This window comes from Amycolatopsis sp. NPDC033938 (assembly GCF_055575975.1).
Map to the genome: position 1 here is coordinate 461,592 of NZ_JBVIRO010000004.1, position 115,343 is coordinate 576,934.

The following is a 115,343-nucleotide window of genomic DNA, read 5'->3' on the forward strand; positions in this document are numbered from 1 at the left end:
CTCGTGGCCTTTTTTTTTTCGGGGGCGGGGGCCGGGGCGGGGGGCCGCCTCGTTCTCGGGGTGTGTTGGGCTGTATGCGTTAAAACCCCAAAACCCCAACACACGACCAGCGCGGCCACGAGCACACCGAGCCAGACGACGCCCAGGGTCACCAGCAGACCGGTGACGGTGTCGGCATCGTGCAGCCCGGGATTGGCGGCGCCGCCGAAAGGCCGCCACAGCAACGGAATCGCGAGCAGCGTCAGGACACCGGTGAGGACCGCACCCGTCTTCACCGGGGTCCTCCAGCGTTCCGGCAGGAATCCGTTCAGCGCGAGCCCGGCGGCGCCGACCAGAGGCGCGACCAGCAGGTCGTGCACCAGCGGACCGCCGGCAAGCCAGCCGAATGTCCCGAACACGTCCGGGCGCAAGGGGAACGCGTATTCGGCGAACAGCACCGCACCCCAGGCGAGTGCGCCCAGGCCGGGCAGGAACAGCAGCAGCCGCAGCGTTTTCACAGCGTCTCCAAGCGGGTGACCCATTTGGTCTGCAGGACGCCCGGCCGGTTCGGGGCGATGATCCGGCACGGGAAGCCGTGGTCGGCGTCGAGGATCTCGCCGTCGAGTTCCAGGGCCAGCAGGGTGAGTTCGTCCTCGGTGTGCGCGCCGGGCAGTTCGCTGATGCCATAGATGCCTGCCTTCTCCAGCGAGAACACGCGAACCGGCGTACCCGGTGAGCTTCCGGCGTTCCGCAACAACTCCGGCACCGAGACACCGCTCCAGCGCGCGGACTGGCTCCAGCCCTCGACACAGGCGATCGGCAAGTCGGCCGACGTCTGGGGCAGGGCGCGGAGCTGGTCCAGCGAATAGGTTTTCGTGCCGTTCGGGGTCACCACCGACAAGCGCCAGTTCGGATCCCGGGCGGCGTCGAGGACACCGGCCGCGGCGGCCGTCCGGTTCACCGGCAAGCCCTGTGGTCCCTTGTCACTGCGCCAGGACAGTCCGGAAACGGTGCGCAGCAACGGAACCGTCGCGCCCGCCGTGGCGACGACGGCGACGCCCGCGGCCAGCCAGGTCGTACGGAGAAAGGCGCGTCTTGAGGGTTCGGGCTCTGTGGTGAGCGCGCGGCGGACCACCGGCAGTTTCACCGCGACGTGTACCAGTATCGAGCCGATCGCCACCCACGCGACGGCGTAATGCAGCTGCGGGAAGTAGAACGTCCACGGGTAGTTCTGCGCGACGTTGAACAGGCCGGTGACGAGCTCGAAGAACGCGGCCGCGGACAGTACCAGGATCGAGAGGCGTTCCAAGGCGTGCGGCAGGCCGCGGAGCACCGGGCGCTCGAACAGTTTGGGGAAGACGCTCCACAGTTTGGCCAGCAGCAGGGGAATCGACGCGATGCCGGACAGCACGTGGGTGCCCTGCGTGACCCGGTACAGCCAGACCGGGCGGCTCGGCCAGCCGAACCACGACGGCGGATGCTGGATGAGATGGCTGACGAGGCCGGTGACGAAGCACAGGGTGAACGTGACGGCGAGCGCGAGTCCGATCCGGGATGTCACCCGTTCCGAATGCGCGGCGGAGCGGAACCTCATGCTTTCTCCAGGCAGGCGAACCAGCGATGACCGCGGCGGGTGGCCCAGGCGACGCGGAACGCGCTCCGGGCGGCGAGTCCGGCGATGGCTTCGACGCCGACCCACGCCCAGGTGAACCAGGCACCGTCGTCGGGACGCAGGCGGACCCGGTCCTGGCGGACGCCGCGGCCGGGTGGGTCGAGTTCGACGAGCACCGTCCCGCCGTCGGCGATCAGTTCGGCCGTCCGCGACAGCAGGCGCAGCGGATCGCCGCCGATGCCGATGTTCCCGTCGGCGAGCAGGACATGCCTCCACCGCCCTTCGCCGGGGACGCGGTCGAAGACGTCGCGGCGGAGCGCGACGGCGCCCCTGGCGTGGGTGAGCCGAACGGCGGTGGCCGAGATGTCGACGCCGAGTGAGGCGATGCCGCGTTCGGTCAGCGCGGCGGTGAGCCTGCCAGGGCCGCAGCCGATGTCGAGGGTCGGGCCGGAGCAGGCGTCGAGGAGAACGTCGTCGCCGTCGCCGGGTACGGCCGTCCAGCGGTCCACCGGCAGCTCGACACGTTCTCCGGTCGCCAGTTCCAGCCAGCAGCGCTGTCCGAGCAGACCGGTGTCGAAGGCGGTCACCGGACTTCGACGACCGCTCGGGCGAACCGGCCGTGCGGATTCGCCGCCGCCACCCGGCGCGCGTCCGTGATGGTGTCCACATCGGACAGTGTGGGCAGGATGCCGGGACACAGGCCGATCTCGGTCAGTGCCCGCAGGGTCTCTTGGCCGGTGTCGTGCCGGGACATCGGAACCCCGGCGAGTGCCTTGGCGTGCAGAGGGTCGGCCAGGCCGAGCGCCCACCAGCCACCGTCCTCCGCGAGCCCGAGTACGGAATCCCGGGTGGCCAGCGGTTCCGCGGCCGCGGCCAGTGAGTCCGGCGTGACCTGTGGGGTGTCCATGCCGATCTGCAGCACCGGAAGCCCAGGGTGGAGGGCGGCGGTGTCGGCGTGCGCGTTGGCGAGACGGACGTCGAAACCGTTGCCGCGCTGAGGAAGTACGTCCGTCTTTTCCAGGACCGCGGCGATCTCCTCGCCGCGCGCGGCCTCGCCGAGTTCGCCGGTCAGCGCGACGACTACCCGCGCTTCCGGTGTCAGCAGCGCGGCGTCGAGGGTGTCGAGCAAGGAAGCGGCCGCGATCCCGGCGGCCTGTCCCGGCGTCGCGGGCGGGCAGAGCCGCGTCTTCGCGAAACCGGGTACGGGCGCCTTGGCGACGATCAGCAGGCAGAAGGTCATCGGCTCAGCACCCGCCCGAAATCCCGTGCGGCGCGCAGCGTTCCGCGCAGTGAACCGGAGACCTTCGACTTCGTGCCCTTGGCGCGTTCACCGTAGGAGACGTCGAACTCGACGACCCACCAGCCCGCCCGCCGGGCCTTGATCAGCAGTTCGAGCGGGTAGCCGAAGGCGCGGTCGGTGACGCCGAGGTCGAGGAGCGCTTGCCGCCGGACGGCCCGCAGCGGCGCGATGTCATGGACCGGAAGACCCTTGAGCCGCAACAAGGACGAGACCACCGCGTTGCCTGCCCGCGCGTGCCATGGCCAGACGCCGGAACCGGACGGCACTCGCCGACCGACCGACAGATCGGCTTCGACGAGGCCGTCCACCAGCCTCGGCAGCTCGGCGAGGTCGAGGGACCCGTCGGCGTCGGCGAAGCAGACGACGTCCGCGGTCGCCGCCTCCAGTCCGGTGTGTACCGCGGCGCCGTAGCCGCGCCGGGGTTCGTGGACGACCTTCGCCCCGAGCCTGGCCGCCACTTCGGCGGAGCCGTCGCTGGAGCCGTTGTCGACCACGATCGCCCGGTAACCGTCGGGCAGGGCCGCCAATACCCCCGGGAGCGCACCGGCCTCGTCGAGACAGGGAAGCACGACGTCAACTTCGTCATCGTTCACGAACAGCACGGTAAGTCCGGACTGGACGGCCGAAAACCCTTGTCGTGCTTACCGAATCATGACATCGGCGAAGTTCTTACCGAGTTCTGACGGTTCGCTTCCCCATCCCGACGGCTGCTGTGAATCCGGCTATGGTGGCCGGTTTTCACGGCTTCGCGATCAGCCGGGCCACGAACACCCCGGCGATCGCGACCAGCGCGGCCGCGGCGATCCACGGCCACACCGGCATCGAGTCGTCCACCGCCGGACGGGCCACCGCGGTTTCGGTCCGCACCACCGGATCGGCCGCCGCCTTTCCGGAGCCCGCCGTGGTGAGCGTGAACGGAACCGAACCCGACACCGGATGGCCGTCCGCGGACACCACCCGGTACTTCACCGTGTAGACGCCGGCGGCGCCCAGCGTCCGCAGAGGCGCGGACAACTTCTCTCCGGTGACCACGGGTGCGCCGCCTTCCCAATGCGACGAGCCGTCCGGGCCGAGTACGGCCAGTTCGGTGAAGCCGCGGTCGAGCGGCTCGTTGAACACCAAGGTGACGGCGGCGGGTGCGGCGGCGATCGAGGAGTCCTTCGCCGGGTCGCTCGAAACGAGCACGCTGTGCGCCATGGCGGGCTGGACGACGGCCAGCGACGTGAACAGCACGAGTGCGGCCATGAAGGCGCCGCGCAGCCGGTTTCGTGCCGATGGCGGGGAAAAGGACATGGGTGACCCTCACAATTGCGTCGGACGGCCGGGGGAATGGGAGCCCATCGTCGGGGACGGAATGGTCGGCAGCGTTGCGACGGCGAAGGTTCGCGCTACAACCGTGTTAACGAAAACTCACCGATGTCCGCGTGGCGGCAGCCGGAAACGGGCACGGTACCCGTGGCGTTCACTCGAATGGCCGTGCCGGGCGGGCATTCGGCCGCAGAACTCACAGCCGTCCGGCGGCAAGCGGCCCGGTTCCTTTACCTGGCCTTCATGTGACGATCATGCCTGGTAACGCGACACCTGGTTTTCTTCTGGCCCATCGAGCCCGTTCCCTTTCCCGCTCAATTCTCGTTTTCCGTATGGGAGGACGCCTTCGTGGCCTTGCGAGGAATCGCCCCGCGCCGTGACCAGCTGATCGCGGCGAGCCTTACCGGCGCCGTCGTGATCGTGGTCGGGTACGCCTCGGGTCTCGGCCTGAAACCCGGGACGGCGATGGCGGAGAACCCGCCGGTGCTCACCCAGCAGCCTCCGCCGTCGGCAGCCACTCCGTTGCCCGGCGGTGAACCACCGCCTCCCGCGCCGATCCCTTCCCTGCCCGCGCCCGCGGTTCCGGTCACCGACATCCCCGCCCCGGTGGCCCCGCCCGCGCCGCCCGGCGGCATCGAGGTCCCGCCCCCGGTGCCCGTCCCGGACCCCGTTCCCCCGCATCCGCATCCGGATCCGCCGTCGGTGACGCCGCCGCCCACTCCGCCGCCGCCCGGTGCCGAGCTGCCCGCCTGCCAACCTGGTGTGGCGCAACAGGTACTGGACACCGTGGCCGCGCTCCCGTTGCTCGGCGGGATCACCGGTGGTCTCGGGGTGACGGGGGCGGACGGGCTCGGCGCGACCCTGCTCGGGTACTGCCGCGCACCCGACGGCGCGGTCGTCCTCGAGACGGTCCCCGCCCCCGCACCGGTGCGGTGAGTCATGGTCAAGACCTGGTACGTACTTGCCCGCTGCGTCGACTACTTCGGCATGACCCTGTTCACCGGCGGACTGTTCTTTCTCGCGTTCCTCTGGCCGGACGGCGCCGCGCAAGGCCGGGCGCGCAAGATCGTCGGGATCGGCTGGCTGCTCGGTTTCGCCGGCACGGTCGCGGGTCTCGGCCTCCAGGGCGCGTGGTCGGCGCAACGTCCGGCCGCCGATCTCTTCGACTGGGACCTGCTCGGGCAGGTGCTGGACACCCAGTTCGGCCGGGTCTGGTTCGCGAAGGCGTTGCTGTGGTTGCTGGCGGGCGTCGTTCTCGCCGATCTGCTGCAACGCGGACGGGCCGCGGCGCGTTCGACGGCGTGGCGGGTCGGCGCGGGAGTGGTGACACTGGGGCTGCTGCGTACGACCGGGTTGACCGGGCACGCGGTCGAAAGCACCCGGCCGTTGCTCACCCAGCTCGCGGATCTCGTGCACCTGGCCGGAATCTGCGCGTGGATCGGCGGACTGGCCGTCCTGTTGTTCGGTGTGCTGTCCCGGCGTGATCCCGGTGAGCTCGCCGCCGTCGTGCCCCGCTACTCCCGGCTGGCGATGGTGTCGGTGCTCGCGGTGATCGCGGCGGGCGTCGTACTGGCGTGGCAGACGGTCGGCAGCTGGGCTCGACTGTCCACAACGGACTACGGGCGCACGCTGGTCGTCAAGCTGATCGTCCTCGCCGTCGTCCTCGTCATCGCGCAGGGCAGCAAGAGCTGGGTCTCCCGGCGGCTGGATTTCGCGGTCGTGCTGCGCGGCGACGCCGCCACCGTCCGCCCCTTCGTCTATTCCGTCGCCGCCGAGACCGCGCTCGTCATCGTGGTCCTCCTCGCGGCGAGCCTCCTCGTCACGGCCAGCCCCGGCCGGTGACCGCCCTACAGAAAGGAGTGTCCTTCATGGACAACCCAGAGCCCAAGAACCCCGCCGCCGAGGCCCCGCCGGTGGTGCCCGCGCGGCGGACCTGGCCGGTGGCGGTGGCCATCCTCGCCCTGGGTGTCGCGCTGTTCAGCCTCGCCACCCTGCGGGGCGGGCAGCAGGCGGACACCGCACAGACCGCCGACGTCGATCTCGCCGCGTTGTCCAAGCAGGGACCGCTGGCGGTTCCGCTGTACCAGGGACTTTCCCAGGAGAAGGCGGCGCCCGCGGCGGCACCGGCGGCGGCCAAGACGGTCGAGATGATGGGGTACAAGTTCAGCCCCGCGAGCCTTTCCGTCGCCGTCGGCGACACGGTGACGTGGACCAACCACGACACCGCGCCGCACAACGTCGTCATCACCGACGGCCCGGAGAAGTTCACCTCGCCGACGTTGCAGCAGGGGCAGACCTTCAGCCACACCTTCACCAAGGCCGGCGACTACTCCTACTACTGCTCGATCCACCCGGACATGAAGGCGTCGGTCAAGGTGGAGGGCGCCGGCACTCCACCGACTTCACAGCCGAACCCGACGAGCGCCCCGCCGACCTCGACGAGCAGCAGCAAGCCGCCGACGTCTTCGCATTCGATGCCGCCGACGACCCCCGGCGGAGGATCCTGTGTGCCCAAGGGAGTGCTTCAGCCGATCATCGATCACGTCAAGGCCGCGCATCTGGAGACCTCACCCGGTCAGCAGGTGCAGGACATCCTCAACCTCGACCAGTACATCAAGACGCATACGGTGTGGCTGGAATCCGTCCTCGCCCCGGTGCTGGACGGCTCGGCCGACAAGGTCGTCGCCGACACGCTCGCACCGATCATCGCGCACATCAAATCCGCGCATCTGGAGACGTCGCTCGGCCAGCAGGTCACCGATCTGCTGAACCTCGACCAGTACATCAAGACGCATACGGTGTGGCTCGAAACCGTGCTCACCCCGTTGCTGAACCAGGCGAGCTGCTGAACCAGGCCGGTCACTGAACCGCAGGGCCCGGCCGGTAAGCGGCCGGCCGGGCCCTTCGCCAGTATCCACGTTCCCCTCCCACGGAGACGAGCGATGTCCGACACCGAACTCCTGCCCGTCCCGGTCCAGGCCGGCCACCGGCTGCGCCCGGACCGCTGCGTCATCGAGCCGTCGATCAGGGTCCTGCGCTTCCCCTTGGCACGGGGCAGATTCGCCGCGACGGCGGGATACCTGGACATCTCCGGGGAACCGGCGCTCTTCGTCGAACTCGACGTCCCTTCGCTACGCACCTATCCGTGGCCGTTGCGACGATTGATTCTCAAGCGCCGCACGACCCGCGTACTCACCTTCACCTCCGACGAAGTCGTCGTCGACGAAAGGCAGGTACTGATCGAAGGGCGGATCGGGGAAAGAGGGCTCGTGCTCGACGGAGCTCTGCGTTATGTCGATGAAGAACGGATAGTGTTATGGGCCAAGGGAATTCTGCCGCGGCCACGGCGGGCGCCGTGGTTCGTCCGCCGGGTCCACGTCGAGATCGCGATCGAGTTCGTGCGATGAGGCGGCTCACCGGATTCGCGTGTGCGGCGGTTTTCCTGATCCTGCAAGCCAGCTATCTCGCTCCGCCGTCGAAGGCGGCCACGCAGCAGGTGATGATGCAGGACTACGCCTACGGCCCGGCTTCGCTGACCGTACGGGTCGGGGACACCGTCACCTGGATGCAGCACGATCAGGCACCCCACGACGTCGTCACGACGAGTGCCCCGGTCGCGTTCCGCAGCCCGCAGCTTTCGTCCGGGCAGAGCTGGAGCTACACCTTCACCAAGCCGGGCACGTACTCCTACTACTGCTCGGTGCATCCGGACATGCGCGCGTCGGTCACCGTACTGGCCGCGGAGACACCCACGAAGCAACCGGCTCCCGTCCCGCCGAAACAGACCACGGCCCGGCCGACCACGGCCCCGGTGTCGGCGCCGGCCAGCCCGACGGCGAGTGCGCCGCCGTCGAGCAGCGCGTCTTCGGCCCCGGCGGCTCCCGCCACCGAGCCCGCGACCCCGGCCCCTCCCGTGACCCAGCAGGCGGCGGCCACGGCACCCTCGCTCGACCCGATGCTGCTGATCGCCGGGATCGTCACGGCGGTGGCGGTGCTGTGCCTGCTGCTCGTGGGGTCGCGACCGGCGGGGTGAGCGGGAGTCTTACCGAGTTCTGACGGACCGGGCTTCCCGGCCTTCGAACGTCGAAAACGTGGTTATGGTGCCGGTGATGTCCACTGTCACCGCTCCCGTCCGTACGGGTCGCCGGGCCGATCTGATCGCCGTCGGCCTGGCGATGCTCGTCGTCGGCGCAGCGATCGCCGTCGGCCTCCACTACAACCGTCCCGGTTCCGGCGTGGTGATCTACGCCTTCGCGCCGCCCCTGTTCGGGCTGTGGTTGCCGCACGTCGGCCCCGGGACGGTCGCCGCCGTCGTGCTCGCGCTCGTGGTCGTCACCAAAGGTCCCTCGCTCGCCGCGCGGCTGCGCTGGCGTCCGCTGCTCGTGCTCGGTTACGTGGCCGCCGTGGCGTGGACGTTCTCGCTGGCCATGATCGACGGCTGGGCCAGGGGGTTCACCGGCAGGCTCGCCACGGAACACGAGTACCTGCACGAGGTACCCGGGATCACCGACATCCCGCGGATGCTGAGCGAGTTCTCCTCGCGCATCCTGGATTTCCAGCCGAACTCGTGGACGACGCACGTCTCCGGGCATCCACCCGGCGCGACGCTGGTCTTCGTCTGGCTCGATCGGCTCGGGCTGCACGGCGGCGCCTGGGCCTCGGCGTTCGTCGTGCTGGTCGGCTGCCTGGTCGTCGTCGCCGTCCCGGTGACGCTTTCCGCGCTGGGCAGGCAGGACGCGGCGCGGACGGTGCTCCCGTTCGCCGTGCTGACGCCCGGCGCGATCTGGATCGGTGTCTCGGCGGACGGGCTCTTCGCGGGGGTGACGGCCACCGGGATCGCGCTGCTGGCGCTCGCGGCCAGGCGGCGGATCCTCGCGCTTCCGGCAGGCCTGTTGCTCGGGTTCGGGCTTTTCCTGTCCTACGGGCTCGTGCTGCTGGGGTTGATCGCGCTGGCCGTCGTCGCGCTGACCCGCCAGTGGCGGATCCTGCTCCTCGCCGCGCTCGGGGCGGCCGCGGTCGTCGTGGTGTTCGCGTGGGCCGGGTTCTGGTGGCTCGACGGCTATCACCTGGTGGTCGAGCGCTACTACCAGGGGATCGCGACGCTGCGCCCGTACTCCTACTGGGTGTGGGCGGATATCGCGGCGGTGCTGATCGCGATCGGACCGGCCGTGATCGCCGGGACGCGGCGGGCGGGCGCGGAGTTCCTCGCCGGGCCGAAACGGTCGTTCCGGGAGCCGGTCACGCTGATCGTGACGGCCGCGGTGCTGACGATCGTGTTCGCCGACCTGTCCGGCCTGTCGAAGGCGGAGGTCGAGCGCATCTGGCTACCGTTCGCGGTGTGGCTGCTGCCCGCGGTCGCGCTGCTGCCGTCGTCCCGGCGGCGGTGGTGGCTCGCCGCGCAGGCGGCCACGGCGCTGGTGGTGAACCATTTGGTGCTGACGAGCTGGTGAGGTGGATGTGATGGCCGAACAGGGCCGCGTACTCGTGGTCGACGACGACGAGACCGTCCGGGACGTCGTCCGGCGGTACCTGGAGGTCGCGGGCTTCGACGTCGACGTCGCCGGGGACGGCACCGAGGGGCTGCGGCTGTTCGCCGAGACCGCCCCGGATCTGGTGGTGCTGGACGTGATGATGCCCGGCCTCAACGGGCTCGAGGTGTGCCGTCGCCTGCGGCAGATGAGCCAGGTCCCGATCGTCATGCTGACCGCGCTCGGCGAGGAGGAGAACCGGATCGCCGGACTCCAGCTCGGCGCCGACGACTACGTCACGAAACCCTTCAGCCCCAAGGAACTCGCGCTGCGGGTGGCCTCGGTGCTGCGCCGGGCGAGGATGCCCCGCCCGGCGCCGGCGGCCACCGAACTCGCCGACGGTGACCTTTCGCTGCAGATGACCGCGCGGCAGGCGAGTGTCGGTGGCGTGGAACTTCCCTTGACCAGCCGGGAATTCGATTTGCTCGCGTTCTTCCTCGCCCATCCGGGGGTGGCGTTCTCCCGGGCCGACCTGCTGGAAAAGGTGTGGGGCTGGGACTTCGGCGATCAGTCCACCGTGACCGTCCATGTGAGACGGTTGCGGGAGAAGATCGAGAAGGATCCGGCGAAACCCGTCCGGGTCGCCACCGTCTGGGGTGTCGGTTACCGGTACGACCCGGTGCGGCCATGATCGGCGCGGGCGAGTCGTTCGCCGAGATGCTGGCGCACGCCTGGCACATCCTGCCGTTCGCGCTGCTGTTCACGCTGCCGGTGGTGCTGCTCGGCGGGCTGGCGTTGTATGTGCTCAGACGCGGTTCGCTGGCCAGCACGATGACGGTGCTCGTCCTGATCCCGGTGCTCGCGACGCTGGTCGCGGTGCTCGGCGTCAGCGGGTTCATGTTCACCCCCGCGCTGACCACGATGACCCTGGTCTGTCTGCTGGTCGCGCTGGTGACCGTGCCGGCGGCGCTCGTGCTCGGCCGGTTGATCGCGCGCCGCAGCGTGTGGGAGCGGGAGGCGCGGGAACGGGAGCGCGCGGCCGAGGCGTCGCGGCGTGAACTCGTCGCGTGGATCAGCCACGACCTGCGGAGCCCGCTGGCCGGGATCCAGGCGATGGCCGAGGCCGTCGCGGACGGCGTCGTCGCCGATTCCGGCGAGATCACCGACTACGCGCGGCGGATCAGCGGGGAGACGACGCGGCTTTCGGGCATGGTCGGCGACCTCTTCGAGCTGTCGCGGATCACCGCGGGCGCGCTGGAACTGACCATGGCCGCCGTGCCGCTGCGTGACGTGGTCAGCGACGCCGTCGCCGCGCAGGCGCCGCTCGCCGGGCAGAAACGGGTGCGGATGGTCGAGCGGGCGGACGCCTGGCCGGTCGTCTCCGGAAGCGACCCGGAGCTGGCGCGGATCGTGCGCAACCTGGTGTCCAACGCCGTCCGGCACACGCCGCCGGACGGGACGGTCGCGGTCCAGCTCGGTATCGATGGCGGCGACGCGTTGCTGGCCGTCGACGACGGCTGCGGAGGGATCCCCGACGACGAGATCGGGCGCGTCTTCGACGTCGCGTTCCGCGGGACACGGGCACGGACGCCCGAGCGCGGTGGGCTGGCGAGCGGCGGCGGACTCGGGCTGGCGATCGCGAAAGGGCTCGTCGAAGCCCATCGCGGCCGGATCGGCGTCCGCAACCACGGGCCCGGCTGCCGCTTCGAAGTCCGGCTGCCCCTCTCGACGCCCTGACCGTGTCAGTGCCGTGTCACCGCCGTGTCAGCGCGGACGGCGAATGTTGCCGCCATGACGACTTCAGCGAGTACAGCCAGGAACGGCAAGAGCCGGGTCCTCCGGCGAGCGGGGATCACGGCGTTGGCGGCGACGTTGCTGGCCGGGGCGGCCTTGCCAGGGGTGGCCGCCGCGGACCCCGCCGGAAAGGATCGTCCGGACCTGCGGGCGATGGTCGGGGAGATCGCCGGCTCCGGTTTCGCCGGCGCGCAGCTCCGGGTGCACGACCAGCGGGGCGACTGGACCGGTAGCGCCGGGGTGCGCAAGCTGGGCGAGACCGCGAAGCCGCCGACGAACGGGCGGTTCCGCATCGGCAGCAACACCAAGACCTTCGTGGCCACCGTCGTGCTGCAGCTGGTCGGGGAGGGCAAGCTCGGCCTGGACGCCCCGGTGGCCGGCTACCTGCCCGAATTCGGCCTTGACCGGCGGATCACCGTGCGGATGCTGCTGCAGCACACCAGCGGGTTGTTCGACTACACCGGCGCGGTGCTGCCCGACGGTACGGTTGTCCCGGGAATCCCCTTGCAGGGCAAGGAATTCCTCGACAACCGATACCGCACCTACCAGCCGGAGGAGCTGGTGCGGTTCGGCCTGTCCAAGCCGCCGCTGTTCGCGCCTGGCACGGACTGGACGTACACGAACATCAACTACGTGCTGGCGGGGCTCTTGATCAAGAAGGTCACCGGCAACCCCTACGGCGACGAACTCCAGCGGCGGATCCTGCGCCCGCTCGGCCTGCGGGACACCGTGGTGCCGGGCACGTGGCCGGGCATCCCGGGGCCGCACGCCCACGGCTACTACCGATACGAGGAGGCGGGGCAGTGGAAGACGGTCGACATCACCGAGCAGAACCCGTCGTGGGCGTCGAGCGCCGGTGAGCTGATCTCGACGACCAAGGACCTGCACACGTTCTTCTCCGCATTGCTGGGCGGAAAGCTCCTGCCCGCCCCGCTGCTGGCCGAGATGCGCAAACCGCATCCGAAGGGTGGCTACGGGCTCGGGCTGTACGTCCAGGAGTCGAGCTGCGGCACCGTCCTCAAGGGCATGGGCGGCTTCCACGGCTACGGGACGCTGATGGCCAGCACACCGGACGGCAGCAGGACCTACGAGCTGTCCATGACCTACGGTGACTCCGCGGCGGACCTGGGGCAGGCGTACTTCAACGCGGACAAGATGCTCACCGACAAGGTGCTCTGCGGCAAGTGATGGTGTGTCCGTGAAGGCCTCCTTCCCTGCTCTCAGGGTCAGGGTCCGGCAAAGTCGCATAACTGCTGGTCGGCTCCACCGCTGGAGCGGGACAAAGCGAACGTGTCGTGGCGGATCCGGCGGGAGCGTCTCACGCAAGGGTCCTCACCCGGCTCTTGACTGTCCATAAGGGACATTTCGCGAGACGAATGTGCCCGGTTTGGGGTCGTGAGTGTTAATGAGCGTTCTGGCCAAGGGTGTTTGCGGTGCCTGCGGTGGGTGGGTCCGGTAGCGGTCGGGCCGTGAAGGACTCCTTGAGGGACCCAGAGTCCCTCAAGGAGTCCTTCACGGCCTGGGAAGGCCTTCACGCGCTTCCCCCACGAGCCAGGCCCGCAGGTGACGAGGAGGTACCCACCCGAATCGCCACTCACGACCGACCAGGCGATCAGAGGCGGCGGAACCCCAGGTCCGGGAAATGGGCGGGCGCGATGATCGCGCCGGTCTCTCCGGCTTCGGCGAGGAGCCGCTGGCGGGTGCGGAGCGCGAGGTCCGGGTCGAGGTCGCTGAGGAAGCCGATCTTGGCGTCCGTCAGCTGTGCGGGCGTGTGCAGGACATCGCCGAGCAGCAGCAGGCGCTCGTCGTCCGCGGTGATGTCGAGGATGTAGTGGCCCGGTGTGTGGCCGGGAGCGTGTCTCGCCACGATTCCGGGGGCGATCGGGACGTCGTCGCCGCTGATCGCCTCGGTCAGGCCCGCGCCGCGGGCGGTCTCCATGCCGACGCGGCCCCACTCGTCCGTCCCGGCGGGCTCGATCAGGGCTTCCCAGTCGAGTCGCCCGAAGACGACCCGCGCGCCGGGGAAGGTCAGGTCGCCTTCGGGGGCGATCCAGCCGGTGTGGTCGTTGTGCAGGTGGGTGAGGAAGACGGTGTCGATCTCACTCACCGGGCAGCCCGCCTTGTCCAGGGCGGCCGCGAGGTCGCCGCCGGTGCCCATGGCCGGGGTGGGGTCGCCCTTGGCGGGTGTCATTCCCTTGGGGAAGGCGAATTCACGCGGGCCGAGGCCGGTGTCGACGAGGATCGTGCGGCCGTTGCCGCGGATCAGGTACGCGCCGGTGGGGACATGGACGGTGCCGTCTTCGTCGAGCACCTCCGGGTGGGCTTCCGGGTCGAGACCGGGGAAGAAGGCGAGCGGCAGCCTGATCAGCCCGTCGCCCAGCGCCTCGATCTCGATGTCGCCGATGGTGATGCCCACAAAACCCCCAAGGTCGGTCCGCTTGTCCGCGAACGACAACCGCGCGGGAGCCCGGTCTGTTCCCGGTTTCAGAGACTCGCCGGTTCCCGCAGTTCAGCGGTGGCGAAGCCGGCGATGCCCTCGGCGAAACCGGTCTCCGCCTTGAAACCGAGCAGTCGTTCCGCGCGGCCGGGATCGGCGACCACGTGCCGGACGTCGGCGGGCCTCGCGCCACCCGCGATCACCGGCGCAGGACCGTCGCACGCCTTCGCGAGCTCTTCGGCCAGTTCGCCGACCGTGTGCGGCTGTCCGGAGCAGATGTTCAGTGGCGTGAGTTCGCCTTCGGGGCCGTCGGTGTGAAGTGCGAGGACGTTCGCCCTCGCGACATCGTGGACGTGGACGAAGTCGCGTTGCTGCTTGCCGTCCTCCAGCACGGTGGGTGCCTCACCACGCTGCAATGACGAACGGAACAGCGACGCGACACCGGCGTACGGGGTGTTCTGCGGCATCCGGGGTCCGTAGACGTTGTGGTAGCGCATCGCCCAGACCGTTCCGCCGGTCTGACGGGCCCACGCCGCCGCGAGATGTTCCTGAGCGAGCTTCGTGGCGGCGTAAGTGCTTCGCGGCTGAAGCGGCGCGTCCTCGGGGACCAGCCGCCAGCCGAGTTCGGCACCGCAGGCGGCACAGGTGGGCTCGAAGCGTCCGGCGTCCACATCGGACCGCGTCCGCGGTGACGGCGGCACGATCCCGTGTTCAGCGCATTCGTAACGGCCTTCGCCGTAGACGACCATCGACGACGCGAGCACGAGTTTCCGAACCCCGGCGGCGTGCATGGCGGCGAGCAGCACAGCGGTGCCGTAGTCGTTGTTCAGCGCGTAGGACGGCGCGTCGGACGGGTCGATCCCATGCCCGACGACGGCGGCCTGATGGCAGACCGCCTCGACGCCGTCCAGCAGTCCGGCGACCAGTCCTGGGTCGGTGACGTCACCGTGCAGGAACCGGTGACGTCCGGTGTAGCCGGGAGGACGCGACGAGCCGTGCGCGGTCCGCAGGAGGTTGTCGAGGACGACGACCTCGTGGCCCTGATCGGACAGCAGATCCGCGATATGGGAGCCGATGAACCCGGCCCCGCCGGTTACCAGTGTTCGCACCCTTCCGACGCTAGGGGCGATCCCCGCCGACGGCCCCGGATCCGCCGCGCACGTCAGGGAATCGTCACAACTCGTGGCCCGTGCCACCGCGGGAGCGAAGATCAGCCGAAACCGGATACGGTGTGCGTATGGAACGGAGCGCACAACGGCTGGGCCGCGCACTGGTGGTCATCGTGGACGATCGCGTCGCCCACGGCGAGCACGAGGACAACACGGGACCGCTGGTCACGGAGCTGCTCGAAGAGGCGGGGTTCATCGTCGACGGCGTCGTGGTGGTCGAGGCCGAGACGGCCGCGATCCGCAACGCGCTCAACACCGCGGTGATCGGTGGTGCCGACCTGGTGATCACCGTCGGCGGCACGGGGGTCTCCCCGCGTGACCGCACGCCCGACGCCACGGCCGGGGTACTCGACCGCCCGATCCCGGGCATCGGGGAGGCACTGCGCGCGTCCGGCCTCGCCGCCGGCGCGGTGGACGCGGGTATCTCCCGCGGGCTCGTCGGCGTCTCAGGCAGCACGCTGGTAGTCAACCTCGCGGGTTCGCGCGCGGCGGTCCGCGACGGTATGGCGACGCTCTCGTCGCTGGTGCCGTACGTGATCGACGAGCTTTCCGGGCTCGAAGAGGCCTAAGTGTCTGTTGGTGAACCCGCGTCCGCGATAGCGGGGCCTCCGGCCGGGGCGGGTTCACGCGTCGTGTCCCTTTCGTGAGACACGTCGCGGCTTCGCCAACAGGCTCTAACTCTTGCCGGCGGGTCCGGGCTCTGTCCCGGGCTCGCCCTTTTTGTCCTGGTGCAGCACCCCTTCCACTTTTTCGGTGACCTTGCCGATCTTGTCCTCGAACCGGCCGCCGGTGACCTTGTTCGCCCCGGCCGACGCCGCGGTGACGCCCTTGGCCGCGGCATCGCCTGCCTTCTCGGCCAGCGGGCCCGCCTTCTCACGGACTTCGCCCGCGACTTCTTCCGCTTTGTGGATGGCCTGCGCGGCCAGCCCCTTCGCTTTGTCGACAATGCTCATGCGCTGATGGTCCCACCGGTCGGCGTGCCCCGCGACCGGTGCGAAAATGGGTGTCATGCCAGGTGAAGACGAAGACAAGCGCCCTTCGGCGGCCTCTTCCGCGCGGAAGCGGCGCCGGGTCGACGAGATCTTCGGCGACGTCCTGCCGGACACGACCTCCGACGAGCGGGAGCCGGGTCAGCGATCCCCGGACTCCGACTCGTGGTACCTGGAGAACCGGCCGCCTCATCACGACCGGTGATCCGGATCAGCCCTCGCGGCTCTGCTGCGCGCGCAGGAGGTCACGGATCTCGGTGAGCAGTTCGACGTCGGTCGGCTCCGTCGGACCCGCCTCTTCACCGCGCTTGCGCCGCTCCTGGATGTGCTTGACCGGGAGCACGATCACGAAGTAGACGACGGCGGCGACGAGCACGAAGTTGATCGCCGCGTTGATCACGCCGCCGAAGTCGAGGAACGTGGCGTCGTTCGCGCTGAGGATGTTGAAGCCCAGCCCCTTGGCGGCGTCCGAACCGCCGATGGTGTTGATCAGCGGCTTGATCAGGCCGTTCGTGAACGCGGTGACGATCGATGTGAACGCGGCACCGATGACCACCGCGACCGCGAGATCGACGACGTTCCCGCGCATCAGGAAGTCCTTGAAACCCTTGAGCAAGACGCTCTCCTCTTCACCTGGGACGGTTGCCGACCGTCCCTTTTCCGTACCAGGGGGACGCAGGCGCCCGCCGGGGCAGGCGCGAGCTAGCGGAGGGTAACCGTTAAGGACCGTTCCAGCGAAGTCGCCGCCACCCGTGTCGCGATCGCGGTGGGCAGGGAGAGCAGCACCAAAGGTCCCTTGCTCCCCGCGCTGGGATGCTTCGCTTCGGCGGTCTCCTGTTCGCCGACGGCGGCCACGACGGCCGTGCTGGCCAGCACAGACGCCTCACGGCCCGCTTCGGCGGCCGCGACGACGTCGACCCGCTGACCCGGCCGCAGGAGTGCGGCGATCCCGGCGTCGGCGAGCCTCACCGGCACGGTCGAACTTTCCGGATCACCCGTTCCGGGGATGGCCGCGCTCAGCATGCGGACGTCGGTCAGCGGCTCACCCGCCCGTGCCGCCCCGATGAGCAGCCGCCCCTCGACCGAGGCGGTCTGGCCGGTGGCGCCCTGTGGACGGATCTCGTCCGGGACGTCGACGACTTCGAGGTCCTCGGCGCGCAGCACCGTCCCGGACGGCAGATCACGGGCGGAGACCACCGTCGGTGTCCCGGGCGCGCCGCGGGCCGAGGCGGGCAGGAAGAGGGCGACCAAGCCGCTGAGCAGCAGGGACAGGGCGAGCCAGCGGCGGAGCAGCCGCGCGGGCCTGCCGTGGAGTCTTCGCAGGACGGGCAGATCGTGGAACACGGGATTCCCCCTCGTCGATCGGTGATGCTTTCGACGCTAGGGGCGGTGCCGGGCGCGGAGAAAGAACGAAAACCCCCGGCTGTGGATAACCGGGGGCCTGTGGACAACTCGGGACGTCAGGAAGCGGCGGCGGCCGTTTTCGTCGTACCCGTGGAGGAGGATGCCGGGCTCTTGGTCTCCGACTTCGACTCGGTCTTCGACTCCGACTTGGTCTCGGTCTTGGCCGGCGCCGAGGTCGTGCTGGCCTTCGAGTCGCGGGAATCGGTGCGGTAGAAACCGCTGCCCTTGAAGACCACGCCGACCGAGCTGAAGACCTTGCGAAGCGGACCCGAGCACTGGGGGCACACGGTCAAGCTCGCGTCGGAGAACGACTGCACGGCCTCGAAAGCGTGGTCGCATTCCTTGCAGGCGTACTGGTAGGTGGGCACTGCTGCTCCTTCGTGCATTGGCACTCAGCCGACAAGAGTGCTAACACAACACGGTACCGGGGCATTCCGGCGCAGGTCAAACAAGGTTTCCCAAGGTCACATGATGTCCTGGTCACGCATGTCACGATGGCCGGGCGGACGAGGGGGGAAGGTGGTCGCCATGCCAGGCCCAACCGGTGATCCGTTCGGCGGGAGGCCCCCGACCAGTCACGAGCGTATGACCGGCCTGTCCTGGGACGCGTCGTATCACGAAGGCCCCGCGCCCTGGGACTTCGGCGGCCCGCAGCCGGCGGTCGTCAAGGCGGCGGACAGGTTCGCGGGCGAGGTGCTCGACGTGGGTTGCGGGTCCGGGGAGAACGCCCTTTACCTCGCTTCACTCGGCCTCCAGGTGCTGGGCGTCGACGTCGCCGAGACGGCCTTGGCGCGGGCTCGGCGGAAGGCCGGCGAGCGGGGGCTCGAGGTCGAGTTCGCGACGGCGGACGCGCTCCATCTGGAGCGACTCCAGCGCGGCTACGACACGGTGCTCGATTGCGGGCTCTTCCACACCTTCGACGCCGGCGAACGCCTGCGGTACGCGGAAAGCCTCGGAGCGGTCACCAAGGGAACGCTGTTCATCCTGTGCTTCAGCGACGAAGGGGAGACCACCGGGCCGCACCCCGTAAAACGGGAGGCGCTGACGGCCCCCTTCGGTAAAGGATGGCGCGTGAAGGCAATCGAAAGGGAGCGCGTCCGGACCAGGTTCCATGACGAGAACGGCGCGCCTGCTTGGTTCGCGACGATCGAAAGAGAGTCACCGTGAGCGAGCTTCGAGATCTCTTGGCCGACACCGTCGCCCGCGTGGCCGACTATCGCGAGCGCGTGTCCGAAACGCCGGTCTTCCCGGACAGCACGGACGGCGTCCGGGAAAAGCTCGGCGACCTGCCCGAGAAGCCTGCCCCGCCGTCGGAGGTGATCCGGCGGCTGGCCGACGCCGTCGAACCCGCGCTGGTGTCGACCACCGGGCCGAGGTACTTCGGCTTCGTCGTCGGTGGCGCGCTCGACGCCGCGACGGCGGCCGACATGCTGACGACCGGCTGGGATCAGGGCGCCTTCAACCAGATCACCTCGCCTGCCGCCGCGATCGTCGAGGACGTGGCGGGCGGCTGGCTCAAGGATATCCTCGGCCTGCCGTCCGGCGCCTCGTTCGGGTTCGTGACCGGTGGCCAGGGCGCGAACACGGTCGGCCTGGCCGCGGCTCGCCATCACGTCCTCGCCAAGGCCGGGTGGGATGTCGAGCGACGCGGGCTGAACGGGGCACCGCCGCTGCGGGTCGTCGCCGGCGAGGAGCGCCACGCGACGATCGACGTTTCCTTGCGCTTCCTCGGCCTGGGCACCGACGTCGTCGAGCCGGTGCGCGCGAACGCGCAGGGTGCCATCGACGTCGCCGACCTCGAACGGGTGCTTGATGGCCCCGCAATCGTTTGCCTTCAGGCGGGGAACGTGAACAGCGGTGCTTTCGACGACTTCAGGACCGCGATCCGGATCGCCCACGAGCATGGCGCGTGGGTCCACGTCGACGGCGCGTTCGGGCTCTGGGCGGCGGCGAGCCCGGCGACCCGGCACCTCACCGAAGGGATCGAGGGCGCCGACTCGTGGGCCGTCGACGGGCACAAGTGGCTCAACGTCCCTTACGACTGCGGGTACGCCTTCTGCGCCCATCCCGGCTCGCACAAGGCCGCGATGTCGGTCACGGCCGCCTACCTGACCGGGCAGGGAGACGGCGGCGTGAGAGCGCCGGGCGATTTCGTGCCGGAGTCCTCGCGCCGGGCACGGGGCTTCCCGACGTGGGCGGCCATCAGCGAGCTGGGCCGCGCGGGGATCGCCGAGATGGTCGAACGATGCTGCGCTCTGGCGCGAAGGTTCGCCGAGCGGCTCGACGCGTGTGAAGGCGTCAGCGTCGTGAACGACGTGGTGCTGAACCAGGTTCTGGTGAGTTTCGGCGACAAGACCGACAGCGTGGTCGAGGCCGTACAGCGTTCCGGCGAGTGCTGGATGGGCGCGACCACCTGGCACGGCAGGCGGCTCATGCGGATCTCCGTCTCCAACTGGAGTACGACCGAGGAGGACGTCGATCGCGGTGTCGCCGCGATTCGAGCCGCCTGGGCGTCCGTCGCCGCCACCGGATAGGCGTATCTCGTCCCGCTCAGCGTCCGCGAGGTCACGGCGCGGACGCTGAGCGTTCCGAGGAGTTCGGGCAGTGCCACGGCTCCGCGTGCGGGGAACGGCCCTCTACTCGGTCAACGACGGTATCGGTCGCGGACGACGCGCGACCTCTCCCCGATTGCGCCGCGTCTCGTCCTTTATGGACAGTAAGGCTCGGGTCTTCGAGATTGTCGGCAATCAAGAAGACGTTCCGCCCTGTGGCCGACTGTCACGCTCGGTGTCCGAGTCATCTCAAGGAGACCGAGGGACGGAGGAGCAGTGCAACCGCATCCCTGTGACTGCAGTCCGATGTGCGTGTTGCGAGCGACCAATCCGATGCGGATCCGGCCGACCCGCACGGGTGGCAAGACGTTCGCTTCGGCATCGGCTTATTGGAAGGCCGAGCCGGGGAGCGCGGATCTCGCGGGGCGGATCGTCCGTTACGTCGTCCTGGCCAACGATCCCGCCGTGCCGGACGTCGCCGCCGACTACTGGATGCACAGCGAACGCTTCTACCGTGCCGTGGTCGACCCGCTCGAAGCCGCCATCGGCCACGATCCGGCGTACCGGCGGCTCGTCTCGCGGCCGACCGACACCTTCGCCGAACGTCGGCTCGAAGAGCGCGTCGTCGCGTTGCTCGACGAAAACCCCGTTCTGGCACGAAAACTGGGCAGTGAAGCGGACGCCGCGGACGACAACGTCTACATCAACTACTTCCGAGGCAGGCTCTACGAACCGGAAGCCGGGCCTGCCGGTCTCGACCGGCTGACGGAGCTCGCTCGCGGCGTACGGTCGCGGCCGTCCGGCACCGGCGACGAGATCCTCGTCGTCGTCCCACTGTCCGATCGGGACGGTGCGGGCCGGATCCGCAACCTGACCGCCTGCCTGCTCGCGTTGCGCGACCAGACCTTTCCGGCCGACCGCTACCGGGTCACCGTCGTCGAGTTCGACGAGAAGCCGCGGTGGAAGCACCTCGTCGAGCCGCTGGCCGACCACTACGTGCACATCGAGGGTGAGGGGCTGTTCAACAAGTCCTGGACGCTGAACGTGGGTGTCCGCGAAACCCTTGGCGCGGCGAGGACCCTGTGCCTGCTCGACGCGGACATACTGGTGGACCGGGAATTCCTGGAGCGCAACCACGCCAGGTTCACCGACCAGCGGCACGACGCGCATCTGCCGCATACCGAAATGCTGTCGCTGGACGCGCCGTCGAGCGACTGGCTGATCGAACGGCGATGCGGCGAGAACACGCCGGAAGCACCGCTGGCCGGGGCGCGCGGACTGCTGCTGCGTGACGTCCCAGGCGCGTGTCTGTGGACGCGGCCGGAGATCTTCCACCGCATCGGCGGCTTCGACGAACGCTACAAGGGCTGGGGCGGCGAGGACGAGGACATGCTTTACCGCATCTCCGCGGCCGGGGACGTCACCCAGTACGACGACGTCTTCCTGCACCTCGCGCACCGGCGGCCACCGATGCGCGACGCCGAGGGGAAACCCTTCAACGCGCACGTGGAGGTGGGCAGCTGGACCGGCGAGTCCGGCTTCGGCGACGCGTCCGGTGTGGCGAGCGGCGATGAGTAGCGGGCCGGAAATCCATCCGGTGAAGGACGTGCGCCGCCAGCGGATCGCGATCTCGGGGATCTTCCTGATGGTCGGGATCATGCTCGGCTCGTGGTTCGCGCGCGTACCGCAGCTGCGGATCGAACTGGGACTGAACTTCGCGGAACTGGGCATGGTGCTGCTCGCCCAGACCGTCGGTGTCCTGCTGGCGATGCAGCTGGCGGGACATCTGTCGAACCACCTCGACAGCCGGGCGGTCATCCGGGTCACTTCCGTTGCTCTGCCGTGGTTCCTGCCGCTGATGGCGGCGATGCCGAACGCGCTCACCGCCGGTCTCGGCATGCTGACCTGGGGCGTCATCGCCGGCCTCCTCGACGTGTCCATGAACGCGCAGGGCGTGGAAGTGGAACGGCGGACGCGGCGGCCGGTGCTCAACAGCCTGCACGCGGTATGGGGCATCGGCGCGTTGCTCGGCTCGGGCGGCACGGTGCTGGCCGTCCGCGCGGAATGGTCGCTGAGTTCGCATTTCTGGGTCGTTTCGGTGCTTCTCGTCGTCATCGCGCTGTTCAGCGGCCGCTGGTTGCTGACGGAGTCTTCGGTCGCTTCGTCTGTCTCGCCGCGGGCGTCGCGGGTCGGGTTCCTGTCCGGGTGGACGCGTGCGGTGATCGTGCTCGGCGGTCTCGGCGCGGCGGTGGCGCTCTGCGAAGGCGCGGTGTCCAGCTGGGGCGGCGTCTTCCTGAGCGAGCAACGCGGTGCGGCGGCGAACATCGCGTCGCTGGGTTACTTCGCGTTCATCGTGTCGCAGACCGGGACGAGGCTCGTCGGTGACCGGCTGCACCGGCGATTCGGTGCCGTGGCCCTCGTCCGCTGGAGCATGGCGATGACCGGCGCGGGCGTGCTGGTCGCCGTCGCCGTGCCGAGTGTCTGGTTCGGGCTGGCCGGGCTCGCGATGGCAGGCTGTGGGCTCGCCGTGGCGATCCCGATCATCTCCAGCGCGGTCGGGCACGGCACGAAGTCCAACACCAGCCTCGCGATCGCGCGGTACAGCACGCTGCACAACGCCGGCGTACTCGCTGGTCCGGCGATCTTCGGCTGGCTCGCCCAGACCTTCGGGATCAGTACGGCGCTGACGTTGCTGTTGGTGCCGCTCGGGGTGATCGTCGTCTTCGCCGTGGCCACGGCTCCCGCTTCGGCGCGTGCCACGGTGGCCCAGCCGGCGCCGACACCGGAAGGCGAGACGGAGCCGGTGGTTCCTCGGGCCGCTTAGGACTGTCGTGAGTGGCCTGTCCCGCCTCCAAGCACGCGAGTGCGGTGCCGGGTCACCCGGGCCACCATCCCGCGGGCAGGTCTCAGCCATGCCGGACGGGCCGGTAGATCAGCTCCTGGGTGCGGCCGTCGAGCGTTCGGCTTTCGAGCAGGTCGAGGTCGAAGTCGGCCGCGTCCTGGAAGATCGGGCGTTCTCCGGTCCGACCGGTGAGGACGGGGAAGATCGTCACCTGGACGCGGTCGACCAGACCGGCGGCCATCAGCGTCCGGTTCAACGACAGGCTGCCGTGCGAACGCAGAGGCACGTCGGACTCCTCCTTGAGCCGGGCGATGACGTCGACGGCGTCGCCGCGCACGATGGTCGCGTCCGGCCAGTCGAGCGGTTCCCGCAGCGTGCTCGACACGACTGTCGCCGGAAGGGCCCGCATCCGGGTGACCCAAGGGTCGAGCGACTCCGCGTCGAGCGACGACAGCATCCGCGCGTTGAGGGAGGCCGTGGCCGCCCCGAACACCATCCGCTGCGGCTCGTCGTACAGCGACAGACGACGTTCGAGCAGCTCGGGGCCCTGCTTGCCCCAGTAGCCACCCCAGTCGCCGTTGTGCGAACCGAAGCCGTCGAGGCTGCAGAAGATGTCGAAGGTGTAGGGGACGGTCATGGCGCTCTCCTCCGGTGTGGCCGGTCCGTCGCCGGCCTCTCACCCTCGCTACGAACGCGCACGAGGCAAATCGACACCTCCGGGAAAAAGTTTCGCGGCCGGTTTTCCGCCGGGTCACGTCCGGGCGAGCGGCACCTCCGCGTCCTCGGTCAGGAGGAGGTCGCCCAGCCGGTTCGCGAAGCCTTCCGGATCCCAGATGAAGCCGCCGTGGTCGCCGGGGAACTCGACCACCGGCAGCCCCAGTTCGCCTGCCAGCGCGGCACAGGTCCGCCGGGTGAGCAGGTCGCCGGAATCCGCGCCGAGGCCGATCACGACCCTGGCCGGGCCCTCGCGCAGCGCGTCGAGTTCGGGGGTGTAGCGCGTGGTCTCGCGCAGTTCGTGGACGAAGAACCGGCGCCCGTCCTCCAGGTCCTGCTCCGGGGAGTCACCCGGCGGCGGACCGGCTTGCTCCTCCTCGAAGCCGGACGTGCGCAGGAACATCCGCCATGCGGCCTCGAGGCCGTCGGTCTCGAACGCACCCACGATCGCGTCGACCTCGGCGTGCCGTTCCGCCGCGTCCGGCAGCAGGTTCAGCACCGGTGGCTCGTGCGCGACGACCGTCCGGATCCGGCCGGGGTGGCGGGCGGCCAGCGCGAGGGTGGTCATCGCGCCGCCGCTGGAGCCGAACACGTCGGCCGTTTCGGCGCCCAGTTCGTCCAGGACCGCGACGACGTCTTCGGCGCGCATCACCGGGGTCGAGTCCTGATTCGGATCGTCCAGCTTGCTCCGGGAAATGCCCCGCGGGTCATGGGTCACCACCGTGAACCGGCTTGCCAGCGCCTCGGCCAGCGGCGCGAAGGCGTCCGCCCCCATCGGTGAGCCCATGGCCAGGAGCAGCGGTCCGGCGCCGCGGACTTCGTAGTACAGCCGTCCGCCGTCGACGGCGATCTCGTTCGTGCTGGTCATCTCGGTCGTCCTCCTCGATCGTCCCACCCCCTCGGGTGGTGTCGAAGGGTGGACTCCGGGATCGGCGCCGACTCATCGCTCGCGCCCGGCGGTTTCCGATATTCACCCGTTCGCAGGCATCCGGCGGTGTTCGCGAGAGAGCACGGAACCGAGTTGACCGCGTGAACCAGGGCGAGGAAGACTCGAGATCATGGCTGACAACACTCCGCAGGCGATCGATGTGACCTTCACGGCCGAAGTCGTTCCCGACGGCAACAGCGGCTGGCCGTGCGTGAACATGCCCGGATCCGCGGAGTTCTTCGGCACCGGCAAGGCTGTCAAGGTCGGTGGCACCGTGGACGGCCACGACTACGAGGCGAGCATGCTGCCGATCGGCGGAGGCGTCCACATGCTGCCGCTGCGCAAACCGTTCCGGAAGGTCATCCAGAAGGAGATCGGCGACGAGGTCGTCGTGCACCTGACCAAGCGGATTTCCTGAACAGAGGCGAAAAGGGCCCGGATCCCGCCGCTAGCCGGGGACCGGAGTGTCCACAAGGGACGCCAGCAGCTCTCGCACCCGGCGGTCCATATCGTCCCGTAACGGCCGGATGCCGGGGACCCCTTCGGTTTCCGGGTCGGGGACGACCCACTCGACATACCGCGTTCCCTCGGCCACGGGGTAGGTCCGGCAGCCCATGGTGATCACGATGTCGGCCGCCGCGACGTCGGCGTAAGTGACCTGACTCGGGACCTCCGCCGAAATGTCGACGTCCCATTCCGCCAGCGCCCCGGCCACCAGCGGGTTGATCTTCTCCGCCGGGTCGCATCCCGCGGACCGTACGGTGACCCTGCCGAATCCGTGATGCTTGAGCAGGGCGGCCGCCATCTGTGACCGGCTCGCGTTGTGCACGCACACGAACAGGATTTCCGTCATCACGCCGTCCGTTCTTCCCGGTATTGTGTCCTGGTACCGAGATTACCCGTGAAAATGTCATCCATCGCGGGTGCGAAAGAGAGTGGCAATCGAGGAGAACCACACTTTTTCCGTTACGCGCGCATGCGGGGAGAAGAGCGGACTTCGCCGGCGCGGCACACTTCCCGATACCCGTAGAAGACGGTGAGGGTTATCGATGACCGAAGTACGGCTCAGTGGTGCCGTGATGGCGCATCCCAGTCGAGGGGAAGCGGCGGCGAAACTCGCGCGACTCGACCCCGCGGGCGCGCTGCGGGTGGTGCTCGACCCGCGGCCGGACGGGCCACCGACGACGTCGCGGACGGTGCGGCTGGCCTGGAGCGGCGTCGCCGCCGACGCGACACACTTTCTCGTGCTGCAGGACGACGTCCAGCTCGCGGACGGTTTCTTCGAGCACGCGCGGAAAGCGGCCGGGCGGTTCCCCGGTGACGCCGTCGCCTTCTACGCCAACTGGAACTCCCGTAACGGCGCGGCCGTGCGGATGGCCGCGGCCGCCGGGGCGGCCTGGGCGACCGCGGTCAACGAATACGCGCCTTGCGTCGCCATGATGTTGCCCGCGGCGATCGCGCGCGGTTACGCGCCCTACGCCGACGAACATCCGGACGGCTGGCCGTGCGACGTGCTGATGTTCCGGTATCTCAAGGCCGTCGGGGTACCGATCCGCATCGCCGTACCGAATACCGTCGAACATTCCGGCCTGCCCAGTGTCGCCGGTAACGACGCGCACGGACTCCGGCGTTCCTCCTGTTTCTCCGGTGTCGCGCCCTCGGACGTCGAAGGCGCGATCGTCGAACACGAGTTGATTCCCTTCCACAAGCATGTCACGTCGGAATGCGCCGTGCGCGCCGACGGGTACTGGGAATACCTCGGCACAGAACGGCTCCTGCGGCGATCGGGGATTTCGCCGCAGGAGTGCAGAACCGAATTCGAGCTGGGTGGTGATCTTTCCGAAGGCGCGTGGCAAACCTGGTTGACGGCGTTCACCATGGGACTGTCCTCTATGGACTCTGTGGCGAGCGAGCCGCTGGATCTCGCGCTCGCGAGCATCGGACCGGGCGGTCTCTGCGACCGGCTCACCGCGTCCGAGATCGAAGCGATCACGGCCTCGCACAACGAGGTCGCGATCGAGGCCTTCGCCGCGGGACGGGCGAGGGCGGCCCACCCCCGCCGTCCGCGGGCGGGAAGCGGGCTTCAGGTCGCGCTCACCGGACCCGGCGGTCCGCTCACGAAGTATCTGGCCGCGTTGCTGGCCGAACTCGGCCACGAGATCGTCGACGGTGAAGCCCCTTCCGCTTCGACGCGGCTCGTCCATCTCGGGGAGGAAACGGATCCGGGCGAGGTCTTCTGCGCCATCGTCGACACCGGCGAGCGTGAACACCTCCTGCGGTTCGCGACGCCGATCGGCCCGCACACCCCGGCGGATTCCGAGGTGGCGCACTGGATCCAGCTGGCATGGACGCGTAAGGCTCTGCGGATCGATCCCGATCGCGTCCACCAGTTCACCGACGTGCGCGACATGGCGAGCGCGATCGACGCGGTGCTGACCGGAGCGCCGGTCGCTCCGGTGTACGACATCGCGACGGCCACCCTCACCGGGAGTGAACTGGCGAAGATCGTCTGCGCGGCGGTCCGTTCCGTGCCGGTCGAGACCGGCGTTTCGCCGTCGGGGACCGCCGTGATGAAGCTGGGCCTCGCCGCGGCCGAACTCGGCTGGACAGCCACCGTCCCGGCCGACGAAGCCGTCCGCGCCTTCGGGAAATGGCTGGCCTACGACCGGGAATGGGCCCGATGAGGATTCTCGTCGCCGGCCCGGTCCCCGAAGCGAGCGACTACGGGAACGGCGTCACCGCGCGCCGCTGGTCCCGGCTGTTCCGGGAACTCGGGCACGAGGTCAGGGTGGTCGAGGACTACGACGGCGGCACCTACGACCTGCTCGTCGCCTTGCACGCCCGCAAGAGCGAGGCCGCGATCCGGGCCTTCTCCCTGGCCTGCCCGGCCGCCCCGATCGTGATCGCGCTGACCGGCACCGACCTCTACCCGGACCTGGTCACCGGCGGGGTCGACCTGACCCTGCTCGGCGGCGCCGCGCGGATCGTCGTCCTTCAGCCGCGAGGTGTCCGGCAGGTGCCGCCCGGACTGCGGAGCCGGACCAGGGTGATCACCCAGTCCATGCCGCCGATCCCGGGGGAAGCGCCTGCCGAGGACCGGTTCGAGATCGCCTTCCTCGCGCACGCCAGGCCGGTCAAGGATCCGCTGCGGCTGAGCGCCGCGGTGCGGCTGCTGCCGCCGTCGTCACGGATCACCGTGACCCATGTCGGCGGCGTCCGCGAGGACGACATCGGCGACCGGCTGCGCGCCGAGTCCGCGACGAACCCACGCTATTCGTGGCTCGGGCCGTTGCCGCGGCCCGAAGCGCTCGCCGTACTCGCCCGAAGCCGTCTGCTGGTGCTCACCTCACTGCACGAGGGCGGGGCGAACGTGGTCACCGAAGCGCTCGCCGCGGGCGTCCCGATCGTCTCCACTCGCATCCCGGGTTCGGTCGGGCTGCTCGGCGCGGACTACGGGGGCTATTTCCCCGTCGGTGACACGGAAGCGCTCGCCGCCGTCCTCGACGCCGCGGAACACGACCGCGACGGGCTTTACACGCGGTTGCGGCGGCAGTGCGCGGACCTTCGCGCTTCGGTCGACCCGGAGCGCGAAACCGAGGCCTGGAAGCGGTTGCTCGCCGAAGCGATCCCCACGAAGGCCGGATACGAGGGAGTGCGATGAAACTCAGGAAGAGCGTTCCGAAGGTGGGGGGCGGCGGGGTCCACCGGGAGTTCACCGCCGAGCAGACCTACGCGCGGATCGAGCCGCATCTGCGGCGCGCCGGCGTCACCCGGGTCGCGGAGATCACCTGGCTCGACCGGGTCGGCATCCCGGTCTACAACGCCATCGCGCCACGCTCCAACGACATCATCTCCGTCTACAACGGCAAGGGTCTGCGGAACATCGACGCCAAGACGTCCGCGGCGATGGAGGCGATCGAGCGGTTCTCCGCCGCCTTGCCGGTGCGGCCGCGGGTCATCGCCTCCTACGAGGAGCTGGTCGCCGAGGGCCGTCCGGTGCTGGACCCGCGTGAGAACAACGCCGAGCTTTCCGCGCACTACCGCGACGATCTCCCGATCTCATGGGTCGAGGCCTACGACCTGATGAACGAAGAGTCCGTCCTCATCCCGCAGGCGTGCGCCGTCTACGGGTTGAAGTTCCACGAACCCCCTTGCTACAAGGTGCTTTCCACCAACGGGCTGGCGTCCGGAAACAGTGTCGAAGAGGCCATCTGCCACGCGCTCACCGAACTCATCGAACGCGATTCGATGACCAACGCCGAACTCGTGAGCAGCCAGCTCGCCCAAGTGCTCGAGAAGGGCATCTTCGTCGAGCCGCAGCCCGAGAGCGTCACGTCGTATCTGCGGGAACTGCATCCGCACGTGGACCTGGAGACGCTGCCACCGCTGGCGAAGTCCCTTGTGGACAAATTCCACGACGCCGGGCTGAAGATGCGGATCGTGCACATCACCTCGGATCTGGAGATCCCGAGTTTCCTCGCCGCCACCTCCGAAGACCTCGGTCCGACGACGTCGCAGGGGCACGGCGGGTTCGGCACGCATCCCGACGCGAACGTCGCGCTGATCCGTGCCATCACCGAATGCGCGCAGGGCCGCGCTGTCGACATCCAGGCGATGCGCGAGGACATCCGGCTCCCGACCGAGAACGTGTCCAAGTACCAGAACCACGTCCAGCGGTCGGCGACCATCGACAAGGGCGCGTGGGCGTGGCAGCCGATGCGCAAACAGGTCGCGTTCGACGACATCCCGTCGTGGACCACCGACGACGTGATGACCGACATCGAGCTGATCCTGGACCGGATCCGCGCCGCGGGCATCGAACGCGCGCTCGCCGTCGACCTCTCGCCGCCGGGGATCCCGGTCAGCGTCGTGCGGGTGATCGTGCCGCGGCTCGAATCGTGGGCCGTCGACCACTGCAAGATCGGGCCGCGCGGGGCGAAGGTCTGGAACAACGCACTGCTCGAGCTGTCGGCACGCAAGCGCGCCGCCGAACTTTCCAAGCCCGCCTAGGAGATCCGTCATGCGCGCAGTGGTTTTCATCGGCCCGAGCATCGACCGGGAAGCGGCGGCCGCCGAACTCGACGTCGAGTTCCTGCCCCCGGTCAAACGGGGTGACCTCGCCGAACTGCTGGCCCGGCCGGAGCCACCGGAGGCCATCGGCATCGTGGACGGCCGGTTCCTGCAGAGCCTGTGCATCTCGCCGAAGGAGGTGCTCGAAGCGATGGACCGCGGGGTCACGATGTTCGGCTCGTCGAGTATGGGTGCCCTGCGGGCGGCGGAATGTTCGCCGTTCGGCATGGTCGGCGTCGGCAAGATTTACGAGGAGTACTTCTCCGGGCGGATCGACGCCGACGACGAGGTCGCCGTCACCTACGACGAAGAGAACCTTTCGGCGCTGTCCGAACCGATGGTCAACATGCGGTTCGCCATCGCCGCCGGTGTCGAGGAAGGCGCGTTCGCCCCGGAAACGGGGGAGCGGTTCCTCGAGATCGCGAAGGAACTGTACTTCCCGCAGCGCGTCACGCGGACCGTGCTCCAGTTGCTGCGCCGGGAGATCCCGGCGGACGAACACGCCAGGATCGCCGCCTTCTTCGACGGCGGCGCCCCCGACACGAAACGCGAGGACGCCCTGCTGCTGCTCGCGGCGATGCGTGACTTCCTCGACCCGGCCGGAAAACCGCGGATCGAACCCGTCGAATCCCGAGGTGCGCTGTGAGCCTTCCCGTCCCGCGACCGCTTCCCGAAGGACCGGTCGACCCGTCGCTCGCCCCGCTGGCCGGCTTCGGTCCCGAACAGCTCGAACGGTTCCTGGAGGCCGTGCGGACGTCGTCCGACGGTGTCCAGGGCACGCTGGAGTCCCTGACCATGACGATCATGACTTCGATCGAGTGAGCCGCGCCGCGACCCGACCGATCAGGAATCGAGAAGCGCCGGACACCGATCTCACCTAGCGTGACCGTCATGGACATCAGCATTCACGGGAGCTTCCTCCCGCAGAACGACCCCGAGGCCGCACTGGCGTTCTATCGCGACATCCTGGGCTTCGAGGTGCGCAACGACGTGGGCTACGACGGGATGCGCTGGATCACCGTCGGCCCGCCGGGGCAGCCCGTGTCGATCGTGCTGCACCCGCCCGCCGTCGACCCGGGGATCACCGACGACGAACGCCGCGTCATCACCGAGATGATGGCCAAGGGGACTTACGCGAGCATCCTGTTCTCCTCGGACGACCTCGACGGTCTCTTCAAGCACCTCGCGGAGGCGGGCGCCGAGATCATCCAGGAACCGACCGACCAGCCGTACGGCCTGCGGGACGGCGCCGTCCGCGACCCGGCCGGGAACCTCATCCGTATCCAGCAGCGCGTCTGACCCACCGCCCGCCGTATGCGGGGACAAGATCCTCGATCAGCTCCGCACCGGCGGAGATGCCCTGGTGAAGAGCGGTCGCTGACGATGGGGACATGGACATTTCCCTCTCGCCGGCGGCCGGCTCCGGACGCCGCGCGGCCCGCGACGTCCGGGCCACGCGCCTGCCGTCGCTGACCGGGATGCGCTTCATCGCCGCGCTCGCGGTCTTTCTGTCCCACCTCACCCTGGAGAACCTGTTCGCCGATCCCGGTGTCCAGAAGTCGATGACGGCGATGTTCATCCAGGGTGGCTTCACCGGTGTCGGGTTCTTCTTCGTGCTCAGCGGTTTCGTGCTGGCCTGGTCCGCACGCGAGAAGGACACGGCGCGGACGTTCTGGCGCCGCCGGTTCTTCAAGATCTATCCGAACCACGTCGTCACGTTCCTCGCGGCGGCGTTGCTGCTGGGCTTTGTCGCGAACGAGACCTTCGATTTCGGGACGGCGGCACTGAACCTGTCGCTGCTGCAGGCTTGGGCGCCGGTCAACGGCGGCTTCAACATCGTCTCGTGGTCGCTTTCCTGCGAGGTGCTGTTCTACCTGTCGTTCCCGTTGCTGTTCCGGTATCTCCGCCGGATCCGGCCGGACCGGCTGTGGTTCTGGGCCGGCGCGGTCATCGCGGTGATCCTGCTGATCCCGCTCGCCGCGACCGCACTGCCGAACGAGCCTTACCTCTGGTACGCCGAGACGTCGGTGCCGCGGTTCTGGTTCGTCTACGCGTTCGCGCCGGTTCGCCTGCTCGACTTCGTGTTCGGCATCCTGCTGGCCAGGATCGTGCTGGAGGGACGTCGTCTGCCGCTCCGATTCGGCTGGGCCGCGGCACTTTCGCTGGCCGCCTACGCGGCGGCCCCGTTGTTCCCGATGACCTACAAGCTGACGGCGGTCACGGTGGTGCCACTCGGCCTGCTCATCGCGGCGGGCGCGGTGGCCGACCGGGAGGGGCGACGGACCTTCTTGGCCGGTCGCCGGATGGTGTGGCTGGGTGAAGTCTCCTTCGCCTTCTACATGGTGCATTGGCTCGTGCTCACCTTCGGGGTGAGGTGGATCGGGGACCGTTGGGGCACGCCTGCGGCGCTGGGGGTGACGGCCCTGCTGTTCGGGGTGACGCTCCTCGTGTCGTGGCTGCTCTACGCGGGCGTGGAACGACCTGTCATGCGGCGGTTCTCCACCCGGCGCAGACCGGAACTCGTTGTATATCGGCAAGAACCGGAACCCGCGAAGTCCGCGGCACCGGCATCCACGGTGAGGATGGAAGACCATGGCTGAAGCACTCGAGAGTTTCCCGTTCCCGCCCGGCCCGCGAGGTCGTCCCGTCGAAGACTACGAACGTCGTCTGCGGGAATGCCCGCTCGGCGAGGTCCGGCTGCAGAGCGGTGACGTGGCCAGGCTCGCGGTCCGCTACGACGACGTCGTGAAAGTGCTGAGCGATCAGCGATTCAGCCGCGATCTCACCTACGAGGGGGCGCCGAGGCAGGCCGACGGCCTCGATTTCACCGTCGACCCCGACATCATCATGAACATGGACCCGCCCCGGCACACCAGGCTCCGCAGCCTGCTGGCGGGCACCCTGACCAAACGCAAGATCGAGGCGTGGCGGCCCAGGGTGCGCAGCATGGCCGACAAGATGATCGACGGACTCGAAGGACCGGTCGTCGACGTGGTGAGCACGGTCGCGTTCCCCTTCGCCGTCGAGGTGATCAGCGAGGTGATGGGAGTACCGGGGATCGACGCCGAACGGATCCGGCACTGGTCGGATCTCCTGCTCCCCTCCGGTGGTCTCGGTATCGAAGAGCAGACCGCGGCGCTGATGGAGTTCGCGGCGTACTGCGTCGAACTGATCGAACAGGTGCGGAACCTGCCGGGTGACGGCGTGCTCCAGACGATGATCCAAGCGCGGTACGAAGGCGACCGGCTCAGCGACGACGAACTGGTGCGCAACACCATCGGGATGTTCCTCGCCGGGCACGAGACGACCGGATCGGTGCTCTCCCGCGCGTTCCTGCGGCTGCTGGCTCCGCGCGAGCACTATGAACGGCTGGTCGCCGACCCCGGCCTGGTGCCCAGCGCGGTCGAGGAACTGCTGCGTGTCGAGGTCCCGGGAGACGGTGCTCCGCTCCGGGTCGCGTTGGAGGACGTCGAGCTGCCGTCCGGGACGATCCGGAAGGGCGAGGCGGTCGTCGCGTCCTTCGTCGGGCCGAACTACGATCCCTCGATCTACGACGCCCCACGGGAGCTGCGCCTCGACCGGGACGAGAAGGCGCATCTGACCTTCGGCAGGGGTGTGCACTTCTGCCTCGGGGCGAACCTGGCGCGGATGGAGATGCAGGAACTGCTCGCCGCCTTCGTCGACCGGCATCCCCGGCTTACGCTCGCCGAGGACCCGGACGAGGTGGAGTGGACCGACAGCGCGTTCAAGCGCCCGGCCAGGCTGCTGTTGAACCTGGGCTGACTTCCTGGCGGTGATGGTCCGGGGCCGGCGATGGGTCGTGCCTGGTTTGGGCGACGCGTTCTTTTGGGTAGTGAAGGCCTCCTTGCCTACTCTGATGGTAGTGAAGGAGGCTTTCGCTACCATCGGATGTGGTACCTGGTGACGGTGGGATGGCTGTGACGTCGGCGGCCGGTCGTGAAGCCGAGCCGGTGGCGATCCCCGGTGTCCATGAAGGAATTGGGACACTCAACGTCCCAATTCCTTCATGGACACGCTCGACGGCCCGCCGAATCAGCGCTCATCTGCTGGTCAGACGTGGTACGCAAACACGAGGTCCCCTTCCTTTGCGCTAGACGCAAGGAAGGGGACCTTCATGTACTTCACGACCCTCGCGCGGAAACGTACATGGCGGCAGTCAATTGCCCGGTGATGTCCTTTGTGGACATCGAGGACTTATTGAGGGGAAAGGCAAACGTATCGTGGTGTGGGGTCGGTGTCACTCCTGTATACGCGATCTTCTGGTAGTGAAGGCCTCCTTGCCTACTCTGACGGTAGTGAAGGAGGCTTTCGCTACCGTCGGATGTGATCCTTGGTGACGGTGGGACGGCCGTGACCTCGGTGGCCGGTCGTGGAGTACATGATGGCCCCCTTCCTTGCGCCTAGCGCAAGGAAGGGGGCCATCATGTACTTCGATAAGGCGTGACTCGCGTGCCCGGATGCCGCACTCCCGCCCGAGACACGACACGTTTGCCTTTCCCCTCAATACCACTGCCAGCGGGTGGGTGTCCCGGTGAAGTCCTCGGCCCGCATCCCGAAGGCCCAGGCCGGCCGGATCGCCACGATGGCGTTGACGTCCGGGTCGTAGCTGTAGGCCGACGCGTACTTCGCGTTGGCGGTTTCGACGTAGGTGGCGACGGCTTCCGGATCCGTGACGAACTCCGCGACGCCGTCGAGTACGACCGGGTCGAGCGCGTTGTCGATGGTGACGGTGCAGCGGGGATCGGCGCGCAGGTTGCGCATCTTGCGTGAGGTGTGGGTGCTGCCGAACCACAGCGCTTCGCCGTCCCAGGTCGCCCACACCGGCATCACGTGCGGCCTGCCGTCCGGCCGGACGGTCGCGACCCAGTAGTTCATCGTGGTCCGCAGTTTGTCGTCGGCCCATGACCAGGGCAGCAAGCCGGCTTCACACCGTTCGGTGCCGTAGCCGGGCATGTGCGGACGGCCTGCCTTCAGCGGGTCTCGCGTACCAGTGCTCATTTTCCCTGCTTCCTTCTCTCAGGCGGCTGACGCGTCGTCGTCGTGGGCGAGGACGTCGTCGATGATGTCGAACAGTTCGTCTTCCGACGCCGATTCGAGGTCGTCGTAGCCGGGGACGGCCGGACGGGCCTTGAGTGCCATCGCTTCGAGCCGCTCGGCGATTTCGGTATCGGTGTCTACAGTGGACAATGTGGCTTCGAGTTCAGCGAGCTTCGCCAAGACGGCCCGTGTCGCGTCCGCCCGGTCGTCTCCGAGGCACTCGTCGAGGTACGCGGCGAGGCCGGCGGGGGTCGGCTGTTCGTAGACGACGGTGGTGGCGAGCCGGAGCCCGGTCTCCGCGTTGAGCCGGTTCCGGAGCTGGATCGCGGCGAGCGAGTCCATGCCGAGGTCGCGGAACGGCCGGTGCACCCCGATGACGTCGTCGTCGTGACCGGAGACCGCGGAGACCGCGCGCACCACCGAATCGAGCAAGGCGGCCCTGCGTTCTTCGCCGGAGAGCGCGGTCAGCCGCTCGCGTGGGGACGTCTCGGCCGTGGTGCCCGACGGTCGTCCGCCGACGAGATCGTCGAACACCCGGCTGGCCCTGGTCGCGGTGTGGGCGGGGACGAACCTGGCCCAGTCGACCTCCCCGATCGCCTGCGCCGCCGCCGGGCGGGCGAGTGCGCGGTCCAGCGCCGCCAGCGCGGTCTCCGCGCTCATCCCCGACACCCCGTCGTGGTGGCCTTGACCGGGGACCGCGGTCCCCATGCCTTCCTCCGCCCACGGTCCCCAGGCCACCGCGGTCGACGGCAGGCCGAGCGCCGCCCGGTGCTGGGCGATCGCGTCGACGGCGGCGTTCGCCGCGGCGTAGTTGGCCTGGCCGGGAGCGCCGAACGTGCCCGCCATCGAGGAGAACAGGACGAACTGTTCCAGCGGAAGGTCCGCGGTCAGTTCATGCAGCAGCCAGGCGGCTCCGGCCTTCACCGCGAAAACCGTTTCCAGCCGTCGCGCGGACTGGGCGTCCAGGACGCCGTCGTCGAGGAGCCCGGCCGCGTGCACCACACCGGTCACCGGATGTTCGGCGAGCAACGCGCGCAGTGCTTCCGGATCGGTGACATCGCAGGCCGAGATCGTCACGGCGGTACCGAGCGCCGTCAGTTCGGCGCGCAGCTCCTCTGCTCCCGGGGTCTCCGCGCCGCGCCTGCCGACGAGGACCAGACCGGGGGCGCCGCGGCCTGCCAGCCATCGGGCGACCTGCTTGCCCAGCGCACCGAGCCCGCCGGTGACCAGTACCGTGCCCGACGGCCGCCAGCCCGTCTCGGTCTCCGGGAATTCGAGCGCGGTCAGCCGCCGCACGTGGAGCCCGTCGGCGCGCACCGCGAAGTGGTCTTCTCCGTCGCCGCAGGTCAAGGCCTCGCAGACGTGAGCCCAGCCGGTGTCGTCCGGTTCCGGTGGCAGATCGATGAGCCCGCCCCAGCGGTGGGGGGCTTCGAGCGCGACGACCCTGCCGAGCCCCCATACGCCCGCCTGCCAGGGATCCGGCGGCGGATCGGCGGGGCCGGTCGCGATCGCGCCGGTGGTCAGTGCCCAGACCGGCGCCTCGATCGAGGTCCGCTCCAAGGCCTGGACGAGCGCGAGCACGTCTGCCGTCGCCGTGACACCCGCCTTGCCTTGCCCGCCTGCCAGCCAGAGGATGCCGTCGGGGGCGGCTGCCGCGTGCTCCGCGAGCCGGGCCGCCCAGCCGTCGGAGCCGGTGTGCCGGACGAGCCGCACCGAGCAGCCGCGTTCGGCCAGCGCCCGTCCCGCCTTGGTGACCCGTTCGTCGAGGTCCTCGTCCCCCGGTGGCGCGATCACCAGCCAGGATCCGGTCGGCAGCGAATGCACGCCGGCGTTCCTGAGCCGCCAGCCCGGTTCGCTCGCCAGTGAGTCCATTGTGGACCGGCGTCGGTGCAGCCAGTACCGCCTGCGCTGGAAGGCGTAGCCGGGCAGATCGACCCGGCGACCGCCCGCGTACCACGGCGAGAAGTCCACCTCGGCCCCGCGCGTGTAGAGCGTCGCCAGCGCGGCTCCCAGCGTCTCGGTCTCGTCGCGGCCACGCCGGAGGCAGGACACGAGTCCGGCCCCGTCCTCGGGAAGGGCCTGTTGCCCCAGCGTGGTGAGGGCGTTGCCGGGGCCGGTCTCGACGATCGTGGCGACACCTTCGGCGGCTATCGTCCGCAGTGCGTCGCCGAACCGGACAGTGTCCCTGGCATGCCGTACCCAGTACTCCGGGAAGCTCGCTCCTTCCGGCTCGAGCCGTTCCCCGGTCACGCACGAGACGATGGGAACCTCGGCCCGCCGGAATTCCAGGGTGTCCAGCACCCGCCGGAACCGGTCCAGCATCGGATCCATCCGCGGTGAGTGGAACGCGTGACTCACCGCGAGGCGCGTCGCCCGGCCACCCGCCGCGGTGACCGTGGCGGCCACCGCCATGACGGCTTCCTCGTCGCCGGAGATCACCACGGATCCGGGGCCGTTCACGGCGGCTATCCCGACCTCGCCCCGATACTCCGCCGTCAGGTCTTCCGCCTCGGGTTCGCTCAGGCGCAAAGCGACCATCGCGCCGCCGGGCAGGGCCTGCATCAGCCGTCCCCGTGCGGCCACCAAGGCGGCGGCGTCCGGCAGCGAGAGCACTCCCGCGGCGTACGCGGCGGCGATCTCGCCGACCGAATGACCCGCGAGCAGCCCCGGCCGCACCCCGAACCCGGTCAGCGCCCGGAAGACGGCCACCTCGACCGCGAAGACGGCGGGCTGGGTGAAGTCGGTGCGATCCAGCAGCGCGGCCTCCGGGGTGCCCGCCGCGGCGAACACGATTTCCGCCAGCGGCCGGTCCAGATGCGGGTCCAGTTCCGCGCACACCTCGTCGAAGGCTTCCGCGAAACCCGGCAGGTCCTCGTACAGCCCGCTCGCCATCCCCGGGTACTGGCTGCCTTGGCCGGGGAAGACCATCGCGACCGGCCCGTCGACGGCCTCGCCGATGTGGCGGGCGGTCGCCGGGGTGGTGCCGGTCAGTGCCGTGACCAGGTCGCCGATGTCCCTGCCGAGAACCACCGCGCGGTAGCGGTGCCGGGTCCGCGTCGTGGCCAGTGAACGGGCCAGATCGAGTGCGCCGCTTTCGGGGGTGATGTGTCGCGCGAGGCGTCGCGCCTGCTCGGTCAACGCGCCGGGCGAGGCCGCCGAAAAGGTCCACGGCACCAGCGGTCCCGGGCGGGTGGGAGCGGGTTCGGCGGGTGCCGCGCCGGGTTGCTCCAGGATGACGTGCGCGTTGGTGCCGCTGATGCCGAAAGCGGAGACGGCGGCGCGGCGCGGCCGGCCAGTCTCCGGCCAGGGCGTCGGTTCGGTGATCAGCGCGATGCCGCCGTCGGTCCAGTCGAGGTGGGTGCTCGGCCGGTCGTGGAGCAGCCCCGGCAAGGTGCCGTGACGCATCGCCTCGATCATCTTGAGCACACCCGCGACCCCCGCCGCGGCCTGCGCGTGCCCCAGATTGGCCTTGGCGGAACCGACGAGCAACGGGCGGCTCCGGCGCTGTCCGTAGGTCGCTTGCAGCGCTCCCGCCTCGATGGGGTCGCCGAGGGTGGTCCCGGTGCCGTGTGCTTCGACCACGTCGATGTCCTCTGTGGACAATCCCGCGTCGCCGAGGGCGGTGGTGATGACGCGTTGCTGGGCCCGTCCGTTCGGCGCGGTGAGCCCGTTCGACGCGCCGTCGGAGTTGATCGCGGAACCCTTGAGGATGGCCAGCACGGGATGGCCGTTGCGCCGCGCGTCGGACAGCTTTTCCAGCACGACGATCCCGGCGCCCTCTGCCCAGGCGGTGCCGTCCGCGTCGGCGGAAAAGGGTTTGCACCGGCCGTCCGGGGCGAGCCCTCGCTGCTCGGAGAACTCCACGAACAGCTTCGGGGTGGCCATCACCGTGACGCCACCGGCGAGGGCGAGTTCGCTCTCGCCGGTGCGCAGCGACTGGGCGGCGAGGTGCATCGCCACCAGCGAAGAGGAACACGCCGTGTCCAGGGTGATCGACGGCCCCTCGAAGCCGAACACGTACGACACCCGGCCGGAGGCGACACTGCCCGCGTTGGCGACCGACACCTGACCGACGAGGTCCTCCGGCACTTCGGCGAGCGGAAGCGCGTAATCCCCGCCCATGACCCCGGCGAACACCCCGGTCCGGCTGCCGCGCAACACCGCGGGGTCGATGCCCGCCGATTCCAGCGCGTGCCAGGAGACCTCCAGCAGCAGCCGCTGCTGGGGATCCATCACGAGAGCTTCGCGTGGTGACAGCCCGAAGAACTCCGCGTCGAATTCCGTCGCCGTGTCGAGGAAGCCGCCATGGCGGACGTAGGACTTGCCGGGCGTTTCGGGATCCGGATCGTAGAGACCGCCCAGATCCCAGCCCCGGTCGGTGGGGAACTCCGAGATCACGTCGCGGCCGCGCGCGAACACCTCCCACAGGTCCGTCGCGGATTCCACGCCACCGGGATAGCGGCAGCCCACGCCGACGATCACGACGGGATCGTCGGCGGTGGCACGGACCGGTGGGGGGACGGTCTCCGCGGCTCGCGGTGCCTGATCGCCCCAGAACCTTTCCGAGAGATACCCGGCCAGCGCGTCGGGGGTCGGGTGGTCGAACACCAGGGTCGCGGGCAGGCGCAGGCCGACCGCCTCGCCGAGCCGGTTGCGCAACTCCAGTCCGGTGAGCGAGTCGAAACCGATCTCGTGGAACGCCCTGTCGCCCACCACGGAGTCCTTCGTGGCATGGCCGAGTACCGCCGCGACGGTGCGCCGGACGAGTTCCGTCATCGCCTGCTCGTCCCGGTCCGACGGCAACGAGGTCACGGCCGCACCCGCTTCCCGCGCGGCCGTCGCGACGCGCCGTGACGGCGCGGCCAGCACGGAGAACAGCGGTGACCGCTGGTCGCGCAGCGCGGTGACGTCGAGACGCGCCGGTACCAGCAGGGCGGGACCGCCGGTGAGCGCGGTGTCGAACGCCGCGAGCCCTTGCCCGGTGGGCAGGGGCAGCAGACCGCGGCGGGCCATCCTGGCGACGTCGGTCTCGGACAGATGCCCGGTCATTCCCGTGTCGAGGGCCCACAGCCCCCACGCGAGGGACGTCGCGGGCAGGCCCAGTGCGCGACGACGGTGGGCGAGCGCGTCGAGGTAACTGTTCGCCGCCGCGTAGTTCGCCTGGCCCGCGTTGCCGATGATGCCCGCGATCGAAGAGAACAGCACGAACGCCGAAAGATCCGCGTCCTCGGTGAGCTCGTGCAGATTCCGGGCTCCGTCGACCTTCGGCCGGAAGACGGTGTCCACAGTGGACGCGGTGAGCGATTCGATCGTGCCGTCGTCGAGTACCCCCGCGGCGTGGACGACCGCGGTCAGCGGATGCTCGGCGGGGATGGCCCCGAGCACCTCGGCCAGCCGCTCCCGGTCGGAGACGTCGCAGGCGGCCACGGTCACCCGCGCGCCCGAGCGGGTCAGCTCGGCGACCAGTTCCGCGGCGCCTTCGGTGTCCGGGCCCCGGCGGCCGGTGAGCAGCAGATGGCGGATCCCGTGCTCGGCGACGAGATGCCGGGCGATCAGCGCGCCGAGACTGCCGACGCCGCCGGTGACGAGCACCGTCCCGGCCGGATCGAGCGCCCTTTCCCGCCGCTCCCCGGGTTCGGTCAGCCGGACGAGGCGGGGCACGAGCACCTGGCCGCCACGGACCGCCGACTGCGGTTCGCCTGCCGCGAGCGCCGCCAGCGCCTGCTCCGGGGTGCCGTCGCGATCGAGATCGACCACCAGTACGCGGTCCGGCGCTTCCGACTGCGCGGCGCGCACCAGTCCCCAGACCGGGGAAGCGGCGGTTTCCGGCGGGTCGCCGTCCGCCGTGGTGGCGACCGCCCGCCGGGTGAGCAGGACGATTTTCGCGGCACCGAAGGTCTCGTCGGTGATCCAGTCCTGGAGCAATTCCAGCGCCTCGACCGTGACGGCACGCGGATCGTCCCGATCGTCTCCTGGTCCACAAGGGACAGCGACGAACTCGGGCAGGGGGTCGCCCTCGTCGATCGACGCGCGCAGTGCGGTCAGATCGTCGAAGACGGCGAAGGAAGGTGTCTCCGCGTCCACTCCCGTGACCGGAATCCAGTCCACACGCAGCAAGTCGCGGTTCACCCGTGGCCCGGCGAGCTTGCCGAGATCGACCTGCCGGAGGGTGAGGGAGCCGACCGTCGCGACGGGATCACCCGCTCCGTCCGCCAGCGTCAGCGCGACCGCGTCGTCGCCGGCCGGGGTGATCCGCACGCGAACGAGCTTCGCGCCGGTCGCGTGGAGATCGATCGACGTCCAGGCGAACGGAAGCCGGACGACGTCGCAGCCTTCCCCCGCGACGAGGATCGCGTGCAGTGCGGCGTCGAGCAACGCGGGATGGATGCCGAATCCCGGTGTCGCATCACCGCCCTCCGACGGCAGGGCCACCTCCGCGAACCGCTCCTCACCGAGCCGCCACAACGCGCGAAGCCCCTGGAAAGCGGGGCCGTACTCGTAACCGATGTCGGCGAGACGGGGATAGGCGCCGTCGAGGTCGACGGGCTCGGCTCCCGGCGGCGGCCATTCCCGCAGGCCAGGGCCGGACGAGGACGACGTGGCGAGCGAACCGGTCGCGTGCCGGGTCCAGCCGGTTCCGTCGCCGGAATCCGCGGGCCGGGAATGGACGGTGAAACCCCGTCGCCCCGGTTCTCCCGCGGTGACCGTGAGCTGCAGTTCGACCGCGCCGTCAGCGGGGATGACCAGCGGGCTTTCCAACGTCAGCTCGTCCACCCGGCGGCAACCCGCCTGGTCACCGGCGTGCAGCGCCAGCTCCGCGAAAGCCGCTCCCGGCAGGAGGACCGTGCCGTCGACGGCGTGGTCGGCCAGCCACGGATGGGTCGAAAGGGAAAGTCTGCCGGTCCACAGCGCCCCGTCACCGCCGGCGAGGGTGACCATCGCGCCGAGCAAGGGATGCCCCGCGTCGCGCAGGCCCAGCGACGCCGAACCGGCCGCCTGGGTGGCCGGGGTGAGCCAGAACCGTTCCGTCTGGAAGGCATAGGTGGGCAAGGAGACGAGCCTGCCTCCGGGGAAGACCGTGTCCCACTCGACTTCAGCCCCGTGTACCGCCGCTTCGCTGAGCGAGCGCAAGAACCGGGGCAGGCCGCCTTCGCCTCGCCTCAACGTTCCCAGCGCGACGCCTTCGCGCCCGGCTTCGTCGAGGATTTCCTGCAGTCCCATGGTGAGCACGGGATGTGGGCTGCATTCGACGAAGAGCGAGTGGCCATCGCCCGCCAGCCGCCGGATCACCCGGTCGAACTCGACCGGGTTCCGGAGATTCCGGTACCAGTACTCGCCGTCCAGGCCGGCGGTGTCGATCAGGTCGCCGGTGAGGGTCGAATGGAACGGCACCTCACTCGTCCGCGGGGCCAGCTCCGCCAGCAGTTCGAGCAAGGGTTCGTGCAGCTCTTCGACATGGGCGGAATGGGACGCGTAGTCGACCGGAAGCCGTCTGGCCCGGATGCCCGCTTCGCCGAGTTCCGCGGCCAGTTCGTCCAGTGCCACCGGATCACCCGAAAGTACCGTCGCCGACGGCCCGTTCGCCGCGGCGACGGACAGCCTGCCGTCCCAGCGTTCGATCCGGCGCCCGGCCTCCGCCCTCGGCAGCGCGACCGAAAGCATCCCGCCCCGGCCGGAAAGCGCCCGGATCGCCTTGCTGCGTAAGGCGACCACGCGCGCACCGTCTTCGAGGGACAGCGCGCCCGCCGCGGTCGCCGCCGCGATCTCACCCTGCGAGTGGCCGACGACCGCGGCCGGGCGCACGCCGTGCGACTCCCACAGGGCGGCGATCGAAACCATCACCGCCCACAGCACCGGCTGGACGACGTCGACCCGCTCCAGCGCGTCCTTGTCGGCCAGTGCCGCCGGCAGGAGCCAGTCCACGTGCGGTTCGAGCGCCCGTCCGCAGTCCGCCATCCGGGCGGCGAACACCGGACTGGTGGCCAGCAGTTCCGTGGCCATCGTGACCCACTGGCTGCCTTGCCCCGGGAAGACGAACACCGGCCGCGGATCCGCTTTGTCCTTGCCGGTGACCACTTCCGCCGCGGACTCCCCGGCGGCGAGCGCGGTGAGGCCGCTGAGGAGCTCATCGCGGTCGCGCCCGAGCACGGCCGCTCGGTGGGCGAACCGGGTCCGCGCGCTCGCCAAGGTGAAACCGGCGTCGTGGACATCGAGGCCAGGATCGGTTTCGAGGCGGGCTCGAAGCCGCCCCGCCTGGTCTCTCAGTGCCTGTTCACCGGTCGCCGAAAGCAGCAGCGGTACGACAGGAGCGGTCACGATGGCCGGTTCGGCTTCGTCCGGTGCCTCTTCGAGCACGACGTGGGCGTTGGTGCCGCTGATCCCGAACGACGACACCGCCGCGCGCCGCTTGCGGCCGGTTTCCGGCCACGGGGTGTGCTCCGCGAGCAACTCGACCCGGCCGGACGACCAGTCCACGTGCCGGGACGGTTCGTCCAGGTGCAGCAGCTTCGGCAACATGCCGTACCGCATCGCCTGCACCATCTTGATCACCCCGCCGACCCCGGCCGCGGCCTGTGCGTGGCCGAGGTTCGACTTGAGCGAACCGAGCAGCAGCGGACGGTCCGGCCGCCGTGCCTGGCCGTAGGTGGCGAGCAACGCCTGCGCCTCGATCGGATCGCCGAGGGTGGTGCCCGTGCCATGCGCTTCGACGGCGTCCACGTCCGAAGCGCGAAGGCCCGCGTCGGCGAGCGCGTCCAGGATCACCCGCTCCTGCGCCGGGCCGCTCGGAGCGGACAGGCCGTTCGAAGCCCCGTCGGAGTTGACCGCCGAACCCCGCAGCAGGGCGAGTACCCGGTGGCCGTTGCGCCGTGCGTCCGAAAGCCGCTCGACCACGAGCACACCGACGCCCTCCGCCCACGCGGTGCCGTCCGCCGACGCGGCGAAGGATTTGCAGCGGCCGTCCGGGGCGAGACCCCGCAGCCGGGAGAATTCGACGAGCATCTCCGGCGTCGCCATCACGGTGACACCACCCGCGAGCGCCAGGTCGCTGTCACCCGACCGCAGTGACCGCGCCGCGAGATGGAGCGCGGTGAGCGAAGAGGAACAAGCGGTGTCCACCGTCACCGAAGGACCGTGCAGACCGAACACATAGGACAGCCGCCCGGAGACGACGCTGGAGGTGTTGCCGGTGATCAGGTGACCTTCCAGCCCATCCGGCACCGTGTGCACCCTCGGCGCGTAGTCGTGGTGCATGACACCGGCGAACACCGCGGTACGGCTGCCGCGCAGGCTCGCCGGGACGAGGCCCGCGTCCTCGAAGGCCTCCCACGCGGCCGCCAGCAACAGCCGCTGCTGCGGGTCGGTGGTCAGTGCTTCCCGTGGTGAGATGCCGAAGAACCCCGCGTCGAATTCGGCCGCGTCGTAAAGGAATCCGCCACTGCGGGTGACGGAATGCCCCTGCCGCGCGGGGTCCGGGTCGTAGAGCGAGTCGGCGTCCCAGCCACGGTCGCGGGGGAGGCCCCCGATCGCGTCGACGCCGCCGGCCGCGAGGCGCCAGAGGTCCTCCGGATCGCGTACCCCGCCGGGATAGGTGCAGGCCATGCCGATGATGGCGATCGGTTCGTGTGCTTCGGCCGGTTCGGAAACCGTGGCGGGGGCACGGCGCTCCGGTGCCGCGCCGGACAGCAGCGAACCCAGGTGCCCGGCCAGTTCCGCCGGGGTGGGGTGGTCGAAGATCACCGTCTCCGGCACGGTCACCCCCAGCGCCGTGGTCAGCCGGTTGGCCAGTTCCGCGCCCATGATCGAGTCGAAGCCCAGCTCCGTGAAGAGCCGACCGGACGGCGTGCCGCTGTCGTCGTCGTGGCCGAGTACGGCCGCCGCGTGGCCGAGCACGATCCCGGCGATCGTCTCGCTGTCCGATGTGGACACAGGGTCGACGGCGGGAAGGGTGTCGAGCCAGTGGCGTTCGCGCTGGAAGGCGTACGGGGGAAGGTCCACCGGCTCCGGCGGCTCACCGGGGAACAGTGCCGACCACTCCACGGCGGCGCCTTCGGTGAATGCCGAGGCGACCGCGGTGAAAAAGGCCCGGACACCCGGCGGGAGCGGGATCTCCCGCCCGACGGCGGAACGGAGAACGGTGGGTGTGCCCGCGTCCTCCGTCGTGGTGGCGAGAACCGCGTCGGCCAATTCCGCCGGTGAGATCGTCCGGTTCACGTACGCCGCCGTGAACTCTCCGATCCCTTCGCCGGACACTGCTTCCCACTCGATCCCCGAAGCACTCAACAGACGGTATGTCGCGAGCTGGGTGGCGAAGGTCCTGGCGGCGGGGGCATCGCCTCGTTCACCGAAGAGCGTGAGTGCTTCGTCGAAGGCCGTGGCGAACAGGGGGAACACGTCGAGGCCCTCGGAGTCCGACCGCGCGGAACCGAACCGCAGTGTCGCGGACCAGGTGGGCACCGCCTCCCGTACCCCGGTACCGGCCTCGTCCAAAATGGACAAAAGTTCCGCGCGGTCACGCGCGATGAAGGCGGTCCGGTACTCGAACGCGGTACGCGTGGTGGCGAGGGACCAGGCGACCTCCGCGACCTCCTGCTCCGGATGTTCGAGAAGATGGTTCCGCAGCCGGGAAACCTGAGCGCGCAGCGCGGACGGGGTCCGGCCCGAGACCACGCAGGCCACGGACGGCGGGCCCGGAACGGCTTCGCGTGGGGCGGGGGAAGGCGCGGCGGCGAGTACGACGTGGCAGTTCGTCCCGCCCATACCGAGCGAGGTGACGCCGGCGACCCGTTCCGTGTCCGCCCAGGCGATCGCCTCGGTGCAGAAGCGCAACTTCAACTCGTCCAACGGAATCTTCGGATTCGGCTCGCGGAAGTGCAGGCTGGCCGGGATCTCCCCGTGATGGACGGCGAGAGCAGCCTTGATCAAGCCGAGCACACCCGCCGCGGCTTCGAGATGACCGAGGTTCGTCTTCACCGAGCCGACCGGCAACGGCGCCGGACGACGCCCGAAGACGGCGCCCAGCGCGGCGGCCTCGATCGGATCGCCGACCTTCGTACCGGTTCCGTGCAGCTCGACATAGCCGACGTCGGTCGGAGAGAACCCCGTGTCTTCGAGTGCCTGCGTCAGTACCTGTTCCTGCGCCGCCCGGTCCGGCACGGTGAGCCCCGCGCCGCCGCCGTCGTTGTTGACGGCGCTGCCCGCGATCACCGCGTAGACCCGGTCGCCGTCGGCGATCGCCGCGTCCAGTGGCTTGAGCACGACGACACCGCCGCCCTCGCCGCGGACGAACCCGTCCGCCTCCGCGTCGAAGGTGCGGCAACGGCCGCTCGCGGACAGTCCGCCGAACTCCGCCACCTCACGCGCGGTCGACCGGGCGAGATTCAGGTTCACCCCACCTGCCAGTGCGATCGCCGATTCTCCGGAAAGCAGGCTCCGTGCGGCGAGGTGGACGGCGACCAACGACGACGACTGTCCACAGTCGACTGTGAAACTCGGGCCGCGCAGGCCGCAGAAGTAGGAGACCCGGTTCGCGATCAGCCCGCGGTGGAGCCCGGTGAAACTGTGCTGGGTGGTGACGTCGTGCTCCTGTGCGAGCCGGGCGTAGTCGTCCCGCATCGCACCGAGGAACATGCCGCAGTCCTGGCCGCGCAGCGTCGCCGGGACGACGCGGGCGTCTTCCATGGCCTCCCACGCCAGTTCGAGCGCGAGCCGCTGCTGCGGATCGAGCACCGCCGCCTCGCGCGGCGACACACCGAAGAACCCCGCGTCGAAGGCCTCGACGTCGGGCAGGAACGATCCCCAGCGCGAACCGCCGTCACCGCCGGAACCCCGGCGATCTTCCGGGACTTCGGTGACCATGTCCCTCGCCTCGCGCAGGAGCCCCCAGAACCCGGGAACGTCCGCCGCTCCCGCGACCCGGCACGACATGCCGATGATCGCGACCGATCCGGACCGCGTGAAAGCTTCCCCACCAGAATATGCGGACATGGTTTCGAAACTACGTCGTCCGTCGAATCGCGAGCCAGTGCTCCGGCCGCATCGGGCACGACGGAAGAACAGCGCTATTACCTGGTCATAAGCAGCACGGCGCAGCAAAGACGGAGGTGCGTCGCCGGCGCGGTGGCGGGCAGAGTGGCGTTCATCGACTCGACCACGGGGGCTTTGAGATGACCGACGTCGGAACGACTTCGCTCGACGAACGCGGAACGGGGATGGCGCGGGAGAATCCGCTCCATGTCCTGCTCGACCCGGCGATGCGGATCGACCCGCATCCGACCCTGGCCAGGTTGCGGGCCGCGAGCCCGCTCGTGACGCCGGACGGCACGGTGGTCGTCGGTGACTACGCCGGCTGTCTCGAGGTGATGCGGAATCCGGTGATGGGAAACGACACCCTTGATTCGCCGGGATTGCGCGGCCTGGTGCCGAACAGTGGCGCGAAACAGGTCCTCGACTCCATTTTCTTCATGGACGGGAACGACCACGGCAGGCAACGGCGGCTGATCTCCAAGGCCTTTACCCCGAGAATCACCGCACGCTATCGCCCGTGGATCGAGAACATCGTCGACGAGCTGTTCTCGGAAATCGCCGTCGCGGCGGAATTCGACGCGGTCGGCGATTTCGCCAATCTGCTGTCCATCCGGATCATCTGCGAGCTGCTCGACGTCCCGATGTCCGATGTGGACATTCTCAAGGAGTGGTCGGACGATCTCGCGCTCGCGACGGAACTCCCGACACTGGTCGCCGGATTCCGGCGGCTGGGCCTGCTTTCCCCGGAGGAGCTGGCCGTGGTCGACCGCACGTGCGCGTCGATGCACGCTTACTTCGCCGACCTGATCTTCAAACGCCGCCGCGCTCCCGGCGACGACCTCGTGTCCAGTCTCATCCAAACCGAAGACCGCGGACAGACCTTGGCGAGGCACGAGGTGACGAACGTACTCGTCACGTTGTTCGCCGCCGCGCACGAATCGGTCACGAACCTCATCTCGAACGGGATCCTCGCCCTGCACCGCAATCGCGACCAGCTGGCGCTGCTGCGGGCGGACCCGGCGCTGGCCGCGCCGATGGCCGACGAGGTGCTGCGCTACGACGCCCCCGTCCAGCTGACCGCCAGGGTCGCGTTGAGCCCCACCACGGTCGCGGGCCTCGACGTCGAGGCCGGGACCGTGGTGATCCTGCTGCTCGCCGCCGCCAACCGGGACGAGGCCGAGTTCCCGGAGGCGGACCGGTTCCTGCTCTCCCGCACCACCAAGCGTATGCAACTGGCCTTCGGTGCCGGCCCGCATTTCTGCATCGGCTCCAGTCTCACCAAGCTCGAAGCCGAACTCGCCTTCCGTGCCATCGCCGAACGCGTCGCCGATTTCCAGGTCGACGAGGATTCGCTGGAATACCGCCGCCACGTGGTGGTCCGTGGCCTGCGGAAGATGATCGTCCACGTCTCGCACTGAGCGCTTTCGGCGACACCGAAATCTGGAGCTTTGATGTCTACAGAGGACAAGACCCGCCAGTACCTGAAGAAGGTCACGGCCGAACTGCGGCGTACCCAGGACAGGCTTCGCGAGGTGGAAGGCCGTGGGCACGAGCCCATCGCCGTGGTCGGGATGGGCTGCCGTCTCCCCGGTGGCATCGATTCGCCGTCGGGGCTCTGGGAACTCGTCCGGGACGGCGGCGACGCGATCACGCCGTTCCCGGACGACCGCTACTGGGACCTCGACGAGCTTTACGATCCGGATGCCGGGAAGCCCGGCCGCTCTTACGTCCGTGAGGGTGGCTTCCTGCACGACGCGCCGCTCTTCGACGCCGGATTCTTCGGCATCTCCCCCAGGGAAGCGCTCGTGATGGATCCTCAGCAGCGAGTGCTGCTGGAGGTCGCCTGGGCGACGCTGGAGTCCGCCGGGATCGATCCCGACGAACTGCGCGGGAGCCGGACCGGTGTCTACGTCGGTTCCACCGGGAACGACTACGAGCTGGTGTGGAAGGGGTCGAAGGAGTACTCGCCGCACGGCATCACCGGCAACAGTTCCAGTGTGATCTCGGGGCGGCTCTCGTACTGCTTCGGCTTCGAGGGACCCGCGGTGACCGTCGACACCGCCTGTTCTTCGTCGCTGGTCGCGATCCACGAGGCCATCCGCGCGCTGCGCGAGGGCGAATGCGGTATGGCGCTGGCAGGCGGGATCACCGTGATGGCCACGCCGGACACCTTCACCGAATTCTGCGGCCAGGGCGTGACCTCGATCAGTGCCCGGTGCAGATCGTTCGCCGACGGGGCCGACGGCGCGATCTGGGCCGAGGGCGCCGGTCTGCTCCTGCTCGAACGGCTGTCCGACGCCCGTCGCGCCGGCCGTCCGGTGCTGGCGCTGCTGCGGGGTTCCGCGGTGAACCAGGACGGGACGAGCAACGGCCTCTCCGCCCCGAGCGGGCCCGCGCAGCAACGGGTGATCCGGGCCGCGCTCGCCGACGCCGGCCTCTCCGCGCAGGACGTCGACGTGGTGGACGCGCACGGCACCGGAACCACCCTGGGCGACCCGATCGAAGCCAACGCCCTGATCGCGGCCTACGGCAAGGACCGGCCGTCGGACCGCCCGCTGCGGCTCGGTTCGCTGAAGTCGAACATCGGGCACACGCAGGGCGCGGCGGGCGTCGCAGGCGCGATCAAACTGATCATGGCCATGCGGCACGGTGTCCTTCCCAAGACCTTGCACGTCGACGCTCCTTCGTCCAAAGTGGACTGGTCGGCGGGCTCGGTCGAACTCCTCACCGAAGCGGTTCCCTGGCGAGCGACGGAGAAACCGCGACGTGGCGGCGTGTCGTCGTTCGGTATCAGCGGTACCAACGCCCACCTGCTCATCGAGGAACCGGCGACCGAGGGGGCCCGCGCGGCGGTGCCGTCGGGGTCGCTTCCGCTCCTGCCTTGGGTGATCTCCGCCAAGACCCCGGCGGCCCTGCGCGGTCAGGCCGCGCGGCTGGCGACCTTCGCCGAAGACCGCCAGGCCGATCCCGCCGACATCGCGGGCGCGCTCACGAGCACGCGGGTCGGGTTCCGGCATCGCGCGGTCGCGTTCGGCAGGACCGCCGAGGACTTCGTCACCGTGCTGAACGCCTACGCGGACGGTGCCGCGAACGGCGCCGTCGTGGCGGACGTGGCAGGCAACGGCTCGCTCGCCGTCCTGTTCACCGGCCAGGGGGCGCAGCGACCGGGGATGGGGCGCCGTCTCGCAGCCGAATACCCCGCGTTCGCCGCCGCCCTCGACGTCGTCTGCGACGAACTGGACCCGCACCTGTCCCGGCCACTGCGCGAGGTCATGTTCGCGGAACCCGGCTCGGCCGAGGCGGAGTCGTTGTACCGCACCGAGTTCACCCAGCCGGCCTTGTTCGCCTACGAAGTCGCGCTGTTCCGGCTCGTCGAGTCGTGGGGAGTGCGCCCGGACCAGCTGCTCGGGCATTCGGTCGGGGAGATCACCGCCGCGTACGTCGCCGGTGTCTGGTCATTGCCCGACGCCTGCCGGCTGATCGCCGCCAGGGGGCGCCTGATGCAGGCGCTGCCCGAGGGTGGGGCGATGGTTTCGGTGGAGGCCACCGAAACCGAGGTGCTGTCCGGTCTGGCCGGGCTCGAAGACCGGGTTTCGATCGCCGCGATCAACACCGCGGAATCCGTCGTGCTGTCCGGGGACGAGGACGCGCTGGCGGGCCTCGAACGGCGGTGGGCCGAACGCGGCCGCCGGACCAAGCGGCTCCGTGTCGGCCACGCCTTCCATTCGCCGCTCATGGAGCCGATGCTCGCCGAGTTCGAAGCCCTGCTCGGCGAACTCGAGTACCATCCGCCGTCGATCCCGATCGTTTCCGACGTGACCGGGGAACCGGCGACGCCCGAACGACTGTGCTCGCCGCGCTACTGGACCGAGCACGCCAGCGCGGCCGTCCGGTTCCACGACGGCCTCGCCACGCTACGGGAAGCGAAGATCACCACCCTGCTGGAACTCGGCCCCGCCGCCGTCCTTTCCGCGATGGTGCCGCCACCCGCCGACGGAGAACCCGCGATGGTGGCGATCCCCGCGGTGCGCACCGACCGGGACGAGGCCGAAAGCGTCCTGCGCGCGCTGGGCGGGCTGCACGTCCGAGGGGTGCCGGTGGACTGGACGGCGGTCCTCGCGCCTTCGCGGACCGAGCTACCCACTTACGCGTTCCAGCGGGAGCGCTATTGGATCGCTCCCGAAGCGGACACCGCCGACGTCCAGGCGGCGGGGCTGCTGCCGTCCGGGCATCCGCTGCTGGGCGCCACCCTCACCCTCGCCGACGGGGGAGGTGTCGCCCTCACCGGCCGGATCTCACTGCGGGAGCAGGCCTGGCTGGCGGGTCACCGCGCCCACGACACGGTGATCCTGCCGGGGACCGCCTTCGTCGAACTCGCGCTGTCCGCAGGCGAACAGGTCGGTTGCGACGTGATCGAAGAACTCACGATGGAGACCCCGCTGACCCTGCCGGACGAAGGCGGGGTGCGGATACAGGTGCTGGTCGGTGCTCCGCTGGAATCCGGTGACCGTCCGGTGCGGGTGTTCTCCCGGCCGGACGGCGCCGACGTCGGCGGCTGGCGCTCCCACGCCTCCGGGCTGTTGGGTGGCCGGACCGCGCCCCCGGGCGAGGCGCTGACCGAATGGCCGCCACCGGACGCGGAACGGCTCCCGTTCGACGGCGGCTACTACGACGACCCGGAAGTCGTGCTGGCGTTCGGTTACGAAGGGGTGTTCCGCGGTCTTCGCAAGGTATGGCTGCGCACGGGTACCGACGGCGGCACCGAACTGTTCGCCGAGATCGAACTGCCGGGGGATCCGGCGCTGACCGACGGCTACGGCCTGCATCCGGCCCTGCTGGACGCGGCGCTCCAGGCCGTCGGGCTCGGTCCGTTCCTCGATTCGATCAACCAGGGCTCCGGCAGCATGCCCTTCGCCTGGTCCGGGCTCACCCTGCACGCCGCGGGCGCGTCGGCGCTCCGGGTGCGGGTCACCGGAGCCGACGGGCATGTGGCACTGACCCTCGCCGACGCCACCGGCGCGCCGGTGGCGTCGGTCGGCAACCTCGCGTGGCGGCCGGTCGCCGAACGGTCGGCACTCGGCGCTCCGGACGTCGACGACTCCTTGTACGGGCTCGACTGGGTTCCCGCGCCGGTACCGGCGGCGGCGGGCGGGAGCGGGTACGTCCTGCTCGACTCCGGTCCGGCCGCGCTCGCCGCGCTGATCGCCGCGGCCGACGACGGGGCGCCGGTCCCGGAAGCCGTCGTCGTCCCTCTGTCCACAAAGGACGGTTCGGTGATCCCGTCGGCGCGGGAGGCGCTGGCGGAGGCGGCGGAACTGTTGCGCGTCTGGTTGGCGGCGGAGCGCTTCGCCGCGGTGAAACTGGTGCTTTCGACCCGTGGCGCGGTAGCCGCGGTCGCCGAGGACCGGATCGACCTGACGGTCGCCGGCATCTGGGGTGTGGCGCGGTCGGCCCAAGCGGAGCATCCTGGCCGGATCGTGCTGCTCGACACCGACGGACCGGTGGCCGAGGCGATCCCCGCCGCGCTGGCGACCGGTGAACCGCAGATCGCCGTACGGGCCGGGACGGCGCTGATCCCGCGGCTGCACCCGGTCGCCGCGGACGGGTTGCTCACGGTCCCGGCGGAACCGGCTTGGCGCCTCGACAGCACCGGGCCCGGCACCCTCGACAATCTCGCGCTCCTGCCGTGCCCCGAGGTACTCGGACCGTTGGCGCCACTCGATGTCCGGGTCGGGATCCGGGCCGCGGGGGTCAACTTCCGCGACGTCCTGGTCGCACTCGGCATGTACCCGGGAAAGGCGGTGCCGGGCGCGGAAGCCGCCGGGGTGGTCCTGGAAACGGGCGACGGCGTGACCGATCTCCGCGTCGGCGACCCCGTGTTCGGCGTGTTCACCGGCGCCATGGGCCCGGTGGCGGTCACCGATCATCGGTTGCTCGCGCCGATCCCCTCTGCCTGGTCGTACGAGGTCGCGGCTTCCGTGCCGATCACGTTTCTCACCGCGTACTACGGCCTCACCGATCTCGCCGGCCTCCGGCGGGGTGAGTCCGTGCTGATCCATTCGGGCGCGGGCGGTGTCGGCATCGCCGCGATCCAGCTCGCGAAGCACCTGGGCGCGGAGGTGTTCGCCACGGCCAGTGAGGGCAAGTGGGCCACGTTGCGGGGGCTCGGGCTGGACGACGCGCACATCGCTTCCTCGCGCACGGTCGAGTTCGAAACCCGGTTCCGGGAGACGACCGGCGGCCGAGGGGTCGACGTGGTGCTGAATTCGCTGACCGGCGAGTTCCTGGAAGCTTCACTGCGCCTGCTGGCTCCGAAAGGACGGTTCCTGGAGATCGGCAAGGCCGACGTCCGAGACCCGGAAGCGGTGGCCGCGGCCCATCCCGGCGTCGGCTATCACGCCTACGACCTGGTCGCCTCCGCGGGCGAAGACCGGGTCCGGGAGATGCTGACCGAGGTTTCGGAACTGTTCGGCCGCGGCGCGCTCACCACGCCACCGCGCCGCGCCTACGACCTCAGGCGGGCGGGGCAGGCGCTCCGGCACGTCAGTCAGGCGAAGCACATCGGCAAGGTGGTCCTCACCGTGCCGAGGGAACCCGACCCCGACGGCACGATCCTGGTCACCGGCGGCACCGGCTGGCTCGGCGGCCTGATCGCCGGGCACCTCGCGCGGCGGGGCGCGCGGCACCTGATGCTGCTCAGCCGCCGCGGGAACGACACCCCCGGCGTCGGCGACCTGGTCGCGCGGCTGGCCGGTTTCGGTGCCGAGGTCACGGTCGTCAAGGGTGACGTCGCCGATCGCGCCGATGTCGAAGCCGCGCTGGCCTCGGTGCCACCGGAACATCCGCTCACCGCGATCGTGCACGCGGCGGGGACGCTCGCGGACGGCGTCGTCGCCGCGCTGACCGAAGAGCAGCTCGACGCCACCCTGCGACCGAAACTCGACGGGACCTGGCATCTGCACGAACTCACCAAGGACGGTGACCTGGCCGCGTTCGTCTGTTTCTCTTCCGCGGCAGGCATCTTCGGGGCCGCGGGGCAGGGTGCGTACGCCGCCGCGAACTCGTTCGCCGACGCCTTGATGAGGTGGCGGCGGGACGCGGGACTTCCCGGCACCTCGCTCGCCTGGGGCCTCTGGGCCCCGGGGGACGACCACGCCGACGGCGGCGGGATGGCGGGCGGGCTCAGCGCGGCGGACTGGGCGCGGATGGGGCGGACGGGTGTCCGTGGACTGTCCGTGGCGCAGGGGCTCGCCCTCTGGGACGCGGCGCGGGGCTCCGACCGCGCGCTGATCGCGCCGCTCGGTCTCGACCTTCCCACCATCGCCGGATTGGGCGACGGTATCCCGCCGTTGCTCCGTGACGTCGTCCGCGGCGCCACCCGGCGGGTGGCGGCCGGTCGTCAGCAGGAGGCGTCCGCCGAGGCACCCGAAGTGCTCATGCGGAGGCTGGGCTCCCTGCCGGAGGCCCAGCGGGAACGGCAGCTGCTGTCACTCGTGCGAGGGCATCTGGCGGCCGTCCTCGGTTACGGGTCGGGCGATGAGGTGCCCACCGAAACCCCCTTCCGCGAACTGGGTTTCGACTCGCTGACCTCGGTCGAGCTCCGCAACCGGCTCACCGCCGCCACCGGCCTCAGGCTTCCGCCGACGTTGGTCTTCGACCATCCGACGGCGAACGCGCTGGCCGGATACCTCGGTACGGAGATCACCGATTCCGGTGCTCCCGCCGCTCCGGCACCTTCGCCCGCGCTGGCGCAGCTGACCGCGCTCGAACGAACGATTTCCGAACTGGACGAGGACACCGAACTGCGCGCGACGCTGGGCGCGCGGGTGCGTGCCCTGCTGACCGTGCTGGACGACGAGCGGCCCGGCGACGCGGAAGACACCCTGCGGTCCGCCTCCGTCGACGAGCTGTACGACTTCGTCGACCGGGAGTTCGGCCGTGCGTGAACCTGCCGTGCCAGTGACGACGACGAATCCGTTGGGGGCAAGCCATGTCCGATGATCCGAAGCTCGTCGAGTACTTCAAGCGGGTGACGGCCGAACTGTACGAAACCAGGAAACGGTTGAACCGCCTCGAAAACGAGGCCGCCGATCCGGTGGTGATCGTGGGCGCGGGCTGCCGATTCCCCGGTGGTGTCGAGTCGGTCGAACAGCTGTGGGAGGTCTTGGCCCAAGGGCGCGACGTGATCTCGGAATTCCCCGCCGATCGCGGCTGGAACCTGGGGGAGATCTACGATCCCGATCCCGAAGCGCCGGGGAAGTCCTACGTCCGCCACGGCGGGTTCATCGAATCGGCGACCGAGTTCGACGCGGGATTCTTCGGCGTCTCGCCGCGCGAAGCCCTGGTGATGGACCCACAGCACCGGTTGCTGCTGGAGGTCTCCTGGCACGCGCTCGAGTCCGCCGGGGTCGATCCGGCCCGGCTCCGCGGTAGCCGGACCGGCGTGTTCACCGGGCTGGTGGGTGGCGACTACGCCTCTCGGGTGGAGGAGGTGCCGGTCGAGCTGGTCGGGCAGGTTTCGATCGCCAACGCGGCCAGTGTCGCGTCCGGACGGGTGTCGTACCTCTTCGGTTTCGAAGGACCGGCGATCACCCTCGACACCGCCTGCTCGTCCTCGCTCGTCGCGATGCACCTGGCCGCCCGGTCGCTGCGGAACGGCGAATGCGACCTCGCGCTGGCCGGTGGCGCGACCCTCATCCCGAGCCCGATCCGGTTCATCGAGTTCTCACAGCAGCGTGGTCTCGCGCCGGACGGCCGGTGCAAACCCTTCTCCGCCGACGCCGACGGCACCGCCTGGGCCGAGGGCGCGGGGATCGTCGTCCTGGAAAGGCTTTCCGACGCCCGGCGCCTCGGGCACCGGGTGCTCGCCGTGCTCAAGGGATCGGCGATCAACCAGGACGGGGCGTCCAACGGTCTCACCGCGCCGAGCGGGCGAGCCCAGCAGCGGGTCATCACCGACGCGCTCGCCGACGCCAAACTGTCCACACAGGACATCGACGTGGTCGAAGCGCACGGCACCGGCACGAAACTGGGCGACCCGATCGAGGCGCAGGCGCTGCAAGCCACCTACGGACGGGACCGCCCCGAACCGGTCCTCGTCGGAGCGGCCAAGGCGAACCTCGGGCACACTCAGGCCGCCGCCGGGATCGCCGGTGTGCTCAAGATGCTGATGGCCATGCGCCACGGTCTCGTGCCGCCGCTGCCCCATCTCGACCGGCCGACCCCGCACGTCGACTGGGACGGCGGCGGGATCGCACTGACGACCGAAACCGTTCCCTGGCCCGAAACCGGCCGCCCCCGCCGAGCCGCGATCTCGTCGTTCGGAATGAGCGGTACGAACGCGCATCTCATCCTCGAACAGGGCGAGTCACTCGCCGACGCCGAGGACGGCACTCCGCCGCCGCTGCTGCCGTGGCCGGTTTCGGCCGCCACTGCGGCCGGGGTGGCGGCGCAGGCGAAGAAACTGCTCGACGAACTCGGTGACGCCGACCCGGCCGACGTCGCGTATTCGCTCGCCACCACGCGGACCCATCATCGGCACCGTGCCGTGGTGCTCGGCGCGACTCGCGGGGAACTCCTCGACGGCCTGTCCGCGCTCGCCACCGGTGAACCGTCGTCTTTCGTGGTCGAAGGCACCGCGATCCCGGACACCGGGGTGGCGTTCGTCTGCCCGGGGCAGGGCGCGCAGTGGCAGGGAATGGCGGCGGAGCTGCTGGCCGCTTCGCCGGTGTTCGCCGAGCAGATCGTCGAGTGCGAGAAGGCGCTGACCCCGTTCGTCGACTGGTCTCTCGTCGATGTGTTGCGACAGGACGAAGGGGCGCCTTCGCTCGACCGCGTCGACGTCGTCCAGCCGGTGCTGGCGGCGGTGATGATCTCCCTCGCCCGGCTTTGGCGGCATCACGGCGTCGAGCCGACCGCCGTCGCCGGGCACTCGCAGGGCGAGATCCCGGCGGCGTGGATCGCCGGTGCCTTGAGCCTTTCCGACGCCATGCGGGTGGCCGCGCTGCGCAGTCGCGCGCTGACGGCGTTGTCGGGTACCGGCGGGATGGTCTCGGTCGCCCTCGGCGCCGAGGCGACGGCGGAACTCGTCGACGGCAAGCCGGGTGAGCTCACCATCGCCGCGGTGAACGGCGCACTGTCCACAGTGGTCTCCGGCACTCCCGCCGCGTTGACCGAACTGCTCGCCGAATGCGGGGAGCGGGGCTTGCGGGCGCGCCGCGTCCCGGTCGACTACGCGTCGCATTCGACCCACGTCGAACAGATCAGGGACAGGATCCTGCACGAGCTGGCACCGCTGACACCCACCGGTCCGGTGCTGCCGTTCGTATCCGGCCGGACCGGCCGGTGGGTCGAGGACGAACCGCTGGACGCCGCCTACTGGTACCGCAGCCTGCGGGAAACGGTCCGGTTCGACGAGGTGACCGGTACCCTGCTGCGCGACGGTCACCGGGTGCTGGTCGAAGTGAGCCCGCATCCGGTGCTCGGCGGCGCCTTGCGCGAGACACTCGACGCGGGCGGCGAGACCGGCTCCGTGCTCGGGACGCTGCACCGCGGCGAAGGCGGCCTCGATCGCTTTCTGCGCGCGCTCGCCGAAGCCCATGTAGTCGGGGCCGAAGTCGACTGGCAGGTCGTTTTCGAAGGCAGCGGGGCGCGAAGGGTGGATCTCCCGTCCTACCGGTTCCACCGCGACCGGTACTGGCTCGAACCGGTCATGCCCGGGTTCGGCGACGGCGCGGCGGTGGAGGAAGCAGGCATCGAAGCGGACACCGGCCTGGCCTCGCTGCCGCCGGACGAACGGCGCCGTCGTCTGGTCCGGCTGGTCCGCGGCCACGTCGCCGCGGTGCTGAAATACCCGCGTGGGCGCGAGGTCCCGCTGGACGACACCTTCCGCGACCTCGGCTTCGAATCGCTCACCGCCGTCGAGTTGCGTAACCGGATCGCCGCCGCGACCGGCGTCGACCTCCAGCTGACCGATGTGCTGAACTATCCGACGGTCGAAGAGCTGGCGGAGTTCTTGTCCGAAGAGGTTCCCGAGAGCGGAGCCGGCGGGGCCGCGGCGGAAGAGTCCGATTCGGACAGTCTGGTTTCCTTGTACCTGAGCGGTGTCGAGCAGGGACGACCGCACGACGCGATGGGCCTGGCCAGGATGGCCGGGCTGCTGCGGGCCTCGTTCGACGACGAGACGGACGCGGCCGCGTTGGTGGCGGTCTCGCGGCTGGCCGTCGGTGCGGGCGGTCCCGCGCTGGTGTGCGCGATACCGCCGGTTTCGCCGATCACCGACGCCGCGTACTCGTTCATCGCCCCCGCGATGCCGCGGCCACGCGACATGTGGACGATGTGGCCGCCGGGATTCACCGACGGCCAGCCCTTGCCGCCCGACCTGCCCAGCCTGTTCGCGGCACAACGGCGGGCGCTCGACGAGCACGTGGGCGACGGAAGGCTGGTGCTCCTCGGTTACTCCGCGGGCGGCTGGATCGCTCGCGCCTTCGCCGAGTACCTCGAGGCACAAGGCCGCCCGGCCGACGCCGTCGTGCTCGTGGACATCTATCTGCCCGCTTCGGACCGGAACGAGGTACGCGGGCGATTCATGCGGGAGCAGGCCGGACGGCAGGAACTCTTCGGTGGCGGGAAAACGGGTTCGATGGCGAGCCAGCTCGGCGCGATGGGCCGGTACGTCACGTTGTTCGACACCTGGGAGCCGGCCCCGATCCGGACGCCGACCCTGCACCTGCGGGCTTCGGAAGCCCTGCCGGGCCTGCCCTCGTTTACGGCGGACGAACAGTTCCCGACCGCGCTCTGCGCGCGGACCGTCGATCTGCCCGGCAACCACTACACCCTGCTGACCCAGCACGCGGAATCCGCCGCCTCCGCGCTGCACGACTGGCTGACGGAGCGCTTCGGCGACTGACCCCTTGCCGTGGCGCCGGGTCCTTTGTGCGAGGTCGTGAGTGGTAATGAGGGTTATTGAGGGGTAAGGCAAACGTGTCGTGTCTCGGGCGGGAGTGCGGCATCCGGGCACGCGAGTCACGCCTTATCGAAGTACATGAAGGTCCCCTTCCTTGCGCCTAGCGCAAGGGTCCCGGCAAAGTCGAGGTTGATCAAGGGCGAGCCGAGGTAGGGCAGGCCTGATTCTGGATGCCGCGGGGCTACAGGTGGGTTTCGGAGGAATGTCGTGAGCGGCGATTCGGGTGAGGGCCACTGGTGTCTTAGGTACCTGCCATCGGGCGACACGCGTGATCCGACGGAGAGCACGCGTGAGTGACCGGAGAACACGCGTGTCGAAACCTGCCGCCCCGCGTGTCATCCATCCAGTCACACGTGTCCTCCGTCTGATCACACGCGCCATCCATCCAGCCACGCGAAACCACCCACTCGGCCCGGGTCGTGAGTGGCGATTCGGGCTACAACACGAAACGCCACTCACGACCCCTCATGAAACTGCGCAAATCGCATGAAACAGGCGCCATGGTCGCGAACAGTGTCTCTTGTAGACAGTCAAGAGGCGGGCCGATCCTGACCGGGTGTGGTGAGGTCGCGACGATGAAGGAATCGGGACACTCAACGTCCCCGATCCTCCGTCGTCGAGCCTGCCGCTCCGCCAAGGCCTGGCTCAAGCGGCGTCGCGAAGCCTGCCCCGGTCGACCTTCCCCGAGGGCGTCACGGGAAGGGCGTCGACGAACCGGATGTCGCGCGGGTACTTGTACGGGGCCAGCCGGGCGCGCACGTACTCCTGCAGTTCGGTCGCTTCGACGGGACCGGACAGGACGACATAGGCGCGGCTGCGCGTCAGCCCGCCGTCCTGGTAGCCGACGACGGCGCACGCTTTGACCGCGGGATGCGTCGCGAGACAGTTCTCGATCTCGACCGGCGCGACCCACACCCCGCCGACCTTGAGCAGGTCGTCGGCGCGGCCCCGGTAGTGGAAGTACCCGTCGGCGTCGCGGGTGAACAGGTCACCCGACCGGACGGTGTGCTCGGCGGGGAAGGTGGCGGCCGACTTCTCCGGTGACCGGTAGTAGCCGAGCGCGACCGGTTCGCCGGACACCTCCAGCACCCCGGTCTCACCGTCCGGCACCTCTTTCCCGTTTTCGTCGACGACCCGCGCGCGGTAGCCGGGTACGACCTTGCCGAGGGTGCCGATCCTGGATTCGCCAGGCCGGTTGGTGATGTAGCCGTGGTAGGCCTCCGAGGAGCCGATGCCGTCGATGACTTCGACCCCGAAGGTGTCCAGCCAGCGCCGGTGCAGCTCGGGTGGCAGATGCTCGCCCGCCGAGGTGACGAACCGCAGGCTGCTCAGGTCCTTGACGGCGGCGTCGGGGTGTTCGACCATCGCCTTCATCATCGTGGGCACGTTGACCAGGATCGTCGGGCGATACCGTTCGACGAGGTCGAACAGCGTGTCCGCGGTGGACCGTTCCGGGAAGAGGACGCCGGTCCCGCCGACCCCGAGCGGGAAGAGCGCCACCATGTCCCTCGCATAGCCGAAGAACAGCTTGGGCACCGGCAGCACGACGTCGTCCTGGTCGATCCCGAGCGTCGATCGCGCGTACCACTGGAAGCTCAGCCACGGGCTGCGCGCGGTCAGCCGGCACGCCTTCGGTTTCCCCGTGCTTCCGCTGGTGAGTTTCCAGATCGCCTCGTCGTCACCGTCGACGTGGACGGCCTCCAAGGTCGCGGGCAGTTCCGAAACGAGCGTCTCGAAACGGTGTTCTCCCGGCGCGAGCTCGTCCGGGGCGGCGCCGACCACGACGATCTCCCGTGCGCCTGCCGCGCGGAGTTCCGGCGCCGTTCCGGCGTCGGCGACGATCACCTTCGGTTTCAGGTAGTCGAGGTAGTACCGGTAGTCGTCGCGGCCGAGGAAGCTGTACACCTCGACGGTGATGGCTCCGATCCGTTGTACCGCGAACCAGGTCGCGACGTATTCGACCCCGTCGCGCAGGGACAGCAGGACCCGGTCGCCCCGGCCGACCCCGAGCGCGCGCAAGGCGTTGCCCGTCCGGTTCACCTGTGCCCGGAGCTCGTCGTAGGTCGTCGGGCCGTCGTGGGTGAGCAGAGCCGTCCGGTGCCCGTCGCGTCCGTCGAGGAAGCGTTCGGCGACGTTGAAGCTCTGGTCGGAGCCATTCAGGGACATCGGTTCGGCGCTCCCTCGGTCACGGGTGGATCAGCGGATATCCAGCGGTGCGAATAGAACTCGAAGTCGATCGCCTGCCCGTCGAGCGCGGCGTGGACCTCGGCGACCGCCGCCCTCGCCGCGGCCCGCACGGCCGGGACGGCGCAGCCGGTGGCGAGTTCGTGCAGGGTCAGGTAGGTGTCGATCAGCGCGTGCCGGTGTTCGGCACTGAGTTCACCGGTCGCGTTCGTCATGGAACCTCGCCGCCTTCGCCTCGAATCGGGGAAGCTCACCCTGCGCGGCGAGCTGGACTTCCGGTTGCAGCCCGATCAGCCGTTTGACCGCGTCGCGGACTCCGGTGGCGAGCGCGACGGCGTCGGCGCCGGGGCGGGGTTCGATCCGGAGCACCATCTTGTCGAGACCACCGTCCGTGCGGAGCACGGTCTGGAATTCCGCCACCTCGCCGAAGCCGCGGACCACGTCCTCGACCAGCACCGGGGTCACCGAGATCCCGCGGATCTTGCGCATGTCGTCGCTGCGGCCGAGGATCCCGCCGTCGTAGAAGTCCCAGGTGCGCCCGCACGGGCATTCGTGCCACGGCCGCTTCACCACGACGTCGTCCGTCCAGTAGCGGAAGACCTGGATCCCTTCCCTGCCGAGGCCGGTCATGACCCGGACGCCGCGTTCGCCGTAGCCGACCGGGAGCTTCGTGCCGGGATCGAGCACCTCCTCGAAGACGCCGGATTCGATGACGTGGCAGGCGCCGGGGCGGGACGGGCATTCGAACATGAAGACCGTGCCGAGTTCGGTCATCCCGGCGAAGTCGAACACCTTCGCGCCGAAACCTTCGGTCAGCGCCCGGGTCGTGGCGGCGGATCGCGGTTCGGCGCCGGTCACGATGATCCGGAGCCTGCTTTCGGTCGCCAGGTCGATTCCCATCGCGGCTGCGGTTTCCAGCAGCCGCATCGCGTAGGTGGGCGTGGAGCCGAGTACCTCGATGCCCTGGTCGACGATCAGCCGGACACGGGTGGCGGAGTCCATCGAGCCGGTGGGCACGATGGTGCACCCCATCCTGGACAGCGCGTCCTGCATCCCCCAGAACCCCATGAAGAGGCCGTATCCGAAGGCGACGCACCCTTTCTGGCCGGGCCGGACCCCGGCGGCGTGCAAGGCGGTGCACCACAGGTCGACACCCCACGCCCAGTCCCGCGCGGTGTCGAAGGTGCGCAGTGGCGTGTTCCCACTGGTGCCGCTGGTCTGGTGGAACCGGACGCCGGCGACGGGATCGGTGGACGGCAGGATGCCGAACGGCGGGTCGACGGCCTCCGCCGCCACCAGATCCTTCTTGTACAGCAACGGGACCCGCTGCCGGAAGTCGGCGAGCGACTCGATGCCGTCCGGGATGCGCGTCGCCCAGAATTTCGAGTTGACCCGTGCGTGCTCCAGCGCCTTCCGCAGTTTCACCCATTGCCAGTCTGCCAGCCGGTCCCGCGGCATGGTTTCGGTCGCGGGGTGCCAGAACGCGGCCTCCGGGGTACTCATTCCGTCTCCTCTGTGTGCAGGACGCACAGGTCGGCGCGGCCGGACGCGACCGTGGTGTCGGCCTCGTCGATCGTCGTCAGCCCGTCGTCGGCGATCACCACGATTTCGGCGGTGTTGCGGATGAGGTCGGCGACCTGGACGACCCGTCCCGCCGACAGCGGGTCCCGGTCCGCGGCGGCGAGCAGCAGACCGTCCACACCGGACTCTTTGAGGGAACCGGCCAACGCGATCACCGCGTCCAGCCCGTCCCCGGAGTAGGTCCGCTCGTCCAGGCCGAACGCGGCCACGACCGGGAGCGATGCCCGTGCTTCCACCAACGTGGAGGCGGACGGCACAGTCGCGGTGAGCCGGTCCCCGAGGTCGAGGACCAGTAACCGGTAGCCCAGTTCCGCCGCGGTTCCGGCCAGACCGGCGTCCGGCGCGGCGAGCCGGACGGCCGCCGGGACCGGACTCACCGGAGCGGGCGGGATCCCTTCGGTCCCGTCGACGAGGACCAGCCCGGCGCCCGGCTCACCGGTCGTCGTCACGATCCGGTTCGCGAGTTCGAGCGGCCCGAGGCTCAGTGGCGTGAGCGCGGGCGACGACGCCGGTGGCATCGGCCTGCCGGTGGCGCGCGTGTGGAACCAGCGGGTGAACTCGTTCGCGAAATCCGGGTCCAGCGCGACGATGTCGTCGTGGGAGATCCGCCATGACCTGGCGAGCAGCTGGTAGGCGAACTGGATCGGCTCGAAGCCGAGATAACGGTGCGCGTGGTCGAAGTGGCGTTCCGAACGGAGGGAAGCCTGCTGGAACTGCTCGACTCTTGGCCGCCGGGTCTTCTCGTACATCGCGAGCGCTTCGGAGACCCGGCCGGGCTGCGCCCGTAGTTCACCGGCGAGCGCGATGGCGTCTTCCAGTGCCAGCCGGGTGCCGGAGCCGATGGACCAGTGCGCGGTGTGCGCGGCGTCGCCGATCAGTACGACGTCGTCGGTGTGCCAGTTTTCGCATTCGAGGAGCCGGAAACGCGACCATTCCGAGCCGCGCGGCAGGATCGGCTTGCCGTTCAGGTGGTCCGCGAAGACGCGTTCGCAGAAACGGAGTGATTCCTTCAGGCTCATTTCCGCCAGCCCGGACCGCCGCCAGGCGTCGTCCGAGACGTAGAGGATCAGCGAACACCAGCCCTGGCCGGAGGGATAGAAATAGCCTTGGAAGAGGCCCCATTCCGTCTCGGCGAACGCGTAGGTGAAGTAGGGCAGCGGGAGTTCGACGCCGAACCAGCCGAAGTGGAACTTCGACGGCGTGAAGGCGGGCCGGAAGGTGTCGGCGAGTTCGGTGCGGACCACCGAGCCGACCCCGTCCGCGCCGACGACGAGATCGGCCGCGTCGTGTTCGGCGAGCGACTTCGTCTCGTGTCCGAAGTGGAGCTCCACCCCGAGGCGCCTGGCGTCCCGGCGCAGCACCGTCTGCACCTGATTGCGGGGAATGCCGTGGAACCGGTTGCCTTCCACCCGGCGGACCGTGCCGCGGTACCGGATCTCGACGGGGGTCCAGGTGGTTCCGGCCGAGACGATCTCCTCGTGGATGTCCGGCGCGATCGCGCCCAGTTCGGCCAGCGCGCCGTCGGGGAACACGAGCCCCCAGCCCGCCGAGGCGTCTTCGGCGTTGCGTTCGAAGACATGGACCTCGTCCGCGATCCCGCCGCGTTTGAGCAGTGTGGAGAGGAAGAGCCCGCCCGGCCCCGCCCCGATGATGTCGACTCGCATCACGCCCTCGATTCGGTGCTCGTCCGGACGGTCGCCGCTTTCCACCGGGTGACCGCGTCGCGTACGCGGTCGAGCCGCGCACCGCCCGCGGCGCCGAGCACCCGGTAGAGCTCGCTCCCGATGACCACGCCCGCCGCGTGCCTCGACACCGCGCGGATGCCGCCCTCGTCACGAAGGCCGAATCCGGCGAGAAAGGGCTTTTTCGCGTCGTCGGCGGCGGCCTCGGTGAGCCGCCCCGCCTCGGCGTGGGTGAGTGGGTCGCCGGTGCGGGCGGCGAGGGAGCGGTAGGTCAGCACGTCGGCTTCGGCCTCCAACCGGGCGGCGTGGCCGGGTTCGGTCGACGAGGTGATCAGGGGAATCGCGCTGAGCCCTCGGTCGAGGACCTGGCCGACGGTGGGCGAATGAGCCGGGTCGGTCAGCACGAGGCCGTCGGTGCCCGCCGCCACCGCCTCGGTCAGCAGCGATCGCACGCCGAGATCGGCGACCGTCGCCGGATACACCAACGGCAGCAGCGGGGTGTCCGGCAGCACCGCACGCAGTTCGCCGACGATCTCCCACGAGCGACCGGACGGGAGGCCGCGCACCCGATCGAACGAGCGCGCCACCTCGGTTCCGCGTGGTCGCGTGCCTTCGGTGGGGATCCCGAGTTCCAGAACGTCGGCGCCCGCCTCCACCAAGGCCTCGGCGAGCCGTCCGGTCGGCGCGATCGGATCGCCGACGGTCAGGTAGACCACCAGCAGCGCCTCGCCTCGCGACCGGCTTTCGCCGAGCCGGTCGCCTAGGTGAGGCATCGGACGGTTCCGGCTCGCAGCCGCTTCGCGAGGGCGGCGGGGTCGGGACTCTTCGCCAGTGCCGTGCCGACGAGTACGGCGTCCGCGCCGGCCGCGACGGCCCGCGCGACGTCCTCGGGGGTGTGGAACGCGCTCTCGGAAATGACCCGGACCTCCGGCGGGATCGCCGAAAGCAGTGCTTCGGTCCGGCTCACCGTGCCGGTGTCGAGTTCCAGCGCGACGATGTCCCGGTTGTTCACGGCGACGGTCTTCGCGCCGAGTTCCAGTGCCCGCGCCACATGCTCCGGCTGATGTGCCCCGATGACCACTTCCAGTCCGAGCCGTTCCGACCGCTCGATCATCCGCTCCAGCAGACCGGGCTCGACGACGGTGTTGACCGAAAGCTGCACCGCGTCGAAACCGGCGTCCGCCGATTCGTCCACCTGGTCGATGGAGTTGAAGAATTCCTTGCGCATCAACGGAAGCGGGCAAAGGGCGCGGATACGCGCGGCGAGTTCGATCCCACCGCCGAAGTACACCGGGTCGGTCGGTGTCGACAAGGCCTCGACCCCTCCGGTGACCAGTTCGGCCAGGTAGCCCTCCAGGTCCTCAGTGCGCAGCAACAGCCCGTCGCGGGGCGAGATGAACTTGACGTCGGCCATCAACGCGGCCCGGCCGTCCAGCCGCGCGTTGTCGAGAACCTCTTGCAAACTCCGACCGTTCACCTGATCCCTCCTGATCATGAGCCACTCGGAAATCGTCGCATCGTCGTGGTGCGCGAGCTTCTCGCTCGTTGCCGGATTTCAGTGCGGGGCGGCGATGGTGCCGGAAAGTTTCGCCCAGCCGCGCAGGAGCGATTCCGCCGCGCCCGAGTCGATCGCGTGTTCCGCGACGGGGAGCCAGTGGCGGATGTCGGTGGTCAGCGAGTCACCGAAACCGTGGTGGGCGGCCAGCGCCGCGGCCGCGTTGAGCAGTACGGCGTCCCGGACGGGACTTCGCTTGCCACCCAGGGTTTCCAGCGTGATGGCCGCGTTCTCCGCGGGACCGCCGCCACGCAACGCGCCGGGCGCGGAAAGCGGGATCCCCGCCGAACGCGGATCGAACTCCTCGCGTCGCACGGTTCCCCCGGACACGACCCAGACCGCGCTCGTCGTCGCCGTGGTGAATTCGTCGAGCCCGTCGTCACCGCGGACGACCAGTGCCCGTGTCCCGCGCCGCGCGAACGCCTCCGCGAGCGTCTTCGTCTGCGTGGCGAAGGCGCAACCGACGAGCGCGGCGTCCGGTCTCGCCGGATTCGAGAGCGGGCCGAGCAGGTTGAAGGTGGTCGGGACGGCGAGTTCGCGGCGTGCCGGGCCGATATGCCGCAGGCCGGGATAGAACGCCGGGCCGAAACAGAATCCGATGCCCAGTTCGGCGAGGCACCGTTCCACCCCCTCGGGCGGCAGATCGATGACGACGCCCAGCGCCTCCAGCACGTCCGCCGACCCGGAGGACGAAGACGCGCTCCGGTTGCCGACCTTCGCCACGTCCGCGCCGGTCGCGGCGACGACGATCGCCGCCATGGTGGAGATGTTCACCGAACGGGAACCGTCGCCGCCGGTACCGACGACGTCCACCGCGGACCGGCTCAGCCGCACCGGCGGCGCGTGCGACACGGTCCGCTCGGCCAGTGCGGCGACCTCGGCCGCGGTCTCGCCCTTCGCGCGCAGCGCCACGGCGAAACCGGCCAGCCGCACCGGAGTGACGTCGCCGGCCATCACCGCGTCGATCACCCACGCGGCGTCCGAAGTGGACAGATCGACGCCGTCGAGCAGGCGCTGGGTGAGCGTGGTGATATCCCGTCCGGCCGTCGTCATCGCGCAACCCTGGCCTCGATGAGCGAAGAACGGGACGAACCGGTGATCCGGGTGATCGCGAAACCCGCGCCGCCGAGCAGCTCACGCCAGTGTGTCTCGGTCCGTTCCCTGCCGCCGAGCAGGACGAGCATGTGCAGGTCCAGCAGTTTCGCCGGATGGGGTTCGGTGCCGTCGGGTACGACCTGTTCCAGGATCAGCAGTTTCGAACCGGGCGCCATCGCTTCCGCCACCCGGCGCAGGATCCGCGTCGCGTCGGTGTCGTCCCAGTCGTGCAGGATCTGCGCGAGCACGTACACGTCACCGCCCGGCGGGACACGGTCGAAGAAGTCCCCGCCGACCACCTCACGGCGGCTGGAGGTCGACGGCGGCCCGACGACATGCGGCTGATCGAAAACCGTGCCGTGCAGATGCGGGTGGCGGGAGAGCAGTTCGTCGACGAGGGTGCCGTTGCCGCCCCCGACGTCGACCACGCTTCCGGCGCCGCTCCAGTCCCATTCGTGGAGCGGCAGCATCCGCAAGGTGACCAGACCCGCCTGCGCCCGGTCGAAAGCCGCGGCGGCGGCGGGATGCTCGCCGTGCCAGTCGAACATCGGCTTGCCGAACACCTTGTCGAAACCCGCTTCACCGGTGCGCAGGCTGTGACCCGCCGCGGACCAGGCCAGGTAGGCCTCGTCGTCCATCAGCGTCGCCAGATGCCTCAACGACCCGGGGGTGTCCTCGCGCAGCAGCGCGCCGAGCTCGGTGACGGCGAAGGTACCTCTCGGCTCCTCGGTGAACAGCCCTTCGGCCACGAGAACCCTGAGGAAGCGGGTGAGCGCGTCTTGATCGACCCCCGCCTTGGCCGCGATGACCTCCGCCGGGAGCGCGTCGTCGCCGAGCCGCTCGATGACGTCCGCCTTGGTCACCGCGAAGATCGCCTGCGAAACGACGTAACCCATGATCTTCCGCCGCAGCGAGCTGTTCGCCTCGTCGTTGTCACGCAATGCGGGCACCTCCCTGCTGTTCGCCGTGTTCGGAGTGGAGTACCGGGAACAGCGGCTGGTCCGCCGCCACCCGCAGGTAGTCCGCGCCGGCGGTGCCACCGGTTCCCGGCACCCGGCCGATGATCTTCAGCGTGATACCCCAATGGGTTCTCTTCATCCCGCGCCACGCGTCGTCGAGCTTCCGCATCGCCGCGGCCAGCGCGGTGGAGACGGGATCGGCGGGCAGGGCGGTGAAGACCTCTTGCAGCGACAGGCCTTCCACCGAGAGCGGTGGCGCCTGCGGATTGGGCCGGATCGGCGCGCTGCGCAATTCGACTTCGCGATACGCCCTCGACTGGATCGCGCTGCGGCCACGCGTGTTCGCGCGGATTTCGGCGAAGCTGTCCTGCGGCATGGTCGTCAGCACGCGGTAGAGCATCGTGGTCGCGGTGATCTTGCCCGCCGCGCCGGTGATCTCGTCGATCGCGGCCGACGGCCGCCCACCGTCCACAGCGGACACCGCGCGATCGAGGCCGCGCGCGACCCTGCGGTAGAGCAGTTCGAAGGCCTGCACGCTGCGGATGAACATGACCTCGTCGTGTCTGCTCGTGGTCGGCAGCATCGCGATCCGCACCGCGTGCCGGACCGGCTCCTCGATCCGCGCGAGGGTCGAGTCCGCCACCGCGATCTCCTGGTCTCCCGGCGCGCTGCCGTCCGTGGACGCCGGCTGGAGCAGCGCACCCGCCAGCGGCGCGATCTCCCCGGCTCTGACGAGCGCGCGGAATACGGCCTGGGTCCGGGCCCACTGCTTGCCCGAGTTCGGATTCGCGCGCAGTCCGGTCGCCTCGAACCGCAGGAGATCGGCCAGCAGTGCGACGATCAGCCCGTCCAGTTCGGCGTCGACCCGGTCCGGGCCGCCCGCTTCGGCGACTTCTTCCAGCAGCGGGATCGCGGCGTAGGAGTCGTAGTTCCCGTTTTCCTGGTCGAAGGTTCCGGGCAGCCATCCAGCCAGTACGCGGTCGTGGACCGTACGCGGCGGCGGGAGTGATCCGGCGAGGACGCGGAGTCGTTCGATCAGGAGCGGATCGGCCTGATTGCGGCCGACCGCCTGGAAGTGCCCGAGCACGGCGTCGTAGGGGAACCGCGCCGCTTCCCCGCTCGCCGTTCCGGAAAGGAGCCGCTCGAACCACCGGTCGATCTGTTCGACGGCGGGCCGCGGAGAGCGTCTCCACGAGCCCGCGCCGACCGCGCGGAGGCTGAGTCGTCCGACCCCGGTCGTCGTGGGGACGACCGCGGTCGCGGCCAGGGTGTCCTTCTGCGGTGTCATAGTGCTTTCCCTCATCAGATCAGGAATCGATGGCCGGGTTTCACCGCGGGTCAGGTGATGTTCCGCACCTCCCACAACGCGGGGAACAACGGCGTGAACACCGCACGCCGCAGATAGGCCGCGCCGGTCGAACCGCCGGTCCCGGTCTTGTCGCCGATGATGCGCTGCGCCATCATCGAATGCCGGTAACGCCATTCGGTGAAGGTCTGGTCGAGGTCGACCATCCGCTCGCACACCTGCGCCACCACACCGTCCTCGCGGTAGGCCTTCGCGATCGTCGGCGCCGCGGTTTCGGGGGATTCGCCTGGGAGCACGGGAAATCCCTGCGCGGTGAGGTAGGTGGCGAACGAGTCGGACAAGGACGGCCGTCCCAGCGCGGTGAGCAGCCGTTCCCGGTCGGCCGTTCCCCGCGGGAACCGGTCGAGCACGCCGGGGTCGCGTCTGCCGAGGACCACCTCGATCTCACGGAACTGCGCGGAATAGAAGCCGCTGCCGCCGAGGTCGTCCCGGAACCGGGCGAACTGACCGGGGGTGAGGGTGTCGAGGACGTCGATCTGCCGGAGCATCACCCGCACGATCGCGAGGAGGCGGCCGATGGTCCGCAGGGCCGCCCCCACTTCGCCGTCCTCGAACGCCCGGCCCAGTTCGGCGAACTCGTGCAGCAGCTGCTTGAACCAGAGCTCGTGCACCTGGTGCACGATGACGAAGAGCAGCTCGTCGTGTTCGCCGGTGTTGGGCTGTTGAAGCTCCAGCAATTCGTCGAGGGCGAGATAGTCGCGGTACGCGGTATGTGCTGCTTCGTCGGCTGTGCTCATGCCGCGTGCCTCTCCGGCGTCACCACCGCTGGAGGGGGCGTGGGCACCGGGGCCGGGACCTGCCGGGACTGCCTGAGCACCCGCAACATCATGGCGGGTTTCATCAGGTTCGCCGGTGGGTCCACCAGTCCGGCCACGCGCATGAAGGTGCCGGTGACCCGGCCGTCCCTGGTCGCCGCGCGCTGCACGCGTCCCATGTAGGCGTTGGCGATCCGGACCTGCGCGGGACGTTTTCCGGCCACACCGGGGAAACTCAGATCGCCCGACGCGGAGATCTGCCACGGTACGTCGATGACGGTGGAGATGTCCTTGAAGAACGCCAGTGCTTCCGGCGCTTTCCCTTCGCGCAAGTGTTCCCGCAGGGTCAGCGCTTCGAGCGCGGCGACGGTCATGCCCTGCCCGTAGACCGGGTTGAAACTGCACACGGCGTCGCCGACCACGAGCAGACCTTCCGGAAACCCGGTCAGCCGTTCGTAGTGACGGCGCACGCTCGCCGGGTACCGGAAGGCGACCGGTTCGCTGAGCGGTTCCGCGTCCTTGATGACGTCGTACACGTCGGGAACTTCGAGCGATTTCGCGAACGCCAGGAAGCCGGCGTCGTCGGTGGGGGCGCTGTCACCGAGCACGCCGGTGAGGGAGACCATGAACTTGCCTCCCTCGATCCGCGAGAGGAACGCGCCCCGCGGATGCGACGGAGTGGACACGGGGTTGATCGACAGGTCGTCCCCGAGCGGTCCGCCGTCCGGGAGCCGGTAAACCCGCGTCGTGTAGGTCAAATCGATCTTGACGCGGTCCTCTTCCGGCGCGGCGTGACCGAGTTCGGTGAGCCACGCGGGCGTTCGCGAGCCGCGTCCGGTCGCGTCGACCACCAGATCGGCCGTGAGCCGCAGATCGTCGCCGGAGGCCCCGTCACGAACTTCCACGCCCTCGACGCGGGAGCGGTCGCCGGACAGGATCGGGCCGAGCACCGTGTGGTTCGCCAGCAGCCGGACGTTGGCGATCGCCTCCACCCGGTCGCGGACGAGACCTTCCAGCACCGGACGCGCGGCCGACACGCAGACCAAACCGGTGTGCGCGGGGGAAAGCCGCCTGCCGTTGAAATACCAGCGGAGTTCCCCGAGGTCCCCGGTGGGGACACCGGCGGCGACGGCGGCGTCGGTGAACCCGTCGAACAGCTCGTCGAGGATCTGCTGTCCTCTGGCGAGCAGACCGTGCACGTGCCTGCCCTGTGGCACACCGCGGCGGGCCGTCCGCAGACCGTGCAGTTCGTCCCGATCGACGATCACGACGTCCGCGTAGGACTCCGACAGGACCCGTGCGGCCAGCAGGCCGGCCATACTGCCACCGAGAACGACCGCGCGCTCTCCCACTTGCTTGCCCACCAGGGCCTCCCTGTCTTCGTCCTTGATTCGATCAGTGGCCGGAACGCCGGATTCAGTCGTCCGTGCCGAAGAACTCGATCACCGACGGGGCGACGGCGGCGGCGACCAGGTTGTGGTCGCTGTCGGGCAAGGTCAGCGCGTTCGCCCCGGGGATCCGCGCCACCACTTCGGCGACGGAATCACGTTGCCATTGCGGGCTTTTCGCGCCGGTGACGCCCAGCGTCGGCACGGTGACCTTCGAGATCCGGTCGGGGATGTGACAGTCACCGATGATCTCGCCGTCGTAGGGCAGGGTGTGCGCCAAGCCGACCAGGTGCGACCATGCCTCGGACTGCTCGATCCGGCCGACGGAATCCGGTTTGAACCCGACCGCGTTGATCATGAAGTGCTTGACCGCGTCACCGAGCTGATCGTTGCGGACGTATTCCGCGAGGTCGGACCGGTACTTTTCGTCGAGGCGGTCGCGCGAGCCTTCCAGGATGTACGGTGGTTCGTACGCCACGAGTTTCGTGATCCCGTTGCCGCGCAACGCGACGTCGAAGGCCAGCACGGCGGCGGTGCAGTGGGCGAACACGTGCGCCTGGCCACCGGCCTCGGCGATGACCGCTTCGAGGTCTTCCAGTTCGCGCTCGACCGCGTACGGGCCGGTGTCGCCGCTTTCCCCACGGCCGCGGCGATTCACGTTGAACACCTCGTAATGCGGGGACAGCAGTTCCGCCAGTTCCGCGGTGGCCCAGTGATCACAGAGCGCGCCGCCGAGCAGGATCACGGGGTGGCCGGCACCGACCCGCTGGACCGAGATCGCGGTGCCGTCGCGCGAAAATACCTTGTCCATGGCTCTCCCACAGGATCGATTTCTCCTTCGACGCCGTCGCCGGGCGACCGCGCCACCGGCGTTTCTCATCCCGGTGATGGAAATCGTCACACGATTCCCCGCACGGATACTTCTTCCCGACTGCTTGGTGGATTCCGTTTCCTTCCCGCAGCGAAGGAGACGTTTACGGCTTGTCCGGGGAGTTAGCGTGCTCGCCGGGGGAGTCTTGTCGTATTCGATGATCGGAGTCGTTATGAAGCCCTTCCGCCTCGCTGTGCCGGAGGCCGACCTGGCGGACCTGCGTCGCCGGATCGGGCAGACCCGGTGGCCCGACGAACTTCCCGGCGTCGGCTGGGATCGCGGTGTCCCGCTCGGCTACCTGCGCGAGCTGGCGCGGTATTGGGCGGAGGAATTCGACTGGCGCGCGGTCGAAGCGAGAATCAACGCGTTCCCGCAGTTCACCACCGAAATCGACGGTGAGGACGTGCACTTCCTGCACGTCCGCTCACCCGAACCGGACGCGACGCCGCTCGTGCTGACGCACGGCTGGCCGGGTTCCTTCGCCGAATTCCTCGACGTCATCGGGCCACTGACCGATCCTCGCGCGCACGGGCTGGACCCCTCGATCGCCTATCACGTGGTCATCCCGTCCATCCCGGGTTACGGGTTCTCGACGCTGCGCCAGCCGGGCTGGGACGTGCCGAGGATCGCCGGCGCCTGGCGGGAACTCATGGCACGCCTCGGATACGACCGCTACGTGGCGCAAGGCGGCGACGCCGGCTCCCCGATTTCGCTGGTGCTGGGCATGCTGGATCCCGAGCACGTACTCGGCGTGCACGTGAACATGCTGATGACCTTCCCATCGGGCGATCCCGCGGAACTCGAGGGAATCAGCGAAACCGACGGTGCGCGGCTGGCCGGCCTCGGGCGGTTCGACACCGAACTCTCCGGTTACATGAAGGTCCAGGCGACCCGGCCGCAGACGATCGCCTACGCGCTCACCGACTCACCCGTCGGCCAGCTGGCTTGGATCGTCGAGAAGTACCGTGAGTGGACCGATTCGGCGGAACTCCCCGAAGACGCGGTCGCCAGGGACCACATCCTGACCGGGGTGACGCTGTACTGGCTGACGGCCACAGCGGGTTCCTCGGCGCAGTTCTACTACGAGGGTGCCGACGCCGTCCGGCAGGCGGCGAGCGGGGTGGTGCCGCCCCCGGTGCCGGTGCCGGTCGGCGTCGCGGTGTTCCCGCGCGACATCTTCGTGCCGGTGCGCCGTCTCGCGGAACGCGACATCCCCAGCATCACGCACTGGACCGAACACGACCGCGGCGGGCACTTCGCGGCGCTGGAGCAACCGGGTCTGCTCGTGTCCGATCTGCGGGCGTTCACCGCGAAACTCCTCGCGGGGGAGAGCCGTCGGGCGGCTTGAGCACTCGAGAACGGTCCGTGAAGGCCTCCTTCCCTACTCTGACGGTAGTGAAGGAGGCTTTCGCTACCGTCGGATGTGATCTCTGGTGACGATGGGGCCGGCGGCCGGTCGTGAAGTACATGAAGGTCCCCTTCCTTGGCGCCTAGCGCAGGGTTCCGGCAGAGTCGCATAAGTGCTGGTCGGCTGCACCTCTGGAGCGGGACAAGACGAACGCGTTGTGGTGGACGCGGCGGGAGCGGGCCAACGCAAGGGGCCTTACCCGGGCCCGGACTGTCCATAAGGGACACTTTCCGAGACAGAAATGCCCGATTTGGGGCATCTTGCGCGGTTTCGCGAGGGGGTCGTGAGTGGCGTTTCGTGTTCTAGCCCGAATCGCCACTCACGACCCGGGCCGAGTGGGTGGTTTCGCGTGGCTGGATGGATGGCGCGTGTGATCAGACGGAGGACACGTGTGACTGGATGGATGACACGCGGGAGCGGCAGGTTTCGACACGCGTGTTCTCCGTTCACTCACGCGTGCCCTCCGTCGGATCACGCGTGTCGCCCGAGGTAGGTACCTAAGACACCAGTGGCCCTCACCCGAATCGCCACTCACGCCATTTCTCCGAAACCGCACCGGTAGCACCGCGGTGTCCAGAATCAGGCCTGCCCTACCTCGGCTCGCCCTTGATCAACGGAAGATCAGGGACGTTGAGTGTCCCTGATCTTCCGTGGGGACCTTCATGTACTTCGGTAAGGCGTGACGACCAGCCGTCGCTCAGGCGTCTTCCGCGCCCATCATCAGCGCGGCGAGGTCCTCCGGGGCGAGGAACGACGGCGGCGGAGGAGTGCCCCAGCTGAAGAAGCTCAGCGCACCCTCGAAAACCTCGGGCTTCCACAGTTCGTCGTCGAGAATGCAGTCCGTGTCGCTGTAGTACTCGCTGAAGTTGCCGGCGGGGTCCTTGAGGTACCAGAAGAAGTTGGACCCGACGTGGTGACGGCCGAGGCCCCACACATGCCGCTCCGGATGGTTCTCGAGCATCGACGTCGCACCGCGGCCGACCTCGTCGACGTCGTCGACCTGCCAGCCGGTGTGGTGCAGATAGGTCACCGGGGAGCGCAGGAGCAGCAGGTTGTGGTGTTCGGTCGTGCACCGCAGGAACGCGCCCGCGTTCCGGATCAGGTCACTGACCTTGAACCCGATACCCTCGACGAAGAATTTCTGTGAGATCGCGAAATCGGTCGAACCGAGGACGACGTGCCCGAGCCGCTTCGGCCGCACCCGGTCGTCGCGCAGCACACCGGGAGCCCTCGTCCCCGGTCGTTCGATCCGTCCGTTGGCGTTGTACGGCGTCGGCTGTCCCACCGCCTGACGGATCCGCGGCTCGATCTTCAGGGTCACTTCGGTACCGGTGGCCGGATCGGTGCCGATGAGGCTGTCCGGCGCGCGGCGGTGGGCGGCGCCGATCTTCTCCAGATTCGCCTCGGCCCGGCCGAGATCGTCCTCGTCGTCGACGGAGACGGTCATCCCGGCCAGCCGCCGGAATCTCGACGACACCAGCCGCAGCTGGCGACCACCGTCCACAGTGGAGTACCAGCCGTCTTCCCCGCGAGTCAGGCCGAAGTCGTCGTAATAGGCGGAGGTCTCCGCGAGATTGGGCACTCCGATGGTGACCGATCCCAGCCTGTGCAGTGTCACGCGACAGCTCCCTTTCGGCTACGGGCCCGGCAATTATCCACTGATCAGAATACCGGAGCGAACGCTCGTCACGGGGGTCCGCGGAAGGTGTGACAATCCAGGATAAGCAGGCCGACGCCCCTTTTTCCGGCAAACACGGAGTAGGGGAACGGGTCTCCGGCGGGCTAGCATCGAATGAAAACACAGGTATGGTTCGCCGAGAGTGAGGATGTTGCAGTGACCGTCCCCGAAGTCGTCTCGCGAGAAGAATGGACAGCAGCTCGCACCGCCTTCCTCGCCAAGGAAAAAGAACTGACCAAGGCGCGTGACGAGATCAACGCCCAGCGCCGTGCGCTGCCCCGGATACTGGTCGAGAAGAACTACACGTTCCATGACCCGGAGCGAGGTGAACTCTCGTTTACCGACCTTTTCGAAGGCAGGCGGCAACTCATCGTCTACCACTTCATGATGCTGGGCCCCAGTGAGGAGTTCTGCACGAGTTGCTCCTTCTGGATCGACAACATCGGGCACCTCGCGCATCTGCACGCCCGTGACACCACGCTGGTGATCGACTGCCCGGCGCCGCTCGAGAAGATCCAGCCGTTCAAGGAACGAATGGGGTGGACGGTGCCCTGGGTGTCGTCGCTCGGCTCGGATTTCTACCAGGACTTCCACGTCTCACTCGGGGCCGGCGTGCAGCCTCCCGGAATCAGCGCTTTCGTCCGTGAGGGCGACACGATCCAGTACGCGTACTCGACCCACGGCCGCGGCAGCGATCTGCTGAACACGACCTACAACTACCTCGATCTGACGCCGCTCGGCAGGCAGGAGGAGGGGCTCGGGTTCACCCAGGAGTGGGTCCGGCACCACGACCGTTACGAGCACGCGGACCGGTGCGGCGTGTGCGAACACGCCGCCGGCTGAGAAAGCCGAAAGGGCCGTACCCGGATGGCTGCCGGGTACGGCCCTTTCGTCGTGGGTCGATCAGTAAGGCGAGCCGACGCTGGCGATCTCGAACTTCGCCAGATCGCCACCCTGGATCTCGGTGAACTGTTCCGGCGGGTTGGCGACCTGACGCCACGCGTTGAGCACCTCGTCGGATTCCCAGCGCTCGAACAGGTTCACCCGGCCCGGGTCCACCGCGTCCGCCGTGATGGCGAAGTCGAGGCAGCCGTCGAACTTCCGGGCACGCGAGATGACGTCCTGGTGCAGCTGCACGTATTTGTCCCGGTCGGCCGCGTCGATCTGGAAGTATCCCGCGACGATGATCATTTCCTGTCCCTTTCGTCGAACTTTCAGTCCTTGGCCAGAACGGATGTCCCGGCGTCGGAGCCTTCTCCGGTGGCGGTTTCTTCCGTTTCCGGCGCGCCACCCTGCCCGTCGCCACCGGGGCTTTGGTGAGAGAGCGGCGGGATCTGCCGGAACGACTTGATGCACAGCGTAGCCAAAAGCGCGAACAAAACCGCGCCGACGATCGCGACCACGTTCAAACCGCTGGTGAACGCGCTCCTCGCCGATTCGAGCAATTGCGAACCGGCCGGTTCACCGAGCCCCGGCGCGACGGCGAGGGCGTTGGTGATGCTTTCCCGTGCCGCGTCCGCTCCGGGCGGCACCTCGACCTGGTTGCTGTACACGGCGGTACCGACGGTGCCGAACAGCGCGATACCCGCCGCCACACCGAATTGCCCGCCCATCTCCATGGACGCCGACGCCGCGCCGATCTTGTCCGGCGGCGTGTTGCCCATCATCAGCTCGTACCCGAGCGCGGTGCCGGGCCCGATGCCGGCCATCGCGAGCGCGAACCCGATCACGGTGAGCGTCAGGCCACCGGTGGCCGAAACCTGCGTGAGCAGGCCGTAGCCGATGGCGGCGATCAGCAGGCCGACACTCATCACGTAGGCCGGCCGGATCTGCCTTCCGATCCCGCTGCCGAGCATGATGGCGACCACCATGGCGAATCCGGTCGGCACCAGCCAAAGACCGGCGGCCAGCGGGGTGAGCCCGACCACGGTCTGCAGGTAGAGGCTCACCATCAGCAGCCCGCCACCCTGGATGGCGCCACCGCCGAGGCTCAGGATGAACGACGAGCGGAACACCCGGTGGGAGAACAGGCCGAGGTCGATCATCGGGTCGGCGAGCCGCTTCTGCCGCGCGATGAACAGCGCGCCGAAGACCAGGCCGATGACCATCGAACCGACCAGCAGCGGCTTCCAGCCCTCGCGGGCCACCTCGGTGACGCCGTAGATGAGCGGCAGGATCGCGAGCAGCGAGAGCAGGACACTGCCGAGATCGACCTTCCGCCCGCCCGGTGCCTTGAACTCCGGCAGCACCGAGCCGCCGGCGATGAGCACCAGCAGGACCACCGGCACGGCGAGGAGGAAGACCGAACCCCACCAGAAGCTCGACAGCATCAAGCCGCCGACGATGGGTCCGAGCACCGAACCGCCCATGAAACAGGCCATCCAGATCCCGATGGCCGCGGACCGCTGCTTCGGGTGCTGGAAGATGTTGCTCAGCAGCGCCAAGGACGAAGGCGCGAAGGTCGCGCCCGCGATACCCAGCAGCGCCCTGGACACGATCAGCATCTCACTGCTGACCGAGAACGCCGCCAGTAGTGACGCGATCCCGAACGCCGCGGCGCCGAACATCAGGATCTTGCGTCTGCCGATCCGGTCGCCCAGCGCGCCCATCGTCGGCAGGAAACCGGCGAGCAGGAAGCCGTAGATGTCCAAGATCCACAGCTGTTCGGTACTGCTGGGCGCGAGATCCGCCGTGATGTGCGGGGTCGCGAGCACAAGTACGCTCAAGTCCACTGACATCAGCAGGGTCGGCAGCGCGAGCAGGAGTAGCCCGAACCATTCCTTCCGCCCCGCCAAGACGGGCGCATTGCCCGTCGGTGTTGTTGCGTCCATCAACCTTCCTTTCTCTGGGGCACGGCCCGGCGGCGATCAAGTGATCACCGCTGGAGGAAATCGGCGCTCGTCCGTCTCAGCTCGTCGAAGGAGGAGAGGTCGGGAGCGGTCCAGCCGTCCAGGTCGTATTCGGCCAGGCATTCGCGGACGAAGTCCCGGTAACCGTCGACCTGCCCCGAGACGACTTGCGACATCATCAGCTCGATCCGGGTGTTCTCGTGGTTTCCCGAATAGTTGCGTTCGTACAGTTCGTGCCTGCCCCCGAATTCCGAGCCGATGGCGTCCCAGAGCAGTTTCATCACCTTGACCCTGGCCACCGAATCCGTCCCGTTCGACCCACGAACGAAACGATCGAGATAACCGCGGATCTCCGGATTGCGGAAGTCGTCGGCACTGGAATTGAGGTAGATCAGCCCGCTGGCCACGTCCTGCATCACGATCTCCTTGATGCGGGAGTACCCCATCTGCATGAACCAGCGGTAAGCCATTCCGTACTGCGGGTTCGGCAGCACGGCACCGTTCTTCCAGGGCACCGGATTCCGCGCGGCCGCGTCGGACAGCCCCTGGAACAACGTCCGCCACGCCAGCACTTCGCCGATCCTGGTCTGCACGCCGCGGAAGTCCTTGGAACCGGTGAGCTCCAACGCCTCGAAAAGCAGGCCCGCCAGGAATTCGAGTTTCACGGCGAGCCGGGTGCACCCCTGGAACATCGCGCGCTCGTTGAACCCGGAATGCCCGGTGAACATCTGCATCTTGCCGATGTTCCCGTAGACGAAGACGTTCTCCCACGGCACGAGCACCTTGTCGAAGACGAGGATGCTGTCGTTCTCGTCCATCCGCGCCGAAAGGGGGTAGTCGAAGGGGCTGCCCATCACCGCTGCGGTCGCGGCGTAGGAGGTCCGGCAGATCAGTTTCACGCCCGGCGCGTCCATCGGAACGGTCGCGACGAGCGCGAACCGCTTGTCCTTGACCGGCATGCCCTGGTTCGCGATGAAGTTGTAATGCGTCATCGCCGAGGCCGTCGCCACCACTTTGGCGCCACTGATCACGACCCCCGCGTCGGTCTCCTTCTCCACATGCACGATCACGTCGCCGATCTCGTCCGGCGGTTTGCTGCGATCGACCGGCGGATGCACGAAGGCGTGGTTCCAGAACAACACCTTCTCCTGCGTTTCCCGGTACCAGCGGTGAGCGTTGTCGGTGAACGGCGCGTAGAAGTCGGCGTTGGCCCCGAGGGTGCCGAGGAACGACGCCTTGTAGTCGGGTGTCCTGGTCATCCAGCCGTAGCTGATCCTCGCCCAGCCCGCGATCGCGGCCTGGTCCGCGATCAGGTCTTCGGCACTGTGCGGGGTGCGGAAGAACCGGTGGGTGAACCCGTCGCTCCCGGTGTCGGTCGGCGCGGTGAGCGTCGCCTGGCGTTCCGGATCGTGCAGCGCGTCGTAGAGCCGCGCCGTCATCCTCGCCGGATTGGCGAAGGCCGGATGCCTGGTGATGTCCTTGACCCGGTCGCCGTAGATGAACACCTCCCGCCCGTCCCGCAGCGTCTCGAGGTATTCGTCACCGGTCAGCGGGCGGGTCTTGCGGGCGTTGGCGGCGGGTTCGGTACTCATCGCGCCTCTTCCGCGAGCGGCGCGTCGGTGTCCGTGACCACAGTGGACAGAATCGCGCGGAACTGCTCGACCAGGCCGGCCACGGTCTCCTCCCGGAATTCCTGCCGGTCGTATTTCACGCTGCCGAAGATCCCGTGCTCCGCGTCGACGTCCAGGGTCCAGAGCATCCCGTTGGGGATGTCGGAGGAGACCTCCTGGCCGAGGATGCGGTGGCGCACCTCGGAATACTTCGCGGTGGCCCCGAGTTCGCCGTCGGCGCCGAACGGGTGCTGGAAGACCTGCAGCGCGCTGACTGCGACCCCCGGCGTGGCGAAGGTGCTCGGCAGCTCCGGGGCCTCCGCGACGAGATGGGCGAAGGGGAGGTCGTTCACCTGTGCCTCGATGCAGGTGGCGCGGGTGCGCTGGAGGACATCGCGCAGGGTTTCGCAGCCGCCGAGGTCGGTCCGCAGCGGCAGGAAGTTGAAGAACGGGCCGACGGTCTCCTCGAAGCGTTCGTCGAGCCTGCCCGAGGTGATGGTCGGCACGACGATGTCCGTCGCCGAGGTCCGGCGCGCGACAAGGACGTTGTAGGCGGTCTGCAGCACCATGAACGCCGACGCGCGGGAACTCCTGGCGAGTCGTACGGTCGCCTCGGTCAGGACCGGGTCCAGCACGAACCGGTAGGTCGAGGTCACCTTGTCCGGCCCGGGGGTGACGACGGCGTCCGCGGGGAGGCCGAGCAGGCGCGCGTCACGCAGCTTGTCCCGCCAGTAGGCGAGCGAACGCTCATGCGCCTTCGACGTGCTCGCTTCCCGTTGCGCGACAGCGAACTCCCGGTACTGACGAACCTCGGGAAGCCGGGGATCGCGCCCTTCGAGCCGTGCGCCGTAGTACTCGGCGATATCCCGCATGAGCAGTCGCATCGACCAGCCGTCGGTGCCGATGTGGTGCCCGACGAGCACGAACAGGGACTCCTCGTCGGACAACCTGCCCAGCACCGCCCGCACGAGCGGCGGGCGGTTCGCCGAGATCGTCCCCGCCTCCACCTCGCGGAGGAACTCTTCGACGCGGTGCTCCGAACCGGTGCCGGGGATGTCGACGACTTCCAGTTCGGCGGGGGAGGGCGGGCGCACCTCCTGGTACCGGTCGCTCGATGGCCGGTTGATCACCGTACGCAGTGCCTCGTGCCTGCCGACCACGTCACCGAGCGCCGCACGGAGCAGCGCGACGTCGATCGAGCCGAGCAGCCGCCAGCCGCGGACGTTGTGATACCGCGGGCCGAACGGCCCCTCGTCGGCTTCGACGTTGTCGTCGAAACCGCACAGGAACTCCTGGGTAAGGGAAAGCGGGTAGCGGCGTGGTGCCTTTTCGTCCACTTCGGACATTTCGTGAACCTCCTCGAGGTGTGTCACGCGGCGGTCTCGCCGACGGCCCGGTCGGCGGACTCCTGGTCGGCCACGGCCTCGTAGAGCGCTTGGATGTTCCCGCTGCCGAAGGTCTGGGCGCCGAGCCGTTCGATGATCTCGACGAAGAAGGTGTTGCGCGGATGCACGGATTTGGCGAAGATCTGGAACAGCTGGCCGTCATGGTCCTCGTCGACGAGGATGGAGAGCCGCCGCAACGAGTCGATCGTGTGGCCGATGGGGGAGAGCCGGTCGCCCAGCCTGCGGTAGTAGGACTCGGGGGTGCTGAGGAAGCCGATTCCGTTGGTGCCGATCGCGTCCACCGCGCGCACGATGTCGTTGGCGGTGAACGCGACGTGCTGCACACCCGCCCCGCCGTGGTCACGGAGGAACCGGTCGATCTGCCCCGGCGCGCGGCTGATGTCGGGCTCGATCACGGTGAAGGTGACGGCGCCCGAACGGCTTTCGACGACCTTCGAGTTCATGGCCTGCGCGCCGACGGAGATCTTCTCGGTGAAGACCGTCCGGAAGTCCAGGACCTGTTCGTAGTACGCGACCGTCGGCTCCAGCTGTCCCGGGGGCACGCAGACGGCGAAGTGGTCGACCAGCCCGAGGTCGACGTCCGCCGCGCCCTCGCCCTCGATCGGGCGGAACCCCGGCAGCACCCGTGCGTCCACAGTGGAGGGTCGTTGGACGAAGGTGTGGGTGAGGTCGCCGAACCCGCCGATGGTCGCGGTGACGATGCCGTCGGTTTCGGTGACGCCGGACACCGGACGTGCCCCCCTGGCGACGGCGTCGTCGAAGGCCGCCGCCGCGTCGGGGACACCCAGCGCGATGTCCCCGACGCCGTCGCCGTGCCGGGCGAGGTAGAACGAACCGGGTTCACCGTCGGCGCGGGGTTCGGCGATGACCAGCCTGATGTCGTTCCGGCCGACCGCGATCAGGCGGATGTCGTCCGCGTGGGACTCCGCGTACGGCGCGAGCCCGAAACCCCCGGCCAGCCAAGCGGCGGTGGCGCCGGCGTCGGCGGTGTAGAACTTCACGTGGTCGACCGTCAGGTCGTCGAAGGTGGACATGTGGCTGTTCCCCTTGTGGTTGCCCGTCATTGGTCTTCGGCCGTCAGCTCGGCCACGTGTTTGGCGAGCAGCGCGACCGTCGGGAGGTCGAAGAGTTCCGCGACCGTGACGCGGACCCCGAGCTCGCCTTCGATCCGCAGGACGAGCCGGGCGGCGTGCAGGGACTGGCCTCCGTTGTCGAAGAAGCTGTCGTCGAGGCCGACACGTTCGGTGCCGAGCACTTTGGCGAAGATGCCGCACAGCGTCTCTTCGACCGGGTTGCGCGGCGCCCGGTATCCGTTGTCCGCACCGAATACCGGCTCCGGCAGGGCGGCCCGGTCGATCTTCCCGTTCGCCGTCACGGGCAGCGCGTCGAGTGACTGGAACGACGAAGGAACCATGTAGTCCGGCAACGTTTCGGCGACGTGAGCGCGAAGCTCGGCCAGATCCACCCCGCCGGGGCCGGGAACGACATAGGCGGCCAGCCTGCGCTCGCCGTTCTCGCGGGCGCCGACGACGAGGGCGTGGGCCACACCGGGGTGCCTGCCGAGCGCGGCCTCGATTTCCGAGAGCTCGACCCGGAAACCGCGGATCTTCACCTGGCTGTCGGTCCGTCCGGAGAACTCCAGCCCGCCGCCCTCACCGACCCGGACCAGATCCCCGGTACGGAACATGCGCTCGCCAGTGGCACCGAACGGATCGTCCAGGAAACGTTCGGCGGTGAGATCGGGGCGGCCCGCGTAGCCGCGCGCGACTCCGGCGCCCGCCACGTACAGCTCGCCGATCTCGCCGTCGGGAACGGGCCGCAGGTCGCCGTCGAGGACGTAGGTCCGGGTGTCGTCCATCGGGCGGCCGATCGGGACCGTCCCGGTGACCTCCTCCGGGGCGTCGAAGGTGGCGTAGGTGGAGAACAACGTCGTTTCGGTCTGGCCGTACATGATCCGCACCCTGATCCCGGGGCAGGCTTCGAGTACCCGCCGGACAGCGGTCGCCGAGACGACGTCCCCGCCGGTCATGACCTCCTTGACCGTGGCCAGCGATTCCGGCGCTTCTTCGGCGACCACACGGAAAAGACCCGCGGTCAGATGCACCGAGGTGACGACGTCCGCGGCGAGGATCCGCCGCACCGCCTGGAGGTCGAAGGTCCCCGGCGGGGCGAGCACGACCTCACCGCCGCGCAGGAGCGGTCCCCAGACCTCGAAGGTGGACACGCCGAACGCGTAGGGCGCGACCATCAGTACCCGTCCGTGGACCGAGGAATCCCAGCAGGAATCGCCGAGAAGACTCAGCACGGAACGATGGGTGACTTCGACCCCCTTCGGCCTGCCCGTCGATCCCGAGGTGTAGATGACATAGGCCAGCCGGTCTTCGTCCGCGCCGGGAAGCGGGGCTTCGCCGGGTTGTTCCCCCGCCGGTTCCCGGTCGACCACGATGACCTCGTCGGTGACGGGCAGCTCGCCGCCGCTCATCGCCGTGTCGGTGAGCAGGATCCCCGCGCCGATGTCGTCGACGATCCACTGCATCCGGTCGAGCGGGTACGCGCTGTGCAACGGCAGGTAGGCGCCGCCCGCCTTGAGCACGGCGAGCAGGGCGACGATGAGGTCGGGCGACCGGTCCATCAGCACGGCCACCGGGGTTTCGGCGGTGACGCCGAGGGCACGGAGCCTGCCGGCCAGCCGCGCGGCCCGTGCGTCCAGTTCAGCGTAGGTGACGGCCGTGTCGCCGGACCGCACCGCGACGGCGTCGGGGTGGGCTCGTGCGCGGGCCGAGAAGGCCTCCTGGATGGACGCGACGGTCATCGAAGTCTCCAATCCGTGAATCGGGTGGTGACCGAAAGACCCACCACCGGAGCTTTTTCCAGGCTTTCACCGGGCCACAGTGGAGAACGTCTTCTGGGTTGCGAGCCGCTCGCGCCGCCAGACCGTGCCGGCGATCGCCGGGATCCGGACATCGGCACACGCCTCCTCGTCGGCTCACGCATCCAGCGCACACGAACGCGTTCAGTGTGCTGTTCCGGACGTGGTCACAGCCAGTGATCGAGCCACCGCGTCGACATGAATTTTTCATGTCGTCGGCGAAGTCGGCGCTTTCGGAGAAGGCCACTTTCCCGGGTGGCTGACGCTGGGCGTGCCAACGAAGAAAAGGCTCAGTGGATCGACGCGGGAGCGCACTCGGCACAGGAGGCCAGGTCGTGAGCAATCTGATCATCGGCGAGCAGGCAAGCCCGACCCCGCCGTCCAGTCCGCCGGGCAGTCCGGGGCCGGGCCTCCGGCAGACCTTGCTGGCCTACGCCTTGTTCGTCCTGCTCGGCGCGCTGTTCGCCGGCCTCGGCGCGGCCTTGCCGCAGCTGCGGGCGGTCTACCAGCTCGGTCCGGCCGCGGGAAGCGAACTCATCAGCGTTTTCAACGCCGGCTCCCTGCTGTCGACCCTGCTCTTCGGGATCGCCGCCCGCCGATTGCCGCCGCGCCGCTCGATCACCGTCCTGGTGCTCGTCATCGGCAGCGCCGCGATACTGATGGGGCTGGCCACTTCGTGGGCGATGCTGCTGATCACGGCGCTGATCGCGGGTACCGGGTTCGGTGGTCTCGTGGTGTTGCTGAACACGGCTTTCGCCAAGGGTTTCGGGGATCGCAGCGCCATCAAGCTGAGCATCCTCAACGCCGTCTTCGGGGTCGGCGCCGTCGCCGGTCCGCTCCTGATCGGAACGGTCGGGCCGTCGAACCTGCCTTTCGTCTTCTCGGCGATCGGTGTGCTCATCCTGTTGTGCTGGCAAGTGCGTGACTGCGCCTCCCTGCTGACCGATCCGGACGGCACCGACGAGGACACCGTCCCAGGTGGACGGTTGCGCCGCGGCCTCCCGATCCTGGTGGCCTTCGCCGCCATCGGCCTCGTGTACGCCTCGACCGAGACAGGCATTTCCGCCTGGCAGAGCACCTATCTCGTCGGCGTCGGATACTCGGTTGCCGCGGCCGCGCAGATCGACGCGGGCTTCTGGGCGGGTTCGACACTGGGCAGGCTCGTGATTCCCGTGCTTACCGTCCGGATGTCACCGCCGCGCGTGGTGCTCGTCTGCACGGGGTTCGCCGTCCTCGCCCTCTTCAGCGCCACGTCACCGATCTTGGCGCCGTTCAGCTACAGCCTCGCCGGATTCGCGCTCGGCCCGGTGCTCCCGATGGTGATGGCCTGGCTGGCCAGGATCGCGCCGTCCTCGGCACAGTCGACGAACGCCGCCATCCTCGGCTGCGGCATGCTCGGCAGCGTGCTCTCCCCGATCGTGATCGGCGGGATCACCGGCAGTACGCCCGGCGTCCTGATCCCCATCACGATCGGCGTCTTCGCCACGTTGACCTTGCTGGCGCTCTTCAACGCGATCAGGGTCGCGCACCGGCGAAAGGCGGAACGTCAGCCGTTGCGGGAGAAGTAGTCGGCGAGAACGGGAGCGAGCGCGGCCGGGGAAACGTCGTGGTTCTGGCCGTCCAGTGTCCGCTGCTCACCACGCGGCAGGACCTTGGCCGCCTCCTGCGCGCCGTCGAGCATCCAGCCGGGACTGTCGGCGCCGTACAGCACGAGTGCCGGGATATCCACTGTGGACAGACAATCGGCCGGAACGGCCGAGCCGAGCTCGGCGTCACGCATGATGGCCGAGTCGTGGGCCAGTGTCGGCGCGACGGCGGTCAGGCCCGACCACATCGGGGACTCGCGCATCTGGTCGATCATCTCCCGCGGTGAGCCGATCCGTTCCAGGAACAGCGCCACGGCGTCGCCGGAGCGGTCGGCGGCGATCAGCCCGAGGAGTTCGCCGTAATAGCGGCGCGCGCTTTCCTGCTGTTCGTCGCTCGGGTAGAAGGGCGGTTCGTAGACGGCGACCGCGGTCACCGGCTGCCCGCTCGCCGCCCGCAGGGCCAGCGCCCCGCCAGAGGACATGCCGAACAACGCCACCGGGCCGCCGGTGTCGGCGATCACCGCGGCGAGATCCTCGAGTTCCCGTTCGAGTGCGGACTCGGCGACGACGCCGGCGCCGTCACTTTCCCCTCGGCCTCGGCGGTCGTAGGTGGTGACGGTGAACCGCGTGCTCAGTTCCTCCGCCACCCCGGTGAGCGGACCGGCTCCGCGGTGGCAAAGCGCGCCGTCGACCAGTACGACCTGCGGTCCTTGCCCGATGCGGGTGCGGGCTATGGCGGTTCCATCCGCCGAGATGACGGTGCTCACGATCGCTCTCCCTTGGTCGGTGCTGAAGATAACCGTATCGTAAAGTACGGAAAACTGACTATCAACTACGGTGACGCTACTCGATGGTGTGGTTATAGTGAAACCGTGGTGGTCACACGCGAATACTTCGACGGCTGCGGCACCGCGCACGCGCTCGACCTGGTCGGGTCACGATGGGCGTTGCTGATCGTGCGCGAGTTGCTGCTGGGTCCCAAACGGTTCACCGACCTCCGGGCCGGCCTGCCGGGCTCGAGCCCGACCATGCTCGCCCAGCGACTGCGTGAACTGGAGCAGACGGGCATCCTGAGACGGCGCACCCTGCCGCCGCCCGCGGCGTCCACAGTGTACGAACTGACCGAATGGGGCGCCGAGCTCGAACCCGCCCTGCTGGCACTCGGCCGCTGGGCGGCCAGGTCGCCGCTCATGCCGGAACGCGCCCCGCTGTCCCTCGATTCACTGGTGCTGGCGATGCGCACGATGTTCGATCCGGCCTCGGCGGGCGGCCTCGAAGTGGACTGCCAGCTGTACCTTGGGCAGCACGCGGTGCGTGCCCAGGTCGCTGCCGGGACCCTCGAGATCGGATACGGCACTTCGGACCGGCCGGACGCGGTGGTGACCGCCTCGGTGGAGGCGTTGCGGACGGTGGTCTTCGAAGGCCGCGGGCTCGATCACGCCATCGACGACGGAGACGTCACGGTGGAGGGCGACGTCGCGGCGGTGGCCGGATTCGCGAACTGTTTCCCGGTGCCCGAACCCGCTCGCCTCCCCGGTTAGGACAGGGCTTTCGCGACATGAGTTCTTGAGGGGTGGCGTGATCGCCTCGTTGCCGTGAAGGCCCCCTTGCTTACCCTGAAGGTAGGGAAGGAGGCCTTCGCCACCTTGGTTGTAGTCGGGTGCGCCCTCCTGGGGCTCGGCGCGTCTTTGGTTGTCCATAAGGGATGCTGGCGGGCTGCTCCTTGTCTGATTCAGGCCTGTTTGTGCGGTTTCAGGTAGGGTCGTGAGTGGCGATTCGGGTTATTTAGGGGCAAGGCGAATATGGCGTGATCGGCTCACTGTCCGGTAGCAGGCGAGGAGCTCCCCGCTGAGGTGGGGGTGTCGCGTGACTGTCCGCAAGGGGACGTTTTTCGGAGACTTGGTGTCCGATTGATGGCGCTATGTGCGGTTCCGCGTGGGGTCGTGAGTGGCGAATAGGGTTAGAACCCTCATTGCCACTCACGACCCCCATCCAAAACCGCGCAAACCACCCAAGTTGGACATTCTTCTTTGGGAAAGTGTCCCTTGTGGACGCCGGGGCACGGTCCGGCGTCCGTCGGTCAGTCCAGTCCCGTGCCGGGACACGCCACATTTGCCTTACCCCTCAATAGAACACTACTTACCACTCACGACCACCGGCCGAAAACTGCGCATACTGCCCAAGTCGGGCACTTGCCTGCCCAAAAGTGTCCTTTGTGGACACCAGCTCCCCGTCTCCGGCTTCCGGCAGCCGGTCCGGACCCTCGCCAGGTCACGCGGCCAACGACCACGGAACCCGTGAGCGTTTCCCGGCGGCCGCCACCCGTTTCGCACGCCCTCGCCGGGCGTTCCTCACGGCCTGGGTCTTCGAACGTGCCGAGTGCCGCGTATACCCGCTGAAAGTCTTCTAACACAAGGGTTTCCTCACTTACGATCCACGACAGCGAGGTAGTCCACGAGGATCTCCTTCCCGCGGAACTGACTCGTCCAACCGGTCGGCCGCCGGAGTCGTCTTTCAGTGCCTATGGAGTCCTCGAGGGAGATTTTCATGGAGAACCGTTGCCCAGTCGCACTAGATGTCACCGGGGCCGACATCCACGGTGAAGCCGCCGCGCTGCGCAAGCAGGGGCCGGCGACCCAGGTGGAGCTTCCCGGTGGGGTCGTGGTCTGGTCGCTCAACAGCCATTCGGTGATCAAACGCGTGCTATCCGACCCGCGGGTCACCAAGAGCGCCAGGAACCATTGGCCCGCCTTCATCAACGGGCAGATCCCGCCGGACTGGGAAATGATCAGCTGGATCGCGATGGACAACATGGTGACCGCGTACGGCAAGGACCACGTCCGGCTGCGCAAACTGGTCGGAAGCGCGTTCACCCGTCGCCGCACCGAAGCCATCAAGCCGAGGATCGCCGAACTCACGCGAGGACTGATCGCCGCGCTGGAGGCGGTACCCGCCGGGGAGGTCGTCGACCTGCGCGAGCGGTTCGCCTACCCGCTGCCCGCGATGCTGGTCGCCGACCTGATCGGGATGTCGGACGACGCCAGGGTGAAGACCGCCAAGGTGATCGACATGATGGTCGACACCACCGTGACCCCCGAACAGGCGCAGTCGGTGCTGGCGGGCTGGCGCGGCGCGATGGCCGAACTGATCGCGGCCAAACGGCGAGAGCCCGCCGAAGACATCACCAGCGACCTGATCGCGGCGCGGGACGAGGACGGTTCGCGACTGTCCGAAGAGGAATTGACCGACACCATTTTCGCCATCCTCGGCGCCGGTTCGGAGACCACGATCAACTTCTTCGACAACGCCATCACCGCCCTGCTCACCCATCCCGAACAGCGGGCACTGGTGACGGGCGGGCAGATCTCCTGGGACGAGGTCATCGACGAGACCCTGCGGGTCGAGTCGCCGCTCGCGCATCTGCCCCTCCGGTACGCGGTGGAGGACATCGAACTCGACGGGGTCACGATCCCCCGTGGTGACGCGATCCTGGTCAACTACAGCGCGATCGGGCGGGATCCGGAGGTCCACGGGGACACCGCCGGCGAATTCGACATCACCAGGGAGAACAAGGAACACCTCTCGTTCGGGCACGGCCCGCATTTCTGCCTCGGCGCGGGAATCGCCCGTGCCGTCGCGACGATCGGTCTGTCCACTTTGTTCGAACGGTTCCCGGGTCTTTCCCTCGCCGTCGAGCCCGGTGAACTCCGTCCGCTGCCGACGTTCATCATGAACGGCCACCGGACGTTGCCCGTCCGCCTCACCTGAGGCCGTACTTCGAGAGAACCGGCCGAGAGCCGTTTCCGGAACGGGAACGGCTCTCGGCCGGTCGGCTCAGCTGGCGCGCAGATAGCGCCGGGGCGCCGCCGACGGCCGCCGGTCCATCAGGGCGGCCAGCGCGTGGATCGCTCCCGAAAGTTCTTGCAGATCCTCGGCCATCAGGGCCTGCGGCCCGTCACACAGCGCCTCTTCCGGACGCGGGTGCACGTCCACGAGGACCCCGTCGGAGCCCACCGCGATCGCGGCGCGGCTCAGCGGCAGCACCAGGTCACGGCGACCGCCGGAATGCGACGGGTCGATCATCACGGGCAGATGCGAGAGGTGCTGGACCACCGGTACCGCGGAGACGTCCAGGGTGTTGCGGGTCGAGGTCTCGAAGGTACGGATCCCACGTTCGCACAGGACGATGTCGAGGCAGCCCCGCTGAGCGATGTATTCGGCGGCCATCAGCCATTCTTCGATGGTCGAATTCATACCGCGTTTGAGCAGCACCGGTTTGCCTGCCCGCCCCACTGCCTGCAGCAGCGCGAAATTCTGCATGTTGCGGGTCCCGACCTGCAGCATGTCGGCGTATTCGGCGACCACGCCGACGTCTTGCGGCGCGACGACCTCGGTGACCACCGGGAGCCCCGTCTCCGCCCGGACGTCCGCCAGGATGCGGAGTCCGCGTTCCCCGAGCCCCTGGAACGCGTAAGGCGACGTCCTCGGTTTGAACGCGCCGCCCCGCAGCAGCGTCGCCCCGGCGTCCTTCGCCATCACGGCCGCTTCGAGGGTCTGCTCCGCCGATTCCACCGCGCACGGCCCGGCGATCAGCGTCATCGTATGCGGTCCGATCGGGACACCGCCGACCTCGACGGTCGAGCGGCCCTCCGGCCGGTGCTCCCGGCTGACCAGCTTGTACTTGGCCGAAATCCTCGTCACCTTGGCGACTCCAGGGCGGCTGGCGAGGTTCAGCGTCTCGAATTGGTCGACGTCGCCGATCAGCCCGATGATCGTCCTGCTCACCCCGCGGCTGACAAAGGCCTCGCCGCCGGCGGATTCCACTTGGGTGACGATCGCCTCGACCTCCTCTTCGGTGGCGTCCGGCGTCATAACGATCACCATGGTGTCGTTCTCCTCTGGTCGGGGCATCTCGGAAACCGGTGTGGCGTAAGGCCTTTCCGGCAGGAACATGGTGACTCCGGCAGCCGTTGGCCCACGTCCTCAAAGCTGCCGCAATCAGGGAGACGCCCCGGAGGGGCGGTGCTGGGATCGTCGGAACAGGTTCACGCGAGGACCGGTGTCCTCCCGCTACCAGCCAACCTCGGTTCCACAGCTTGGAGGAAATGGTGTCGACCACCGAGAGCCCGACTCGCGAACAGCTCGTCCAGCGGGCCACCGATCTGGTGCCCACACTCCGGAAGCACGCGGCGTGGACGGAAGAGAACCGCCGCCTGCACGACGAAACGATCGAAGCCATCACCGAGGCCGGTTTGTTCCGGCTGAGGGTTCCCAAGCGCTATGGCGGTTTCGAAGCCGACACTCGCACGCTCGTCGAGGTGGCCGCGGAGCTCGGCCGTGCCGAGGGTTCCGCGGCGTGGACGACCGGGGTCAGCTGGATCACCAGCTGGATGACCGGCCTCTTCCCGGACGCGGTACAGGACGAGGTGTTCGCCCGGCCCGACATCCGGGTGTGCGGGACGCTGAGCCCGACGGCGATCGCGGCGCCCACCGAGGGTGGTGTGGTCGTCAACGGCAAGTGGGGCTTCATCAGCGGCGCGCGCCACGCGCACTGGCAGGTCGTCATCGCCGTCCTCGTCGAGGACGGCGCGGAGCCGTACCCGGTCATGGGTGTGGTCCCGTTGACGGACCTGCTGATCGTCGACGACTGGCACACGGTCGGCCTGCGTGGTTCGGGCAGTGTCAGCACGGTCGCCAAGGACCTTTTCATCCCGGCCGAGCGGATCATCAGCCTGCCCGCGGTCCTGCAGGGCCAGTACTCGTCGGTGACCAACGCCGGGCTGGAGATCTTCCGCGCACCCCTGCTCCCGGTCGCCGCCGCGTCGTCGGTCGGCAGTGTCATCGGGCTCGGCCGCGCCGCGAAGGAGTCCTTCCTCAAGCGCTTGCCGAACCGGAAGATCACCTACACCGCCTACGACAGCCAGCGTGAAGCGCCGCTGACCCACCACCAGGTCGCCGACGCGACGCTGAAGCTCGACGAAGCCGAGTTCCACGCGACACGGCTGGCGTCGCTCGTCGACGGCAAGGCGGCGGACGGTACCGAGTGGAAGCTCGAGGAACGGGTACAGGCGCGGGCCGACATGGGTGCGACGGTGCGGCGGAGCAAGGAGGCCATCGACGTCTTCGCCAACGCCAGCGGCGGATCGTCGATCTTCTCCGATGTCCCGATCCAGCGCATCGCGCGTGACATCCAGGCGGTCAACCTGCACGCGCTCATGCACCCCGACACCAACAACGAGCTGTACGGCCGGGTGCTGTGCGGGCTCGAACCGAACACCCTCTACATCTGAGATCCGCCGAAGCCCGAGACCGGCCACGAAAGGGAAGAGTCCTGATGACGACCACTGAAACCGTCAAGGTCACCGACGCGGACAAGGCAGCCATCGCGGCGCTCACGCAGAAGGTGATCGCCGCCTGGGCGTATCACGACGCCGACGCCTTCGCCGACGTCTTCACCGAAGACGGCACGATGATCCTCGCCGGCAGCTACGCCGACGGCAGGGAGGCGATCCGGAAGTTCCTCAAGGACGCCTACGCCACCAACTACAAGGACACGCAGGTGACGGGGAAGCCGCTCAGCCTGCGGTTCCTTTCGGCCGACTCCGCGGTACTCCTGACGCAGGGCGGCGTGCTGTACAAGGGAGAGTCCGAGGTCGCCGACCACAACGCGATCCGCGCCTCGTGGACCGTCGTCCGCGACGGCGGCGAATGGCGCCTCGCCGCCTACCAGAACACTCCTCGCGACAAGTGAGGTCCGTGAAGGCCTCCTTGAGGGACTCAGAGTCCCTCAAGGAGGCCTTCACGGCCTTCCCAGCTGAGGGAGCGTCCCCGCAATTCGCGGGGACGCTCCCTTTCGTCAACTCGCCCGTAGTTCGGCCGCTTCTCGCTCGGCTTCGATCCGGGCGGCGATGTCGGCGCGCAGGGCCTTCTTGTCGACCTTCCCGACCGCCGTCATCGGCAGCGACGCGACGTGGACCAGCCGCTCGGGAAACTTGAACGTCGCGACGCCCGCGGCTTCCATCATCTCGCGCAACGCGCCGAGATCGAGCCTCTTCCCGGTGCTGTAGAGGCAGATCCGCTCGCCGAGGTCCGGATCCGGCATGGCGACCGCCGCGGCGAGACCCGCCCCGGCCCGGTAAGCGAAGTTTTCGATCTCCTCGGCGGAGATCTTCTCGCCTCCGCGGTTGATGACGTCCTTCTCCCGACCCTCGACGACGAGGTTCCCGTCCGGCCGCAGGCGCACGATGTCGCCGGTGTTGTACCAGCCGTTCCGGAAGGCCGTCGCGTTCCGCTCTTCCGCCCGGTAGTAACCGCGAATGGTGTACGGGCCACGGGTGAACAGAATGCCGGGCTCGCCGTCGGCGACCGGTTCTCCGTCTTCCCCGAGCAGCATCAGTTCGTCGTCCGGGCAGAGCGGTCTGCCTTGCGTCCGGCAGAAGACCTCGGCCGGATCTCCCGGGCGGGTGAGGCACATCAGCCCTTCGCCCATTCCGTAGCCGTTCTGCAGCGTGCAGCCGAGCACGGGGCCGATCCGGCCGGCGATCTCGTCCGCGAGCCGGGAGCCGGACACCTGCATCAGTTCCAGTGAGCCGAGGTCGTGGGTGGTGTCGACGGCCCGGTGCTCCAGCCAGCGCTGGGCGATCGCCGGGACGAGCGAGGTCATCGTGACGCCTTCCGCTTCGATCAGCGGGAAATTCCGCTTGGACGTCGGCGAACCGGTGACGACCACCCTTCCACCGGCGAACAGCGAGGCGAGCACCCACGTCATCGGGAAACCGTGCCCGAGCGGCAGGACCGCCAGATAGACCGTGTCGCGCCCGATGCCGCAGATCTCCGCGGCCCGCTTGACGAGGTAGGCGAAGTCGTTGTGGGTGCGGGCGATGAGTTTCGGCGCGCCGGTGGTCCCGCCGGACAGCAGGAAGAGCGCGACGTCCGTGCCGTCCGGCTCCGCGGGTTCGAAGACTTCGTCCTCGAGCGGACGCAGGAACGCGCGGAGGTTCAGGCTTCCCTCCTGAAGTTTGTCCGCGGTCACCAGAACGTGTGCGCAGGTCTCCGATTCCCTGGCGACCTCGTGCGCCAGTGCCTGGTGATCGAACCCCTTGACCACACCGGCGGTGATGATCGCCTTCGCGCCGGCGTGTTCGGTGATCGTCGCGATCTCCTGCTTCCGGTGGCCCTGCAACGCCAGCACCGGGAGGACACCGAGCCGGAGGCACGCCACCATGATGACGACGAACTCCCAGCAGTTCGGCAACTGGAGCACCACCCGGTCGTCCGGGCGCAGCCCCAGCTCGCGCATCCTCGCGGCCGCACCGTCCGCGAGGGACAGCAGTTCGCGGTAGGTCAGCCGCAGACCGCGGTCGACCAAACAGACCGCGTCCGGCGTCGCGGTCGCCGCCGATCGCAGGAACGAAGCGAGTGGCCTGCCTTCCCAATAGCCCTCCGAGATGTACCTGGCGGCGAAATCCGGCGGCCAGGGAACGGTTCCTTCGGCACTTCTGTGCGGCATGCCGATCCTCCATACGCTTGCGGCGACTCGATTTGACCGAACGATAAGGGCCCTGACCTGCTCAGACCCTCTTCTCGAATGCGAGGAGTCCACCGCTGCGCCGCGCCGAGGGGGTACCGGCAAAACAGGAGATGCCAGCACGGACGGCGGCGGCAAAAGATGGCCTGGTCGAAAGTCCCGGCTGTGGCGAACGAGCCCGCGCTCCGCAGGCGATGCCAACGCGACCGGGTCGTAATGCGAAGAGGAGCAGGGACTTGAGCCAGGACGTGCAATTCACAGACGCGGTGGCCGTCGTCGGCATGAGCTGCCGGTTCGCCCCTGACCTCGACTCTCCGGACAGGTTGTGGGAATTCCTTGTCGAGGGACGCGATTCCGTGCGCGAGATGCCGGAGAAAAGATGGTCGTCTTACGCGGCCGCCAGTCCACAGGCGACCAACATCCTCCGGAAGACCACCCGCAAGGGCGCCTTCCTCGACGACATCGAGGGATTCGACGCCGACTTCTTCGGTATTTCCCCGCGTGAAGCCGATTTCCTCGACCCGCAGCAGCGCATCGTGCTGGAGCTGGCCTGGGAGGCGCTGGTCAGCGCCGGACTGCCGCCGCATCTCCTGCGCGGTACCGAAACCGGTGTCTTCGTCGCCGCCAACTCCAACGACTACGGGCGACGGCTGCTGGAAGACGTCGGCCGCACCGGCGCGTACGCGGTCAACGGCACGACCTATTACGGCATCGCCAACCGTATCTCGTATTTCCTCGACCTGCGCGGACCGAGCCTCGCCGTGGACACCGCTTGCGCGGGCTCGCTCACCGCGCTGCACCTGGCCTGCCAGAGCCTGAGGATCGGCGAGACCCCGGTCGCGATCGTCGGCGGCGTCAACATCATGGCGAGCCCCACGCTCAACATCGCGCTCGAAGCCGCCGGTGCGCTGGCGCCGGACGGGAAGTCCAAGGCGTTCGACAAGAACGCCGACGGGTACGGCCGTGGCGAAGGAGCCGGTGTCGTCGTCCTCAAGCGACTGTCGGACGCGCGCCGCGACGGCGACCAGGTGCTGGCGATCGTGGCGGGCAGCGGAGTGTTCCAGGACGGCAAGTCCGACGGCATGATGGCGCCGAACGGCGAAGCGCAGGAACACATGTTGCGCCAGGCTTACCGCCGGGCCGGGATCGCGCCGGAGTCGGTCGGCTACGTCGAGGCACACGGCACCGGTACCCCGGTCGGGGACCGGGAGGAGGCCCTCGCGCTGGCGGCGGTGTTCGGCGGCGCGGACCGGATCGACGATCCGTGCCTGATCGGTTCGGTGAAGCCGAACATCGGGCATGTCGAGGCGGGCTCCGGGATCGCCGGGGTGATCAAGGCGATTCTCGCCCTGCGCAACGAAGAAATCCCGCCGAGCCTGCACGACGAGCCGAACCCCGAGTTCGACTGGGCCGGTTCCGGGCTGCGGCTCGTCGACGGACGTCAGGCGTGGCCGCGTGGCGAACAGCCGCGTATCGCCGGTGTTTCCAGCTATGGCGTCGGTGGTTCCATCGCCCACGTCATCCTGAAGGAGGCGCCGGTCGCCGTGCCCGAGGCGCTGAAGAGCGCCACCGCGGAACTGGGCACGTCGGTGTTCCCGCTGTCCGCGGCTTCGGACGGGGGAGTGCGGGCGCTCGCCGCGACCACGGCGGACTGGCTGGCCGCGAACCCCGGCGTTTCCCTCGCCGCGATCGGGAGCACGCTCTCCCGGCGGCGCTCCCACCTCGCGCAGCGCGCGGCGGTCGTGGCGGATTCCACCGCCGAACTGACCGAGCGGTTACGCGCGCTCGCCGACGGACGGCCCTCGCCCGGCGTCGTCAAGGGACGGGTGCCTTCGGCCGCGGACGGCAAGGTCGTCTGGGTGTTCTCCGGTCATGGCGCGCAGTGGTCCGGCATGGGCAGGCAGCTGCTCGTCGACGAACCCGTTTTCGCCGAAGCGATCGATTCCCTCGCCGACGTGTTCCGCGCCGAACTCGGCTGGACCCCACGTGAGGCCATTGTGGACGGCGGGCCGTGGAGTGCCTCGCACGTCCAGGCGATGACCTTCGCGATCCAGATCGGTCTCGCCGCGGTCTGGCGCCGTCACGGCGCCGAGCCCGCCGCGGTACTCGGTCACTCCGTCGGCGAGATCGCGGCGGCGGTCGTGGCCGGCGCGCTGGATGTCCAGGAAGCCGCCCGGTTCGCCTGCCGCCGAGCGGCGGCACTGCAGCCGCTCGCCGGTCGTGGCGGGATGGCCATGGTGGGGCTGGCGTTCGACGAGGTCGAGCGGCGGCTGTCCGGACGCGCCGGGGTCGAAGCCGCCATCTCCGCCAGCCCCGGTTCGACCGTCATCTCCGGCGACCACGCCGAGGTCGAACTGCTCGCCGGGGAATGGCAGGCGGACGGGATCGGGGTCTGGACGGTCGACACGGACATCGCCTTCCACAGCGCGCACGTCGACGAGGTCGTCGCGGCCGTGGCCGCCGCGGCCGCCGAGCTGACCCCGCGCGCCCCCGCCGTCCCGCTCTACAGCACGGCGCTCGCCGACGCCCGTTCGGCCGCGCTCCGTGACACCGGCTACTGGGCGGCGAACCTCCGGCAGCCGGTCCGGTGCGCGGAGGCCGTGACGGCGGCGATCGAGGACGGCTACCGGTTGTTCCTCGAAGTGTCGTCGCATCCCGTGGTCACCCACTCGATCAAGGAGACGCTCGACCACCTCGGTGTCGAGGAGGCGAAGGTCGCCTTCACCATGCGGCGCAACCAGGACGAGGTCAGCACCTTGCTGACGAACTTCGCCGAGCTGCACTGCGACGGCGCGGACCTCGACTGGACGGCCGAGCATCCGGACGCCCCGCTGCTCGCTCTTCCCGCCGTGGCCTGGCAGCACCGTCCTTATTGGATCTTCGGCGACGAGGCCGTCGGCTCGAACGGCGTCGGCGGCGGGCACGATCCCGAGAAGCACAGCCTGCTCGGCGGGAAGATGGCCGTCAGCGGGTCGCCCGCGAGGGTGGTGTGGCAGACCTATCTGGACATGGACTGCCGTCCGTATCCGCTCAGCCACGAGGTGGTCGGGGTCGAGATCACCCCGGCGGCGTCGATCATCAACACGTTCGCCGAAGCGGCGGTCCGCGACGGCAAGCAGGCGGCGATCACCGACATCGTGCTGCGCACACCGCTTTCCGTCGTCCCGCCGCGGGTCGTGCAGATCGTGTCTTCGGAGAACACCCTCCGGCTTTCCACCCGTCTCGCCGAAGACGGCGGTGCCGGTGAGGAACACGAGTGGATCACCCACACCACGGCCGCGGTCGAACCCGGCGTGCGCGTCACCGAAGGCACGATCGACACCGCGGACCTTCGCGACCGGCTGCCGGAGTGGTCGTGGGAGAAGGTCGACACGATGTTCCGCCGGATGGGTGTCGGTGGCTACGCGTTCCCGTGGGACCTCGACGAACTGCGTCGCACGGACTCCGAACAGCTCGCGGTGATGACCATCGAGCCCGGCGCCCCGCACGCGGCCAGCTGGGCGCACGTGATCGACGGCGCGCTGACCATCAGCGCGGTCGTGGTGACCCCCGAGGACGCCCCGGTGCTGTGGATGTCGAGGTCGATCGAAAAGGTCGTCTTCGACGGCGTCCCGCCCGCGAAGATCGTGGTGCACAGCCGCCGGTCGCCGCGGTCCCCGCGGGACACCACCGACGTACTGGTCGCCGACGAGACCGGCCGGATCGTCTGCGAGGTCACCGGACTGCGGTTCGCGGCGGTGGAACATCTCGGCGCCGCCGCGGCGGGCCCGCGCGACCTCGTACACGAGATCGCTTGGAAACCGTTGGAGCTCCCGGAAACCAGTCACGACCTGCGGCAGATCCTCCTGGTCGGCGACCCCTCGCTGACCGGCGCCCTCGCCGCGCGCTTCGAAGCGCTCGGTGTGCCGACGACGCAGGTCTGCGAGCCGAATCCGCATGTCGACCAGCCGCGGGACTGCGACTGCACCGCCGATTTCGGCGAGCAGCTGCTGTCGGAGCCGGGCGCGGTCGTGGTCGTGCCCTCGCTCATCCGCGAAGGCGAGACACTCGAAACCGCGACCGAACGGGCGAGCTGGGCGGTGATCCGGACCGTTCAGCGGATCAGCGAGATCGCCTCGATCGCCGGTGACGAGTTCCCGTCGCAGCAGGTCTGGGCCCTTTCGCGGGGCGTGCGCGGGGCCGAGGACGAGGCAGCGCTCGCGCACGGCCCGCTCTGGGGTATCGCGCGGATCGCCGCCGGTGAACGCCCGGAACTGTGGGGTGGCGCGATCGACGTCGACGAGGTGGGCGAGGACACCGCCGAGCGGCTGCTCGAACTGCTCCGGCACGCAGGCGGCACCGAAGACGTCATTTCGCTGACCGGCGGCGCCACCGAGGTCGCCCGCCTGACCACCATCGAGCGGCCGTCGGACGGGTCCAGCCTCCAATGCCGGGCCACCGGCACCTACCTGATCACCGGCGGTCTCGGCGGTCTCGGTCTCGAGGTCGCGCAGTGGCTCGCCGACCGCGGTGCCCGTCGCCTCCTGCTGGCGGGACGGCGTGGACTGCCGCCCCGCGCGGAGTGGGAAGGCGTCACGGACCCGCAGACGCGGCACCAGATCGACAGTGTGCTCGCCCTCGAGGCGGCGGGGGTCACGGTCCGCGCGGTCTCGGTGGACATCACCGACGAAGGCGACGTCGCCAGGGCGCTCGACCCGGCCGCGCACGGACTCCCGCCCATTCGCGGCGTCATCCACGCCGCCGGTGTCGTCAACGACGCGCTGATGGACAAGGTGGACCTGGACGGCCTGCGTGACGTACTCGCCCCGAAGGCACGGGGCGGGATGGTGCTGCACCGGCAGTTCCCGCCGGGGACGCTGGACTTCTTCGTCCTGTTCTCCTCCTGTGGCCAGTTCGCCCGGCTCACCGGGCAGACCGCCTACGCGGCGGCGAACTCGTTCCTCGACGCGCTGGCCGCGCACCGCAACGCCGGCGGCCACACCGAGACCACCAGCATCGGCTGGACGTCGTGGCTCGGTGTCGGGATGTCGGAAAGCATCGCCAGCACCATGTTCGAAGCCAACGCCCGCGGCCTCGAAGCGATCACCGCGGCCGAGGCGTTCCGCGCCTGGGCGTTCGCCGAGCGATACGACACGCCGTACCAGGCGGTTCTGCGGGTTCTGCCGCTGCCGGCGCGGACCACCCGGGTCCCGATGTTCCGGGATCTGGCCGCCATCGACGCCGATGCGGGCGAAACCGACAACGGGGTGGACGTCGACTGGTCGAGCCTGCCGAAGGAAGAGGCTCACGAGCTGATCACCAAGGAGGTCCGGGAGCAGGTCGGTGCCGAGCTGAACCTGGCCGCCGAAGACGTCGACCTCCGGCGTCCGCTGGTCGAGCTGGGTGTCGACTCGGTGATGACCGTCGGTCTCCGTGTCCGGTTGAGCCGCCGTTTCGGGCTCGACCTGCCGCCGACGATCCTGTGGGCGAAGCCGACGGTCGCCGCACTCTCCGCGCACGTCACGGAGATCCTGCGGGAACCCGAAGCCGCCTGACCCGAATGCCCGTGAAGGCCTCCTTCCCTACCTTGAAAGTAGGGAAGGAGGCCTTCACGGCACTTCCGGGCTTGAGGCCTACCGGTGCCCCTCAGGGCTTTCTGGCCGTGATCGCCCCATTGGCTCCCGGCGCCCGGAACCGCACCGTGCGGATGTCCTCGAAGCCCGCGGCACGCAGCCATTCGTGGTACTCGGCGGCCGTGTAGTTGCGTCCCCAGGTCCCGACCAGCATGGCCATGCTCATCAGCGCCGCGTCGGCCGGACCGGACTTGTCGTCGTCGACCAGCAGCTCGGACACGATCAGCCGCCCGCCGCTCGGCAGCGCGCGATGACATTTGGCCAGCAGGGAGACGTTACTGGCTTCGTCCCAGTCGTGCAGGATCATGGAGAGCAAGATCGCGTCGTGACCCGACGGCAGTTCCGCGTCCTGAAGGAAGTCACCGGCGCGCAGGCTGATCCGGTCGGACAGTTTCGATTCCTCGATTCTGTCCACTGTGTACTCACAGACGAAGGGCAGGTCGAAGATCGTGGTGTGCAGGCCGGGGTAGCGCCGGCACAATTCGATCGCGAAGGCACCGCCTCCGCCGCCGACGTCGAGCAGGCTGGACGTCTCGCCGAAATCGACCTCGTCCGCGAGCACCCGGGCGGTACCGGCCGAAAGCGGGTACAGGCCGTCCCAGAAGATCTTCGGTCGCGCCTGCTCCTCGAAGATCTCCTGCTGATCACCGGAAAGCAGCCTGGACGGCCGGTTCGCCCGCACCACCTCGGTGACCCGCATCCAGCCGGGATTGGCGTACTGGCCGAGCATCCTGATGTAGTCGCCGAAGTAGTCCGGCTTTCCCTTGACCAGGTAAGCCTCGGCGACCGGCGTGTTGCGGAAGCGGCCGCCGCCGGTCTCCAGCAGGTCGAGTGCGGCGCAGGCGGTGAGCAGGATCTCCGCCGGCCGTTCGGCGATCCCGGTCCCCGCCGCGACCTCGGCCGCGGTCGCGCTCCCGCCGGACAGAAAGGTGAACAGGCCGAGGTCTTCGGCGGCGACCAGCGTCTGTGAAGCCCACAGGCCACTGGTCAGCCGGACCAGACCGTCGAGGGCGGGTCGAGTTTCCACTTGTTTCCCCTTTTAGCCGGTTTCGAATTTGACCAGTACCTGTTCGAACACGATGTGCCTGCCGTTTTCGAAGTGGCGGGCCGGTTCTTCGGTGAGGTGGTAGACGGGATGCCGGGCCAGTTCGCCTAAGACGGTCCTGAGCTCCAGCCTCGCCAGATGCGCGCCCATGCAATGGTGGATGCCGAACCCGAAACTGAGGTGCTGGTGCGAATTCCCGCGGTCGAGGGAAAAGGTGTCCGGGTCGGGGAATTTCCCCGGATCACGATTCGCCGCGTCCAGGAGGAAGACCACCCGGGAGCCCCGGGGGATGGCGGTTCCGGCGATCGTCACGTCGCGGGTGGTGACGCGGGTGAACCGATCGGTGGGGCACCAGCGGCGCAGGGTCTCGTCGGCCGCCACCGGCATGAGGTCCGGTTCGGCTTTGAGCCGTTCCTGGAGATGGGGATTTCCCCCGAGGTACCACAACATCCGGCTGAGCGTGTTCATCGTGGTCTCGTGACCGGCGATGCAATACGAGACGATGATCGACTGAAGGGTCTCCTCGGCGAGCGGCTCGCCGTTCACTTCGAGCCTGGCCAACCGTGACAGGTAGGAATCACCCGGCTCTTCCGTCGCCCGCCGGACTTCTTCCGACACCAGCTGACGGAACTCCGACCAGAAATCGGTCATGTCGGGGTTCTTCGAAAGCCGCGCCCACAGCGTGGTGGTGAGTTCCCGGATCTGGTGCTGTGCCGCCTCCGACAACCCGAGCGCGATCGCGAGCACGCCGATCGCGAGCGGCTTCGACACCTCGGCGGTGAAATCCCCGTGCCCGCGATCGGCCATCGGCTCGATCATGCCGGCGGTGAGTTCGACGACGGCGGACTCGAGGTTCCGCACCTTTTCCTGTTGCAGCGGCGGGGACATCAGCTTGCGGCGGGCGCGATGCTCCGGCGGGTCGAAGTCGATCGGCGAGAACTTCGGCGTCCCCGCCGCACGAGGGAAGAAGACGCCACTGCCGGAACTGTAGGTCTCGTGGTCCTTGAAGGCCGCTTTGACGTGCTCGTAACGGGACAGGATCCACATGCCCCCATGAGCCTCGGAATAGGTGACACCCTCGTTCTTCCCGATTTCACGGTTGACGATTTCCGCGATGTCGGGGGTGTATTCGGGATCGTGGTAATCGAATCGCCGGATGAGCCGGTCGATGAGCTGTTGTCGCGTCGACGTCATGCTGCCGCCCCCAGAGGTAAGAACCCGGCGTCGGCCACCGCCTCGACGGTCTCGTCCAACGGCTTGTCGTTCTTCGGTACACCGCCGCGTTTCAGGCCCTCATCGTCACATCGCGGTCCGTGCGGGCTCATCTCGCTGGTTGCCGTGTCCGCACGACCGCGCTACCGGAGACCACCGATTCGTGAAGACGTTCCCGGTCGCGTCCGTAAGCCGTCGATCGCGGCGTCGACCGCGGCCAGCGCCGCCTTCCTGTCGAGACCTGCTCTCGAGACGAGCGAGAGGCCTTGGACGACGTACAACAGCAGCTGGGCCTGAGCCTCGGGGCTGGCGTTGTCGGTGACTTCCCCGGCCGCCTGTGCGCGGCGCAGCGCGTCGGCGACGATGCCGGTGAACCGGCTGTAGGAGCGGACGACGATTTCCGTGGCTTCGCTGTCGTGCGGTACCAGTTCGGCGGTCGTATTGCCGACGAGGCAGCCGTTCGGTATCCCCACGTCGGAGATCAATTCGTCCAGGCGCGCGGGGTGGGTCAGGATCTCGCGAAGCGCCGGGAGGAGCGGGGCAGCGTCGAGCGCGGCGGTCAGGCGCCGCTCGTACACCTCCCAGTAGAGCCTGACGGCTTCAAGGTAGAAGCGGCGTTTGTCCCCGAACGCTCCGTAGAGGCTGCCGCGCTCGACCGCCAGTGTGTCGACGAGGTCTTGGATCGACGTAGCCCCGTAGCCCCGGGACCAGAACAGCTCGAGTGCGCGCTCCAGGGCCTTGCCCTTGTCGAACTCGCGGGGGCGTCCGGTTCGTGTCACGTCTCCGACTCTACGACTTCTTGAACGGATGCACAGAAGTCGACGGAGCACTGTCGACACGAAGGGCGAACAGTGGAATTGGCAGGCAGAACGGCACTCGTCACCGGCACCGATCCGGGGCGCGGCGCCGCGGTCGTGGATGACCTTCGCACGGTCGGTGGCGGGTCGGCGCGCTTCGTCGCGGCAGACCTGGCCGACGCGGCGGCCGTCCGACGCCTGGTCGAAGACGCCGGGGCGGTGGACATCATGATCAATAACGCGAGCGTCATGACGTTCGGCCCGACCACCGAGCAGGACATCGCGAGCTACGACGTGGCCTTCGCGGTCAATGTGCGTGCGGTGTTCCTGCTCACCGCGCTCGTCGCACCGAAGATGGCCGCCAACGGCGGCGGCAGCATCGTCAACGTCAGCTCCACCGCGGCCGGCCTCGGCATGCCGGGCATGGCTGTCTACGGCGCCACCAAGGCGGCGGTCGAATCGCTGACCCGCACCTGGGCGGCGGAGTTCGCCCCCGCGAACGTGCGGGTCAACGCCGTCGCCCCTGGCCCGATGCGCACCTCGAAGGTGGTCGCGGCGATGGGCCCGGATATGGGTGGCATGGGCCTGACCACCGCGCTCAAACGCACCGCCGACCCGGCCGAAGTGGCACACATGATCGCTTTCCTCGCCGGCGACCGAGCCAGTTACGTGACCGGGACGACCGTGGCCGTCGACGGTGGCCGAACCGCGATCTGAGACCAACGGTGCAGCACATCAACAGTTTCGAACCACGCGCCGCACTGGCGCCGGACAAGGAGATGAATCCAATGGGTCGTCTTGCGGGAAAGCACGCACTCATCACCGGAGGAACAAGCGGCATCGGCCTCGAAACCGCCCGCGAATTCCTCGCCGAAGGAGCATCGGTCGCGATCACCGGCCGCTCGCGGAAAAGACTGGACGAGGCCGCCCGGCAACTGGAGGGTCCATTGCTGACCATCGTCAGTGACGCCGGTGACGTACCCGGCCAAGCAGCGCTCGCGGCGAGACTGCGCGCGGAATGGCCCAAGCTCGACATCCTGATGAGCAACGCCGCCGACATCACCCATCTCCCGATCGCGGAATGGACCGAGGAAGCGTTCGACAAGCTCGTCGCCACCAACCTCAAGTCGCCGTTCTTCCTGATCAGGCATCTGCTGCCGCTTTTCTCGCGGCAATCCTCGGTCATCCTCGTCGGTTCGGTCTCCGCCTTCATCGGACACGAGAACGCGACGGTCTACGGCGCCGCTAAGGCGGGGCTGCTGTCATATGCCCGTGGACTGACCTATGAGTTGAAGGACCGGGGTATCCGCGTCAACGGACTGAGCCCGGGCCCGACTGTCACCAACGCGTTCGCGCCGCTAGGCCCCGAGCGCCAAGCCGCCGTTTACGAGGAGCTCCGCCGGACCGTGCCCCTCCACCGCCTGGGAACGGCCACCGAACTGGCGAAGGCGGCCGTCTATCTCGCCTCGGACGAGTCCTCCTACACGGCCGGCACCGTGCTGCGCGTCGATGGCGGCATCGGAGAGCTCGCTTACTAGCCTTCACGAGCTGGGTTGTCCGATGCCTGCCCAAAACCTGCTGTGGACTTGAGGGTCGCTACCCGAACCCTTACCCCTTCAACGCAACCACGATTGGGGGTCTGGGGGCTGCACCCCAGAAAACACAACAGTGCGAGAAGGTCTGCGCTTTCCGCAGACACTCCTCGCCCGGAGAACTGGTGGAGGTTAGGGGACCTTACTCGAACACAAAAGACCAGGTCAGAGCTCTGGAAGAGCTCCGCAGGAAGCTTCCCAGCCTCGATACCCCCGAGCCGCCGTCGATGAAGCGCGACCGCCCCGGCCGCGCCCGGCAACTCGGCTCTGATCAGGTCGAGCAGCGGATCGCCGGCTACCGGTCCGGCGCGACGGTGTACGAACTCGGTGACCGGTTCGGGATCGAACGGCGAACGGTCAGCAACATCTTCCACCGGCACGGCGTGCCGATGCGCCGCCGCGGCCTCTCCCCAGATCAGGTCGACCACGCCATCCACCTCTACAACTTCGGCTGGTCGCTGGCCCGCGTCGGCGACTACCTCGGCGTCAACCACACCACCGTGCTGAACAAACTGCGCGAACGCGGCGTCCCCACCCGAGACACCCACGGGCGCCCGCGCGTCGAAGCAGGCGGCCTTCGATGACCCGATCCACGCCTGAATTGTCAACCCGATCAGGATTAGACAAGGCTACGTGCCGATGGAAGGCGTAGATATCAAGCTCATCGACGGCGATCGGCGGGCCGACGCTTCCTTCGTTCAGACCATCACAGTGATCATCAGTATCATCGGCTTCACCTTCGTCTCGGCAACGTCCTCAAACCTGTCCTGCGACCGACTCCATGGCGGAGCGCTCGAGCTTTGATCAGTCACCTTCACGCGGTGACGCAGAGTAATAGCGTTAATATTCATGCACCGTGAGTAAGGGGAGGGTCTTTGTCAACGATCGCGATTTTCGAGGCCGCCGGTCAAATTCAGCGGGCTATGCAGGGGCGAACATTTCGGCAAGATGGCGCCATTGCCTTAGACGCGTACCCGTATCGCACGTTGAAGCGAGGCAAGCCGTGCGTGGCTGTCTTCGTCGAAAGAGTTGCTGAGTCGGTCACGATAGTTGCGCTCGGACGGGTCGTTCCCGGCGACCGGTCCGGGGCGTCCAACAGGAACCTGGAGTTCGACTTCTGTCAGGCGGTGACGCCCGGAGTTCCTCTACCGCCTGATACTGAGGTGTATTCCAACGTACTAAGTGTGCTGGAGAGTCGCACAACGCTTGCTCCTTCCCAGAGTGACGACGTACTGTCCATGATCGCGCAGTCCGGCAAGCACGCTGCGCACCAGGTGGAATGTCTGCGTAACCTGACGGAGCCCAACACAATCGCGGGCGACGCAGGGTTCCTACTGGCCTGCGAGCAGGACGCTGTCGCGCTCTCGCTTAAAGCAGCCAACCTGCACGCGCAGTTGTCGAAGCTGTCGACCTGGGCAGCTGATTCCCCGGGCTCGCCGTTTATCACGGGCCTGACGGAGGCGCGCGAGCCAGAGGCGTTTTGGTCATGCCCTGACCATCAGGTGCTACGGTTGGAGCAGAACGGGATCCCGGTTTTCGGTTGGATTCGGTTGTCTCGGAACAAGCGTGGTCTCGGACCAGGTGTCACATTGGTCAACGTGAGGCCCGTAAGCGACTACGAACCGACCGGCTCGGACCTCGTTTACCTTCATCCGAAGTTCGGTGCCCTCGCATTGCTTCATTACAGTTCAACCAAGACGTTCCCAGAGTATGTGGATAGGATCGATAAGATGTACGCGGGCGAGGGGAACCCCGCCGATCCGCGCCTTGCGCCAAGGCCGGGGTTTGTTAAATTCGCGGCGAACAGACACTTCGAGGCCACGAAGGAACGGTTGCTGGCTGGAAACATCCATGTTGCGAGGGATCTTCGAGACTGGGAGCGACGGCAGGACGACCGATTCAGCTCTCAAAGGCACCTTAGCAACAGCACGTTCGCAGCACTGCTGGGCGGCGGATGGCTTGGGGGACGCAAGGCTGGCCACAAGCAGGCCCGCGAAGTCGTCGAACTCGTGCTTGAAGCCAATCGTGCTGTCATCATCGCGGTGCATAGCGATTGGAATGCTTTAGCACAACAGTCGTTCTCCGACCAACGGCTTTTCTGACAACTGTCAGGCCGAGCATACCACCTCGATGCCGGGCGATGACCATTTCTATTGTGCACGCTCAACCAAGCCCACTATACTCACGATCAACTGATCGACGGATAGGGAACCTGGCGGATGGCTGTTGACGGGAATTCGCGGCGTCACGCGCGCCAAGTACGAGCGGCGCTGGAGCGCGACTACGCCAGCCACGTTTACGCTGGCGACCTTCAACAGTACGGTACGGAGGGCGCGGAGCAACGGCTGCTTTCGCGCGCGCTGACGGCGCTGGCCGTGCGGATCGTCGCGGGAGTGGATCCGGTCACGGCTGGCGGTTTCGTAATAGATGGTATTGCCGATCAAGGCATCGACGGAATCGCGCTGCGCAAGCAACCGCCGCACGTCTATCTGGTCCAGGCGAAGTGGAGCGATATCGGTGCAGCGAAGATCGATCGAGAGGCAGCGAGGGAACTGGTCAGCGGCCTGGACTATCTCGATCGTGAGCGGTTCAGCGAGTTCAACGCGCGCGGTGAAGCTCTCGGGGAGGCAGCGTCCGTCCTGATGGTCGAGGGTAATGCGCCGGTTACCCTTGTGATCGCGCTGATGGGTACAGCGGCTCCCGGTCCCAACGTGATACGGGTTCTTGACGATGCGATGGAGCGGTTCAACCAGCATGGACCCCGGCTGAAGTACTGCTTTTTGCACGCCCAGGATTTTAGTCGGCAGGTCCGTAAGGACCGCGAACCCGAACCGATCACTCTGCACGTAACGCTAACTCCATGGCATCAGCACGACGGACTTCACTCCTCGTTTCAGGGTTCGGTGCGAGTCGAGGATGTCGCTGCGTGGTCAGCGCAGTATGACGCGGGCCTGTTTCGTGCAAACATCCGCGACCCGCTCGGTTCGACGCGAACAAACAGCGGGATCGTGCAGTCACTGATCACTGAGCCGGGCAACTTCTGGTACCGCAATAATGGCATCACCGTGCTGTGTGAAAGCATCGAGGCCCGGCCAGGCTCGATGCAGTTCGCACACAATTCGCCGATGCATTTGACCGCTGTGAACGCAAGCGTCGTCAACGGCGCCCAAACCGTCAACGCGATCGCAGAGGCGATGCGCACGCACCCAGAGATTACAGCGCAGGCGAAAGTCGGTGTCCGGGTCATCGCGACCAACGGGGCCACCGGGTTCGCCGAGGACGTCACGAAGGCGACCAACCTGCAGAACAGCGTGGAGGCCCGCGACTTCATTGCGCTTGACCCGGTGCAGAGCGAGATCCGCGAAGACTTCGCGGCTGACCTGAATAAACAGTACACGATCAAGCGCGGCGCCCCTGATCCCTCGCCAGAGTCCGGCTGCTCGATCGTGGAGGCCGCTGCCGCACTCGCCTGCCTGCATCCGGCAGCTGATTACTCCGCCCGCCTTGCCCGCTCACTCGATCCGCTTTGGGAACGCGGCGAACGCGGCGCATACGATGTGCTATTCGACCCACGCCCCTCAGCCCTGCAGGTCTGGAGAGCTGTCATCGCGGTGCGCGCTGTGCGCAAAGCCCTGCACGCAACGCGCTCGCAGCGAGAGGGCAGAGCCGCTGCTGTGGCACAACACAGTGAGTATCTGATCGCCCACTTGGTTTTGAAACACCTGGGCGTATCGCTGATCGACGAGCACAACTACCCTTGGGAGGACGAGATCTTGCCGCGCGTTGCGGACACAGTCGCCGCGCTCGTGCCGTGGCTCATCCATCATGCCGACGCCGAATATGGCGCGGACACGCAGATACGCACCATTCTCGCGAACCCCGAGCAGACACGACATCTGAGCCTCCTCACCTTGGGCTCTGCAGAAACGGGAAAGACCCCCCCAACACTGCCGGCCGAGTACACGCGGGCTAAGTCTGAGCGTAAGCCGCGCCGCCCGAACACCGTCCCATACCTCGTTGACGCGCACGCGATCGCCGAGGGCACTCCACTGGTCTACTACAGCTCGGTCAGCACTGAGCAGGTGGCGCTCGCCGAATGGCTCACCGAGGACCCACGCCGCGGCCGGGCGACCTGGGTCAATAGCCGCACAAAGCCAATCCTGTGGGAAGCCGACCAACGGCAGCACTCCCCGTCCGGTCTGATTCGGGAGATGTGGCAGCTCGCCGACTGGAAGAGGCAACCCGTCGCGAACCAGGGCACTACACGGTGGCTAGTCAACGGTGACGAAAGCTTGTGGGCACTAGCCCTACGCCTGCAGGAAGCCGAAGAAGCGACCGAGCCGGACCTGACCGCCTAACCTGAGCACCCCTGAGTGTTGAGTTCCTCATTTCCGCATTTCGGACCGCCCTCTCGCGCGTGTCAACGAGCTCGGCGCTCATATGAGCGGAGCACAGCCCCGATCGACCTGCTTGGAACCATCGTTGTGATGAGCCAACAGGATCGGCAGGTGGGCGCCTACCGCGCTCCCGCTTGGCTGATTTCTGCGATCAAGGCATCCAACACCATCCGATTCGGTCGGCTCACAAATGTGCTTTCCACGCGCGGACACCGCTTCGCGGCGATGTGCGGTTGGCGGTCAGGCCAGGCCGACTTAGTCGACGGCCAGCTTCTTGACCTGGCCGTCAGCTGCGCCTGTGCTGTGAGTTCGCGAGATGGGGGCGATCTCCACGCGGACGCCCATGCCTTGGAGTGCTGTGATCGCGTGCAGCAAGGACACCTTGGCGAAGGCGAACAGGGACCCCGACGTCAGCGGCACCCCGTCCTTGAGCAGGATGGCGTAAACGAGAGTCGGAGAGCTGAGCGCCGGGTCCAGCGGGTGGCCAGGTGCCAGGTGGGCCAGTTTGTCGAGGAACTTCGCCCGAGCCTCGCGGTCGTAGCGCAGGGTCTCAATCGCCACCCTGCCCTGTGCGAAGAGGTGGTTGAGAGCCGCCGTCCTATCTGCCTTCTTGACACAGATGAACTGACCATTCGGCCCGAGCACGTCGCCGAGTTCGAGCCCGCCGCCGCGCAGGCGCTTCGTACGGACGGTGTCCTTGTCGAGAAGCACGTAGCTGTCCTGCTCGGCGATCTGCTCGTTGTACCAGCCTTCGTCATGGCCCTCACCCTTCGTCCATGGCGGCAAGACGACGCTGACGGGCTGAGCCAGCAGCTCGGCAATCCTCTGCTCGATAACGGTCAGATAGTTGGCGCCGATCTCGTACCACCGGCCCTGCCAGTAGAAGTGGTGGACGACGTCATCCGACACCTCGGCGGTGAGCCAGTGGTCGGCGGGCACCTTGCGGCTGAGGCGATCGGCGCCGTCCGTGTCGGCGAACATCTCGATGCGTCCCTCGCGGAGGGTCTGCAAGCGGTTGCCGTCTGACCGGTCCCGAACGGCTGCGACGAGGTCGTCGACGTCCAACTCGGTCAGCTGCTGAACGTTCCCGGCGATGGAGACCTTGAACGACTCGGCGAACTCGTACCGGTCACGGCACTCGCTGGGCACAGCGAGGCCGACACGGTTCCTGTCGGCCTCGCCGAGCATGGCATCGAGGCGCGTATCCAGGTGCTGCGCCCTCTGGGACTTCGGGTCGAGCGGGCGCACCTGGGCGATGAACTCGAACTCCGGAAGTGGATTCGGGCGAGCGCACACCTCCTCGACCTGCCGAATATCGTGCAGGAGCGAAGCGGGTGTACTGCCGAGGTGGATCTTGATCGAGCGGTCGGTTCCGGTGACGTGGGCGGTTCGTTTGCCGTCCCTGGTGAAGGTGAGCGGCACTCCGCTGATCTGTCCGGAGATCTGGCTGACGATTTCGCCAAACTGTTCGATGCCGAAGCCTCGGATGTGCTCACCGCCGGTCGCGGAGTTCTCGTCTGTGCGACCGCGGGCGTCCATCAGCTGCCGGCGGACCTTGGTGATGCGCTCCTCAGTCAAGCAGCGAACGGCGAAGTCAATGCCGAACCCCGGATCGATCCGAGCCGGATCGATCATCAGATGCCCCATGCCGTAGGTCAGGCCGTAGGTGGCCGCGTGGGTCCGTACGACAAGCAGGCCGAGGGCCGTCTGGTTCGCCTCGGCCACGGCGTGGCCGGACAGGATGCTCAGCACCTCGCACCAGTCCGCGGGGCCGGGGGCGATGGTGCCGGAGACGAGCAGGCCGCGGAGCCCTTCCTCGTCAACCACACGGGTGGTGAAGCCCTCGCGGTCGAGGTAGCGCGGTAAGACGAACGCACGGAGATCCTCTTCACCCGTCTCTCCGGCCTCCCGCAACCTATAGAGCGAGGTCTTGCGGGTGAGCGGGAACTTCGTGCGGGCATCAGCGCGCTCGGCGGTCACGTTCGCGTCGGTCATATCGATCCTCTGGTATGGCGCCGGGCGGCGCTTTGTCGGCGTGAGAGCGCATTCGGGTTCGTGGCGGCTCTCCCGGGCGACATAGACCGTAGGGCAACTTGTGAACATCGTCAATGTTGTTCACAAGTTGTGAACATGAGCAGGGATGTTCACGTCGGCTTGCTTCGAATGATTCCCTCTTGTACGGTCAAGCGAGTGACCGCCGCCCAGGACGACGTGATGACTGCCGCCGCGATCGCCCGGCTGGCGGGCGTCGGACGCGCCGCTGTATCCAACTGGCGGGCCCGCTACCAGGACTTTCCCGAACCAATCAGCGAGACCGGCAAGAGTCCACTGTTCTCGCGGGCCGAGGTCGAGGCATGGCTCGTGGCAACAGGGAAGGCCAACCAGCTCGCGACGGCAGGCCGAACCGCGACAGGCACTCAGGTGCTTGATCGCGCGGCGGCGAGGCAGATCCGCGACGCCGGGATCGCGGATTTCTCTCAAGACCAGCTGCTCGTCAGGGTGATGGTGTCGCTGATCCCGGAATGGGAGGACCAAGCCGAGTCCGAACCACCGACCCTGCTCGACCCCTACTGCCGAGACGGCAGCGTGCTGGTGTCCGCCGCGGACAGGTTCGGAAACCGTGTTCACCTCGCCGGTCAGGGCGCCAGCGAGTCGGCCGCCGCCGAGGCTGCACTCAGCTTGCGTGGGCAGCCCCAGAATCTCTCGTACGAGCCCATTCGCGTCGGTGACTCCCTGCTGGACAACCAGCTCAGTGAGTACCTAGGAACCGCAGCAGCCGTAGTGTGCCTTCCGCCGCTTGACGCGCCGCGATGGCCGGCGGGCGAGTTGATCGACGATCCGCGCTGGGTTTTCGGCGTTCCGGAACCCCGAGACGGTGAGCTGGCGTGGATTCAGCACTGCTATGCGCACTTGCGCCGCGGAGGAACCGCCGTTGTCGCGATGACTCCCAGGGCAGCCGTCCAACCGTCCGGGCAACCGATCCGCACGGCGCTCGTGAAGTCAGGAGTATTACGTGACGTGATCTCGCTACCGAAAGAGCTGAGTCCCTTCCCGGGTACAGGGCTGCATCTCTGGGTTCTGCAACGCCCGCGCGACACGCCCTCGACCGCGGTGAGCATGATCGATTTGTCCCACGTGAATCCGGCGGACGTGCCGCACGATCCTGATGGCTGGAAACTGTTGTTCACCAGCCCCGATCCGGCGATCGCCCAAGCGATCCCGCGTAGCGAGCTGCTCGATCCCGGTTGCGAACTGCTGCCTTCTCACCACATGACCATCCGTTCCGAGGTCACGGCTAACGACCTCGCCCGCGTCACTGATCGCTTGCAGGCGCTCTACGTACAAGCGGCCCAAACACTCCCGCGGTTCGCCGCAGGCCGTGCATCCGCCCTGAGCACCTCAGTGACGCTTGCCGAATTGGAGCGAAGCGGCGCCTTAAGGATCCGCTCCAGGGACACCACCCCACGTCAAGGTGATCTGCTAGTGCGGACTCTGGGGCGACCACCTGTCGTCGCTACCGGCACGTCCGCCGACGACACCGGAATCGCACAAGTCGTCGAGCTGGACACCAGCCGTCTGGACCCGCACTTCGTCGCCGTGTTCCTGCGTGCTGACGCTGCCGCGTTACCGATCGCCAACACACTCGGTGCGCTCAGCCGCGACGACCTCCGACGCTGTCGGATCCCCCGTATGTCCCTGGCCGAACAGCGTCGATACGGTGACGCCTTTCGCCACCTGGACGAACTGGACACCATGCTCGGCGCGCTAGCGAAGGTGAGCACAAGCGTGATCGCGCAGACGGTGCACGGCTTGACTACCGGCTCACTAACACCGAACACACAGAAGACCAACGACCCTGCCATGACCGAAAGTGAGACGAATCAGCCGTGACCTCCGGACCCACGCACGCCAAGATGGCGAACGACATCTGGTCGGTAGCCGATCTGCTGCGCGGCGACTACAAACGCCACGAGTACGGCCAGGTAATCCTGCCCTTCACCCTGATGCGCCGCCTCGACGCGGTCATGGCCCCGACTCGCCAAGCCGTCCGCGACCGTAACGCCGCGCTCGATGTGCAGAACAAACAGCGGCTGCTGGAAATCGCCGCGAAGCTGCCGTTCTACAACACGTCCGAGCAGGACTTCACCACGATTGCCGCCGATGCAACCAACGTGGCCAAAAACCTGCGGGACTACATCAACGGCTTCAGCGCGAACGTCCGCGAGATCCTCGCCCGCTTCGACCTGGACAACGAGATCACCAGGCTCGCGAGCGCCAAGGTCCTCTACCAGGTGCTCGGCGAGTTCGCCGCGATGCGCGACCTAGACAAGCTCACTAACCACGATATGGGTTACGTCTTTGAGCACCTGATCCGCAAGTTCGCGGAAGACTCCAACGAGACCGCCGGTGAACACTTCACCCCGCGTGAGGTCATTGAACTGATGGTCAACCTGCTGATCGCCCCGGACGCGGACACCGTGGCCGGCGAGGGCCAGGTCATCAACATCCTAGACCCGGCTTGCGGCACCGGTGGAATGCTCACAGCAGCCGAGGACCACATCAAATCGATCAACCCCAAGGCCGAGGTATACCTGTTCGGCCAGGAGATCAACGCGGAATCGTGGGCGGTGTGCCAGTCCGACATGCTCATGAGCAACCACCGCGGCAACATCCACTTTGGAAACTCCTTTAGCGACGACGGCTTTGCTGACCGCAAGTTCGACTACATGCTGGCGAACCCACCCTTCGGCGTGGAGTGGAAGAAGGTCAAGGACTTCGTCGAGAACGAGGCCGAACTCGGCCACGCCGGCCGATTCGGCGCCGGCCTGCCTAGGATCAACGACGGGTCGTTTCTTTTTCTCCAACACATGATCTCGAAGATGGAACCGGTCGAGGGCAAGGGTGCCCGGCTGGCGATCGTCTTCAACGGCTCCCCGTTGTTTACCGGGGCTGCCGAGTCAGGTGAGTCCAAGATTCGCCAGTGGATCCTGGAGAACGACCTCTTGGAGGGCATCGTCGCCCTGCCGGACCAGCTGTTCTACAACACTGGCATCTCCACGTACTTTTGGATCCTGTCCAATCGCAAGGCCAAGCAACTGCGAGGCAAGGTCATCCTGCTTGACGCCCGCGACCAGTGGGACAAGATGCGCAAGTCCCTCGGCGACAAGCGCAAGCTCATTAGCGACACGCAGATCAAACACATCACCGAGTTGTACGTCGACGCCTTGACTGTGGCAGCAGACCCGGAGCATCCCGACCACGCCAAAGTGAAGATCTTCGGCACACGAGACTTCGGCTACCACCGCATCACCGTCGAACGCCCGCTCAAGCTCCGCTTCGAGATCACCGAAGACACCCTCGCCGCACTAAAAACTGCGAAGGGCCTCGCCAAGTGGGATGGCCGTGAAGCCCTGATCGAAGCAGTGCGCGGGCTGACCGGCACGGTGTGGTGGACGAAGAAGGAAGCCGCCAACACGCTGCACAAGGCTGTGGTGGATGCCGGTGCACTCTGGCCAACCGCAGCAGCTGTAGTCAAGGCCTTCTGGGGTGCAATCTCGGTGTCCGACCCCGAGGGTGAAGTGCAGAAGGCCAAGGATGGAACGGTCCTGCCGGATCCCGACCTACGCGACTACGAGAACATCCCGCTGGACGAGGACATCGACGCCTACTTCACCCGCGAGGTGACGCCCCATGTCCCGGAAGCCTGGATCGACTACGACAAAACGAAGATCGGCTACGAAATCCCCTTTACCCGCCACTTCTACACCTACATCCCACCACGCCCTCTGGTGGAAATCGACGCCGAACTGCGCGAAATCGAGGCACAGATTCAGAAGCTGCTGGGTGAGGTGACACGATGAAGTGGGCGAAGAAGCGTCTCAAGCACCTCTGTGTCGATGCAGGACAATACGGGATCAATGTGTCAGCGCAGGACTATACACCAAGTGGCCATCGACTCATTCGCACTTCCGATATCAACGAGCTTGGACAGCTGCGCTCGCGCGATAGCGCCGTTTACATTGATAAACATCTGAATGTGCGCCACACGCTCCAGGTTGGCGACCTCCTACTGTCCCGCAGCGGAACCATCGGCCGTTCAATGCTATTGGGTGAGCTCGAAGAATCAAGCACCTATGCAGGCTACCTCGTACGGTTCCGCCCTCGTCCAGGCACGGAGCCACGCTTCCTGGCATACGTTGCAGCCTCGTCGGGATTTCAGGCAAACATTGAATCGGATGCCGTTACATCCACCATTCAAAATTTTAATGCCGAACGATACGCAAATATTGCCGTAAACCTTCCGCCTTTCGATGAGCAGCACCGGATCGCCGACTTTCTTGATGTCGAAACGTCTCGAATTGATACACTAACCAAACTCCGCAATCGTCAGCTTAATGGACTTGACGCACACCTTCAGAGTCACCTGTCGCAGGTTGCCAAAGATCTGAGCAAGCGATACGGAGACGTGAGGGTTCGTCACGTGCTTCAGAAGATCGAGCAGGGGTGGTCACCTCAGTGCGAGGATCGCCCAGCAGCAGAAGGCGAGTGGGGTGTTGTCAAGGCCGGATGCGTCAACGGGGGGATCTTCGACGTGACGCAACACAAGGCACTGCCAGTAGGTGTCGAACCTGAGATTCGTTATCGACTCCACCCCGGCGATCTGCTCATGTCCAGGGCGAGTGGATCAGTCGACTTGATCGGCAGC

Annotated in this window: 86 protein-coding genes and 1 pseudogene (1 of these 87 only partly in view); 44 read left to right on the plus strand and 43 right to left on the minus strand. The window is 68.4% G+C overall.

Going from position 1 to position 115,343, the window contains the following annotated elements; all coding sequences use genetic code 11:
• The 6 genes from ACZ5ZX_RS15040 to ACZ5ZX_RS15065 form a co-directional block, all read right to left on the minus strand.
• The coding region (locus ACZ5ZX_RS15040; RefSeq protein ID WP_465502549.1) for a hypothetical protein at window positions 1–497 on the minus strand (497 nt) is incomplete at its 3' end.
• Window positions 494–1,573: a molybdopterin-dependent oxidoreductase gene (locus ACZ5ZX_RS15045; protein ID WP_465502550.1), complete on the minus strand. Its 1,080-nt coding sequence runs from the start codon at window positions 1,571–1,573 to the stop codon at window positions 494–496. The genes ACZ5ZX_RS15045 and ACZ5ZX_RS15040, both read right to left, overlap by 4 nt.
• Window positions 1,570–2,178 carry a methyltransferase domain-containing protein gene (locus ACZ5ZX_RS15050; RefSeq protein ID WP_465502551.1) on the minus strand — a complete coding sequence of 203 codons (609 nt, stop codon included), beginning with the start codon at window positions 2,176–2,178 and terminating at the stop codon, window positions 1,570–1,572. The genes ACZ5ZX_RS15045 and ACZ5ZX_RS15050 overlap by 4 nt, the downstream gene beginning before the upstream one ends.
• The gene (locus tag ACZ5ZX_RS15055; RefSeq protein WP_465502552.1) at window positions 2,175–2,831 is read right to left on the minus strand and encodes a TIGR04282 family arsenosugar biosynthesis glycosyltransferase; all 657 of its coding nucleotides are present in this window, start codon (window positions 2,829–2,831) and stop codon (window positions 2,175–2,177) included. The genes ACZ5ZX_RS15050 and ACZ5ZX_RS15055 overlap by 4 nt, the downstream gene beginning before the upstream one ends.
• Window positions 2,828–3,484 carry a glycosyltransferase family 2 protein gene (locus ACZ5ZX_RS15060; RefSeq protein ID WP_465502553.1) on the minus strand — a complete coding sequence of 219 codons (657 nt, stop codon included), beginning with the start codon at window positions 3,482–3,484 and terminating at the stop codon, window positions 2,828–2,830. The genes ACZ5ZX_RS15055 and ACZ5ZX_RS15060 overlap by 4 nt, the downstream gene beginning before the upstream one ends.
• A gap of 145 nt (window positions 3,485–3,629) precedes the next feature.
• On the minus strand, window positions 3,630–4,184 hold the full coding sequence (locus tag ACZ5ZX_RS15065) for a copper resistance CopC family protein (protein ID WP_465502554.1): 555 nt from the start codon (window positions 4,182–4,184) through the stop codon (window positions 3,630–3,632).
• A gap of 363 nt (window positions 4,185–4,547) precedes the next feature.
• Between ACZ5ZX_RS15065 and ACZ5ZX_RS15070 the strand changes: the two genes are divergently transcribed.
• The 9 genes from ACZ5ZX_RS15070 to ACZ5ZX_RS15110 all read left to right on the plus strand — a co-directional run bounded on the left by ACZ5ZX_RS15070 (window position 4,548) and on the right by ACZ5ZX_RS15110 (window position 12,649).
• Complete coding sequence (locus tag ACZ5ZX_RS15070) at window positions 4,548–5,135, plus strand: hypothetical protein (RefSeq protein ID WP_465502555.1); 588 nt, start codon at window positions 4,548–4,550, stop codon at window positions 5,133–5,135.
• A 3-nt stretch (window positions 5,136–5,138) separates the two neighbouring features.
• Window positions 5,139–6,041, plus strand: a complete 903-nt coding sequence (locus ACZ5ZX_RS15075; protein WP_465502556.1) for a copper resistance D family protein — start codon at window positions 5,139–5,141, stop codon at window positions 6,039–6,041.
• Between the two features lie 26 nt (window positions 6,042–6,067).
• Window positions 6,068–7,048 carry a cupredoxin domain-containing protein gene (locus tag ACZ5ZX_RS15080; protein WP_465502557.1) on the plus strand — a complete coding sequence of 327 codons (981 nt, stop codon included), beginning with the start codon at window positions 6,068–6,070 and terminating at the stop codon, window positions 7,046–7,048.
• A 93-nt stretch (window positions 7,049–7,141) separates the two neighbouring features.
• On the plus strand, window positions 7,142–7,606 hold the full coding sequence (locus tag ACZ5ZX_RS15085; protein WP_465502558.1) for a hypothetical protein: 465 nt from the start codon (window positions 7,142–7,144) through the stop codon (window positions 7,604–7,606).
• On the plus strand, window positions 7,603–8,232 hold the full coding sequence (locus ACZ5ZX_RS15090) for a cupredoxin domain-containing protein (protein WP_465502559.1): 630 nt from the start codon (window positions 7,603–7,605) through the stop codon (window positions 8,230–8,232). Before ACZ5ZX_RS15085 ends, ACZ5ZX_RS15090 begins: the two co-directional genes overlap by 4 nt.
• Before the next feature lie 64 nt (window positions 8,233–8,296).
• On the plus strand, window positions 8,297–9,649 hold the full coding sequence (locus ACZ5ZX_RS15095) for a hypothetical protein (RefSeq protein ID WP_465502735.1): 1,353 nt from the start codon (window positions 8,297–8,299) through the stop codon (window positions 9,647–9,649).
• 10 nt (window positions 9,650–9,659) lie between these two features.
• Window positions 9,660–10,358 carry a response regulator transcription factor gene (locus tag ACZ5ZX_RS15100; protein ID WP_465502560.1) on the plus strand — a complete coding sequence of 233 codons (699 nt, stop codon included), beginning with the start codon at window positions 9,660–9,662 and terminating at the stop codon, window positions 10,356–10,358.
• A complete protein-coding gene (locus ACZ5ZX_RS15105; protein ID WP_465502561.1) occupies window positions 10,355–11,404 on the plus strand; it encodes a sensor histidine kinase in 1,050 nt (349 codons plus the stop codon). Before ACZ5ZX_RS15100 ends, ACZ5ZX_RS15105 begins: the two co-directional genes overlap by 4 nt.
• 54 nt (window positions 11,405–11,458) lie before the next feature.
• Window positions 11,459–12,649, plus strand: coding sequence for a serine hydrolase domain-containing protein (locus ACZ5ZX_RS15110; RefSeq protein WP_465502562.1), 1,191 nt, complete (start codon window positions 11,459–11,461; stop codon window positions 12,647–12,649).
• A gap of 424 nt (window positions 12,650–13,073) precedes the next feature.
• Here the strand turns inward: ACZ5ZX_RS15110 and ACZ5ZX_RS15115 are convergent, their stop codons facing one another.
• Together ACZ5ZX_RS15115 and ACZ5ZX_RS15120 are read right to left on the minus strand one after the other, a co-directional pair.
• A complete protein-coding gene (locus ACZ5ZX_RS15115) occupies window positions 13,074–13,877 on the minus strand; it encodes an MBL fold metallo-hydrolase (protein WP_465502563.1) in 804 nt (267 codons plus the stop codon).
• 68 nt (window positions 13,878–13,945) lie between these two features.
• Window positions 13,946–15,007 (minus strand): NAD-dependent epimerase/dehydratase family protein, encoded by a 1,062-nt coding sequence (locus tag ACZ5ZX_RS15120; RefSeq protein ID WP_465502564.1) that lies wholly within the window; start codon window positions 15,005–15,007, stop codon window positions 13,946–13,948.
• Window positions 15,008–15,135: 128 nt separating this feature from the next.
• On the opposite strand from ACZ5ZX_RS15120, the gene ACZ5ZX_RS15125 reads away from it, so the two are divergent.
• Complete coding sequence (locus ACZ5ZX_RS15125; protein ID WP_005155592.1) at window positions 15,136–15,636, plus strand: MogA/MoaB family molybdenum cofactor biosynthesis protein; 501 nt, start codon at window positions 15,136–15,138, stop codon at window positions 15,634–15,636.
• 105 nt (window positions 15,637–15,741) lie between these two features.
• On the opposite strand, the gene ACZ5ZX_RS15130 is transcribed toward ACZ5ZX_RS15125, so the two are convergent.
• Window positions 15,742–16,020: an Rv0909 family putative TA system antitoxin gene (locus ACZ5ZX_RS15130; protein ID WP_465502565.1), complete on the minus strand. Its 279-nt coding sequence runs from the start codon at window positions 16,018–16,020 to the stop codon at window positions 15,742–15,744.
• 55 nt (window positions 16,021–16,075) lie between these two features.
• On the opposite strand from ACZ5ZX_RS15130, the gene ACZ5ZX_RS15135 reads away from it, so the two are divergent.
• Window positions 16,076–16,261 carry a hypothetical protein gene (locus tag ACZ5ZX_RS15135; RefSeq protein WP_465502566.1) on the plus strand — a complete coding sequence of 62 codons (186 nt, stop codon included), beginning with the start codon at window positions 16,076–16,078 and terminating at the stop codon, window positions 16,259–16,261.
• A 6-nt stretch (window positions 16,262–16,267) separates the two neighbouring features.
• On the opposite strand, the gene mscL is transcribed toward ACZ5ZX_RS15135, so the two are convergent.
• From mscL to ACZ5ZX_RS15150, 3 genes are all read right to left on the minus strand, one after another.
• On the minus strand, window positions 16,268–16,672 hold the full coding sequence (mscL, locus tag ACZ5ZX_RS15140) for a large-conductance mechanosensitive channel protein MscL (protein ID WP_465502567.1): 405 nt from the start codon (window positions 16,670–16,672) through the stop codon (window positions 16,268–16,270).
• An 86-nt stretch (window positions 16,673–16,758) separates the two neighbouring features.
• On the minus strand, window positions 16,759–17,400 hold the full coding sequence (locus ACZ5ZX_RS15145; RefSeq protein WP_465502568.1) for an SAF domain-containing protein: 642 nt from the start codon (window positions 17,398–17,400) through the stop codon (window positions 16,759–16,761).
• A 116-nt stretch (window positions 17,401–17,516) separates the two neighbouring features.
• Window positions 17,517–17,828: an FmdB family zinc ribbon protein gene (locus ACZ5ZX_RS15150; RefSeq protein ID WP_465502569.1), complete on the minus strand. Its 312-nt coding sequence runs from the start codon at window positions 17,826–17,828 to the stop codon at window positions 17,517–17,519.
• A 160-nt stretch (window positions 17,829–17,988) separates the two neighbouring features.
• On the opposite strand from ACZ5ZX_RS15150, the gene ACZ5ZX_RS15155 reads away from it, so the two are divergent.
• From ACZ5ZX_RS15155 to ACZ5ZX_RS15170, 4 genes are all read left to right on the plus strand, one after another.
• On the plus strand, window positions 17,989–18,627 hold the full coding sequence (locus tag ACZ5ZX_RS15155; protein WP_465502570.1) for a class I SAM-dependent methyltransferase: 639 nt from the start codon (window positions 17,989–17,991) through the stop codon (window positions 18,625–18,627).
• Window positions 18,624–19,994: a pyridoxal phosphate-dependent decarboxylase family protein gene (locus ACZ5ZX_RS15160; RefSeq protein ID WP_465502571.1), complete on the plus strand. Its 1,371-nt coding sequence runs from the start codon at window positions 18,624–18,626 to the stop codon at window positions 19,992–19,994. Before ACZ5ZX_RS15155 ends, ACZ5ZX_RS15160 begins: the two co-directional genes overlap by 4 nt.
• 324 nt (window positions 19,995–20,318) lie before the next feature.
• The gene (locus ACZ5ZX_RS15165) at window positions 20,319–21,590 is read left to right on the plus strand and encodes a glycosyltransferase family 2 protein (protein ID WP_465502572.1); all 1,272 of its coding nucleotides are present in this window, start codon (window positions 20,319–20,321) and stop codon (window positions 21,588–21,590) included.
• Window positions 21,583–22,836, plus strand: a complete 1,254-nt coding sequence (locus tag ACZ5ZX_RS15170; RefSeq protein WP_465502573.1) for an MFS transporter — start codon at window positions 21,583–21,585, stop codon at window positions 22,834–22,836. The genes ACZ5ZX_RS15165 and ACZ5ZX_RS15170 overlap by 8 nt, the downstream gene beginning before the upstream one ends.
• Before the next feature lie 82 nt (window positions 22,837–22,918).
• Here the strand turns inward: ACZ5ZX_RS15170 and ACZ5ZX_RS15175 are convergent, their stop codons facing one another.
• The gene (locus ACZ5ZX_RS15175) at window positions 22,919–23,491 is read right to left on the minus strand and encodes a dihydrofolate reductase family protein (protein ID WP_465502574.1); all 573 of its coding nucleotides are present in this window, start codon (window positions 23,489–23,491) and stop codon (window positions 22,919–22,921) included.
• A gap of 114 nt (window positions 23,492–23,605) precedes the next feature.
• Window positions 23,606–24,436, minus strand: coding sequence for an alpha/beta fold hydrolase (locus tag ACZ5ZX_RS15180; protein ID WP_465502575.1), 831 nt, complete (start codon window positions 24,434–24,436; stop codon window positions 23,606–23,608).
• Between the two features lie 190 nt (window positions 24,437–24,626).
• Between ACZ5ZX_RS15180 and ACZ5ZX_RS15185 the strand changes: the two genes are divergently transcribed.
• Window positions 24,627–24,914, plus strand: coding sequence for a DUF1905 domain-containing protein (locus tag ACZ5ZX_RS15185; protein WP_465502576.1), 288 nt, complete (start codon window positions 24,627–24,629; stop codon window positions 24,912–24,914).
• A 30-nt stretch (window positions 24,915–24,944) separates the two neighbouring features.
• Here the strand turns inward: ACZ5ZX_RS15185 and ACZ5ZX_RS15190 are convergent, their stop codons facing one another.
• Window positions 24,945–25,349: an arsenate-mycothiol transferase ArsC gene (locus ACZ5ZX_RS15190; RefSeq protein WP_465502577.1), complete on the minus strand. Its 405-nt coding sequence runs from the start codon at window positions 25,347–25,349 to the stop codon at window positions 24,945–24,947.
• A 196-nt stretch (window positions 25,350–25,545) separates the two neighbouring features.
• On the opposite strand from ACZ5ZX_RS15190, the gene ACZ5ZX_RS15195 reads away from it, so the two are divergent.
• The 8 genes from ACZ5ZX_RS15195 to ACZ5ZX_RS15230 all read left to right on the plus strand — a co-directional run bounded on the left by ACZ5ZX_RS15195 (window position 25,546) and on the right by ACZ5ZX_RS15230 (window position 33,349).
• Window positions 25,546–27,180, plus strand: a complete 1,635-nt coding sequence (locus ACZ5ZX_RS15195) for an NAD-dependent epimerase/dehydratase family protein (protein WP_465502578.1) — start codon at window positions 25,546–25,548, stop codon at window positions 27,178–27,180.
• Entirely contained in the window at window positions 27,177–28,157 is a 981-nt protein-coding gene (gene senB / locus ACZ5ZX_RS15200) for a selenoneine biosynthesis selenosugar synthase SenB (protein ID WP_465502579.1), read from the plus strand. Before ACZ5ZX_RS15195 ends, senB begins: the two co-directional genes overlap by 4 nt.
• Window positions 28,154–29,506: a YcaO-like family protein gene (locus tag ACZ5ZX_RS15205; RefSeq protein WP_465502580.1), complete on the plus strand. Its 1,353-nt coding sequence runs from the start codon at window positions 28,154–28,156 to the stop codon at window positions 29,504–29,506. The genes senB and ACZ5ZX_RS15205 overlap by 4 nt, the downstream gene beginning before the upstream one ends.
• Window positions 29,507–29,516: 10 nt before the next feature.
• Window positions 29,517–30,212: a TfuA-like protein gene (locus ACZ5ZX_RS15210; protein ID WP_465502581.1), complete on the plus strand. Its 696-nt coding sequence runs from the start codon at window positions 29,517–29,519 to the stop codon at window positions 30,210–30,212.
• A complete protein-coding gene (locus ACZ5ZX_RS15215; RefSeq protein WP_465502582.1) occupies window positions 30,209–30,388 on the plus strand; it encodes a hypothetical protein in 180 nt (59 codons plus the stop codon). The genes ACZ5ZX_RS15210 and ACZ5ZX_RS15215 overlap by 4 nt, the downstream gene beginning before the upstream one ends.
• A gap of 69 nt (window positions 30,389–30,457) precedes the next feature.
• The gene (locus ACZ5ZX_RS15220; RefSeq protein ID WP_465502583.1) at window positions 30,458–30,865 is read left to right on the plus strand and encodes a VOC family protein; all 408 of its coding nucleotides are present in this window, start codon (window positions 30,458–30,460) and stop codon (window positions 30,863–30,865) included.
• A gap of 92 nt (window positions 30,866–30,957) precedes the next feature.
• Window positions 30,958–32,166: an acyltransferase family protein gene (locus tag ACZ5ZX_RS15225; protein ID WP_465502584.1), complete on the plus strand. Its 1,209-nt coding sequence runs from the start codon at window positions 30,958–30,960 to the stop codon at window positions 32,164–32,166.
• Window positions 32,159–33,349 (plus strand): cytochrome P450, encoded by a 1,191-nt coding sequence (locus ACZ5ZX_RS15230; protein WP_465502585.1) that lies wholly within the window; start codon window positions 32,159–32,161, stop codon window positions 33,347–33,349. The genes ACZ5ZX_RS15225 and ACZ5ZX_RS15230 overlap by 8 nt, the downstream gene beginning before the upstream one ends.
• Window positions 33,350–34,087: 738 nt before the next feature.
• Here ACZ5ZX_RS15230 and ACZ5ZX_RS15235 read toward each other — a convergent pair.
• Window positions 34,088–34,585, minus strand: a complete 498-nt coding sequence (locus ACZ5ZX_RS15235; RefSeq protein WP_465502586.1) for a TIGR03618 family F420-dependent PPOX class oxidoreductase — start codon at window positions 34,583–34,585, stop codon at window positions 34,088–34,090.
• Window positions 34,586–34,603: 18 nt separating this feature from the next.
• A complete protein-coding gene (locus tag ACZ5ZX_RS15240; RefSeq protein WP_465502587.1) occupies window positions 34,604–46,609 on the minus strand; it encodes an SDR family NAD(P)-dependent oxidoreductase in 12,006 nt (4,001 codons plus the stop codon).
• Window positions 46,610–46,788: 179 nt separating this feature from the next.
• Between ACZ5ZX_RS15240 and ACZ5ZX_RS15245 the strand changes: the two genes are divergently transcribed.
• The 3 genes and pseudogenes from ACZ5ZX_RS15245 to ACZ5ZX_RS15255 all read left to right on the plus strand — a co-directional run bounded on the left by ACZ5ZX_RS15245 (window position 46,789) and on the right by ACZ5ZX_RS15255 (window position 58,556).
• Window positions 46,789–48,066: a cytochrome P450 gene (locus ACZ5ZX_RS15245; protein ID WP_465502588.1), complete on the plus strand. Its 1,278-nt coding sequence runs from the start codon at window positions 46,789–46,791 to the stop codon at window positions 48,064–48,066.
• 39 nt (window positions 48,067–48,105) lie between these two features.
• Window positions 48,106–54,594 (plus strand): annotated as a pseudogene (locus ACZ5ZX_RS15250) (SDR family NAD(P)-dependent oxidoreductase); the annotation flags it as partial.
• Window positions 54,595–54,638: 44 nt separating this feature from the next.
• Window positions 54,639–58,556 carry a type I polyketide synthase gene (locus ACZ5ZX_RS15255; RefSeq protein ID WP_465502589.1) on the plus strand — a complete coding sequence of 1,306 codons (3,918 nt, stop codon included), beginning with the start codon at window positions 54,639–54,641 and terminating at the stop codon, window positions 58,554–58,556.
• A 702-nt stretch (window positions 58,557–59,258) separates the two neighbouring features.
• Here the strand turns inward: ACZ5ZX_RS15255 and ACZ5ZX_RS15260 are convergent.
• The 12 genes from ACZ5ZX_RS15260 to ACZ5ZX_RS15315 form a co-directional block, all read right to left on the minus strand.
• Window positions 59,259–60,779: a benzoate-CoA ligase family protein gene (locus tag ACZ5ZX_RS15260; protein ID WP_465502590.1), complete on the minus strand. Its 1,521-nt coding sequence runs from the start codon at window positions 60,777–60,779 to the stop codon at window positions 59,259–59,261.
• A complete protein-coding gene (locus tag ACZ5ZX_RS15265) occupies window positions 60,770–61,012 on the minus strand; it encodes a DUF6052 family protein (protein ID WP_465502591.1) in 243 nt (80 codons plus the stop codon). The genes ACZ5ZX_RS15260 and ACZ5ZX_RS15265 overlap by 10 nt, the downstream gene beginning before the upstream one ends.
• Complete coding sequence (locus ACZ5ZX_RS15270) at window positions 60,993–62,300, minus strand: phenylacetate--CoA ligase family protein (protein WP_465502592.1); 1,308 nt, start codon at window positions 62,298–62,300, stop codon at window positions 60,993–60,995. The genes ACZ5ZX_RS15265 and ACZ5ZX_RS15270 overlap by 20 nt, the downstream gene beginning before the upstream one ends.
• On the minus strand, window positions 62,297–64,042 hold the full coding sequence (locus ACZ5ZX_RS15275; RefSeq protein ID WP_465502593.1) for an FAD-dependent monooxygenase: 1,746 nt from the start codon (window positions 64,040–64,042) through the stop codon (window positions 62,297–62,299). The genes ACZ5ZX_RS15270 and ACZ5ZX_RS15275 overlap by 4 nt, the downstream gene beginning before the upstream one ends.
• Complete coding sequence (locus tag ACZ5ZX_RS15280; RefSeq protein ID WP_465502594.1) at window positions 64,042–64,833, minus strand: tryptophan synthase subunit alpha; 792 nt, start codon at window positions 64,831–64,833, stop codon at window positions 64,042–64,044. The genes ACZ5ZX_RS15275 and ACZ5ZX_RS15280 overlap by 1 nt, the downstream gene beginning before the upstream one ends.
• Complete coding sequence (locus ACZ5ZX_RS15285) at window positions 64,821–65,537, minus strand: alpha-hydroxy-acid oxidizing protein (protein WP_465502595.1); 717 nt, start codon at window positions 65,535–65,537, stop codon at window positions 64,821–64,823. The genes ACZ5ZX_RS15280 and ACZ5ZX_RS15285 overlap by 13 nt, the downstream gene beginning before the upstream one ends.
• Before the next feature lie 78 nt (window positions 65,538–65,615).
• Complete coding sequence (gene trpD / locus ACZ5ZX_RS15290) at window positions 65,616–66,668, minus strand: anthranilate phosphoribosyltransferase (RefSeq protein ID WP_465502596.1); 1,053 nt, start codon at window positions 66,666–66,668, stop codon at window positions 65,616–65,618.
• Window positions 66,665–67,651: a methyltransferase gene (locus ACZ5ZX_RS15295; RefSeq protein ID WP_465502597.1), complete on the minus strand. Its 987-nt coding sequence runs from the start codon at window positions 67,649–67,651 to the stop codon at window positions 66,665–66,667. The genes trpD and ACZ5ZX_RS15295 overlap by 4 nt, the downstream gene beginning before the upstream one ends.
• Complete coding sequence (locus ACZ5ZX_RS15300; RefSeq protein ID WP_465502598.1) at window positions 67,644–68,957, minus strand: tryptophan 2,3-dioxygenase; 1,314 nt, start codon at window positions 68,955–68,957, stop codon at window positions 67,644–67,646. Before ACZ5ZX_RS15300 ends, ACZ5ZX_RS15295 begins: the two co-directional genes overlap by 8 nt.
• 50 nt (window positions 68,958–69,007) lie before the next feature.
• Complete coding sequence (locus ACZ5ZX_RS15305; RefSeq protein ID WP_465502599.1) at window positions 69,008–69,772, minus strand: tryptophan 2,3-dioxygenase; 765 nt, start codon at window positions 69,770–69,772, stop codon at window positions 69,008–69,010.
• A complete protein-coding gene (locus ACZ5ZX_RS15310; RefSeq protein WP_465502600.1) occupies window positions 69,769–71,154 on the minus strand; it encodes an FAD-dependent oxidoreductase in 1,386 nt (461 codons plus the stop codon). Before ACZ5ZX_RS15310 ends, ACZ5ZX_RS15305 begins: the two co-directional genes overlap by 4 nt.
• A 52-nt stretch (window positions 71,155–71,206) precedes the next feature.
• Window positions 71,207–71,989: an alpha/beta fold hydrolase gene (locus tag ACZ5ZX_RS15315; RefSeq protein ID WP_465502601.1), complete on the minus strand. Its 783-nt coding sequence runs from the start codon at window positions 71,987–71,989 to the stop codon at window positions 71,207–71,209.
• A gap of 232 nt (window positions 71,990–72,221) precedes the next feature.
• Between ACZ5ZX_RS15315 and ACZ5ZX_RS15320 the strand changes: the two genes are divergently transcribed.
• Window positions 72,222–73,397: an epoxide hydrolase family protein gene (locus ACZ5ZX_RS15320; RefSeq protein ID WP_465502602.1), complete on the plus strand. Its 1,176-nt coding sequence runs from the start codon at window positions 72,222–72,224 to the stop codon at window positions 73,395–73,397.
• A gap of 757 nt (window positions 73,398–74,154) precedes the next feature.
• Here ACZ5ZX_RS15320 and ACZ5ZX_RS15325 read toward each other — a convergent pair.
• Window positions 74,155–75,075 (minus strand): VOC family protein, encoded by a 921-nt coding sequence (locus ACZ5ZX_RS15325; RefSeq protein WP_465502603.1) that lies wholly within the window; start codon window positions 75,073–75,075, stop codon window positions 74,155–74,157.
• Between the two features lie 216 nt (window positions 75,076–75,291).
• Here ACZ5ZX_RS15325 and ACZ5ZX_RS15330 point away from each other — a divergent pair, with 216 nt between their 5' ends.
• On the plus strand, window positions 75,292–75,978 hold the full coding sequence (locus ACZ5ZX_RS15330; protein WP_465502604.1) for a DUF899 domain-containing protein: 687 nt from the start codon (window positions 75,292–75,294) through the stop codon (window positions 75,976–75,978).
• Window positions 75,979–76,038: 60 nt separating this feature from the next.
• Here ACZ5ZX_RS15330 and ACZ5ZX_RS15335 read toward each other — a convergent pair whose 3' ends face one another.
• From ACZ5ZX_RS15335 to ACZ5ZX_RS15360, 6 genes are read right to left on the minus strand one after another with little or no spacing between them, the layout of a single operon-like run.
• Entirely contained in the window at window positions 76,039–76,326 is a 288-nt protein-coding gene (locus tag ACZ5ZX_RS15335; protein WP_465502605.1) for a putative quinol monooxygenase, read from the minus strand.
• Between the two features lie 23 nt (window positions 76,327–76,349).
• Window positions 76,350–77,966 carry an MFS transporter gene (locus ACZ5ZX_RS15340; protein ID WP_465502606.1) on the minus strand — a complete coding sequence of 539 codons (1,617 nt, stop codon included), beginning with the start codon at window positions 77,964–77,966 and terminating at the stop codon, window positions 76,350–76,352.
• A 44-nt stretch (window positions 77,967–78,010) separates the two neighbouring features.
• Window positions 78,011–79,576, minus strand: coding sequence for a 4-hydroxyphenylacetate 3-hydroxylase family protein (locus ACZ5ZX_RS15345; protein ID WP_465502607.1), 1,566 nt, complete (start codon window positions 79,574–79,576; stop codon window positions 78,011–78,013).
• Window positions 79,573–80,940, minus strand: a complete 1,368-nt coding sequence (locus ACZ5ZX_RS15350) for a condensation domain-containing protein (RefSeq protein ID WP_465502608.1) — start codon at window positions 80,938–80,940, stop codon at window positions 79,573–79,575. Before ACZ5ZX_RS15350 ends, ACZ5ZX_RS15345 begins: the two co-directional genes overlap by 4 nt.
• Before the next feature lie 23 nt (window positions 80,941–80,963).
• On the minus strand, window positions 80,964–82,034 hold the full coding sequence (gene hppD / locus ACZ5ZX_RS15355) for a 4-hydroxyphenylpyruvate dioxygenase (RefSeq protein ID WP_465502609.1): 1,071 nt from the start codon (window positions 82,032–82,034) through the stop codon (window positions 80,964–80,966).
• A gap of 26 nt (window positions 82,035–82,060) precedes the next feature.
• Complete coding sequence (locus tag ACZ5ZX_RS15360) at window positions 82,061–83,812, minus strand: amino acid adenylation domain-containing protein (protein ID WP_465502610.1); 1,752 nt, start codon at window positions 83,810–83,812, stop codon at window positions 82,061–82,063.
• Window positions 83,813–84,204: 392 nt separating this feature from the next.
• Between ACZ5ZX_RS15360 and ACZ5ZX_RS15365 the strand changes: the two genes are divergently transcribed.
• Window positions 84,205–85,437: an MFS transporter gene (locus tag ACZ5ZX_RS15365; protein WP_465502611.1), complete on the plus strand. Its 1,233-nt coding sequence runs from the start codon at window positions 84,205–84,207 to the stop codon at window positions 85,435–85,437.
• Here the strand turns inward: ACZ5ZX_RS15365 and ACZ5ZX_RS15370 are convergent.
• A complete protein-coding gene (locus tag ACZ5ZX_RS15370) occupies window positions 85,416–86,222 on the minus strand; it encodes an alpha/beta fold hydrolase (protein WP_465502612.1) in 807 nt (268 codons plus the stop codon). The genes ACZ5ZX_RS15365 and ACZ5ZX_RS15370 overlap by 22 nt on opposite strands.
• 105 nt (window positions 86,223–86,327) lie before the next feature.
• On the opposite strand from ACZ5ZX_RS15370, the gene ACZ5ZX_RS15375 reads away from it, so the two are divergent.
• The gene (locus ACZ5ZX_RS15375) at window positions 86,328–86,996 is read left to right on the plus strand and encodes a winged helix-turn-helix transcriptional regulator (RefSeq protein ID WP_465502613.1); all 669 of its coding nucleotides are present in this window, start codon (window positions 86,328–86,330) and stop codon (window positions 86,994–86,996) included.
• Between the two features lie 1,006 nt (window positions 86,997–88,002).
• Window positions 88,003–89,223 (plus strand): cytochrome P450 family protein, encoded by a 1,221-nt coding sequence (locus tag ACZ5ZX_RS15380; RefSeq protein WP_465502614.1) that lies wholly within the window; start codon window positions 88,003–88,005, stop codon window positions 89,221–89,223.
• Between the two features lie 66 nt (window positions 89,224–89,289).
• Here ACZ5ZX_RS15380 and aroF read toward each other — a convergent pair whose 3' ends face one another.
• Window positions 89,290–90,339 carry a 3-deoxy-7-phosphoheptulonate synthase gene (gene aroF / locus ACZ5ZX_RS15385; RefSeq protein WP_465502615.1) on the minus strand — a complete coding sequence of 350 codons (1,050 nt, stop codon included), beginning with the start codon at window positions 90,337–90,339 and terminating at the stop codon, window positions 89,290–89,292.
• Window positions 90,340–90,563: 224 nt separating this feature from the next.
• Here aroF and ACZ5ZX_RS15390 point away from each other — a divergent pair, with 224 nt between their 5' ends.
• Window positions 90,564–91,745: an acyl-CoA dehydrogenase family protein gene (locus tag ACZ5ZX_RS15390; protein WP_465502736.1), complete on the plus strand. Its 1,182-nt coding sequence runs from the start codon at window positions 90,564–90,566 to the stop codon at window positions 91,743–91,745.
• Window positions 91,746–91,789: 44 nt separating this feature from the next.
• Window positions 91,790–92,206 (plus strand): SgcJ/EcaC family oxidoreductase, encoded by a 417-nt coding sequence (locus tag ACZ5ZX_RS15395; RefSeq protein WP_465502616.1) that lies wholly within the window; start codon window positions 91,790–91,792, stop codon window positions 92,204–92,206.
• Between the two features lie 105 nt (window positions 92,207–92,311).
• On the opposite strand, the gene ACZ5ZX_RS15400 is transcribed toward ACZ5ZX_RS15395, so the two are convergent.
• Window positions 92,312–93,964 carry a (2,3-dihydroxybenzoyl)adenylate synthase gene (locus tag ACZ5ZX_RS15400; RefSeq protein WP_465502617.1) on the minus strand — a complete coding sequence of 551 codons (1,653 nt, stop codon included), beginning with the start codon at window positions 93,962–93,964 and terminating at the stop codon, window positions 92,312–92,314.
• A gap of 254 nt (window positions 93,965–94,218) precedes the next feature.
• Here ACZ5ZX_RS15400 and ACZ5ZX_RS15405 point away from each other — a divergent pair, with 254 nt between their 5' ends.
• Window positions 94,219–99,516, plus strand: coding sequence for a type I polyketide synthase (locus ACZ5ZX_RS15405; RefSeq protein WP_465502618.1), 5,298 nt, complete (start codon window positions 94,219–94,221; stop codon window positions 99,514–99,516).
• A gap of 91 nt (window positions 99,517–99,607) precedes the next feature.
• Here the strand turns inward: ACZ5ZX_RS15405 and ACZ5ZX_RS15410 are convergent, their stop codons facing one another.
• From ACZ5ZX_RS15410 to ACZ5ZX_RS15420, 3 genes are all read right to left on the minus strand, one after another.
• Window positions 99,608–100,621 (minus strand): methyltransferase, encoded by a 1,014-nt coding sequence (locus ACZ5ZX_RS15410; protein WP_465502619.1) that lies wholly within the window; start codon window positions 100,619–100,621, stop codon window positions 99,608–99,610.
• A gap of 12 nt (window positions 100,622–100,633) precedes the next feature.
• On the minus strand, window positions 100,634–101,833 hold the full coding sequence (locus ACZ5ZX_RS15415; RefSeq protein ID WP_465502620.1) for a cytochrome P450: 1,200 nt from the start codon (window positions 101,831–101,833) through the stop codon (window positions 100,634–100,636).
• 161 nt (window positions 101,834–101,994) lie between these two features.
• Window positions 101,995–102,630 carry a TetR/AcrR family transcriptional regulator gene (locus ACZ5ZX_RS15420; RefSeq protein ID WP_465502621.1) on the minus strand — a complete coding sequence of 212 codons (636 nt, stop codon included), beginning with the start codon at window positions 102,628–102,630 and terminating at the stop codon, window positions 101,995–101,997.
• Between the two features lie 72 nt (window positions 102,631–102,702).
• On the opposite strand from ACZ5ZX_RS15420, the gene ACZ5ZX_RS15425 reads away from it, so the two are divergent.
• From ACZ5ZX_RS15425 to ACZ5ZX_RS15450, 6 genes are all read left to right on the plus strand, one after another.
• Window positions 102,703–103,365, plus strand: a complete 663-nt coding sequence (locus tag ACZ5ZX_RS15425; protein ID WP_465502622.1) for an SDR family NAD(P)-dependent oxidoreductase — start codon at window positions 102,703–102,705, stop codon at window positions 103,363–103,365.
• Window positions 103,366–103,436: 71 nt separating this feature from the next.
• Window positions 103,437–104,186: an SDR family oxidoreductase gene (locus tag ACZ5ZX_RS15430; RefSeq protein ID WP_465502623.1), complete on the plus strand. Its 750-nt coding sequence runs from the start codon at window positions 103,437–103,439 to the stop codon at window positions 104,184–104,186.
• A gap of 281 nt (window positions 104,187–104,467) precedes the next feature.
• Complete coding sequence (locus tag ACZ5ZX_RS15435) at window positions 104,468–104,824, plus strand: helix-turn-helix domain-containing protein (RefSeq protein WP_465502624.1); 357 nt, start codon at window positions 104,468–104,470, stop codon at window positions 104,822–104,824.
• A gap of 49 nt (window positions 104,825–104,873) precedes the next feature.
• Window positions 104,874–105,044: a hypothetical protein gene (locus ACZ5ZX_RS15440; RefSeq protein WP_465502625.1), complete on the plus strand. Its 171-nt coding sequence runs from the start codon at window positions 104,874–104,876 to the stop codon at window positions 105,042–105,044.
• A gap of 71 nt (window positions 105,045–105,115) precedes the next feature.
• Window positions 105,116–106,342, plus strand: a complete 1,227-nt coding sequence (locus tag ACZ5ZX_RS15445; protein ID WP_465502626.1) for a hypothetical protein — start codon at window positions 105,116–105,118, stop codon at window positions 106,340–106,342.
• 117 nt (window positions 106,343–106,459) lie between these two features.
• Window positions 106,460–108,598 carry an AIPR family protein gene (locus ACZ5ZX_RS15450; protein ID WP_465502627.1) on the plus strand — a complete coding sequence of 713 codons (2,139 nt, stop codon included), beginning with the start codon at window positions 106,460–106,462 and terminating at the stop codon, window positions 108,596–108,598.
• A gap of 294 nt (window positions 108,599–108,892) precedes the next feature.
• On the opposite strand, the gene ACZ5ZX_RS15455 is transcribed toward ACZ5ZX_RS15450, so the two are convergent.
• Window positions 108,893–110,632: a DUF6119 family protein gene (locus ACZ5ZX_RS15455; protein WP_465502628.1), complete on the minus strand. Its 1,740-nt coding sequence runs from the start codon at window positions 110,630–110,632 to the stop codon at window positions 108,893–108,895.
• A gap of 195 nt (window positions 110,633–110,827) precedes the next feature.
• Between ACZ5ZX_RS15455 and ACZ5ZX_RS15460 the strand changes: the two genes are divergently transcribed.
• The 3 genes in view from ACZ5ZX_RS15460 to ACZ5ZX_RS15470 are tightly spaced (at most 23 nt apart) and all read left to right on the plus strand, a layout consistent with a single transcriptional unit that may run on beyond the window.
• Window positions 110,828–112,528, plus strand: a complete 1,701-nt coding sequence (locus ACZ5ZX_RS15460; protein WP_465502629.1) for an N-6 DNA methylase — start codon at window positions 110,828–110,830, stop codon at window positions 112,526–112,528.
• A gap of 23 nt (window positions 112,529–112,551) precedes the next feature.
• A complete protein-coding gene (locus tag ACZ5ZX_RS15465) occupies window positions 112,552–114,498 on the plus strand; it encodes a type I restriction-modification system subunit M (RefSeq protein WP_465502630.1) in 1,947 nt (648 codons plus the stop codon).
• Window positions 114,495–115,343, plus strand: partial view of a restriction endonuclease subunit S gene (locus ACZ5ZX_RS15470; RefSeq protein ID WP_465502631.1) — the 5' portion only. It continues 417 nt past the right edge of the window; only the first 849 of its 1,266 coding nucleotides appear in the window; it begins with the start codon at window positions 114,495–114,497; the stop codon falls past the right edge of the window. The genes ACZ5ZX_RS15465 and ACZ5ZX_RS15470 overlap by 4 nt, the downstream gene beginning before the upstream one ends.

What these genes read in the sequence shown, in the direction of transcription:
- ACZ5ZX_RS15430 (WP_465502623.1), top strand. Translation starts at nt 103,437, where the DNA reads ATGGGTCGTCTTGCGGGAAAGCACGCACTCATCACCGGAGGAACAAGC.
- hppD (WP_465502609.1), bottom strand. Translation starts at nt 82,034, where the DNA reads ATGTCCACCTTCGACGACCTGACGGTCGACCACGTGAAGTTCTACACC.
- ACZ5ZX_RS15110 (WP_465502562.1), top strand. Translation starts at nt 11,459, where the DNA reads ATGACGACTTCAGCGAGTACAGCCAGGAACGGCAAGAGCCGGGTCCTC.
- ACZ5ZX_RS15245 (WP_465502588.1), top strand. Translation starts at nt 46,789, where the DNA reads ATGACCGACGTCGGAACGACTTCGCTCGACGAACGCGGAACGGGGATG.
- aroF (WP_465502615.1), bottom strand. Translation starts at nt 90,339, where the DNA reads ATGGTGATCGTTATGACGCCGGACGCCACCGAAGAGGAGGTCGAGGCG.
- ACZ5ZX_RS15085 (WP_465502558.1), top strand. Translation starts at nt 7,142, where the DNA reads ATGTCCGACACCGAACTCCTGCCCGTCCCGGTCCAGGCCGGCCACCGG.
- ACZ5ZX_RS15210 (WP_465502581.1), top strand. Translation starts at nt 29,517, where the DNA reads ATGCGCGCAGTGGTTTTCATCGGCCCGAGCATCGACCGGGAAGCGGCG.
- ACZ5ZX_RS15045 (WP_465502550.1), bottom strand. Translation starts at nt 1,573, where the DNA reads ATGAGGTTCCGCTCCGCCGCGCATTCGGAACGGGTGACATCCCGGATC.
- ACZ5ZX_RS15455 (WP_465502628.1), bottom strand. Translation starts at nt 110,632, where the DNA reads ATGACCGACGCGAACGTGACCGCCGAGCGCGCTGATGCCCGCACGAAG.
- ACZ5ZX_RS15415 (WP_465502620.1), bottom strand. Translation starts at nt 101,833, where the DNA reads ATGACGTCGACGCGACAACAGCTCATCGACCGGCTCATCCGGCGATTC.
- ACZ5ZX_RS15105 (WP_465502561.1), top strand. Translation starts at nt 10,355, where the DNA reads ATGATCGGCGCGGGCGAGTCGTTCGCCGAGATGCTGGCGCACGCCTGG.
- ACZ5ZX_RS15190 (WP_465502577.1), bottom strand. Translation starts at nt 25,349, where the DNA reads ATGACGGAAATCCTGTTCGTGTGCGTGCACAACGCGAGCCGGTCACAG.
- ACZ5ZX_RS15090 (WP_465502559.1), top strand. Translation starts at nt 7,603, where the DNA reads ATGAGGCGGCTCACCGGATTCGCGTGTGCGGCGGTTTTCCTGATCCTG.
- ACZ5ZX_RS15400 (WP_465502617.1), bottom strand. Translation starts at nt 93,964, where the DNA reads ATGCCGCACAGAAGTGCCGAAGGAACCGTTCCCTGGCCGCCGGATTTC.
- ACZ5ZX_RS15135 (WP_465502566.1), top strand. Translation starts at nt 16,076, where the DNA reads ATGCCAGGTGAAGACGAAGACAAGCGCCCTTCGGCGGCCTCTTCCGCG.
- ACZ5ZX_RS15155 (WP_465502570.1), top strand. Translation starts at nt 17,989, where the DNA reads ATGCCAGGCCCAACCGGTGATCCGTTCGGCGGGAGGCCCCCGACCAGT.
- ACZ5ZX_RS15220 (WP_465502583.1), top strand. Translation starts at nt 30,458, where the DNA reads ATGGACATCAGCATTCACGGGAGCTTCCTCCCGCAGAACGACCCCGAG.
- ACZ5ZX_RS15235 (WP_465502586.1), bottom strand. Translation starts at nt 34,585, where the DNA reads ATGAGCACTGGTACGCGAGACCCGCTGAAGGCAGGCCGTCCGCACATG.
- ACZ5ZX_RS15065 (WP_465502554.1), bottom strand. Translation starts at nt 4,184, where the DNA reads ATGTCCTTTTCCCCGCCATCGGCACGAAACCGGCTGCGCGGCGCCTTC.
- ACZ5ZX_RS15195 (WP_465502578.1), top strand. Translation starts at nt 25,546, where the DNA reads ATGACCGAAGTACGGCTCAGTGGTGCCGTGATGGCGCATCCCAGTCGA.
- ACZ5ZX_RS15275 (WP_465502593.1), bottom strand. Translation starts at nt 64,042, where the DNA reads ATGCGAGTCGACATCATCGGGGCGGGGCCGGGCGGGCTCTTCCTCTCC.
- ACZ5ZX_RS15075 (WP_465502556.1), top strand. Translation starts at nt 5,139, where the DNA reads ATGGTCAAGACCTGGTACGTACTTGCCCGCTGCGTCGACTACTTCGGC.
- ACZ5ZX_RS15225 (WP_465502584.1), top strand. Translation starts at nt 30,958, where the DNA reads ATGGACATTTCCCTCTCGCCGGCGGCCGGCTCCGGACGCCGCGCGGCC.
- ACZ5ZX_RS15230 (WP_465502585.1), top strand. Translation starts at nt 32,159, where the DNA reads ATGGCTGAAGCACTCGAGAGTTTCCCGTTCCCGCCCGGCCCGCGAGGT.
- ACZ5ZX_RS15255 (WP_465502589.1), top strand. Translation starts at nt 54,639, where the DNA reads ATGTCCGATGATCCGAAGCTCGTCGAGTACTTCAAGCGGGTGACGGCC.
- ACZ5ZX_RS15185 (WP_465502576.1), top strand. Translation starts at nt 24,627, where the DNA reads ATGGCTGACAACACTCCGCAGGCGATCGATGTGACCTTCACGGCCGAA.
- ACZ5ZX_RS15465 (WP_465502630.1), top strand. Translation starts at nt 112,552, where the DNA reads ATGGCGAACGACATCTGGTCGGTAGCCGATCTGCTGCGCGGCGACTAC.
- ACZ5ZX_RS15125 (WP_005155592.1), top strand. Translation starts at nt 15,136, where the DNA reads ATGGAACGGAGCGCACAACGGCTGGGCCGCGCACTGGTGGTCATCGTG.
- ACZ5ZX_RS15315 (WP_465502601.1), bottom strand. Translation starts at nt 71,989, where the DNA reads ATGGACAAGGTATTTTCGCGCGACGGCACCGCGATCTCGGTCCAGCGG.
- ACZ5ZX_RS15350 (WP_465502608.1), bottom strand. Translation starts at nt 80,940, where the DNA reads ATGTCCGAAGTGGACGAAAAGGCACCACGCCGCTACCCGCTTTCCCTT.
- ACZ5ZX_RS15175 (WP_465502574.1), bottom strand. Translation starts at nt 23,491, where the DNA reads ATGACCGTCCCCTACACCTTCGACATCTTCTGCAGCCTCGACGGCTTC.
- ACZ5ZX_RS15305 (WP_465502599.1), bottom strand. Translation starts at nt 69,772, where the DNA reads ATGAGCACAGCCGACGAAGCAGCACATACCGCGTACCGCGACTATCTC.
- ACZ5ZX_RS15300 (WP_465502598.1), bottom strand. Translation starts at nt 68,957, where the DNA reads ATGACACCGCAGAAGGACACCCTGGCCGCGACCGCGGTCGTCCCCACG.
- ACZ5ZX_RS15270 (WP_465502592.1), bottom strand. Translation starts at nt 62,300, where the DNA reads ATGAGTACCCCGGAGGCCGCGTTCTGGCACCCCGCGACCGAAACCATG.
- ACZ5ZX_RS15205 (WP_465502580.1), top strand. Translation starts at nt 28,154, where the DNA reads ATGAAACTCAGGAAGAGCGTTCCGAAGGTGGGGGGCGGCGGGGTCCAC.
- ACZ5ZX_RS15340 (WP_465502606.1), bottom strand. Translation starts at nt 77,966, where the DNA reads ATGGACGCAACAACACCGACGGGCAATGCGCCCGTCTTGGCGGGGCGG.
- ACZ5ZX_RS15180 (WP_465502575.1), bottom strand. Translation starts at nt 24,436, where the DNA reads ATGACCAGCACGAACGAGATCGCCGTCGACGGCGGACGGCTGTACTAC.
- ACZ5ZX_RS15450 (WP_465502627.1), top strand. Translation starts at nt 106,460, where the DNA reads ATGGCTGTTGACGGGAATTCGCGGCGTCACGCGCGCCAAGTACGAGCG.
- ACZ5ZX_RS15100 (WP_465502560.1), top strand. Translation starts at nt 9,660, where the DNA reads ATGGCCGAACAGGGCCGCGTACTCGTGGTCGACGACGACGAGACCGTC.
- ACZ5ZX_RS15320 (WP_465502602.1), top strand. Translation starts at nt 72,222, where the DNA reads ATGAAGCCCTTCCGCCTCGCTGTGCCGGAGGCCGACCTGGCGGACCTG.
- ACZ5ZX_RS15240 (WP_465502587.1), bottom strand. Translation starts at nt 46,609, where the DNA reads ATGTCCGCATATTCTGGTGGGGAAGCTTTCACGCGGTCCGGATCGGTC.
- ACZ5ZX_RS15260 (WP_465502590.1), bottom strand. Translation starts at nt 60,779, where the DNA reads ATGTCCCTGAATGGCTCCGACCAGAGCTTCAACGTCGCCGAACGCTTC.
- ACZ5ZX_RS15280 (WP_465502594.1), bottom strand. Translation starts at nt 64,833, where the DNA reads ATGCCTCACCTAGGCGACCGGCTCGGCGAAAGCCGGTCGCGAGGCGAG.
- ACZ5ZX_RS15360 (WP_465502610.1), bottom strand. Translation starts at nt 83,812, where the DNA reads ATGACCGTCGCGTCCATCCAGGAGGCCTTCTCGGCCCGCGCACGAGCC.
- senB (WP_465502579.1), top strand. Translation starts at nt 27,177, where the DNA reads ATGAGGATTCTCGTCGCCGGCCCGGTCCCCGAAGCGAGCGACTACGGG.
- ACZ5ZX_RS15165 (WP_465502572.1), top strand. Translation starts at nt 20,319, where the DNA reads ATGTGCGTGTTGCGAGCGACCAATCCGATGCGGATCCGGCCGACCCGC.
- ACZ5ZX_RS15435 (WP_465502624.1), top strand. Translation starts at nt 104,468, where the DNA reads ATGAAGCGCGACCGCCCCGGCCGCGCCCGGCAACTCGGCTCTGATCAG.
- trpD (WP_465502596.1), bottom strand. Translation starts at nt 66,668, where the DNA reads ATGACGACGGCCGGACGGGATATCACCACGCTCACCCAGCGCCTGCTC.
- ACZ5ZX_RS15055 (WP_465502552.1), bottom strand. Translation starts at nt 2,831, where the DNA reads ATGACCTTCTGCCTGCTGATCGTCGCCAAGGCGCCCGTACCCGGTTTC.
- ACZ5ZX_RS15335 (WP_465502605.1), bottom strand. Translation starts at nt 76,326, where the DNA reads ATGATCATCGTCGCGGGATACTTCCAGATCGACGCGGCCGACCGGGAC.
- ACZ5ZX_RS15380 (WP_465502614.1), top strand. Translation starts at nt 88,003, where the DNA reads ATGGAGAACCGTTGCCCAGTCGCACTAGATGTCACCGGGGCCGACATC.
- ACZ5ZX_RS15395 (WP_465502616.1), top strand. Translation starts at nt 91,790, where the DNA reads ATGACGACCACTGAAACCGTCAAGGTCACCGACGCGGACAAGGCAGCC.
- ACZ5ZX_RS15130 (WP_465502565.1), bottom strand. Translation starts at nt 16,020, where the DNA reads ATGAGCATTGTCGACAAAGCGAAGGGGCTGGCCGCGCAGGCCATCCAC.
- ACZ5ZX_RS15170 (WP_465502573.1), top strand. Translation starts at nt 21,583, where the DNA reads ATGAGTAGCGGGCCGGAAATCCATCCGGTGAAGGACGTGCGCCGCCAG.
- ACZ5ZX_RS15080 (WP_465502557.1), top strand. Translation starts at nt 6,068, where the DNA reads ATGGACAACCCAGAGCCCAAGAACCCCGCCGCCGAGGCCCCGCCGGTG.
- ACZ5ZX_RS15345 (WP_465502607.1), bottom strand. Translation starts at nt 79,576, where the DNA reads ATGAGTACCGAACCCGCCGCCAACGCCCGCAAGACCCGCCCGCTGACC.
- ACZ5ZX_RS15095 (WP_465502735.1), top strand. Translation starts at nt 8,297, where the DNA reads ATGGTGCCGGTGATGTCCACTGTCACCGCTCCCGTCCGTACGGGTCGC.
- ACZ5ZX_RS15265 (WP_465502591.1), bottom strand. Translation starts at nt 61,012, where the DNA reads ATGACGAACGCGACCGGTGAACTCAGTGCCGAACACCGGCACGCGCTG.